The sequence below is a fragment of the Pseudomonas salomonii genome (assembly GCF_900107155.1).
GTDB classification, from domain to species: domain Bacteria; phylum Pseudomonadota; class Gammaproteobacteria; order Pseudomonadales; family Pseudomonadaceae; genus Aquipseudomonas; species Aquipseudomonas salomonii.
In genome coordinates this window covers 221,985-333,716 of record NZ_FNOX01000003.1, presented here as the reverse complement: position 1 = coordinate 333,716, position 111,732 = coordinate 221,985, and the positions used below count along the sequence as shown (strand labels likewise).

General features: G+C 56.8%; 114 protein-coding genes and 1 pseudogene (2 of these 115 running past the window's edge). 75 read left to right on the top strand and 40 right to left on the bottom strand.

Annotation, left to right across the window (positions count from 1 at the left end; all coding sequences use genetic code 11):
• A protein-coding gene (gene mfd, locus BLV67_RS08900; RefSeq protein ID WP_065929184.1) for a transcription-repair coupling factor crosses the window boundary here: on the bottom strand, window positions 1–234 show its start. Its footprint begins 3,216 nt before the window's first position; 234 of the gene's 3,450 nt are visible here — the first part of the coding sequence; it begins with the start codon at window positions 232–234; its stop codon lies off the left edge, out of view.
• 340 nt (window positions 235–574) lie between these two features.
• Here mfd and BLV67_RS08895 point away from each other — a divergent pair, with 340 nt between their 5' ends.
• Window positions 575–2,038 carry a glyceraldehyde-3-phosphate dehydrogenase gene (locus tag BLV67_RS08895; protein ID WP_017137429.1) on the top strand — a complete coding sequence of 488 codons (1,464 nt, stop codon included), beginning with the start codon at window positions 575–577 and terminating at the stop codon, window positions 2,036–2,038.
• A gap of 163 nt (window positions 2,039–2,201) precedes the next feature.
• Here the strand turns inward: BLV67_RS08895 and tcuC are convergent, their stop codons facing one another.
• Together tcuC and BLV67_RS08885 are read right to left on the bottom strand one after the other, a co-directional pair.
• Window positions 2,202–3,500, bottom strand: coding sequence for an MFS transporter (gene tcuC / locus BLV67_RS08890; RefSeq protein WP_058419623.1), 1,299 nt, complete (start codon window positions 3,498–3,500; stop codon window positions 2,202–2,204).
• A 257-nt stretch (window positions 3,501–3,757) separates the two neighbouring features.
• Window positions 3,758–4,300: a chalcone isomerase family protein gene (locus BLV67_RS08885; RefSeq protein ID WP_069788596.1), complete on the bottom strand. Its 543-nt coding sequence runs from the start codon at window positions 4,298–4,300 to the stop codon at window positions 3,758–3,760.
• A gap of 235 nt (window positions 4,301–4,535) precedes the next feature.
• On the opposite strand from BLV67_RS08885, the gene sthA reads away from it, so the two are divergent.
• Window positions 4,536–5,930 (top strand): Si-specific NAD(P)(+) transhydrogenase, encoded by a 1,395-nt coding sequence (gene sthA / locus BLV67_RS08880; protein ID WP_003189670.1) that lies wholly within the window; start codon window positions 4,536–4,538, stop codon window positions 5,928–5,930.
• A 42-nt stretch (window positions 5,931–5,972) separates the two neighbouring features.
• Here sthA and BLV67_RS08875 read toward each other — a convergent pair whose 3' ends face one another.
• Together BLV67_RS08875 and BLV67_RS08870 are read right to left on the bottom strand one after the other, a co-directional pair.
• Window positions 5,973–6,695: a glycerophosphodiester phosphodiesterase gene (locus BLV67_RS08875; RefSeq protein ID WP_069788597.1), complete on the bottom strand. Its 723-nt coding sequence runs from the start codon at window positions 6,693–6,695 to the stop codon at window positions 5,973–5,975.
• Between the two features lie 44 nt (window positions 6,696–6,739).
• Entirely contained in the window at window positions 6,740–7,318 is a 579-nt protein-coding gene (locus BLV67_RS08870; protein ID WP_065929189.1) for a PilZ domain-containing protein, read from the bottom strand.
• A 94-nt stretch (window positions 7,319–7,412) separates the two neighbouring features.
• Between BLV67_RS08870 and BLV67_RS08865 the strand changes: the two genes are divergently transcribed.
• From BLV67_RS08865 to BLV67_RS08855, 3 genes are read left to right on the top strand one after another with little or no spacing between them, the layout of a single operon-like run.
• On the top strand, window positions 7,413–8,663 hold the full coding sequence (locus BLV67_RS08865; protein WP_065929190.1) for a lipoprotein-releasing ABC transporter permease subunit: 1,251 nt from the start codon (window positions 7,413–7,415) through the stop codon (window positions 8,661–8,663).
• 7 nt (window positions 8,664–8,670) lie between these two features.
• The gene (gene lolD, locus BLV67_RS08860; RefSeq protein ID WP_020372695.1) at window positions 8,671–9,354 is read left to right on the top strand and encodes a lipoprotein-releasing ABC transporter ATP-binding protein LolD; all 684 of its coding nucleotides are present in this window, start codon (window positions 8,671–8,673) and stop codon (window positions 9,352–9,354) included.
• A gap of 60 nt (window positions 9,355–9,414) precedes the next feature.
• Window positions 9,415–10,662 carry a lipoprotein-releasing ABC transporter permease subunit gene (locus BLV67_RS08855; RefSeq protein ID WP_069788598.1) on the top strand — a complete coding sequence of 416 codons (1,248 nt, stop codon included), beginning with the start codon at window positions 9,415–9,417 and terminating at the stop codon, window positions 10,660–10,662.
• A 110-nt stretch (window positions 10,663–10,772) separates the two neighbouring features.
• Here BLV67_RS08855 and BLV67_RS08850 read toward each other — a convergent pair whose 3' ends face one another.
• Entirely contained in the window at window positions 10,773–12,131 is a 1,359-nt protein-coding gene (locus BLV67_RS08850; protein WP_069788751.1) for a heavy metal sensor histidine kinase, read from the bottom strand.
• Complete coding sequence (locus BLV67_RS08845; protein WP_058419626.1) at window positions 12,128–12,808, bottom strand: heavy metal response regulator transcription factor; 681 nt, start codon at window positions 12,806–12,808, stop codon at window positions 12,128–12,130. The genes BLV67_RS08850 and BLV67_RS08845 overlap by 4 nt, the downstream gene beginning before the upstream one ends.
• A gap of 156 nt (window positions 12,809–12,964) precedes the next feature.
• Between BLV67_RS08845 and copI the strand changes: the two genes are divergently transcribed.
• Both copI and queF read left to right on the top strand, forming a co-directional pair.
• Entirely contained in the window at window positions 12,965–13,486 is a 522-nt protein-coding gene (gene copI, locus BLV67_RS08840; RefSeq protein WP_069788599.1) for a copper-resistant cuproprotein CopI, read from the top strand.
• Window positions 13,487–13,552: 66 nt separating this feature from the next.
• Window positions 13,553–14,383 carry an NADPH-dependent 7-cyano-7-deazaguanine reductase QueF gene (queF, locus tag BLV67_RS08835; RefSeq protein WP_069788600.1) on the top strand — a complete coding sequence of 277 codons (831 nt, stop codon included), beginning with the start codon at window positions 13,553–13,555 and terminating at the stop codon, window positions 14,381–14,383.
• A 136-nt stretch (window positions 14,384–14,519) separates the two neighbouring features.
• On the opposite strand, the gene BLV67_RS08830 is transcribed toward queF, so the two are convergent.
• Window positions 14,520–14,786, bottom strand: coding sequence for a DUF4404 family protein (locus BLV67_RS08830; RefSeq protein ID WP_069788601.1), 267 nt, complete (start codon window positions 14,784–14,786; stop codon window positions 14,520–14,522).
• A 110-nt stretch (window positions 14,787–14,896) separates the two neighbouring features.
• Window positions 14,897–15,505, bottom strand: coding sequence for an HAD superfamily inactivated hydrolase PcrP (gene pcrP / locus BLV67_RS08825; RefSeq protein WP_065929194.1), 609 nt, complete (start codon window positions 15,503–15,505; stop codon window positions 14,897–14,899).
• 209 nt (window positions 15,506–15,714) lie between these two features.
• Between pcrP and BLV67_RS08820 the strand changes: the two genes are divergently transcribed.
• Complete coding sequence (locus tag BLV67_RS08820; protein WP_065929195.1) at window positions 15,715–16,404, top strand: MlaA family lipoprotein; 690 nt, start codon at window positions 15,715–15,717, stop codon at window positions 16,402–16,404.
• A gap of 63 nt (window positions 16,405–16,467) precedes the next feature.
• Here BLV67_RS08820 and BLV67_RS08815 read toward each other — a convergent pair whose 3' ends face one another.
• Window positions 16,468–16,764, bottom strand: a complete 297-nt coding sequence (locus BLV67_RS08815; protein WP_069788602.1) for a PilZ domain-containing protein — start codon at window positions 16,762–16,764, stop codon at window positions 16,468–16,470.
• 276 nt (window positions 16,765–17,040) lie between these two features.
• Between BLV67_RS08815 and rssB the strand changes: the two genes are divergently transcribed.
• Both rssB and rssC read left to right on the top strand, forming a co-directional pair.
• A complete protein-coding gene (gene rssB, locus BLV67_RS08805) occupies window positions 17,041–18,222 on the top strand; it encodes a two-component system response regulator RssB (RefSeq protein ID WP_069788603.1) in 1,182 nt (393 codons plus the stop codon).
• Window positions 18,222–18,704: an anti-sigma factor antagonist RssC gene (rssC, locus tag BLV67_RS08800; RefSeq protein WP_010212025.1), complete on the top strand. Its 483-nt coding sequence runs from the start codon at window positions 18,222–18,224 to the stop codon at window positions 18,702–18,704. The genes rssB and rssC overlap by 1 nt, the downstream gene beginning before the upstream one ends.
• Before the next feature lie 197 nt (window positions 18,705–18,901).
• On the opposite strand, the gene tal is transcribed toward rssC, so the two are convergent.
• Together tal and dusA are read right to left on the bottom strand one after the other, a co-directional pair.
• Window positions 18,902–19,828, bottom strand: a complete 927-nt coding sequence (gene tal / locus BLV67_RS08795) for a transaldolase (protein WP_065929198.1) — start codon at window positions 19,826–19,828, stop codon at window positions 18,902–18,904.
• A 394-nt stretch (window positions 19,829–20,222) separates the two neighbouring features.
• Window positions 20,223–21,203 carry a tRNA dihydrouridine(20/20a) synthase DusA gene (gene dusA, locus BLV67_RS08785; RefSeq protein WP_069788605.1) on the bottom strand — a complete coding sequence of 327 codons (981 nt, stop codon included), beginning with the start codon at window positions 21,201–21,203 and terminating at the stop codon, window positions 20,223–20,225.
• 142 nt (window positions 21,204–21,345) lie between these two features.
• Here dusA and BLV67_RS08780 point away from each other — a divergent pair, with 142 nt between their 5' ends.
• A complete protein-coding gene (locus BLV67_RS08780; RefSeq protein ID WP_074854441.1) occupies window positions 21,346–22,437 on the top strand; it encodes a tyrosine-type recombinase/integrase in 1,092 nt (363 codons plus the stop codon).
• Between the two features lie 689 nt (window positions 22,438–23,126).
• Here BLV67_RS08780 and BLV67_RS08770 read toward each other — a convergent pair.
• The 3 genes from BLV67_RS08770 to BLV67_RS08760 all read right to left on the bottom strand — a co-directional run bounded on the left by BLV67_RS08770 (window position 23,127) and on the right by BLV67_RS08760 (window position 25,770).
• Complete coding sequence (locus tag BLV67_RS08770) at window positions 23,127–24,110, bottom strand: hypothetical protein (protein ID WP_069788608.1); 984 nt, start codon at window positions 24,108–24,110, stop codon at window positions 23,127–23,129.
• Between the two features lie 55 nt (window positions 24,111–24,165).
• Window positions 24,166–24,696 (bottom strand): type IV toxin-antitoxin system AbiEi family antitoxin domain-containing protein, encoded by a 531-nt coding sequence (locus BLV67_RS08765; RefSeq protein WP_069788609.1) that lies wholly within the window; start codon window positions 24,694–24,696, stop codon window positions 24,166–24,168.
• Window positions 24,697–25,464: 768 nt separating this feature from the next.
• Window positions 25,465–25,770, bottom strand: coding sequence for a hypothetical protein (locus BLV67_RS08760; protein ID WP_069788610.1), 306 nt, complete (start codon window positions 25,768–25,770; stop codon window positions 25,465–25,467).
• 107 nt (window positions 25,771–25,877) lie between these two features.
• On the opposite strand from BLV67_RS08760, the gene BLV67_RS08755 reads away from it, so the two are divergent.
• The gene (locus BLV67_RS08755) at window positions 25,878–26,615 is read left to right on the top strand and encodes a hypothetical protein (protein ID WP_141722778.1); all 738 of its coding nucleotides are present in this window, start codon (window positions 25,878–25,880) and stop codon (window positions 26,613–26,615) included.
• Between the two features lie 83 nt (window positions 26,616–26,698).
• Here the strand turns inward: BLV67_RS08755 and BLV67_RS32340 are convergent, their stop codons facing one another.
• Window positions 26,699–27,325: a hypothetical protein gene (locus BLV67_RS32340; RefSeq protein WP_141722779.1), complete on the bottom strand. Its 627-nt coding sequence runs from the start codon at window positions 27,323–27,325 to the stop codon at window positions 26,699–26,701.
• 71 nt (window positions 27,326–27,396) lie between these two features.
• Window positions 27,397–28,686, bottom strand: a complete 1,290-nt coding sequence (locus tag BLV67_RS08750) for a hypothetical protein (protein WP_069788612.1) — start codon at window positions 28,684–28,686, stop codon at window positions 27,397–27,399.
• Window positions 28,687–29,170: 484 nt separating this feature from the next.
• Here BLV67_RS08750 and BLV67_RS08745 point away from each other — a divergent pair, with 484 nt between their 5' ends.
• The 9 genes from BLV67_RS08745 (at window position 29,171) to BLV67_RS08700 (ending at window position 38,857) form a co-directional block, all read left to right on the top strand.
• A complete protein-coding gene (locus BLV67_RS08745) occupies window positions 29,171–31,360 on the top strand; it encodes a hypothetical protein (protein WP_069788613.1) in 2,190 nt (729 codons plus the stop codon).
• 163 nt (window positions 31,361–31,523) lie between these two features.
• Window positions 31,524–32,282, top strand: coding sequence for a PDDEXK family nuclease (locus BLV67_RS08740; RefSeq protein WP_069788614.1), 759 nt, complete (start codon window positions 31,524–31,526; stop codon window positions 32,280–32,282).
• A 20-nt stretch (window positions 32,283–32,302) separates the two neighbouring features.
• A complete protein-coding gene (locus BLV67_RS08735; RefSeq protein ID WP_069788615.1) occupies window positions 32,303–32,788 on the top strand; it encodes a RuvC family protein in 486 nt (161 codons plus the stop codon).
• A 2-nt stretch (window positions 32,789–32,790) separates the two neighbouring features.
• Window positions 32,791–33,315, top strand: a complete 525-nt coding sequence (locus BLV67_RS08730) for a hypothetical protein (RefSeq protein ID WP_069788616.1) — start codon at window positions 32,791–32,793, stop codon at window positions 33,313–33,315.
• The gene (locus BLV67_RS08725) at window positions 33,290–33,727 is read left to right on the top strand and encodes a hypothetical protein (RefSeq protein WP_069788617.1); all 438 of its coding nucleotides are present in this window, start codon (window positions 33,290–33,292) and stop codon (window positions 33,725–33,727) included. Before BLV67_RS08730 ends, BLV67_RS08725 begins: the two co-directional genes overlap by 26 nt.
• Before the next feature lie 77 nt (window positions 33,728–33,804).
• Window positions 33,805–35,241, top strand: a complete 1,437-nt coding sequence (locus BLV67_RS08720; RefSeq protein WP_244160707.1) for a terminase large subunit domain-containing protein — start codon at window positions 33,805–33,807, stop codon at window positions 35,239–35,241.
• 33 nt (window positions 35,242–35,274) lie between these two features.
• Window positions 35,275–36,600: a DUF4055 domain-containing protein gene (locus BLV67_RS08715; RefSeq protein WP_244160706.1), complete on the top strand. Its 1,326-nt coding sequence runs from the start codon at window positions 35,275–35,277 to the stop codon at window positions 36,598–36,600.
• Between the two features lie 28 nt (window positions 36,601–36,628).
• Window positions 36,629–37,408 (top strand): hypothetical protein, encoded by a 780-nt coding sequence (locus BLV67_RS08710; protein ID WP_237859430.1) that lies wholly within the window; start codon window positions 36,629–36,631, stop codon window positions 37,406–37,408.
• Window positions 37,409–37,981: 573 nt separating this feature from the next.
• The gene (locus BLV67_RS08700; RefSeq protein WP_069788620.1) at window positions 37,982–38,857 is read left to right on the top strand and encodes a hypothetical protein; all 876 of its coding nucleotides are present in this window, start codon (window positions 37,982–37,984) and stop codon (window positions 38,855–38,857) included.
• Window positions 38,858–39,011: 154 nt separating this feature from the next.
• On the opposite strand, the gene BLV67_RS08695 is transcribed toward BLV67_RS08700, so the two are convergent.
• Both BLV67_RS08695 and BLV67_RS08690 read right to left on the bottom strand, forming a co-directional pair.
• On the bottom strand, window positions 39,012–39,236 hold the full coding sequence (locus BLV67_RS08695) for a hypothetical protein (RefSeq protein WP_069788621.1): 225 nt from the start codon (window positions 39,234–39,236) through the stop codon (window positions 39,012–39,014).
• A 55-nt stretch (window positions 39,237–39,291) separates the two neighbouring features.
• The gene (locus tag BLV67_RS08690; protein WP_141722780.1) at window positions 39,292–39,699 is read right to left on the bottom strand and encodes a hypothetical protein; all 408 of its coding nucleotides are present in this window, start codon (window positions 39,697–39,699) and stop codon (window positions 39,292–39,294) included.
• Window positions 39,700–40,011: 312 nt separating this feature from the next.
• On the opposite strand from BLV67_RS08690, the gene BLV67_RS08685 reads away from it, so the two are divergent.
• The 6 genes from BLV67_RS08685 to BLV67_RS08660 all read left to right on the top strand — a co-directional run bounded on the left by BLV67_RS08685 (window position 40,012) and on the right by BLV67_RS08660 (window position 43,721).
• Complete coding sequence (locus BLV67_RS08685) at window positions 40,012–40,386, top strand: histone-like nucleoid-structuring protein, MvaT/MvaU family (protein ID WP_069788623.1); 375 nt, start codon at window positions 40,012–40,014, stop codon at window positions 40,384–40,386.
• A 38-nt stretch (window positions 40,387–40,424) separates the two neighbouring features.
• Complete coding sequence (locus tag BLV67_RS08680; protein ID WP_069788624.1) at window positions 40,425–41,417, top strand: SIR2 family protein; 993 nt, start codon at window positions 40,425–40,427, stop codon at window positions 41,415–41,417.
• Window positions 41,418–41,483: 66 nt separating this feature from the next.
• Complete coding sequence (locus BLV67_RS08675; protein ID WP_069788625.1) at window positions 41,484–41,759, top strand: hypothetical protein; 276 nt, start codon at window positions 41,484–41,486, stop codon at window positions 41,757–41,759.
• A 99-nt stretch (window positions 41,760–41,858) separates the two neighbouring features.
• Entirely contained in the window at window positions 41,859–42,674 is an 816-nt protein-coding gene (locus tag BLV67_RS08670) for a hypothetical protein (protein WP_069788626.1), read from the top strand.
• Window positions 42,671–43,087, top strand: a complete 417-nt coding sequence (locus tag BLV67_RS08665; RefSeq protein ID WP_069788627.1) for a hypothetical protein — start codon at window positions 42,671–42,673, stop codon at window positions 43,085–43,087. Before BLV67_RS08670 ends, BLV67_RS08665 begins: the two co-directional genes overlap by 4 nt.
• Window positions 43,068–43,721 (top strand): hypothetical protein, encoded by a 654-nt coding sequence (locus BLV67_RS08660; protein ID WP_069788628.1) that lies wholly within the window; start codon window positions 43,068–43,070, stop codon window positions 43,719–43,721. Before BLV67_RS08665 ends, BLV67_RS08660 begins: the two co-directional genes overlap by 20 nt.
• Before the next feature lie 84 nt (window positions 43,722–43,805).
• On the opposite strand, the gene BLV67_RS08655 is transcribed toward BLV67_RS08660, so the two are convergent.
• Entirely contained in the window at window positions 43,806–44,288 is a 483-nt protein-coding gene (locus tag BLV67_RS08655) for a hypothetical protein (RefSeq protein WP_069788629.1), read from the bottom strand.
• A 170-nt stretch (window positions 44,289–44,458) separates the two neighbouring features.
• Between BLV67_RS08655 and BLV67_RS08650 the strand changes: the two genes are divergently transcribed.
• The 17 genes from BLV67_RS08650 to BLV67_RS08565 all read left to right on the top strand — a co-directional run bounded on the left by BLV67_RS08650 (window position 44,459) and on the right by BLV67_RS08565 (window position 56,432).
• The gene (locus BLV67_RS08650; protein ID WP_069788630.1) at window positions 44,459–44,806 is read left to right on the top strand and encodes a hypothetical protein; all 348 of its coding nucleotides are present in this window, start codon (window positions 44,459–44,461) and stop codon (window positions 44,804–44,806) included.
• A 1-nt stretch (window position 44,807) separates the two neighbouring features.
• Window positions 44,808–45,506, top strand: coding sequence for a hypothetical protein (locus BLV67_RS08645; protein ID WP_069788631.1), 699 nt, complete (start codon window positions 44,808–44,810; stop codon window positions 45,504–45,506).
• A gap of 88 nt (window positions 45,507–45,594) precedes the next feature.
• A complete protein-coding gene (locus BLV67_RS08640; protein WP_074854440.1) occupies window positions 45,595–46,365 on the top strand; it encodes a hypothetical protein in 771 nt (256 codons plus the stop codon).
• A gap of 128 nt (window positions 46,366–46,493) precedes the next feature.
• A complete protein-coding gene (locus BLV67_RS08635) occupies window positions 46,494–47,657 on the top strand; it encodes a major capsid protein (protein WP_069788633.1) in 1,164 nt (387 codons plus the stop codon).
• A gap of 601 nt (window positions 47,658–48,258) precedes the next feature.
• Complete coding sequence (locus tag BLV67_RS08625; RefSeq protein WP_069788635.1) at window positions 48,259–48,438, top strand: hypothetical protein; 180 nt, start codon at window positions 48,259–48,261, stop codon at window positions 48,436–48,438.
• On the top strand, window positions 48,422–49,639 hold the full coding sequence (locus tag BLV67_RS08620) for a hypothetical protein (RefSeq protein ID WP_141722781.1): 1,218 nt from the start codon (window positions 48,422–48,424) through the stop codon (window positions 49,637–49,639). The genes BLV67_RS08625 and BLV67_RS08620 overlap by 17 nt, the downstream gene beginning before the upstream one ends.
• Window positions 49,640–49,644: 5 nt before the next feature.
• Window positions 49,645–50,025 carry a phage tail assembly chaperone gene (locus BLV67_RS08615; protein WP_167365875.1) on the top strand — a complete coding sequence of 127 codons (381 nt, stop codon included), beginning with the start codon at window positions 49,645–49,647 and terminating at the stop codon, window positions 50,023–50,025.
• Window positions 50,026–50,056: 31 nt separating this feature from the next.
• Window positions 50,057–50,779, top strand: a complete 723-nt coding sequence (locus BLV67_RS08610; protein ID WP_141722782.1) for a hypothetical protein — start codon at window positions 50,057–50,059, stop codon at window positions 50,777–50,779.
• 68 nt (window positions 50,780–50,847) lie between these two features.
• On the top strand, window positions 50,848–51,123 hold the full coding sequence (locus tag BLV67_RS08605; RefSeq protein WP_069788639.1) for a hypothetical protein: 276 nt from the start codon (window positions 50,848–50,850) through the stop codon (window positions 51,121–51,123).
• Window positions 51,120–51,644 (top strand): hypothetical protein, encoded by a 525-nt coding sequence (locus BLV67_RS08600; RefSeq protein WP_069788640.1) that lies wholly within the window; start codon window positions 51,120–51,122, stop codon window positions 51,642–51,644. The genes BLV67_RS08605 and BLV67_RS08600 overlap by 4 nt, the downstream gene beginning before the upstream one ends.
• Entirely contained in the window at window positions 51,644–52,135 is a 492-nt protein-coding gene (locus tag BLV67_RS08595) for a lysozyme (protein ID WP_069788641.1), read from the top strand. Before BLV67_RS08600 ends, BLV67_RS08595 begins: the two co-directional genes overlap by 1 nt.
• On the top strand, window positions 52,135–53,079 hold the full coding sequence (locus BLV67_RS08590) for a minor capsid protein (RefSeq protein ID WP_069788642.1): 945 nt from the start codon (window positions 52,135–52,137) through the stop codon (window positions 53,077–53,079). The genes BLV67_RS08595 and BLV67_RS08590 overlap by 1 nt, the downstream gene beginning before the upstream one ends.
• A 137-nt stretch (window positions 53,080–53,216) precedes the next feature.
• Complete coding sequence (locus tag BLV67_RS08585; protein WP_069788643.1) at window positions 53,217–53,579, top strand: phage protein Gp36 family protein; 363 nt, start codon at window positions 53,217–53,219, stop codon at window positions 53,577–53,579.
• Window positions 53,576–54,037, top strand: a complete 462-nt coding sequence (locus BLV67_RS08580) for a phage virion morphogenesis family protein (protein WP_069788644.1) — start codon at window positions 53,576–53,578, stop codon at window positions 54,035–54,037. Before BLV67_RS08585 ends, BLV67_RS08580 begins: the two co-directional genes overlap by 4 nt.
• A 10-nt stretch (window positions 54,038–54,047) precedes the next feature.
• Window positions 54,048–54,488 carry a hypothetical protein gene (locus tag BLV67_RS08575; RefSeq protein ID WP_069788645.1) on the top strand — a complete coding sequence of 147 codons (441 nt, stop codon included), beginning with the start codon at window positions 54,048–54,050 and terminating at the stop codon, window positions 54,486–54,488.
• A gap of 41 nt (window positions 54,489–54,529) precedes the next feature.
• Window positions 54,530–55,282, top strand: a complete 753-nt coding sequence (locus BLV67_RS08570; RefSeq protein ID WP_069788646.1) for a phage tail tube protein — start codon at window positions 54,530–54,532, stop codon at window positions 55,280–55,282.
• Between the two features lie 124 nt (window positions 55,283–55,406).
• The gene (locus tag BLV67_RS08565) at window positions 55,407–56,432 is read left to right on the top strand and encodes a hypothetical protein (RefSeq protein WP_141722783.1); all 1,026 of its coding nucleotides are present in this window, start codon (window positions 55,407–55,409) and stop codon (window positions 56,430–56,432) included.
• Window positions 56,433–56,468: 36 nt separating this feature from the next.
• Here BLV67_RS08565 and BLV67_RS08560 read toward each other — a convergent pair whose 3' ends face one another.
• Window positions 56,469–56,792 (bottom strand): hypothetical protein, encoded by a 324-nt coding sequence (locus BLV67_RS08560; protein WP_069788648.1) that lies wholly within the window; start codon window positions 56,790–56,792, stop codon window positions 56,469–56,471.
• The gene (locus tag BLV67_RS08555) at window positions 56,785–57,015 is read right to left on the bottom strand and encodes a hypothetical protein (RefSeq protein ID WP_069788649.1); all 231 of its coding nucleotides are present in this window, start codon (window positions 57,013–57,015) and stop codon (window positions 56,785–56,787) included. The genes BLV67_RS08560 and BLV67_RS08555 overlap by 8 nt, the downstream gene beginning before the upstream one ends.
• 206 nt (window positions 57,016–57,221) lie before the next feature.
• Between BLV67_RS08555 and BLV67_RS08550 the strand changes: the two genes are divergently transcribed.
• The 8 genes from BLV67_RS08550 (at window position 57,222) to BLV67_RS08515 (ending at window position 68,627) form a co-directional block, all read left to right on the top strand.
• Window positions 57,222–57,629 (top strand): phage pre-tape measure protein, encoded by a 408-nt coding sequence (locus BLV67_RS08550; protein ID WP_069788650.1) that lies wholly within the window; start codon window positions 57,222–57,224, stop codon window positions 57,627–57,629.
• Window positions 57,630–57,933: 304 nt separating this feature from the next.
• Window positions 57,934–60,726 carry a coiled-coil domain-containing protein gene (locus BLV67_RS08545; protein ID WP_069788651.1) on the top strand — a complete coding sequence of 931 codons (2,793 nt, stop codon included), beginning with the start codon at window positions 57,934–57,936 and terminating at the stop codon, window positions 60,724–60,726.
• A gap of 37 nt (window positions 60,727–60,763) precedes the next feature.
• The gene (locus BLV67_RS08540; protein WP_069788652.1) at window positions 60,764–61,636 is read left to right on the top strand and encodes a hypothetical protein; all 873 of its coding nucleotides are present in this window, start codon (window positions 60,764–60,766) and stop codon (window positions 61,634–61,636) included.
• A complete protein-coding gene (locus BLV67_RS08535) occupies window positions 61,636–62,580 on the top strand; it encodes a hypothetical protein (protein ID WP_069788653.1) in 945 nt (314 codons plus the stop codon). Before BLV67_RS08540 ends, BLV67_RS08535 begins: the two co-directional genes overlap by 1 nt.
• Window positions 62,573–64,258 carry a hypothetical protein gene (locus tag BLV67_RS08530; protein ID WP_083269452.1) on the top strand — a complete coding sequence of 562 codons (1,686 nt, stop codon included), beginning with the start codon at window positions 62,573–62,575 and terminating at the stop codon, window positions 64,256–64,258. Before BLV67_RS08535 ends, BLV67_RS08530 begins: the two co-directional genes overlap by 8 nt.
• Complete coding sequence (locus BLV67_RS08525) at window positions 64,218–65,018, top strand: phage BR0599 family protein (protein WP_069788654.1); 801 nt, start codon at window positions 64,218–64,220, stop codon at window positions 65,016–65,018. The genes BLV67_RS08530 and BLV67_RS08525 overlap by 41 nt, the downstream gene beginning before the upstream one ends.
• 17 nt (window positions 65,019–65,035) lie before the next feature.
• Window positions 65,036–67,408, top strand: coding sequence for a phage tail protein (locus tag BLV67_RS08520; protein WP_069788655.1), 2,373 nt, complete (start codon window positions 65,036–65,038; stop codon window positions 67,406–67,408).
• 73 nt (window positions 67,409–67,481) lie between these two features.
• Window positions 67,482–68,627 (top strand): hypothetical protein, encoded by a 1,146-nt coding sequence (locus BLV67_RS08515; RefSeq protein ID WP_069788656.1) that lies wholly within the window; start codon window positions 67,482–67,484, stop codon window positions 68,625–68,627.
• Window positions 68,628–68,657: 30 nt separating this feature from the next.
• Here the strand turns inward: BLV67_RS08515 and BLV67_RS08510 are convergent, their stop codons facing one another.
• Complete coding sequence (locus tag BLV67_RS08510; RefSeq protein WP_069788657.1) at window positions 68,658–69,848, bottom strand: relaxase/mobilization nuclease domain-containing protein; 1,191 nt, start codon at window positions 69,846–69,848, stop codon at window positions 68,658–68,660.
• Between the two features lie 2 nt (window positions 69,849–69,850).
• Window positions 69,851–70,162 carry a plasmid mobilization protein gene (locus tag BLV67_RS08505; RefSeq protein ID WP_141722785.1) on the bottom strand — a complete coding sequence of 104 codons (312 nt, stop codon included), beginning with the start codon at window positions 70,160–70,162 and terminating at the stop codon, window positions 69,851–69,853.
• A gap of 1,039 nt (window positions 70,163–71,201) precedes the next feature.
• Here BLV67_RS08505 and BLV67_RS08500 point away from each other — a divergent pair.
• Both BLV67_RS08500 and BLV67_RS33305 read left to right on the top strand, forming a co-directional pair.
• On the top strand, window positions 71,202–71,570 hold the full coding sequence (locus BLV67_RS08500; protein WP_069788659.1) for a DUF6124 family protein: 369 nt from the start codon (window positions 71,202–71,204) through the stop codon (window positions 71,568–71,570).
• Between the two features lie 147 nt (window positions 71,571–71,717).
• The gene (locus BLV67_RS33305) at window positions 71,718–71,939 is read left to right on the top strand and encodes a hypothetical protein (protein ID WP_069788660.1); all 222 of its coding nucleotides are present in this window, start codon (window positions 71,718–71,720) and stop codon (window positions 71,937–71,939) included.
• Between the two features lie 94 nt (window positions 71,940–72,033).
• Here BLV67_RS33305 and BLV67_RS08490 read toward each other — a convergent pair whose 3' ends face one another.
• Complete coding sequence (locus BLV67_RS08490; RefSeq protein ID WP_069788661.1) at window positions 72,034–73,221, bottom strand: MFS transporter; 1,188 nt, start codon at window positions 73,219–73,221, stop codon at window positions 72,034–72,036.
• Between the two features lie 436 nt (window positions 73,222–73,657).
• Between BLV67_RS08490 and mqo the strand changes: the two genes are divergently transcribed.
• Window positions 73,658–75,313, top strand: coding sequence for a malate dehydrogenase (quinone) (mqo, locus tag BLV67_RS08485; RefSeq protein ID WP_056857258.1), 1,656 nt, complete (start codon window positions 73,658–73,660; stop codon window positions 75,311–75,313).
• 67 nt (window positions 75,314–75,380) lie between these two features.
• On the opposite strand, the gene BLV67_RS08480 is transcribed toward mqo, so the two are convergent.
• Entirely contained in the window at window positions 75,381–76,046 is a 666-nt protein-coding gene (locus tag BLV67_RS08480; protein WP_069788662.1) for an NADPH-dependent F420 reductase, read from the bottom strand.
• 120 nt (window positions 76,047–76,166) lie between these two features.
• Between BLV67_RS08480 and BLV67_RS08475 the strand changes: the two genes are divergently transcribed.
• On the top strand, window positions 76,167–77,042 hold the full coding sequence (locus tag BLV67_RS08475; RefSeq protein ID WP_069788663.1) for a LysR family transcriptional regulator: 876 nt from the start codon (window positions 76,167–76,169) through the stop codon (window positions 77,040–77,042).
• 160 nt (window positions 77,043–77,202) lie between these two features.
• Entirely contained in the window at window positions 77,203–77,532 is a 330-nt protein-coding gene (locus BLV67_RS08470) for a YXWGXW repeat-containing protein (protein ID WP_065929251.1), read from the top strand.
• Between the two features lie 21 nt (window positions 77,533–77,553).
• Here BLV67_RS08470 and BLV67_RS08465 read toward each other — a convergent pair whose 3' ends face one another.
• From BLV67_RS08465 to BLV67_RS08455, 3 genes are all read right to left on the bottom strand, one after another.
• Window positions 77,554–77,898 (bottom strand): hypothetical protein, encoded by a 345-nt coding sequence (locus BLV67_RS08465; protein ID WP_069788755.1) that lies wholly within the window; start codon window positions 77,896–77,898, stop codon window positions 77,554–77,556.
• A gap of 101 nt (window positions 77,899–77,999) precedes the next feature.
• The gene (locus BLV67_RS08460; RefSeq protein WP_065929252.1) at window positions 78,000–78,395 is read right to left on the bottom strand and encodes a PIN domain-containing protein; all 396 of its coding nucleotides are present in this window, start codon (window positions 78,393–78,395) and stop codon (window positions 78,000–78,002) included.
• Window positions 78,392–78,649: an AbrB/MazE/SpoVT family DNA-binding domain-containing protein gene (locus BLV67_RS08455; RefSeq protein WP_065929253.1), complete on the bottom strand. Its 258-nt coding sequence runs from the start codon at window positions 78,647–78,649 to the stop codon at window positions 78,392–78,394. The genes BLV67_RS08460 and BLV67_RS08455 overlap by 4 nt, the downstream gene beginning before the upstream one ends.
• Window positions 78,650–78,870: 221 nt before the next feature.
• Here BLV67_RS08455 and BLV67_RS32335 point away from each other — a divergent pair.
• Window positions 78,871–78,948 (top strand): annotated as a pseudogene (locus BLV67_RS32335) (RidA family protein); the annotation flags it as partial.
• A gap of 3 nt (window positions 78,949–78,951) precedes the next feature.
• Here BLV67_RS32335 and ppnN read toward each other — a convergent pair.
• Together ppnN and BLV67_RS08445 are read right to left on the bottom strand one after the other, a co-directional pair.
• Window positions 78,952–80,325, bottom strand: a complete 1,374-nt coding sequence (gene ppnN / locus BLV67_RS08450) for a nucleotide 5'-monophosphate nucleosidase PpnN (RefSeq protein ID WP_065929254.1) — start codon at window positions 80,323–80,325, stop codon at window positions 78,952–78,954.
• Window positions 80,326–80,474: 149 nt separating this feature from the next.
• Window positions 80,475–81,299, bottom strand: a complete 825-nt coding sequence (locus BLV67_RS08445) for an aspartyl/asparaginyl beta-hydroxylase domain-containing protein (RefSeq protein WP_065929255.1) — start codon at window positions 81,297–81,299, stop codon at window positions 80,475–80,477.
• Between the two features lie 275 nt (window positions 81,300–81,574).
• Here BLV67_RS08445 and fabV point away from each other — a divergent pair, with 275 nt between their 5' ends.
• Both fabV and BLV67_RS08435 read left to right on the top strand, forming a co-directional pair.
• Window positions 81,575–82,780, top strand: coding sequence for an enoyl-ACP reductase FabV (fabV, locus tag BLV67_RS08440; protein ID WP_069788664.1), 1,206 nt, complete (start codon window positions 81,575–81,577; stop codon window positions 82,778–82,780).
• Window positions 82,781–82,935: 155 nt separating this feature from the next.
• Window positions 82,936–83,559, top strand: coding sequence for an HAD family hydrolase (locus BLV67_RS08435; protein ID WP_069788665.1), 624 nt, complete (start codon window positions 82,936–82,938; stop codon window positions 83,557–83,559).
• Here the strand turns inward: BLV67_RS08435 and BLV67_RS08430 are convergent.
• Window positions 83,556–84,461, bottom strand: a complete 906-nt coding sequence (locus BLV67_RS08430) for a LysR family transcriptional regulator (protein ID WP_065929257.1) — start codon at window positions 84,459–84,461, stop codon at window positions 83,556–83,558. The genes BLV67_RS08435 and BLV67_RS08430 overlap by 4 nt on opposite strands.
• A gap of 103 nt (window positions 84,462–84,564) precedes the next feature.
• On the opposite strand from BLV67_RS08430, the gene BLV67_RS08425 reads away from it, so the two are divergent.
• A complete protein-coding gene (locus BLV67_RS08425) occupies window positions 84,565–85,734 on the top strand; it encodes an aspartate aminotransferase family protein (RefSeq protein ID WP_069788666.1) in 1,170 nt (389 codons plus the stop codon).
• 118 nt (window positions 85,735–85,852) lie between these two features.
• On the opposite strand, the gene punR is transcribed toward BLV67_RS08425, so the two are convergent.
• On the bottom strand, window positions 85,853–86,767 hold the full coding sequence (punR, locus tag BLV67_RS08420; RefSeq protein WP_065929259.1) for a DNA-binding transcriptional activator PunR: 915 nt from the start codon (window positions 86,765–86,767) through the stop codon (window positions 85,853–85,855).
• A gap of 122 nt (window positions 86,768–86,889) precedes the next feature.
• Between punR and punC the strand changes: the two genes are divergently transcribed.
• Complete coding sequence (gene punC / locus BLV67_RS08415) at window positions 86,890–88,074, top strand: purine nucleoside transporter PunC (RefSeq protein ID WP_069788667.1); 1,185 nt, start codon at window positions 86,890–86,892, stop codon at window positions 88,072–88,074.
• A gap of 129 nt (window positions 88,075–88,203) precedes the next feature.
• Here punC and BLV67_RS08410 read toward each other — a convergent pair whose 3' ends face one another.
• A complete protein-coding gene (locus BLV67_RS08410; protein WP_069788668.1) occupies window positions 88,204–89,037 on the bottom strand; it encodes a nucleoside-binding protein in 834 nt (277 codons plus the stop codon).
• Window positions 89,038–89,195: 158 nt separating this feature from the next.
• Between BLV67_RS08410 and BLV67_RS08405 the strand changes: the two genes are divergently transcribed.
• Window positions 89,196–90,692 carry a nucleobase:cation symporter-2 family protein gene (locus tag BLV67_RS08405; protein ID WP_065929299.1) on the top strand — a complete coding sequence of 499 codons (1,497 nt, stop codon included), beginning with the start codon at window positions 89,196–89,198 and terminating at the stop codon, window positions 90,690–90,692.
• A gap of 118 nt (window positions 90,693–90,810) precedes the next feature.
• Here the strand turns inward: BLV67_RS08405 and BLV67_RS08400 are convergent, their stop codons facing one another.
• The gene (locus BLV67_RS08400) at window positions 90,811–91,743 is read right to left on the bottom strand and encodes a proline iminopeptidase-family hydrolase (protein WP_065929262.1); all 933 of its coding nucleotides are present in this window, start codon (window positions 91,741–91,743) and stop codon (window positions 90,811–90,813) included.
• A gap of 92 nt (window positions 91,744–91,835) precedes the next feature.
• Window positions 91,836–92,600, bottom strand: coding sequence for a LuxR family transcriptional regulator (locus BLV67_RS08395; protein WP_069788669.1), 765 nt, complete (start codon window positions 92,598–92,600; stop codon window positions 91,836–91,838).
• 183 nt (window positions 92,601–92,783) lie between these two features.
• On the opposite strand from BLV67_RS08395, the gene BLV67_RS08390 reads away from it, so the two are divergent.
• The 6 genes from BLV67_RS08390 to BLV67_RS08365 are packed head-to-tail and all read left to right on the top strand — an operon-like array spanning window position 92,784 to window position 98,947.
• The gene (locus tag BLV67_RS08390) at window positions 92,784–93,671 is read left to right on the top strand and encodes a proline iminopeptidase-family hydrolase (RefSeq protein ID WP_069788670.1); all 888 of its coding nucleotides are present in this window, start codon (window positions 92,784–92,786) and stop codon (window positions 93,669–93,671) included.
• Window positions 93,672–93,674: 3 nt separating this feature from the next.
• Window positions 93,675–94,622, top strand: coding sequence for an ABC transporter permease (locus tag BLV67_RS08385; protein ID WP_017136113.1), 948 nt, complete (start codon window positions 93,675–93,677; stop codon window positions 94,620–94,622).
• Window positions 94,619–95,476 carry an ABC transporter permease gene (locus tag BLV67_RS08380; RefSeq protein ID WP_069788671.1) on the top strand — a complete coding sequence of 286 codons (858 nt, stop codon included), beginning with the start codon at window positions 94,619–94,621 and terminating at the stop codon, window positions 95,474–95,476. The genes BLV67_RS08385 and BLV67_RS08380 overlap by 4 nt, the downstream gene beginning before the upstream one ends.
• Window positions 95,473–96,429, top strand: a complete 957-nt coding sequence (locus BLV67_RS08375) for an ABC transporter ATP-binding protein (RefSeq protein WP_065929264.1) — start codon at window positions 95,473–95,475, stop codon at window positions 96,427–96,429. Before BLV67_RS08380 ends, BLV67_RS08375 begins: the two co-directional genes overlap by 4 nt.
• Complete coding sequence (locus BLV67_RS08370) at window positions 96,426–97,397, top strand: ABC transporter ATP-binding protein (RefSeq protein ID WP_069788672.1); 972 nt, start codon at window positions 96,426–96,428, stop codon at window positions 97,395–97,397. The genes BLV67_RS08375 and BLV67_RS08370 overlap by 4 nt, the downstream gene beginning before the upstream one ends.
• Window positions 97,398–97,432: 35 nt before the next feature.
• Window positions 97,433–98,947 carry an ABC transporter substrate-binding protein gene (locus tag BLV67_RS08365; protein WP_068931226.1) on the top strand — a complete coding sequence of 505 codons (1,515 nt, stop codon included), beginning with the start codon at window positions 97,433–97,435 and terminating at the stop codon, window positions 98,945–98,947.
• A gap of 153 nt (window positions 98,948–99,100) precedes the next feature.
• On the opposite strand, the gene BLV67_RS08360 is transcribed toward BLV67_RS08365, so the two are convergent.
• The 4 genes from BLV67_RS08360 to BLV67_RS08345 form a co-directional block, all read right to left on the bottom strand.
• Window positions 99,101–99,841, bottom strand: a complete 741-nt coding sequence (locus BLV67_RS08360; protein WP_056857233.1) for a YciK family oxidoreductase — start codon at window positions 99,839–99,841, stop codon at window positions 99,101–99,103.
• A 168-nt stretch (window positions 99,842–100,009) separates the two neighbouring features.
• Window positions 100,010–100,681, bottom strand: a complete 672-nt coding sequence (mupP, locus tag BLV67_RS08355; protein WP_069788673.1) for an N-acetylmuramic acid 6-phosphate phosphatase MupP — start codon at window positions 100,679–100,681, stop codon at window positions 100,010–100,012.
• Between the two features lie 4 nt (window positions 100,682–100,685).
• A complete protein-coding gene (gene ubiG / locus BLV67_RS08350; protein WP_056857231.1) occupies window positions 100,686–101,384 on the bottom strand; it encodes a bifunctional 2-polyprenyl-6-hydroxyphenol methylase/3-demethylubiquinol 3-O-methyltransferase UbiG in 699 nt (232 codons plus the stop codon).
• 63 nt (window positions 101,385–101,447) lie between these two features.
• Window positions 101,448–102,779 (bottom strand): TRZ/ATZ family hydrolase, encoded by a 1,332-nt coding sequence (locus BLV67_RS08345; protein WP_069788674.1) that lies wholly within the window; start codon window positions 102,777–102,779, stop codon window positions 101,448–101,450.
• A gap of 109 nt (window positions 102,780–102,888) precedes the next feature.
• Here BLV67_RS08345 and mtnA point away from each other — a divergent pair, with 109 nt between their 5' ends.
• The 6 genes from mtnA to BLV67_RS08315 form a co-directional block, all read left to right on the top strand.
• Window positions 102,889–103,959: an S-methyl-5-thioribose-1-phosphate isomerase gene (gene mtnA / locus BLV67_RS08340; RefSeq protein WP_069788675.1), complete on the top strand. Its 1,071-nt coding sequence runs from the start codon at window positions 102,889–102,891 to the stop codon at window positions 103,957–103,959.
• 424 nt (window positions 103,960–104,383) lie between these two features.
• Window positions 104,384–107,047 carry a DNA gyrase subunit A gene (gene gyrA, locus BLV67_RS08335; protein ID WP_065929270.1) on the top strand — a complete coding sequence of 888 codons (2,664 nt, stop codon included), beginning with the start codon at window positions 104,384–104,386 and terminating at the stop codon, window positions 107,045–107,047.
• 231 nt (window positions 107,048–107,278) lie between these two features.
• On the top strand, window positions 107,279–108,364 hold the full coding sequence (serC, locus tag BLV67_RS08330) for a 3-phosphoserine/phosphohydroxythreonine transaminase (RefSeq protein ID WP_065929271.1): 1,086 nt from the start codon (window positions 107,279–107,281) through the stop codon (window positions 108,362–108,364).
• Window positions 108,364–109,458: a prephenate dehydratase gene (pheA, locus tag BLV67_RS08325; RefSeq protein WP_053132458.1), complete on the top strand. Its 1,095-nt coding sequence runs from the start codon at window positions 108,364–108,366 to the stop codon at window positions 109,456–109,458. The genes serC and pheA overlap by 1 nt, the downstream gene beginning before the upstream one ends.
• Window positions 109,459–109,467: 9 nt before the next feature.
• Window positions 109,468–110,580, top strand: a complete 1,113-nt coding sequence (gene hisC / locus BLV67_RS08320) for a histidinol-phosphate transaminase (RefSeq protein ID WP_069788676.1) — start codon at window positions 109,468–109,470, stop codon at window positions 110,578–110,580.
• A 28-nt stretch (window positions 110,581–110,608) separates the two neighbouring features.
• Window positions 110,609–111,732 carry the 5' portion of a bifunctional prephenate dehydrogenase/3-phosphoshikimate 1-carboxyvinyltransferase gene (locus tag BLV67_RS08315; RefSeq protein ID WP_065929273.1) on the top strand. The gene runs 1,087 nt beyond the window's last position, so the window shows 1,124 of its 2,211 coding nt (coding positions 1–1,124); it begins with the start codon at window positions 110,609–110,611; the stop codon falls past the right edge of the window.

Sequence of the window (111,732 nt, the reverse complement as noted above, 5' to 3'; positions counted from 1 at the left end):
GTAGGGCAGGGTTTCCCAGTCGGGGAAATGCAGCACCGGCAAATCGGGGGCGAAGAAGCTCAGCTCCTGCTCCAGCCGCTCGGCGCTTTGGCTGTCGGCGGTAAGCAGCAGGGTAAAGCGCTTGGCTGCGCTGGCAGCCTCGGCAATGGCCAGGCTCAGGGCGGCACCGGGCAGGTTGCCCCAGTGCTGTTTACCTGCCGCGGCAGGGAGAAGCGGTAGACGCAGAACGGGCACGGAAGGTTGAGCTCCAAGCGTTGCGACAAAGTCGGTAATTGTAGCGGTCCAAGGTGCCGCCTGTCAGTTGCTGACTGAGCCTATTACGGTTTGCAGGAAATGTAGTGGCTAAGACAAACAATGGCGGGTTTTGACTCAATATGTAGTGCCATTTTGCGTGGATGTTTCGGAGGGTTACGGACAAGTTGGCACAATCGCGGCATGGGCGCTCTGCTGAAACCCGCGTGTTTCCTGGCTTGTAGCGGGGTGGTATTTTTTTGCAAGGGCTTTTTGTTGTGCTCGGCGCATTGCTCAACGGGCAGTCGGACGACATAATGTAGCCCCTTTTTTCTGCCCCTACATGTGGAAGGTTCCCGTGACTCAGAAGCCCGACCAGTGTCTTGGTGAATGGATCGACCGTGAAGCACTCGCTGAAGCGATGATTCCGCTTATCGGTCAGCTGTACCGCAATAACAATGTGGTGAGCTCGATCTATGGCCGCAGCCTGATCAACCAGTCTGTCATCGCGATTCTCAAAGCGCACCGCTTTGCGCGTCACCGTTCCGCCGACGACAGCGAACTCTCCGTCCACGAAACATTCCCACTGCTCAAAGCCATGAGCGAGCTCAAGCTCGGCGCGGCTTCGGTAGACCTGGGCAAGTTGGCTTACAAGTTCCGCAAGGAAGGTGCCGGCCGCAGCGCCGAGCAGTTCGTGCGTGAAGAAATGGCCGATGTGGTTGGCCAGCAAAACGCCGCAGCCCGCAAAGGCACCGACGTGGTGTTGTACGGCTTCGGTCGTATCGGCCGCCTGCTGGCGCGCATCCTGATCGAAAAAACCGGTGGCGGCGACGGCCTGCGCCTGCGTGCCATCGTGGTGCGCAAAGGCGCCGAGAACGACCTGACCAAGCGCGCAAGCCTCTTGCGCCGCGACTCGGTACACGGCCCGTTCAACGGCACCATCGTCATCGACGAAGAAAACAACACCATCACCGCCAACGGTAACCTGATCCAGGTGATCTACGCGAAGAACCCGGCCGAGGTGGATTACACCCAGTACGGCATCAAGGACGCACTGCTGGTGGACAATACCGGCGTATGGCGGGATGCCGAAGGCCTGGGCCAGCACCTGGCCTGCCCGGGTATCGACCGCGTTGTGCTGACTGCGCCTGGCAAGGGCAAGCTCAAGAACATCGTGCACGGTATCAACCACGGCGAAATCACCGCTGACGACAAGATCGTGTCCGCCGCTTCCTGCACCACCAACGCCATCGTGCCGGTGCTGAAGGCTGTGAATGACAAGTTCGGCATCGTTAACGGTCACGTTGAAACGGTTCACTCGTACACCAACGACCAGAACCTGATCGACAACTTCCACAAAGGCGATCGCCGTGGCCGTAGCGCCGCGCTGAACATGGTGATCACCGAGACCGGTGCCGCCACTGCTGCTGCCAAGGCCCTGCCTGAGCTGGCCGGCAAGCTGACCGGTAACGCGATCCGCGTACCGACGCCGAACGTGTCGATGGCCATTCTCAACCTCAACCTTGAGAAAGCCGCCACCCGCGAAGAGATGAACGAGTACCTGCGCTACATGGCGCTGCACTCCGACCTGCATAAGCAGATCGACTTCGTTAACTCGCAGGAAGTGGTGTCCACCGACTTCGTAGGCTCGCGCCACGCCGGTGTGGTGGACGCTGAAGCGACCATCACCCAGGACAACCGCGTTGTACTGTACGTGTGGTACGACAACGAGTTCGGCTACAGCTGCCAGGTGGTTCGTGTGATGGAAGACATGGCCGGGGTTAACCCGCCTGCGTTCCCGCGCTAAGCCTTTGCGCTAAATGAAAAAGCCCCGACTGGTTCGGGGCTTTTTGTGTCTGTTGGTTTTGTGGTGAACATCAGGGCCTCATCGCGGGCAAGCCCGGCTCCCACAGTTTTGATCTGTGAACACCGTCAAATGTGGGCGCTGGCTTGCCTGCGATAGCGGTCTATCAGGCGCCGCCAACTACCGAAGCCTGCGCCGTCCGCAATTCATGCCGATTGCCTTTAAACAGCACCAGCGTCGCAATCAACCCCAGCACCGCCGCGCCACTCAGCCAAATCCCCGGTGCCGCCTTGTTATCCAGCACATGGATCAGATAAGTACAGGCCGCCGGCGTAAACCCACCAAAGGTCGCCGTCGCCAGGCTGTAAGCCAGCGAAAACCCGGTGGTGCGCACTTCAATCGGCATGATCTCGGTAAGCGCCACCACCATCGCCCCGTTGTACGAGCCATACAGGAACGACAACCACAACAGCACGATCAGTAGATGGCTGAAGCTCGGATTCGCCACCAGCCACGACAGCGCCGGGTACGCCGTGAGAATCGCCAGAATCGTCGCCCCTAGCAGTAAGGGTTTACGCCCGATCTTGTCGGACACCGCGCCCATCACCGGCAGCCAGATAAAGTTGGAAATGCCCACGCACACCGTCACCAGCAACGCATCGAAGTCGGACAGGTGCAGTTCGGCCTTGCCGAAGGTCGGGGTGTAGGCGGTGATCAGGTAGAACGACACGGTGGTCATCACCACCAGCGCCATGCCGGCAATGACAATGCCGAAGTTCTGGCCGATCGAACGCACGATTTCCTGCAGGGTAGGGCGGTGTTTACGCGCCTGGAACTCAGGGGTTTCTTCCAGCGAACGGCGAATCACGAAGATCACCGGCACGATCAGGCAGCCGATCAGGAACGGCACGCGCCAGCCCCAGTCGCCCATCTCTTCGGGGCTGAGCCAGTGGTTGAGGCCCACGCCGAGCAAACCGGCGAACACCACCGCAGCCTGTTGGCTGGCGGACTGCCAACTGACAAAAAATCCTTTGCGGCCCGGCGTGGCGATTTCCGCCAGGTACACCGACACACCGCCCAGCTCGACGCCGGCGGAGAAACCTTGCAGCAAGCGGCCAAACAGCACCAGCAACGGCGCCGCAACGCCCAGGGTGGCGTAGCCGGGCACACAGGCAATCAGGATGGTGCCCGCAGCCATCAAGGCCAGGGTGATGACCAGACCCTTTTTACGGCCGTGGCGGTCGATATAGGCGCCGAGGAAGATTGCGCCCAGGGGCCGCATCAGGAAGCCGGCGCCGAAGGTCGCCAGGGACAACATCAGCGAGGCGAAGGCGCTGTCGCTGGGGAAGAAGGTTTTGGCAATGGCCGTGGCGTAGAAGCCATAGACCATGAAGTCGAACATTTCGAGGAAGTTGCCGCTGACAACGCGAAAAATCGCCTTGCCTTTGCCCGTTGTGGTGGACATGTCATGCACTCATCTTGGCTGTCTTATTAGTGATCCCTGGTCATCATTCGTCCTGGCTGCAGTTTTGTAACCATATGTGTATTGGCCACTACCGGCAATAAAAATTGATAGCAAGCTGACTAAATGCCACAAGTACCAAAGGCAGCGAGAATCAAATGTGGGAGCGGGCTTGCTCGCGAATGCGGTGTGTCAGTCAGCTAATGAGTCACTGATACACCGCATTCGCGAGCAAGCCCGCTCCCACAGTGGATTTGTGATTAATTCAGGAGGGCGTTGCGCAGGCTGTCCGACAGGCCTTTGGGCGCCAGCCAGATACTGAGGTAGGCTTTCGCCAGTTCATCGTCACGACTGCTGAACACCACCTGCGCATTGATCTCCAGGTTCAACCCACGCCCAGGGCGAAAATCCAGGGCATACCGATCGCCCGGGCGGATGTTGCGGAAACTGGCGTGCAGTTGGTCCAGCTCGGGCTTCAGGCGGGCGAGGGTTGCAGCGGATTGCTGGCGTTCGAGGGTGGCCGTAGCGGCCTTGATCACATCATTGCGGTCGATGTCGCGAAAGTAATACAGCGCCAGGCGCACAACCTTTCGCTGGTCCCAGGCCTGTCTGGCGCTGATATCCGCTGGAGCGTACAGCGCGGCTGCGTACACATCCGCCCAGAGATACACCAGCACCGCCTGGTTTTTCAGCGCCAGTTCATGAGACTGCGCCGGGAAGCCAGCCTGTTTGAGCCGGGCCGCCTCATTGGCATGCACCGAGAACGAAAAAATCATCATTAAACACAAAACCACATGCCGCATAATGGCCCCGCCTGCGAAGGTGCGTGTCAGCAGTGTAATGCCAGTTTGCAGTTCCTGTAGTAAAGGCAAGACTGGCCTACGACGCGACCAAGGGTTAATGTGCGCGGCGTTGAGCCTTATATAGACTGTGCCCCGGCTCACACACTTGAGCCAAAAATTTCCTTCATGCCCGCTGGCCGCGGCATGATTTAGCCAGGCGTCCAACCGTACGCCTGGCCTGTTCTGAGGAGTACGCATGGCTGTCTACAACTACGACGTAGTGGTACTGGGTTCCGGCCCGGCTGGAGAAGGTGCGGCAATGAACGCCGCCAAAGCGGGGCGCAAGGTGGCGATGGTCGATAGCCGTCGCCAGGTCGGCGGTAACTGCACCCACCTGGGTACCATCCCGTCCAAGGCCTTGCGTCACTCGGTGCGCCAGATCATGCAGTTCAACACCAACCCGATGTTCCGGGCCATTGGTGAGCCGCGCTGGTTCTCTTTCCCGGACGTATTGAAAAGCGCGGAAAAAGTCATTTCCAAACAAGTTGCTTCGCGCACCGGCTACTACGCCCGTAACCGCGTCGACCTGTTTTTCGGCACCGGCAGCTTTGCCGACGAGCAAACCGTCGAAGTGGTCTGCGCCAACGGCGTGGTCGAAAAACTGGTGGCCAAGCACATCATCATCGCCACCGGTTCGCGCCCGTATCGCCCGGCCGATATCGATTTCCACCACCCGCGTATCTACGATAGCGACACCATCCTGAGCCTGGGCCACACCCCGCGCAAACTGATCATTTACGGCGCCGGCGTGATCGGCTGTGAATACGCCTCGATCTTCAGCGGCCTGGGCGTGTTGGTGGAACTGGTCGACAACCGCGACCAGTTGCTGAGCTTCCTCGACTCGGAAATCTCCCAGGCGTTGAGCTACCACTTCAGCAACAACAACATCACCGTGCGCCACAACGAAGAGTACGAGCGGGTCGAAGGCCTGGATAACGGCGTGATTCTGCACCTCAAGTCGGGCAAAAAGATCAAGGCCGACGCCTTGCTGTGGTGCAACGGCCGTACCGGCAACACCGACAAGCTGGGCATGGAAAACATCGGGGTCAAGGTCAACAGCCGTGGCCAGATCGAAGTGGACGAGAACTACCGCACCTGCGTACCGAACATCTACGGTGCCGGTGACGTGATCGGCTGGCCGAGCCTGGCCAGTGCCGCCCATGACCAGGGCCGTTCGGCCGCCGGCAGCATTGTCGACAATGGCAGCTGGCGCTACGTGAACGACGTGCCGACCGGGATCTACACAATTCCCGAGATCAGCTCGATCGGCAAGAACGAGCACGAACTGACCAAGGCCAAGGTGCCTTACGAAGTCGGCAAGGCGTTCTTCAAGAGCATGGCGCGTGCGCAGATCGCCGGTGAGCCGCAGGGCATGCTGAAGATTCTGTTCCACCGTGAAACCCTTGAGGTGCTCGGCGTGCATTGCTTCGGCTACCAGGCCTCGGAGATCGTGCACATCGGCCAGGCGATCATGAACCAGCCAGGTGAGCAAAATACCCTCAAGTATTTTGTGAACACCACGTTCAACTACCCGACCATGGCCGAAGCCTATCGGGTAGCGGCCTACGACGGCCTCAACCGGCTTTTTTGAGCGGCTCCGGCCGGTGGCCTGAGCCGGCCGGGGAGACCGATTTCAGTAATTCTCGAGGGTGGCAGTGGCCAAACCGGGAAAGTCTGTAATCAGGCTATCTACGCCGAAGTCGGCGAGCCTGCGCATCAGCGCAGGTTCGTTGACCGTCCATACGGACACGTGCAAACCCTGGCGCTGGGCTTTTTCCAGGCGCTCGGGGGTGCACAGCGTCCAGTTCAATGCCAGGTATTCACAGCCGTAGTTCTGCGCGACCTTCAACGGGTCGAGCCAGGCGTATTCGGCCACCAGGCCGCGTGACAGGTCGGGGGTGAGTTCCACCGCTGCTTTTAATACTTCCCGCGAACTTGAAGTGACGGTGACCTTGTCCATCAGGCCATGTCGCACCGCCATCTCGCGGATCGCCAACACGGTGGTCGCGGCGCGGGTGCGTGAGGCGCTTTTGACTTCCAGCTGCCAGTGATCGAAGTTGCACTGTTCGAACAGTTCTTCCAGGCGCGGAATCGGGCACGGCTTGACCCAGCCTGGGCCGCCTTTGCGCGCGTCCATCTTCGTAAGGTCCGCTGCTGAATATTCGACGACCTTGCCGCGCCGGTCGGCGGTGCGCTTGAGGGTCGGGTCGTGGATCACCATCAACTCGCCGTCCATGGACAGGTGCAGGTCCAGTTCGCAACGGCGTACACCGTGCTTGAGGCACTCCTGAAAGCTGGTCAGGGTGTTTTCCGGTGCTTCGCCTTTGGCACCGCGGTGGCCGTAAATCAGGGTCACAGTTGCTCCTTTGCGCCAGATAGCCTGGCGTAGTCAATACGTATTCAGAGGTCGTCGCTTTGTTCCCGCGCCAGACGGCGTTCCTGGGCCTGTTTCTGCAGGATATAGCGCGCCAGCAACTGGCGTTGGGCGTCGGTCATGGATTCGAACTCCGTGCCCACGTCAAAACTATCGCCCTTGGGGTCGCAATGCGTCACGCGTGCGCGCAGCAGCAGGCCGAGCGCCTGGGGCATCAGCACCAGTTTGACCGCCAGATGCGCGCCGGGCGCCAGGGGCGTGGGGTGTTGGAAGTCGATGCCGCCTTCGGAGATGATGACCGGCTGCGGCGCGCCGACCTCGTCCAGTAGACCACGGGCCATGATCTGGCTGAGCAGATCCACGCGTTTGTTCTGGACTTTGAGGAAGGCCGCCAGGCTGCGATCCTTCTCGCTGATCTGGCGCAGCAGGTGCTGGGCTTCGAATTCGCTGAGGTGCAGTTCGCTGAGCAGATTGAATAGCGGGGAATCATCCAGCAACACTTCCTTGCTCGCCGCTTCGGGGGCAGACAGTGTGCTGATTTGCAGTGCGATCATGTCGTCGATACGGTAGTATTCGCGGCGTTCTTCTTCATCTAATGTCGACATGGCGAACCCAAAGTAGCGGTAATGGTCTGAGTGTAAAGCTGCTTACCTGACCCCGCCACCGGGACGTCTTCTTTTCCTCCGAACAAGCCCCGACATGTTCAGACCTCTCTTCGTATTTATCGGCACGCGTTATACCCGTGCAAAGCGCCGCAATCATTTTGTGTCGTTCATTTCCCTGACCTCGATGATCGGGCTCGCCTTGGGCGTGGTCGTGATGATCGTGGTGCTGTCGGTGATGAATGGCTTCGATCATGAGATGCGCACCCGCGTGCTGGGCATGGTGCCCCACGCGACCATCGAGTCCGATGAACCCATCAACGACTGGCAAAGCCTGGCCGCCAAGGTCAAGCAGAACCCCAAGGTGGTGGCCGTTGCGCCCTTTACCCAGATGCAGGGGCTGCTGACCAACGACGGCAAGGTGCAGAAGATCCTGCTCAATGGCGTCGACCCGGCCCAGGAACGTAACGTGTCGATCATCGACAAGTTCATGTTGCAGGGCAAACTCGACGACCTGGCGCCCGGCAGCTTCGGCATCGTGATCGGCGACAAGGCCGCGGCCAAGCTCGGCGTGGGCATCGGCGACAAACTCACCTTCGTCGCGCCGGAAGTCACCGTGACCCCGGCCGGCATGTTCCCGCGCATGAAGCGCTTCACCGTGGTCGGCACCTTCCACGTCGGCGCCGGCGAAATCGACGGCTACCTGGGGCTCACCAACCTTACCGACCTGGCGCGCCTGCATCGCTGGCAGCCGGATCAGGTGCAGGGCCTGCGCCTGAAGTTCAACGACCTGTTCGAGGCACCGCGCGGCGCCTGGGAAATCGCCCAGCACCTGGGCGACTCGCAGTACTACGCCCGCGACTGGACCCGCACCCACGGCAACCTGTACCAGGCCATCCGCATGGAAAAAGCCATGATCGGCCTGCTGTTGCTGCTGATCGTCGCCGTGGCCGCGTTCAACATCATCTCCACCCTGGTGATGGTGGTGAACGACAAGAAGGGCGATATCGCCATCCTGCGTACCCTGGGCGCCACGCCGGGGCAGATCATGGCGATCTTCATGGTGCAGGGCACCGTGATCGGCGTGGTCGGCACCTTGATCGGCACCGCCGTCGGCATTCTGGCCGCGCTGAACGTCAGCGCCGCCATCGCCGCGCTGGAAAAAGTCATCGGCCACAAGTTTCTCAACGCCGACGTCTACTTCATCGACTACTTGCCGTCCCAGGTTCAGGCCCAGGACGTGTTGATGGTGGGCGGCGCCGCGTTGCTATTGAGTTTCCTTGCCACCCTGTATCCAGCCTGGCGCGCGGCACGCACCCAGCCAGCACAGGCCTTACGTTATGAGTGAATCGGGCATGAGTGAAAAAGCTATTTTGAGCTGCCGCAACCTGGGCAAATCCTACGAGGAAGGCCCGGAATCGGTGGTGGTGTTGTCCAACCTGCAGCTGGAGCTGCATCCGGGCGAGCGCGTGGCGATCGTCGGCAGTTCCGGTTCCGGCAAAAGTACCTTGCTCAACCTGTTGGGCGGCCTGGATACACCTTCGGAGGGCAGCGTGTGGCTGGCCGGTGAAGAGCTGTCGGCACTCGGTGAAAAAGCCCGTGGCCAACTGCGCAACCGTTCGCTCGGTTTTGTGTACCAGTTCCACCATCTGCTGCCGGAATTCACCGCACTGGAAAACGTGTGCATGCCGCTGCTGATCGGCAAGACCGCGATCCCCGAAGCCCGCCAGCGCGCCAAGGCACTGCTGGAGCGCGTCGGACTCGGCCATCGCCTGGAGCACAAACCGGCTGAACTGTCCGGCGGCGAACGCCAGCGTGTGGCCATTGCCCGTGCCCTGGTGAACAACCCCGGCCTGGTGATGCTCGATGAGCCGACCGGCAACCTCGACTCGCACACCGCGCAAGGCATCAAGGACTTGATGCTGGAACTGAGCACCCAGATGCGCACCGCGTTCCTGGTGGTGACCCATGACATGAGCATGGCCCGCCAGATGGATCGCGTGTTGCACCTGCAGGAAGGTCATCTGGTCGCCATCTGACCCGTTTCAAGCCTGGCTTTTTAAGCCGGGCTTTTTCATTTTTTTAAACGGTGCCCGCGAATGTTCAGACCGTTATCGATTTTTATCGGCACGCGCTATACCCGCGCCAAGCGCCGCAACCGTTTTGTCTCGTTTATCTCGATGACCTCGATGATCGGCCTCGCCCTGGGCGTATTGGCAATGATCGTGGTGCTGTCGGTGATGAACGGCTTTCAGCGTGAAATGAGCACGCGCATTCTCGGCATGGTGCCCCATGCCACCATCGTCGGTGTGAACCCGATTGACAACTGGCAGCCCGTGGCCGCCGCCGCGCTGAAGAACCCCGAGGTCACGGCTGCGGTGCCATTCACACAAATGGACGGCATGTTCTCCTACAAGGGCGCGATGCAGCCGATCGAGATCAGCGGCGTTGACCCGGCCCAGGAAGGCAAGGTGTCGATCGTGGCCCAGCATATCGTGCGCGGCAAACTCGAAGACCTCAAAGCCGGCGAGTTCGGCGTCGTGATCGGCGACATCACCGCACGGCGTTTTCGCCTGAACGTGGGCGACAAGCTGACCCTGATCGTGCCGGAAATCAGCACGGCCGCACCGGGTGGCATCACCCCGCGCATGCAGCGCTTGAACGTGGTCGGTATCTTCAAGGTCGGCGCCGAGCTGGATGGCTCCATGGCCCTGATCAACATGGCCGACGCCGCCGAGATCCAGCATTGGCAGCCGAACCAGGTGCAAAGCGTGCGCCTGGCGGTGAAGGATTTGTACGTAGCACCCAAGGTTTCAGCGGACATTGCCGCGAGCCTGGGCGCCGACTACAAACCGGATGACTGGACCCACACCCAGGGCAGCCTGTTCAGCGCCATGAAGATGGAAAAGACCATGATCGGCCTGCTGTTGCTGATGATCGTCGCCGTCGCTGCGTTCAACATCATCGCCACCCTGATCATGGTGGTGAACGACAAAGGCGCGGACATCGCGATTTTGCGCACCATCGGCGCCACGCCACGGCAGATCATGGCGATCTTCATGGTGCAGGGCACGGTGATTGGTATCGTCGGCACCTTGATCGGCGGCGTGCTGGGTGTGATTGCGGCGCTGAACGTGAGTGAACTGGTGGGCTGGCTGGAGCGCGTGACCGGGCAGCATATCTTCAGTTCGGACGTGTACTTCGTCAGCAACCTGCCTTCCGAGCTGCAAGGCGGCGATGTGCTGCTGATTTGCACGGCCGGGTTTGTGCTGAGCTTTATGGCGACGATTTACCCGGCGTATCGGGCGGCGAAGATTGAGCCGGCGCATGCGTTGAGATATTCGTAATATCGATCGTTCCCACGCTCCGCGTGGGAATGCAGCCCGTGACGCTCCGCGTCACTAAGAGCGGACGCAGAGCGTCCAGTGAGGCGTTCCCACGCGGAGCGTGGGAACGATCATCTGTGCCCCTTGGGCAACTCAATCACAAACCGCGTCCACCCAGCTTCAGACTCACAATAAATCCTCCCCCCATGCGCCCGCACAATCGACTGGGTAATCGCCAACCCCAGCCCCGCATGCTCGCTGCTGCCTTCACGGCGCGCCGGGTCTGCCCGATAGAACCGATCAAACAATTTAGGTAACAAAGCCGCAGGGATACCTTCCCCGGTATTGGCGACAGTCAGCGTCACAGCCTGTGCGCTTTCCATGATCCGCACCCGCACCTCGCCGCCCACCGGGGTAAACCTCAGCGCGTTATCCAGCAAGTTCGACACGGCCCGGCGCAACATGCCGTGATCGCCCGTCGTTTGAGCTGCGCCTTCGCACACCAGATTGACCTGCGCGTCTTCGGCCAACAGCGCAAAAAACTCCAGCAGCGCCCCCACTTCATCGTGCAGCGCCAGCGCTTCGCGCTTGGGCATCAGCAGGCCATGGTCGGCTTTGGCCAGGTACAACATGTCATTCACCAACTGCGCCATCCACTGCAACTCCTCCAGGTTGCTGTGCAGCGCCTCGCGGTAGTCCTCCAGCGGGCGCGGCTGGGTAAGGATCACCTGGGTGTGGGTCAGCAGGTTCGACAGCGGCGTGCGCAGTTCATGGGCGATATCAGCGGAGAAGGCCGAGAGGCGCTGGAAGGCATCGTCGAGCCGACCCAGCATTGCGTTAAACGCCTGGGCGAGTTCGGCCAACTCCACCGGCATGTGCGCCTGTGGCAAGCGTTGGGTCAGGGAGTGGGCCGACACGCCGGCCGCCACTTCACTCATGCGCCGCAACGGCCGCAGCCCGCTGCGCGCAGCCCACGCGCCAAGCAGTGCGGTGGCCAGGGCGGACAAGCCGACCGTGAGCCAGATCAACCGCTGCATGCGTTGCAGAAAGTGCTGGTGGTGCGTGATGTCGAGGATCAGCGACAGTTGCGGCGAACCGGCTTGGCCGGCCAGTAACGGCGCGTTGTACACGCGATAATCGGTGCCGGCATTTTGCAGGCTGTGCAGGCCGGGCGCTGCGGGCAACGTGACGCTCGGCGCGCCATCAAACCAGCGTTGGCCGGCGGCGCTGATGCGCAAGGCAAGGTCCGGCTGGCGGCTGAGTTCGGCACGCAGTTGCGCTTCTCGCTGAGTAAAGGCCGCCAGTGAGTCGACACCCTGCAAGGTGCTGCGCAGCGCGATCAGTTTGCCGTCGAGTTGCTGCTGGTCCAGTTCGATAAAGTGCGCTTCGCTGGCCTGGTTGAACAATACGCCAGCGATGAGCGAGACCACCGCCGTACAGCCGGCAAATAACAGGGCCAGACGGCTGGCCAGGGACAGGCGCGCAATCAATTGCACCGTTCCTCCAGCACATAGCCCATGCCGCGCACGGTGTGGATCAGCTTGGTGGGGAAGTTGTCATCGACTTTAAGGCGCAAGCGGCGGATCGCCACTTCGATGATATTGGTGTCGCTGTCGAAATTCATGTCCCACACCTGGGAGGCAATCAGGCTTTTGGGCAGCACTTCGCCCTGGCGGCGCAGCAGCAGTTCGAGCAAGGCGAACTCCTTGGCGGTGAGGTCGATGCGCTGGCCGTCGCGCTCGACGCGGCGGCGGATCAGGTCCAGGCGCAGGTCGGCCAGTTGCAGAGCAGTTTCCTGCGGCGTGCTGCTGCCACGGCGCAACAGGCTGCGCACCCGCGCCAGCAGTTCGGAGAAGGCGAAAGGCTTGACCAGATAATCATCGGCGCCCAGTTCCAGGCCATGCACGCGGTCTTCCACCGCATCGCGGGCGGTGAGGAACAACACCGGGATTTCCAGACCGGCACTGCGCACGGCGTGCAGAATTTGCCAGCCGTCGCGGCCGGGCAGCATCACGTCGAGGATCAGCAGGTCGTAATCGCCGGTCAATGCCAAATGCTGCCCGCTCGTGCCGTCGGCCACCAACTCGGTGGTAAAACCAGCCTCGGTCAGGCCCTGGCGCAGGTAGTGGCCGGTTTTCGGTTGGTCTTCAACGATCAGCAGTTTCATGGGCAACTCTTGGCAACAGGTGACGATGGGCTTTATACCGTGGGTGGCAGCGTCAGGGCGCAACCTGACAAAGTTGTAATCTAGCAGTCAGCTGGCTGGCAGCAGGGCCATCTTAAAGTGCTGAGCAAGCTGGACACACTTTTTTGGAGAAGCATCATGGCGTTGCGTACACCACTGTTATTGGCGGGCTGTTTGTTGGCATTGAGCGTTAATGCAATGGCCGACGAGGCCCACACCTATGCGTTTGGCCAGCCGGCACCGGCCGACAAAGCCACGCGCACGGTGGAAGTGACCTTGCAGGACATTTCCTTTTCGCCCAAGGCCCTGGACGTAAAGGCCGGTGAGACGGTGCGCTTTGTGCTGGTCAACAAAGGCCAGTTGCTGCACGAATTCAACCTGGGCGATGCGGCGATGCACGCCGAACACCAGAAAGAAATGCTCAAGATGCAGGCCAGCGGCATGCTCACGGCCACCGGCATGGGCAAGATGGACCACGCCGCCATGGGGCATGGCGAGATGGGCGGCATGAAGCATGACGATCCCAACAGTGTGCTGGTGGAGCCGGGCAAGACCGCCGAGCTGACCTGGACCTTCACCAAGGCCACCGGTCTTGAGTTTGCCTGCAACATTCCGGGGCATTATCAGGCGGGCATGGTCGGCAAACTGACCGTTGAGTGAGGCGATTCTTAAGGGCGGGAGCAAAGGCTGTTAGACTGGCGCGGTTTATTTAGCCAGGTTTCCGCCATGCATCCCGCAGCCGAACATTCGCCGCTGGGCAAGTCCAGTGAATACATCTCCACCTACACGCCATCGCTGCTGTTCCCGATCCCTCGCGCCGCCAAATGGGCCGAGCTGGGGCTGACTGCCGAAACGCTACCTTATAAAGGCGTGGATTTCTGGAACTGCTTTGAACTGTCGTGGTTGCTGCCATCCGGCAAGCCGGTGGTGGCCATCGGTGAGTTCAGCATCCCGGCCGAGTCGCCGAACATCATCGAGTCCAAGTCGTTCAAGTTGTACCTTAACTCGCTGAACCAGACCGCGTTTGCCGACACGCAGAGCCTTGAAGCCACCTTGCGCACCGACCTCAGCGCCGCCGCCGGCCTGCCTGTGAGTGTGCGCATCCGCAGCCTGGCCGAGGTTGAGGCTGAAGGCGTGATGGCGTTGCCGGGGGCGTGCATTGATGACCTGGACATCAGCGTCAGCAACTACGAGCACCCGCGCCCGGAACTGCTGCGGTGCGACGACTCGCGCATCGTCGATGAGAGCGTGCACAGCCACCTGCTCAAATCCAACTGCCCGGTCACCAGCCAGCCGGATTGGGGCAGCGTGGTGGTGGAATACCGTGGCCACGCGCTGGATCACGCCAGTTTGCTGGAATATATCGTGAGCTTCCGCCAGCACTCGGACTTTCATGAGCAGTGCGTGGAGCGCATCTTTCTGGACGTGCAGCGGTTGCTCAAGCCGGAGAAGTTGACGGTGTATGCGCGCTATGTGCGGCGCGGTGGGTTGGATATCAACCCGTATCGCAGCACGGAGAATGTGCAGTTCCAGAACGTGCGCCTGGCGCGTCAGTAACCCTCACACAAAACAACTGTGGGAGCGGGCTTGCTCGCGAAGGCAGTGTGTCAGTCGATAGATTCTTAACTGATACACCGCCTTCGCGAGCAAGCCCGCTCCCACATTTTGGTTCTGTGTTTGGCTTGGGGCCGGGTTAGATCCCGATATTGACCAGGGTCACCACAATATTGCGCAAGGTCCCGGCAATACCTGGGTGGTCCAGCTCGAAGCGTTCCACCGCCAGGTTCACGCCATCAGCAATGCTTGGGTCCTGGATAGCGCCTTCCAGCGGTTCCTGAACTTCAAGTTCGGCAATCAATGATTCCAGCTCGTCGCGTTTCTCCGCCGACATCAACGGGTCGCTGTTCAATTGCTCGCGCAATTCTCTGACTTGGTCTTTCAGCTGTTCGCGGGCAGGCATGACGTTCTTCCTTTTATCGATAGGCACTGGCATAGACCGCGGCTCGCCGTGAAAGGTCTACGGGCTGACCTGTAGATTAATCCACCGGCGCCTTGAGTGCATGATCTCTATCAGGGCTTCTCGCCTTTAAGCTGGCGCAGGCTGATATCCGCCAGGCACGTGCCCAGCTCGCCAAGGTGATCGATCACCGAATGTACGCCCAGCCCATACAACGCCACCGTGGCTTTGCCGCGCTTGTGCTCGCGTTGCTGCTCGGTCAGCGCCTGCCATTGTTCCGGCGACAGGCCGCACAGCGAGCCGCAGGACGCCAGGCCGATGGTCCACAACCCGGCATTGAGGCCCGATTGCAGCAAACGTGGTTCGCCGCTGACCAGCACACAACCTTCGAGGCGTTGGATATTCAGTTCCATCAAGGCTTGCCAGCAGGCGTGCGGCGCCGGCCAGCGGATCGTGGAGGGCGGCGTGGCTTTGAGCCAAGCGGGCAGGGCAGCCGCCAGCGGGGTGGTGACCGCGGCGGGCAGTTCATCCAGCCAGGCGCAGGGCACGCCCTGGTCCTTGAGGCTGCGCAGAATCTTCAGCGCGCCGGGCGTAGCCTGGGAGCCGGGGTTGGGCGAGTCGGTGCGGGCCTGGGAACCGAAATCCACCAGGCAGCCACTCAGGCCAAACAGTACGGCAGTCAAGGTGGGAGCGCTGGCGACGGCAATTTCGGCGTGAGGCATTTCGACTTCCCTGAAATAACTATCCTGAAATAGCTACGACGCTATCCGCGCTGCATGACAAGCGGATGACACTTAACCTGTTTGTAGGAATTTTGTGCATTTTGCGTATGTCGATTCCTCGTTACTGCCTAAATCCACCCATCCGTCATATACTGACAGTCTTATTCAGGGCATAGCGCCCATGACAGACCATTCAAGGAGCCAAAGCTATGCGCTGGAGCCAGTACTTCGCTCAGCTATCTGTGTGTGCAACCATCCTGCTCGCCCCGTTCGCCGCCCAGGCTGCATCGGAAGACGATCCATGGGAAAGCGTCAACCGCCCGATCTTCACCTTCAACGACACCGTTGATACCTACGCGCTCAAGCCGATTGCCCAGGGTTATCAATTTGTAACCCCGCAATTTGTGCAAGACGGCATCCACAACTTCTTCCGCAACATCGGCGATGTCGGCAACCTGGCCAACAACGTGCTGCAGCTCAAGCCGCACGCCGCCGGTGTAGACACCGCGCGCCTGTTGATGAACACCACCTTCGGCGTGCTCGGCTTTGTTGATGTCGGCACCAAAATGGGGCTGCAACGCAGCGATGAAGACTTCGGCCAAACCCTCGGCTACTGGGGCGTCGGCAGCGGTCCTTACGTGATGCTGCCGCTGCTGGGCCCAAGCACCCTGCGTGATGCGCCGTCCAAATACGTCGACAGCTACACCCAACCGTACCGCTACATGAACGATATCGGCTGGCGCAACAGCACCTTCGGCCTGAACATCGTTGATACCCGTGCCAGCCTGCTCGACAGCGAGAAGCTGATCACTGGCGACAAGTACACCTTTATCCGTAACGCTTACCTGCAGAACCGTGAGTTCAAGGTAAAAGACGGCAAGGTCGTCGACGACTTTTAAGCCGTGACGTTTTGAAATGAAAAAAAGGCGACCTCTATAGGTCGCCTTTTTTGTGCGCGGTTTTCAACGCATTTTCAAGATCCTGAGGCCCAGGTGCTGGCGCTCGCCTTCGGTTTTGGCCCACACCACCTCGGTGTCCGCTTCCAGGCCCGCGAGGGCGGCGTGTTCCGAATCGATGCGCACGGTCAGGTTGTCCCCGACCTGAAACTGGAGAGGGGCCTCAACCTGCATGCCGGAGCTGGAAAGGTCCACGCAAACCCCGGCAATCTCTTGCCCGGCGTGGATCAAAGACACATCGGCATCCACGCGCATGCGGATGAAATCGCGTTTTTCTTCGTAGCCGCGCTCATGTTCGCTCACGGGTTCCATCCTTACTTTGTGTTGTGGTGGTGACTGTTCTTATAACTCCCGGTGATTTGCGGTGTAAAGACGCCCGGCGACCATCGGCATGAGCTTGAAACCCCTGACGGATGGGAGTACCGTCTGCGCCTTAGAAGGGCACCTCTGCTTTACCGTTGTGCATGGGAGAAATCCCAATGCTTTGTAGGACAGAGAGGCTAGAAAGCGAATCCAGTACGTGAGCCCGGCCATTGCCGAGCCGCCTACGCCAACCTAATTCTGGCGCCGTTTGCCCACATGCAAAAAACCAGTGCCACGCTGCTGATAATCGATGACGACGAAGTAGTGCGCGCGAGCCTCGCGGCCTATTTGGAAGACAGTGGCTTCAGCGTCCTGCAGGCCAGCAATGGCCAACAGGGTCTCCAGGTGTTCGAGCGCGACAAGCCCGACCTCGTGATCTGCGACCTGCGCATGCCCCAGATGGGCGGCCTTGAGCTGATTCGCCAGGTAACCGAGCGTGCGCCGCAGACACCAGTGATTGTTGTGTCCGGTGCCGGCGTGATGAACGATGCTGTCGAGGCCCTGCGCCTGGGCGCCGCCGACTACCTGATCAAGCCCCTGGAAGACCTGGCGGTGCTGGAGCACTCGGTGCGCCGCGCGCTCGACCGTGCTCGCCTGTTGCTGGAAAACCAGCGCTACCGCGAAAAGCTCGAAACCGCCAACCGCGAACTCGAAGCCAGCCTCAATCTGCTCCAGGAAGACCAGAACGCCGGTCGCCAGGTGCAGATGAACATGCTGCCGGTGAGCCCGTGGACCATTGACGAATTCAATTTCGCGCACCAGATCATCCCGTCGCTGTACCTGTCGGGTGATTTCGTCGACTACTTCCGCGTCGATGAGCGACGTGTGGCGTTCTACCTGGCCGACGTATCCGGCCACGGCGCATCTTCTGCTTTTGTGACCGTGTTGTTGAAGTTCATGACCACACGGCTGTTATTCGAATCCAAGCGCAATGGCACCTTGCCGGAGTTCACTCCCTCCCAGGTGCTCGGCCACATCAATCGGGGCCTGATCAGCTGTAAGCTGGGCAAGCACGTGACGATGGTCGGCGGCGTTATTGATGAAGAAACCGGTCTTTTGACCTACAGCATCGGCGGCCACCTGCCGATGCCGGTTTTATACACTCCCGACAGTGTGCGTTACCTGGAAGGCCGTGGTTTGCCGGTGGGCTTGTTTAACGAAGCCACCTACGAAGACCACATCCTGGAACTGCCGCCGACGTTCAGCCTTACGCTGATGTCCGACGGCATCCTGGACCTGCTTCCAGAGCCTACACTCAAAGAGAAAGAAGCCGCCTTGCCCCAAAAGGTCAAGTCGGCGGGCGGCAGCCTGGATGGCCTGCGGCAAGTTTTTGGATTGGCCACGCTAGGGGAGATGCCGGATGATATCGCCCTATTGGTGTTGAGCAGGAATCTTTGATGAGTACCGGAAGAATCCAATTCGCCGAGCAAGACGGGACCTTCGTCCTCAAGTTTGTGGGTGAAGTGCGCCTGACCTTGTGTTCGGCGCTGGATGCGACGATTGAGCGGATCTTCACCGCGCTGAACTTCTCAGCGATCGTGATCGATCTGACCGAAACCCGCAGCATCGATAGCACAACCCTGGGCCTTTTGGCCAAGTTGTCCATTCTGTCTCGGCAGAAGGTCGGCCTGTTGCCGACGGTGGTCACCACCCACGAAGACATCACCCGGCTGTTGCAGTCCATGGGCTTCGATCAAGTGTTCAACATCGTTGACCGCCCGATCCCGTGCCCGGAATGCCTGACCGACCTGCCTTCGCAAGACCAGTCCGAGGAAATCGTACGGGTCAAGGTGCTGGAAGCGCACAAGATTTTGATGGGCCTGAACGAGTCCAACCGCGAAGCCTTCCACGACTTGGTCAACGCCCTAGAGCGCCACTGACCTTCAGTTGAAACCCAATCCAATGTGGGAGCGGGCTTGCTCGCGAATGCGGTGTGTCAGTCAGAAAATTCATAACTGACCCACCGCATTCGCGAGCAAGCCCGCTCCCACAGTTTGAACTGTGACCGGCTTGAGATCAGCAAACACAAAAAAGGGCGGCACCCTCACAGGTGCCGCCCTTTTTGTCGCTGCCTGCCTTACAGCTTGGCAGTCAACAACGCCTCCAGCTTCTCCTGGTCCCGGGCAAACTGACGAATCCCCTCCGCCAGCTTCTCAGTCGCCATCGCATCCTCGTTGGACTCCCAACGGAACTGCGCTTCAGTCAGATGCACCCGCGCTTCACCGGCATGGCCTGGCGCCAACTTGCGCTCCAGCTTGCCTTCATCGGCGGCCAGCTTCTCCAGCAGGTCCGGGCTGATGGTCAGGCGGTCACAGCCGGCCAGCTCTTCAATCTGGCTGAGGTTACGGAAGCTTGCACCCATGACTACGGTTTTATAGCCATTGGCCTTGTAGTAGTTGTAGATGCGCGTCACCGACTGCACGCCCGGATCTTCCGAACCGGTGTAGTCGTTGCCGTTGGCCTTCTTGTACCAATCGTAGATACGGCCCACGAACGGCGAAATCAGGAACACACCGGCTTCGGCGCAGGCCACGGCCTGGGCAAACGAAAACAGCAGCGTCAGGTTGGTCTGAATGCCTTCTTTTTCCAGCTTCTCCGCCGCGCGGATGCCTTCCCAGGTGGAGGCGATCTTGATCAGCACACGGTCACGGCCGACGCCGGCTTTGTCGTACAGGTCGATCAGACGATGCGCACGCTTGAGAATCGCGGCTTCATCGAACGACAAGCGCGCATCCACCTCAGTGGAAATACGCCCCGGTACGACTTTGAGAATCTCTTGACCTACCGCCACCGCAAAACGGTCGCTGGCCAGGCCCACGTCACCGTTGCAGTCCTTAACGCACTCATCCAGCAGCTTGGCATAGCCTGAGATCGAAGCGGCCTTGAGCAGCAGGGAAGGGTTGGTGGTGGCGTCTTGTGGCTTGAGCTTGGCGAGGGTAGAAAAATCGCCGGTATCGGCTACAACGGTGGTGAATTGCTTGAGTTGTTCCAGCTTGGAAGTCATGGGCGTGCTCTGTCCTGTGGGTCTGATGACATTACCCGAGCGCCGACAAGCGCTCAAGGGCGCAAATACATTCGGTCGTTTGCGCGGGCAACAACCTGAAAACAGCCGTTTGAATCACCGGCCATACTGCTAAATAGGAGACCAAAACCCCCGACAGGTTCAACCCACTCTACCGATCGTTCCCACGCTCCGCGCGGTAACGCATCCTGGGACGCTCTGCGTCCCGCCACCCACGCACGGCTCAAGCCCTGCGCAAGGGTGACGCGGAGCGTCACGCCCTGCATTCCCACGCAGAGCATGGGAACGATCATCACCCACAACTGTGGGAGCTGGCTTGCCCGCGAAAGCGGCCTGTCACCCACCAAACCCACCCACTGACACCCACCCTGCCAAATCACCGCCCCTCCAACAACTCCCCAGCCTGATCCAACAGCGCCAACGGATCACTCGCCTTATGAATATCCACCGACAACAACTGCCTGAACCGCCGAGCCCCCGGAAACCCGGTCCCCAACCCCAACACATGCCGAGTAACATGATGCATCGCCCCACCGCTGGCCAAATGCTCGGCAATATAAGGCCGCAACTGCGCCAACACCTGCGCCCGACTCACCACCGGCGCCGCACTGCCAAACAACTGCTGATCCACCTGCGCCAACACATACGGATTGTGATAAGCCTCCCGCCCCAACATCACCCCATCAAACACCTGCAAATGCTCCTGGCACTGCTCCAGCGTCTTGATGCCGCCGTTCAGCACAATCTCCAACGCCGGGAAATCCTGCTTCAACTGCGCCGCCACGTCATACCGCAACGGCGGAATGTCGCGATTCTCCTTCGGCGACAACCCCTCCAGAATCGCAATCCGCGCATGCACCGTAAAACTCGTACACCCCGCATCCCTCACCGTCCCAACGAAATCACACAACTCGGCATAACTGTCCCGCCCATTGATCCCGATACGATGCTTCACCGTCACCGGAATCGACACCGCATCCCGCATCGCCTTCACACACTCCGCCACCAGGGCCGGGTGCGCCATCAAGATCGCGCCGATCATATTGTTCTGCACCCGATCACTCGGGCAGCCGACGTTCAAGTTCACTTCATCGTAACCGGCAGCCTCAGCCATACGCGCGCAAGCGGCTAGGTCAGCGGGGACACTGCCGCCCAACTGCAGCGCGAGTGGGTGCTCGGCTTCGTTGTGACGCAGGAAGCGGTCGTGGTCGCCGTGGAGGATTGCGCCAGTGGTGACCATCTCGGTGTAGAGCAGGGCGTGCTTGGAGAGCAGGCGCAGGAAGTACCGGCAGTGGCGGTCGGTCCAATCCATCATCGGCGCGACGGAGAATCGTCTTGATATAACTTGTTGATTCATAAGTAATTTTTTCTAGCGTGATGCACCCATTTTACGCGGTTTTGAGCCCTGAGTGCACACGGGGTGCACATGGGGTGACTAATGGGTGGTAATAGTGTCTATAATATGTGCCTACCGAATTGCACACGGGGTGCACACGAATATGGCTACGTTCACAAAGCTTCCCTCTGGCAAAGTCAGGGCGCAGGTGAGGATCGGAGGATTCTACAGGGCACAGACCTTCGATCTCGAAAAAAACGCCAGAAAATGGGCCAAAGAGATCGAGCAGCAGCTCAAGCTCTCTACGAATGGCGACTACATTGATCCGCCGAAGAATGCCAATTTCGAAGATCTCGTCAGCGTCTACGAAGAACATGTTGGCGGCGTGAAGGCGTTTGGAAAGAACAAGAAAGCTGTCCTGAAGTCGCTGAAAGCCAAGATTGGGCACGTCAAGCTGCGGGCTCTGAGCGAAGCTGTCGTTCGAGACTTCGTTGATCGTCGAGTCAAGGAGGGGGCGGGTGGGGTCACTATTGCTGTTGACCTCGCCTATCTCAGAGCTGTGCTCAGCTGGGCCCGCTACGTCAGAAACCTCAATTTAGATCCCGACATCACCCTTGACGTTCGACGCTCACTCGCAAGACGGGGGCTCAAAGTACGTTCCAACGAGCGCACCAGAGTCGCGAGCCCGAGCGAGCTGAGCAAGCTTTGTGAGCATTATCAAAAGATGAAGAGAAACACGATCGACATGATTGCTGTCATCGAATTTGCCGTGCTGACTTCGCTCAGACAGGAAGAGATCTGCATGCTGAGGATTGAGGACATTGATCTAGACCGTCGAGTGATGCTTGTCAGAGACAGGAAGCATCCGACTGAAAAATTGGGTAACCATGGCGAGGTGCCGGTGCTGGATGACTTCGTTGAGCCAATTACAAAAGCTATGGGTGGTCGCAAAACCGGAAGGTTGTTTCCTTACGCCCCTAGGTCAGTGAGTGCTTCATTCACTCGTGCTTGCCAAGCCCTTGGCATCGATGATTTGAGGTTCCATGATCTTCGCCACACCGCTGCTACTGATCTCTTCACGCGAGAGCTCGATATTGAAGCAGTGTCCTTGTTCACTGGTCACAAGGACTGGAAGATGCTGCGACGCTACACTCATATCAAGGCCGAATCCGTGCATCTTGTTGAGCGTCGAAAAGCCCTTCGTAGAGCCGGTGAGGATCAGTCACAGAGCAGCCCTGATATGACTCCTGTCTGACCTGGCTTGAGCAAGCGAATCGAAGTAGCCCTTCACGTCTGCGATTGAGTAGAGGGGCTCATTTCCGAACAGAATGTAGTCTGGGCCTTTCGACCTTTTACGCCATGATTCCAGCGTTGACCGCTTTACGCCGGCAAGCGTGGCTACCTGGCTCTCAGTTAGATAACCCAGAGACTCTGCAATCCTCGCACGCTCCCGCTCCGCAGCTGCACCATCGATAGCTAGCTCAAACTCTTCGACATTCACGCACGCATTCATCTCTCATTCCAGTGCTCACAACTGGGCGACACCACGCAGCCCTCTGGAATCAATATGTTGCTAAATCGAATTCCTGGCAACACCGTCCGTCGGAAAATATCGGACACTCCATTGACAAATTGGCAATTTACTGAAAATACACTTGGTGTACTAATTCAGCCCCGCGTGAGGGAAAACTGAGAAATCCCCAGCAAAACCGGGGCATTGGCATTGCACGACAAGCGGAATCATGCGTTAATAAATGCCATAATATGTCCATCGAGGGTCAAAAATGGAAACCATCAAAAATTGGTGTCGACGCCTGTTTGTCTTCGTGATGATTCTGTACATCCTGTCGATTTGGCTCTAGCTGCCCACAAATCCAACCTTCCAGGAGCTGCCTGGCGGGGTGTTTGGGAACAAAGCTGCCTGGGAGCTGGAGCTGCTGGGGACTACTTGGATTTCTTGGCCTCGATATCCTTCAGGCGCTTAATCTCTCTCGGAAGTGTCAGCTGGTCGTACACGTCGCGGACGGCTGCCAGCTCTGTCTTTGCTGACAGCAGGTGGAGGCGTGGGGAGTTGTGATGCTCTAAGGGGAGATCGGGCTCGCCGAGCTCGATGTAGCGCTTGCGATCCTGCTTTAGGAATTTCAGATGGCCTTCCAGGCGCGTGACTTCTGCCCGAGCTTCAATCTGATCGACTCCGCCAAGCTCTTTGACTAGACGCTTGAACTGAGCCAGGGCATCTCGATAGATTTTGGATGCGCGGTCATGTATCTCAACGCCATGGAGCCTTGTTTCTAGGTCGCTAATCGACTTATCTAGGTCTTGCTTGCGCTTGTCGTACTCCGCCTGGACTTGGGCCACGGTGCGCGCTGGGCGACCCATTGACCTAGGGGTCTCTTCATTTATCATCGCTTTTGCTAGTGCTAGGCGAGCAATGCCATGATTCTCGGCCAAGCCTCTATCCAGGTTTTCAATCGGGCTCTTTGCAGGCCTGCCAATCTTAGGTGCCGACTCGATTCGAGATGAGATCAGTTCCGGTGTAGAAATCTCCTCGCCCTGTTCGACCTCCAGCTCATTTAGCAAAGCCAGCTCTCTTGTAAACTCAGCTACAAGCTCTACATAGCTCTGCTCGTCAGTCTTCGCGATCTTTCCAACCCTGAGCTCTACCAGTGGGGGCTCTTGGAAGGCATGAATGTCGCTGACCTGTGGCAACTGCGCGAGTTGCTTCGAAAGTGCCGCTTTCGTCTCGCCCCCTTTCGATATGAGCATGCCAAGACTCAGGCGCTGGGACAGCGCGTTTGCGCGCAAAATCTGTGTGTGCGGGTCTTCTACTGTCAATGGCTCGGCCAAGCGATAGGCGCACTCGTCGAGATTGGCTTTAAGTCGTGCGAGCTGATTTCGCTTCAGCTCCAGGTCGGAAGGTTTCGGCATGATCGAGCCCCGCGCAAATATCGGGGATAATATTGCATGGCGGGGGTTATGGCTATTAGGGGCGTTCAGACGCAGGCGAGACCAGGTCAAGGCTGCGCCGGTAGCGCTGCAGGTCAGCCAGGGCCTTTTCGGGGGACGCTTCCCACACCTGGCGGTCTTCATTCCTGGTGATGTGGCCATGCCAGGAACCGGGGTCTTCCTCAGTGTGTACAAAGTCGATATCACCCAGCAGCGTGCTGTAGCGATAACTCCTGCCGGTCGTTACAAAGGTTAGGCAGAAAGGCAGTTGGCTGATCCATCCGTGTTCGCTTAGCACTGATTCACAGCTCAGGTAAAAGCTGTCGAGTGGACGAAGAAAATTGGTTAAGCGAAACAGCCCAGCCGCAGGCGGGCCAAGGAAGGGATTTGAGTAAAGCGTGGGGGCGATCTTTTCGACGATGCCAGCTCTGACATGCCTGGCCATAGCGACCCGGAAATAATCCTTTGTTGGATAGCCTGCAAACCCGATCAATGTGGATTCAGGCACACACCAGACGCCGGCTGCAGCCAGCGTTTTGCAGGATTCCAGCAGCAGCTTTCGATTCATCACCAGCCCTCATTTCACTCAACAAAAAACTATCATTTTTGATAATAAATTGTCGAGCACAGGGGCATATCATTGGGAGCCAGACCCAGGCACAACCCTCTGAAACGAACGGCGATAGTACTGCTGGCACTCTTTTAGCGAGTAACGAATGTCGCGATTGTGACCCCGGAAGTAGCCCAGATTTGGATTCCTGGTGCGCCAGGTCTTCAGCGTGTTCAGACTCACACCCAGAACCTCAGCAGCCTCGGTAGCAGTAATCAGATCATTAGGAATACGCTCGCACATGCCCATCGTTTCGCTCTCTTTTCTGTTGTGCCGTCAACCGACATGAGCAAGGCTAAGAGCAAACAATATCTCTGTAAACCGTCAGGGAAATAATCAACTAAGTGTACTAACACCCAGTGTCAGACAACCACACCCAGCAACCCCAGCAATTCCGGTAGTTGTCTGACACTGCCCCAACTTTATCTCATTACTTTCTCTGACGAATGGTAACGAAATTGACAAATTGGCAACATAAAAAAGCCCCAGCCAGGAGAGAGAGGCCCGGCCAGGGCTGGTGCAGCAAAAAACAATAGAGGCATAGGCAGAAAGAGAGAGGAACCGCCTACATCTTTATATTATCACTGCCGTTAACCTATATGTGGGGATAAATCAAAAGCTGTTGGTTTTTTTTTGAGTGCAAAGTTTGGTTGGTTTGCGCGCAAAGAAAAAACCTGTTGTGTGGCAAGCGCTGCTGGGTTTAAATCCTGGCGCCTAGTTTCATCTTTACTTATCTACAATTTGTTCGTAAGCGTGAATCAGCTCTAGGACTTTCTTTGGGCAGCATGCTGTCATGAAATTAAGATTGCGATCTGAACAATTCATCCATTCTGAACTGTCCAAAACCCTGGCGATTTTATGGTCATATTTTCTAACGTCGTCCCAATATGGGCTTAAATCTTGTTCTTTCATTTCTTGGGGAGTTAGGTTGTGATTGATGCTTATTAAGGCGTCCTCATTACCCTCTTTGATCCTGACCCAATCCCCCTGTGTCGCTCTAAGGGCGGACGATTTCATCTCTTCAATATTCATGATTCCAGTGCTCACTTGTATTTATTATGGCTATATTGTCTCAGTGCGTGTTTTTGAAAGCAATAGTGTGATCTGCTGTATAACTTAAAGTAGTTGGGTGTCAAATCGTGGGTGTAAGATTTGGTGTAGGCAATTTCGAGATCCTGGCCATTCTTGAGGGGGTATGTGTCAAGATGCTATCATGTGCGCCGAAAAACCAATGGGACGGATTTCAAATGGTCAGAAAGATAGTTGGGTTGTTTTTCCTGCTTGCAGGGTTAGCTGTTTTTGCTGGGGCTATAGCCGTCGAGATTGCTTGGTTAGGCATATGTTTTGGGACAGTTATAATCGGGTTGTTGCTATTGTTCATGGCTCCTACGATCCTCCTTTTGCCTGTTAACCTAGGATTTGTCACTGGAATGGCCATTTGGGGCGCAGGAATGGCCATGATAACTAGCGACGGAGAGTCGAGGTCGGACACCCTGAAAAAATTTAACTCGCTGGAGCCTGGTATCGCTGACTCTAAAGTTGCTGCGTTCATTAATCCGCAGTTGCAGCAGATACGAGAGTTCGGCTACTCGCAGAATATAGATATCGTTGTTGTCGCCTATTACATGGCTTTAGTGTCAATGCTGACTAAGAAGCGTCTGAGCCTTGCTGACCTTAAGCCTACATGCCATGGCATCTATCCATCCAGGCCTATGGATGTAGATAATGCCTTTCATGGCGCGATAACGAATCATGCGAAGTACAGTGAAATCTACAAGAGCATCAGATCCCACGTTCGTGACGAAATTAAAAATGGCCAAGGTGAGTTTTTGGTTCGGTACGCTCAGCGAATGACATCCGAAGCAATCCCATTCTGAATTACCATTCGCCAGGTTGCACTTGTCAGGTGTCAAGGGCTGAAATAGTTGGAAATGTCTAGGTGTGTCCAGGTTTTTCCCTGTTACTCATCTAATCGAAGCCCGGCAATACCACTGGGAGATACGTCACTTTTATGCGTTTTCCACCCCATCGTATATTGCCCACCCTGAGAGAACGACTTGTATTTCAGGATTTCGACCTTGATTTCGGAGGTGTCTGGATCTATTTCAGGTGTTTCAGTGATAATTAACGAATTTGAATGTGAGGGCGGGTTATTCCAAAATCGACTATCGCGTTCAAATGAGAGAATCGCACCATAGATGGGGGCGCCAGTACTGAGATAGTCATTCAGATGGCCTTCCATCAGTTCATGACTGTGGTGCGTGAGCCTGACTGCGTTTCGGGAGTAGCCAGAGAGGGGATTCTTTGAATTTATCTGCGTGACAACTACAGAGCCTATATTTGAAGAGATTATTAGCGCTGGGAGCTCTGAGATATTGAAGGTTGTTCCTTGTACGCGCTTTGTTTCTGCATAGGCTTTTGCGGACTTGAGTGTCGTATGCATGCAGCCTGGAGAGTATCTGGCGATCCAGGTCGAGTGCCATGCGTTTCGCCCGGTATGAACGTAAAATACGGTGATTTCCTTGAGCGCGATGACGCTCTCGCCAACATAGCGCAAGGCATTGCTTAGCCTTGAAAGCTGGATCATGGCTCTAACTCCGATAGTCCCTTAAGTCAGCCAGCGCTCTGGTGACGATGGCTAGCTGACGATAGCACGACTCACTGCTGGGTGAAGAACGTCCCGATTTCGTTTTGATCAGGGAATCCCCCAGTCCCTGCCTTGAGCTTGATTCTGGCGTGGACGATCACGTCTTTTGCTTTCAAAGCATCGTCGAAGCTGCTGGTGGGGAGGCTGGCGGCGGTCTTGAGTTTTTCGAGCATCTCAGTGCTGATTTTGATGGCTATTGGGTGGTTGCCGGTGCCGTAAAAGCGGTGCCAGACGTGCCTGCCGGCGTGCTCTCCGCTCACAATTTCGAATTCGGCAAGGGCTGTTTCGCCGCCTGCCTTGGTCTTGCCTGGTTTGAATTCCTTGAGTTTGATCAGGGCCTCGTGAGTGGGCATGGGCTCTTTGCTCTGAGCCTTGCGATTGACGATCGTAGTGTCTATGCCCTTGGCTTTGCGGCGCAGCCAGTTTAGATGAGACCTGACCCAGGAGCGGCATGCGCGGAGTGCTGCGGCGTCTTTGCTTTCGCCAGGGCGTGGTTTGTGACGCGCATAGGATTGATCGAGGAAGTATTCGTTTCCGTGATTCTGCTCCTGATCGACCTCCAAGATTTTTTGAACGATCTGGTCTTCGTTGGCGGAGCGGAACAGGCCACCCAGGATGCGATTGAGCTCGAAGCTGCGGCCTGCTGCGCCGACTGCAGTGCCGGGGGTGCGGGGTTTTATAGTCTTGCTGTACTGAGCGTCGATGCCATAGCTACTTTGAGCCAGCTTGAGGTCTAGGACGTTCAGGGGCTCGCCGGGGTTGTAGAAGCTGATAGCGCCTTTGCGACGCTCAGGGTGCGTTGTGAACGTGTAGTAGCAGCGGGCTGTCTCTCTCCAGCAACCGTCTATGACCTTCAGCAGTCGACCATCGAGGAACTCGTCCAAGGCCTCAAGGGCTGCAGCGGATACAGTCAGAAATTCATCTGGGTAGATCGCCCGATCAAGCGGAAGCACGATTCGAAAGCGCGGGCATTCGGCGGAGTTGCTGTATGAGGTGTAGACAGCATGCTCAAGGCCTAGATCAATCAGGGCATCTTCAACTTCTTCAAGGCTGACAAGGTCATCTTCTGGTTTTTGATCAACGTCAAAGATCACCATGCTTGTCGCAATCACATTCTCCATGTTTCTCTCAGGGGCGCGGAAAAAAGATGGCGTAAAGGTAGGCCCATCCTTTAGATCGCTCATGCGCTGATTGAGAAGTAAATGGTTGTAGAACTGGCGGAACGACTGGGCCTCGCGATTTTGTACGTAGCGAGTTTCAGCAGTGTTCTGAGTTGCGAATTTAATTGCTTTTGTAGTCATGATGGTCTCTCTTGTTATGTTGTGCTCTCTCGCACATTCATAGTGTTGTATATGAGCAAAAGCCAGTGCAACACCTATTTCGCTTGTCAATTTCGGAAGTCGGGGTATATGAAAGGAAATCCACTTCCGTTTTTCTTAGCCAATTAAACCCGCTTTACCCTCAACGGGTCTCTCCTTTTATAAAAGGAAAGGGGTGGTTGAAGGTGATTGCTGATAGAAAACACCAGGGCTATAGGGTTGGCAAGTGATTTGGTTAAGAGAAACTGAAATGACAACGCTGCGTTACGCTTCACTCCCTAGCCTCATTTTTGCGCAACCGAAATCAACCCGGCGTTACCTTGATATCCCTCAATCAACCGAGCGTTATTTGCATACCTCAATATGTCCAACTGTCAACCCAGAAAGGTATTGCATGGTCTTTTGCTCATGTTCAACAATACAAATGTGCACAGAAGCACGACAACAATACTGAGAGAAAATCGAAATGCATCAGGTCGAACAAAATATCACTGGCGCTGGCAACACGGTCATTATTGGAATGGATTTTCCAATCAATGGATTCCAAACTGTTATGGCTGATGATCTAACAGATTCTACGCAGTACATTAAGAGCGAATATCCAAGCCTTAAAAGACTGGTGAGCATCTCCAACTCTGCAAGCCAAGCAGTTGAGGCGGCATTTAGAACCGCATCAGGCCTTTACGATCCTCTCTACGGGAAAATCACAGACAACGTCTATCAACTGAACAGGTCTGACGTTGCGCTGCTAGTGCTCAAAAACGAGATGACTGAAGGCAATTTCAGTAAAGCAGCCTACGAATTGGCTCGGGATACATATATTGCCGGAGACAAAGCAGTCGCCGCTCAGCGCCTGGCCTTGGTGTCTGGAAAAAGTGAGGCCGAATGTGCAATGGTTATTGCTGATAAAACACTTCGCGTTCAGGCGTTCTTCGATTCAAAAAGTGATAGCCATGACTTCCCTGTGATCCACAAACCCGCCTCAGCATCTTGGCTCCGCTCGGTTCTCCTTCGTCGCGACCGCCGTGCCCTGATCAAGTGCCCCACCGGCTGGGGCAAAAGCTCGCTCGTCATCAACCCCTGCATCCAAGACTTCCTGGCAGCCGACAAGAAGGTGCTGGTGATCTCTCATCGCCGTTCAATCATCAAAAGCCTCGACATCCCAGGGCTCGTTGACTACGAAGATGTACAGCCCGGTCAAATGCAAAAGACTCGCGGTCTGAAGGTCGTCGTCAACTCTCTGATCAGCGCAAAATTCGACGACTTCATCAAAGATGTCGACCTACTCGTGATTGACGAAGCCGCGCAGGTGCTCGATCACGTCTTTGAAGGTTCTGTGCAGCAGCGTGAGACCGTCTGGAACACCCTCAAGCAGGTCGTACACAACGCGAAATCAGTGGTCTTTGCAGACGCTGACGTCAACGACGAATGTCTGGCCCTGATCAAAAAAGGTAAGGAGTTCATCCACTGCTTCGAGATTGATCAGGCTCACACTGACGTCAACTGCAAAGTAGGCGCCCTCGACCAGGTGCGTGCCATGGCCCTCTCTGCAGCCCAGGCAGGCCAGAACACTCTGATCGCCATCGACATCGCCAGAGACGCCGAATCTCTTGGTAAAGTCCTGGAAAAGGCTGGCATTGATCCCCTAGTCATCACCAGTAAAACCGCAGGATGGCCAGCCCAATCAGCCTTCATCGCGAACCCAAACACTCGCGAACATCAGGTGGTGATCTACTCCCCCGCGATCACCAGCGCCTTGAGCATCACCTCTGGCCATTTCCAGGCGCATTACGGCTTGTTTGAGGGCTCTGTCACACCACGCTCAGCAATTCAGATGATGCGCCGTGACCGCACCGCCTGCGAGTTCGTGATTGGCATCAGGAACCCCCAGAACAAGCGTGAGGAGATCGCTGACGTCGAGTTCGATGCCTCTACCAAATCAGACTTTGATGCTGCTCGGAAAGATCACATGAAGCGCACTGGCTGGCTCCGCGACAACATCCAACTGACGCTGCCCTACGAGCTCAAACGCCAGGGGTTCTGCCTGGAGATGATCCCGAACGACAACGACCTTGGCATCGAAGGCTTCAAAGCGAACAGCGCCGGTCGCAGAGCAGTGAAGAAGGACACCGCGCTGACTATTCTGAACGCTACCGCAGCAACCGAAGCCCAGGCCAAGCGCACCAAAAAGATCGGCTCCAGCAGCGAAGCAGAGCATTTTGCAGCCATCCGCTTCGCAGCTCAGACAGGCCTTAAACGCAAAGAGCTCAGCTTCCACGACGCACAGTTTTGGGGTGAAGGCATCGGGCAGGTGAAGCTGGACAACTACCGCAAGCTCTTCGTCGAGCCATCAACCTCCTTCGAAGAGCTTGTCCAGGAGCTGCACACTGGCCTGCTCAATGACAACTGGACTCCAGCCGACTCAGTGGCTCTCTACGATCGAATCAACGCTGTCAGGCACGAAGCAATCCTGGCTGGATTCAAAATGCCCAAGAACACTGGCAGCGTCTCTGACCGCAGCAAGCAAGGCGCAATATCCGAAATCATGTCTCTCCATGGTTTGAAAACAAAGCGGAAGGATGGCGGTAAGTCAGGGTACTACTACATCATTGATCCAAAGTCGCTTGAGCAAATGAAAGAGTACACGGGGCTTTAAGGGATTGCCGGGGCAAGGATGCCCCTAATTCACAGCAAGTTGTCCGACACAAGAAAGAATTAAGATAATTGAATAAAACGCGCAATTAGGTGTTGCGCCAGGTTTTGCTCATTAACGATAATAAGATCATAGCAGCACATAATAAGAATAAGAGAGTGCATCCGTGAAAGGTCTAGATCCGCAGAAAATTGCTGACATCTTTAAATCAGATTCATACGCTAAACACTTCCAGAAGCCACACGGCTATCTCAATGTAGACAATGAACTACTAAAGCTATGTGCTGATGCGTGTTATGAAGTCGAGCAAGCCTTCCCCTGGAATGACTACAATCGTCAGGCATACCAGCGCAAGTTTGAGGATGGTGAGTCAATCATCAAGACTCCAGACCTGCCTCGCTACCCGCGCCCATATCGGAGCTGGAGTGAATTCAGAATGGGGCACTTTGGCGGCATGAAGGGCTTCGATTACGAGCCTTCCGCTTACAAGATTCCTTACTATGTCGAGCATAGCTACCAGCCAGACTGGATCGACCCCCTAAATGATCGAATCGTCTACGAGGGCAAAGGGGTTATCGCGGATCTTGAAACTGCTAGAAAATACATCTGTGCTGCAAAGCAGAACCACATTCACATCGTCTTCATATTCTCAAATCGCAATATCAAATGCCCCTGGGTTAAGCCGCGTGTTGATGGCACATCAATGACAATGGAAGACTGGGCCAAAAAGCAAGGGTTCGACTACTGCTACGAAGGCCAAGAAGCCGCTTTCCGAAAGTCCGATCGTTACAAGTGGCTTGTTCAAAACTTCGGACGTAATCTGCCGTCTCTGAAAGAACAACTCAGCGTAGACGGAATGAATAGCCATCCAGGCTTTTTTGCGCACAAACAACAATCAACAAGTGTTACAATGACTGTACAATAAAAATAATAAAGTCAGTCAACATGCGCCTCATTTTAGGTATCGACCCCGGCAAGTCCGGGGGCTTGTCAGTAATTGACGAGAACATGAATCTCATTGCTACTTACTCTATGCCAACGGTGAAAATCGGAGGCAAGGACAAAGTATGCCCGAAAGGTCTGCAAGCAATTTTTGAGACCCATCAAATTGAGCTGGCGGTCATTGAAAAGGTGGGTGCACGTCCAGGCCAGGGCGTCGTTTCAATGTTCAGCTTCGGCGATTCGTACGGCGTTGTTAGGGCTCTTGCAGAGGTCTACGCGGTCAAGCTGGTCTATGCCACTCCTCAGCAGTGGAAGGGCCATCAGTACCTCATTGGGCTCTCAAAAGAGCAGACCGCCGAAGTTGCATTCGAGATTTTCAAGGCCCCGGGGATCTACGGGCGTAAGCGCAAGGACGGCACTCCGTCAGTCAAAGATGGCATCTCCGACTCTCTGATGATCGCCAAATATGGCATCCGGCTTTTGGAGTGACCATGGCTGCCAAATCACTGACCAGGGATCTCATTAAGCGCCTGGGCATCGCGCTAACCAAAACCCCCTTGATCGAGGTTGCTGTTGGTGGCGTTGGCCTTCCGCGCTCCACTTTCTACTTCTGGAAAAACCAGGCTCAGGAGATTTCCGACGCGAATCCTGATCGAGAAAATCTGAGTCGGGATGAAGAGCTCCTCTTGGAATTTCTGGACACGATCGAGGCCTCACGGGCAAAGGTGGGCCAAAAGCTAAGTGACGCCGCTCTCAAGGGCGCAATGAATGATCCGAGGGTAGCGATCGACATCCTGCAGAGGATGTTCCCCGATCAGTTCGCTGCCCCGGCCAGACGCGAAATCGTCATCCGCCAGGAGGGAGGTGAGACAGGAACAGGCATCGCTCTAATACCTACCACGATGATTGATCAAGACATTGCCCAAGTCCTGGCACAGCAACAACAAGACGCCCTGCAGCTCGCAAAAACAAAAACAAAAGAGCTTTCGAATGATCACCCAACGGACTCAGACTGACTGCGGAATTGCCAGCTTGGCGAACGCTCTCGGCATAACCTATGAACAGGCCCTGACATGCTTCGGGCTTCAGGCAGACTTGCGTGGCACAACGGCAGCTGACACCTGCAACGCCCTTATCAGCCTGGGACTGAGCCCTGTCTATGCCACTTTCCCGGACTTCTATCAGCACCTCCAAACCACCGGCAACCCCTGCAGCCTCGATGTTGTCCGAGACCGCCCCGCAATCCTCACAATCCTCTCCCGCAACGGCTACAACCTGCACGCTGTTTACTGGGATGGTCATCAGGCCCACGACCCAGACCCCAAAGCCCTGCAGCCCCGCGACCTCGACTCAATGGTCATCCTCGAAGCGGTGTTTGTAAGCAAAAACGGCTTGTGCGCAAACAGCGAAGCGGGCATCAGGGCATGACGGCGTTCCAGGCTATCCGACCTCTCGCACGTGCGGTGCAGAACATCATTTGGAAGCCATTGCCAGGCTCTCAGTCGATGTTTTTGGTTCTGGGCCAGCCCCAATACCTCACACGCGAAGTGCTGTTCCACGGCTCGCGAGGCAATGGGAAAAGTGACGCCTTGATCATGGCCTTCCTTCAACACGTTGGTAAGGGTTGGGGCGCATATTGGCGTGGGATCATTCTCCGGAAAGAATTCAAGCACCTTGCTGACCTCGTCAAAACTGCCGGCATGCTGATTCCCAGGATTTTCCCTGGAGCTGTATGGAACGAGACCAAGCACTCATGGACGTTTCCCACGGGCGAGGTGCTGATCTTCAATCACATCAAACACGTCAGGGAGTACGACGGGAAATTCCACGGTCATCAGTACGCGTTTATTGGTTTTGATGAGCTGGCCACCTGGCAGACGATCGAGGTGTATGAGGCCATGCTCTCAACCTTGCGTACTGCCTATCAGCCGACCGCTACTCAGCCACTCCCACCACCCCTTCAAGTCCGTAGCACCACAAACCCCTGGGGTGCCGGCAGAACCTGGGTGTACGAAAGGTTTATCGAGGGCCGCAAGCCAGGCGAGATCACTTACAACCAAGATGGCACCAGGCAGCGCACAGCCCTGTTCGGCACGATCTTCCAAAATCATTATATTGACGATGGTTACATCCGAAATTATTTGGCCCAGCTCACTGACCCAGCAAAGCGCGCTGCATGGTTAGAGGGCGATTGGGAGGCGGTCGACACAGGCGCGATGTTTGGCCCCGTTTGGTCTCAACACCTGCTGCTTGATCCGTTCCAGATCCCTGCCAGCTGGAAAGTTGATCGGTGCTTTGACTTTGGCCAGTCCACCCCATTTTGCTGTCTCTGGGTTGCCGAGAGTAATGGGGAATCTGTGCGGGTGGGGAATCGTGAATTTTGCCCTCCCAAGGGCAGCTTAGTGGTGATTGGCGAGGATTATGGCACTGAAGTTGACCCTCGCACGGGTAAACAGGCACGCCCGGATGCTGGGTTATTCCTTTCCGCTCGACAAATCGGTGCACGCCTCAAACAGAAAGAGGAAAAGCTGCTGACCGGGGTGTTGAGCAATCATAAGAAAGTTGCTCCTGGGCCTGCAGATAATCAGATCTACAACGGCTCAAAGGTCGATCAGGGGAACGCACCCACAGTGGCCAAGGATTTGAAGGCTGAGGGCATCGACTTTGTGAATTCTGACAAGTCCCCTGGCTCCCGTGTGACCTCTGCGCAGCTCATGTTCGGGCGGCTACATGCCACCAAAATTCAAGATCCGACTAACCCCCATATTTACTTCTTTCCAGCCGCTAAATTCCTCATCAAAACCCTTCCATTCCTGCAGCGTGACGACGACCAACTCGATGCCGTAGCCAAAGGGCCGGATGACCACGCCTGGGACGCTTTGGCGTACAGATTGACCTGGAAGCGCCCAGTTACCACTGTCTCTCATGGGATAATGGGTTAAATAAACGCCATAATAAGAGTCGAAAAGACCAGTATGAAAGTCCAAGATCGCAGCGAAATCTGCTCGAAATACCTCTCCGATCGCAAGATCATCCGCTCCCTGCGCGGGGGCACTGAATCTATGCGCCAGGCTGGCCAGGAATACCTACCAAAGGAGCCGGGTGAGACCCCAGTCGCATACAACAAACGCCTGAAACGCTCGGTACTCACGAACTTTATTGCCCGCGTCGTGAAGAATTTGAGTTCAAAGCCTTTTTCGCGGCCAATTGGCGTCACGTCTGAGTCTCATCAAGACCTGGCAGATCTGTTTGCCAAAGATGTCGATGGTAAAGGGACTTCAGTGTCTGCGGTGGCATCAGTTGCGTTCCAGGATGCGCTGTGGAACGGCACTTCGTTCCTGTGCGTCGATGCCCCAGTCAGCGGTGGTCAGCCATATGCCTACTGGCTCTCGGCGGATGACATCCTGGGCTACAAGCTGGATGAGGACGGTCGCCTGCAGGAGATCAGGATCTCAGAAGTTGCCGCTGTGGAAGACGGTGAGTGGGGTGAGAAGAACGTGGCCAGGGTGAGGGTTTTTAGGCGTTCTGGGGGGAAGGTTCTGTGGAGTCTGTACCAGGAATCTGATGGTGCCGATTACATGCAAGTGGAGCCTTGGCGTGATTTCGGATTGACTGAAATTCCTGTGATCCCGATTCATTCAAACCCTGCGGAGACTCGCGGCACGCTGTTCTGTCCGCCGCCGATGATCGACCTAGCGCATATGAACGTGGCCCACTGGCAAGAGCACAGCGATCAGAGAAACATCCTGCACGTAGCGCGTGTGCCCATTCTTTTTGCGTCGGGCGTCGAGGAAGGCGTGGAGATCAAGATCGGTGTGGACAGTGCGATTGTGGCCAACGCCGGGAGTGATCTGAAATTCGTGGAGCACAGCGGCAATGCGATCAACGCTGGACGTCAAAGCCTGCAAGACCTTGAAGGGCTCATGGCGTCGTATGGTATCGAGATGCTACAGAACAATGGCATCGTAGAAACTGCCACGGGCCGCGCTCTGAACGCTGGGGAAAACAACAACCAGATCGCGTCGATGGCAACCGCAACAGCGTCGGCGATAGCCAAGGTTTTTGAGATGTTGGCCAGGTTCTCGCGTGTGTCGAATGCTCAGTTCGTGTGCGACATCAATACTGACTACGGCATCAACGCGAGTACTGAAGAACTGCAGGCCCTGGCAACGGCTCGTGCCAATGGCGACCTTTCTCAGTTCGAGTATCTCGCAGAGTTGAAACGCCGGGGAGTGCTCCGGAACGATTTCTCTCAAGAAGACAACGCGGACAGGCTTGCGACTGAGTACACGCCAGCTTGATTTGATGTCAAAGAGCCTCCCTGTCGGTATGCTGCCGGATTTCAGGGAGAGCTGGGTCATGTGGGTATGGCGTGAAACGAGGGAAAAGTGGCTACTCGCAGCTGCTCTCACTGTTCTGGGTCTCATCATCCTGATCAACCTCCAGCTAGAGGTTTGGCCCTGGCTCAAAGGGGGTAAGGCTGCAGCCTTTCTCTCTGCCGAGGCCACTGTCAGTGTTAGCAGTGATCTGCTGGTGGGGCTTTTTTCTGCATACGTCTTCTACGTAGTCATTGAGCTCATACCCAGCTTCAGAAGGGAGAAGCTGACGCTAACGCCATTGAATCTGATCGTCGCCTCCGTCATTGACGCCTATGAGCGAACTCGGGTTTTTGGTCACGAAACGCCGATCACATCGATCGATGACTCCATCCTGGCCCTAGACAACCTGAGGGCACACAAGAGCTCGATCGTGACGACTGCTCAAATCCTCAAGCTCAAGTTTGCAATGGAAACCGCTCACTCAAGGTATCCGGATTTCCAGCACGGCCTAACGTTGGCAGCGTCAATATCACCTGATCATGCGCTGGACTGGCTGGTTCTCACAGACAAAGTGCGGCTGCTGGCAGATCAGTATGGTTCATGGCCCCTGCACCCATTCCCTGAAAACCTCGGCAACGAGCTGAGCGAGCAGCAGCGCCTTGATCCAGCATGCGTAGCTACTTTCGAAAAGTACAAACGAGACATGAACTTGATGGAACAGACGCTCAAGCTTCGAGTGCTGGAGGTTATCGAGGCTTCAATCTATTGGATGCAGCGACAGACCTCATGACCCCAGATATCCGTGGGCATAATTCCACTTGCCTTGGTTGGCTTTGAAGTTGCGGAAGCGGTAGCCCAAGAATGAAAAGCCCCGCGAGCTGGCGGGGCTTCTGGGTTTGCTAGAATCAGGTCTTTTCCCGTAGTTTATTAAATCTCAAAACTGGGGATAATTTAAGAGGGCTGTCTGCACCTACCATGAATAAAAATATAGCCATGAACATTATCAGTGATTGCTGGTCAGTAAGCACAAGACCTCCAAGATATTGAAGGGGTATCGTACACCAAATCTCAACTGTTAGTGACCAAATGCAGATATCGGAAATGTAATTGGTGAGCATCCATGTTTTGCCCGATTTTGTGGTGGGGTCATAATGCACGATGCGACAAGCAATGGAGATTAGGAGGAGAGTGATGACTGCTAAATAATAATGGCTCATTATTTTTATTCTCATTGGTGGTTCTGTATATTAACGCATTGGAGCAATGGGTGGTGCAATACCCCAAACCCTGATATACCTGAAAGTAGTTTGCTGTCAAACGGCCTGCTGTTATAATGTCTTCCTACCTAACAGGAGATGATGCTGTGACTTTGGTGATCGCAGGGCATTCTTTGCTCAACATGGGTTTCAGTCGTTTGGATAATAAGTTCTGCGAGGGAATCTTCTTCGTCTCTGACAGCAGCATCACACAAAGGGGTACAACGCTAGTCAGTGGTTTCAAGAAAGTTATCGAGATGCCCATCCGTGTCGCCGGGGTGAACTTTCTAGAGGAAACGTTTCAGGGTTATCATGGCTACAGGTATGAAGGGGCCTGCGCTATCGCTTTCGCCGGCAGCACCTTGGTAGCACAGCATATCCTGAATTCGATTCGGAACCACTTGGCTGACTTGCATCCTACTTTTCGAGATGGCACTTATCAGCTGGCCATGGTCTGCGAGGAGCATAAATTCCTTTATGGTGATTATCCGACAGACATGTTTTTGGAGCGGGATATTAGCCCAAGCAGTCTCCTATCTGCTCAAGTGATTGCCGACGTGGTGGAGCACTCAGTCCAAGCAATTCTTAATCAGGCTAAGAAGCATAAAAACATGAAGCACATGTTCTCTGCTTACCAGGCTGATTTTATTCTCGGCATCTGCTGTCCTAAAACAAAAAAATACCATTTGTACCAGTATGAAATTTTGCCGAGCGATCCAGACGGTGCCGTCGTTTCGATGAAGGAAATTCCGGAGGGCCAGGTTGCTGTTATCGGTATGCGCAAGCTACATGAGCAGGACGCCAACGACGCATTTGCCAAGGCTGTTGCGGGCGGGAAGACCACAGCGCCCGTGATGTTTGATTTTTTGGCCAATGCCATCAAAGCTCAAAACGAGATTGGGGTGTTTGATATCGGCTTCCCTGCTTTCCACTACACGCTTGAGCAGAGTCGCTTGAGTAAGCCCAAAAGGCGTGAGTCATAACCACAGATCCCCGCCAGCCCGAGATCCGACACCCAGAGCAAGCGGCAACTAGCCTGGGTAGTGTTGTTTGGTTAAGAAAAACCGCTTGTAAACAAAAAGCCTCCTGGCGGTGGCATTCTCATCCAGTGTTAGTTCGCAGAAGGTGCTCTCAGTCCTAATGACCAGAATCGTCTTCGACTTGAGAGTTCCGGATTTTGGCTCGAACAGTTTCCAGGTCTGACCCCGTCGGCACATCAACACGCTTCAGAGTCTTAATCCGGCCACGTCCGAAGTTCTTCCTTAGCTCGTAGATGTCCAGGATTTCGTCGTTGTTGCCGTAAAGCTCTTGGATGTAGTGGATCTCAAGGCCATTGCCTAGCATGGTGGGCGCGTCTTTCATGTTTTTCTCTCTTATTATTATGTGCTGTGGGTGGATTTGAAAACAAAGACAAGGTTCAAAGGCCCAGGTCAGCGCCGAGCTTGTGGTCTAGATACTGGCGCAAGTGCATTTTTGTAGTGTCCAGCATATAGGCCTGCGCCAGTTTTTCTTTCAGGGCATCGAAGTAGTTGCTCCGGAACTGATATGGCCGATCATATGTTTTATCGTATGATATACGGCGTACCTCATCGCGACCAAGTTCAACGATCGCTGCCTGAACAAGTGGAAAGCTCTCGGATAGGATGTGATGCGCACTTCTCTGACGCTCCTCTCGCCTTTGCCTTTCATCTTGACTCATTGACGGCAGATCCATGATGTTTAGAAGTGGGGCTGTGTGAAGAATCGTTCGAGCGTATCGCAACACGCTACACTCTTCGCCTGGCTCTTCCTTAGCATCCAAATCCTCTTTAACTTCTATAACCATGGACTGGAGATCCTCGGCAATCCTTTTCGACATCGCGTCAAAGACACCCTTCAGGGCAGGGGGAAGACTTTCGCAAATGTCATTCTGGGGTTGTAGGGTTACGAAGAAGTCGAATCTAGTATGATCATGAGGCATGGAGTTTATCTCTCTTATTATGTGTTCTTCTTACTTTAAGGTACTGGTTGTGCATACAGTTACGCAATAGGTCAAGGAAAATATTCTCGACTCGTACAACAACTATCAGGATAATACTTGCACGCTATCCGAGCTGGGATTACATTTCATAGCACTTACTAAAACGGAGCATCACCAATGTCAAAAGCAGCCGAATACCGGGCCCTTGAACGCCAGATCGCCGAGCAGCTTCAAGCTCTAGAAGCCCTGAAAGGCAGCGAAGCCCTGCAGGCAGAATTGGAATTTGAAGACAAACTGCGCAAGCTGCTCGCCGAGTACGGGATGTCGCTGCGCAACGTCATTGCCATTCTCGATCCGAAGGCTGCTGCGGGTGCTGCTGCGGTGGGTGGCAAGGTTGATGGGCGTAAGGGGACGCGTGCGCCTCGTGCGGTCAAACGCTATCTGAACCCTCACACGCAAGAGGTCGTTGAGACCAAGGGCGGCAATCACAGCACCTTGAAAGCTTGGAAAGCAGAGCATGGCGCTGAGCAGGTAGAAAGCTGGCTTCAGTGAGCTAGAATGCTGGCTTCTGAGAAATCTGGAGCCAGGTTATGCCAAGGAAGACACTAATATTCGGAAACGGGTTGGGTATGGCGCTCGACCCTAGGCACTTTTCCCTGACCAATGCCATGGCGGAAGTTTGGGCTGACCCCGTAGCGCTTCCTGACGTTCAAAAACAACTGATCAGTCAGTGTGTTGGTGGAAATGGCGCTATACCCGAACGTGAGGATCAGCTAGACCCTCTACACCTCGTCATCTCGGCTTGTAAGACCCTTGCAAGCATTAACATGTCACAGCGGATGGATGTCCATTGGCTTTCCCAAGAGGGTCAGCAGTTTCCTGTGGCTGTAGCAAACTACATTCACAAGGTCGCTACCAGGCTGCACCTGTACGGTGGTGAGCTACCCCCAGCCTTTTTGGGCCCTCTGATCGACTTCGTGAGAAGAACAAAGTCTCATGTCGCCACCTTGAACTACGACAAGCTTCTCTACGGTGCCTTCCTAGATGCAAATCTGATGGCAGGATATTTTGACACTACGCTCGTTGACGGAATGATTGGTGGAGGTTTCAGCTCAGATTCCCTGGAGCGCCGTTATGGCAATGACTACGGGTACTACCTTCATCTTCACGGCTCACCTCTCTTTTTCGATCACCACGGCCTTGCACGTAAGCGGGATCGGCATCAGCTAAATCCGTTCTCGCCAGAAGGCTCAGACCACATCGTTCTAACCCATGTTAGACACAAGCGCTCGGTGATTGGCGCTTCCATGGTGCTCTCTGCATATTGGAACTACCTGAATTTTTGCTTGAGTGAGTCGGAAGAGATCATTGTGTTTGGCTACTCTGGCGATGACTTGCACCTGAACGATGTGATCGCAGCGTACGCTCAGTCTAGGCACGTTGTAGTGGTGGAGTGGAATGGCGTAGCAGCCACCGATCAGCAAAGGCATTGGTTCTGGACGCAAAAGTTTAAGACTACGAATCTCCACCATTGGTACCTTCCGAATATCCTCGCCTTCAATCAGTGGGAATATAATTATTAGTTGCGCGTGGTGTCGCTCCATCTGCATAGTTGAATCATGCAGGGCATAACAATAAGAGAGAACACCATGAACATCAGCAAAATCTACACGGAAGCCAAAGCTGCCATTGAATTCTCGTCTGGCACGTACTTCCTTTTCCAAATTGCTCCCCAGATCGAGGATTTCTGCGTAGACGAGTGCTTCCGCTTAGCACAGCAGGACACCCGTAAACCCTCCGACCGCCCTGATCTCAAGCAGCTCCCGAAATGGCAACAGCTTTGCGCAGCTGCGTGCATGACCGAGTTTCACGCCTGCCTCTCACGCATCGCCCAGGAACGTCTGGAACGACTTAAAACCGCCTAATCCTTAACACCCCAGGGCCTGGCCGCCCGAGCTGGCCCTTGACATTCCCACCCCCAATTGCCAATCTGTCAATAACTGCCATAATAATACGGACAGGCCATGCTCACCTACATCACACCCCGTGACCGCCTGCTGCTCAAGCTTTTGAAGCCAAAAGTCGCGGCGTGGCGGTGGTTTGCTACGGCCAGGGGGCTCATGAGCATTTCTGCTGAGAGCCATGAATTCCTTGAGCGAGCTTTGAACGAGCAAATTGAGAATTACGATAGGTTCTCAATGGTCGGCGGCTTCAAGTTCCAGGACGGGCAGTACCTGCTTCAGTTGCAGACGGCAGATGGCGTAGTGAATCGCTACTGCTCGTCTCTGCTGGAAGTTGCGGTGATTGTGAGCTTTAAGTTCAAAGTTTGGAGCGGCCCTGTGCTGAGTTTTACTCCTCCGTTTTCGACAGCAGCTCTTAATGCCACCAGCCCTAATGACTTTATTGCCAGGTTTCTAGGGATGCTGCGAGAGGAGCGGCTTGATCAACTTCGACGGCTCTGGCTCATATATCTGACTACTGAGCGGGATAGCGATTCTTCTAGGCGCTCACAGGTTAAATGTATTGCGGGCATTCTTTCTAGGAATTACGAGTCTGCTCACGCCGGAGCGGATGTTGGCGAGAGGTTTTCTGCCGATCTTGTAAGCTTGGGAATCGATAAAAAAAAGGCTTACGACGATATCTTCGATTTGATGCACCCTTTGATTCTAAAAGAGCTGCAACTGGACAGGCCTCACGCTTATCACCTGTACTCAATTTGCGAAAGCGAGGATGAGTTACGTCGACTCTTGGGCGGGGATATGGGTTTCCTTCGCAATAGAGTTGCATTAATGAGTGCTGAGCAGCGGGAATATATGTTTGGGTCGGAGCTGGGTCTATGATGTACCTACAAAACATCATCAGGTTCTGTTCTCCGGCTGCGATCCGGTTCGATGGCGGAAAATATTACTTCGATGAGTGCGAGTTTGCCACTTTCATTGAGTTCTTTGATTATGTCGCTCAGGTTTACTCGTTCTCTGAGACGACAGTTCATGTGGACTGGGAGTTCGAATGTCTCAGTAGCATCGCTCACAGTATTTCAGATGAGCAAACAAACCTTGATGATGTTGAGTTTCTCTGGCATCTGCTACACACGGTGTTCTTCAACGACCTGGGTCGCAATGAAGCCCTAGACGCAATTATGGCCAAAGTTTACTGGGCTCTCAACAACTGCAACGTCAATGCGGCCCGCAATGCCCTGTATGACTATGTTCAGCAAGCCACTGGGAGCGAGAATGCGACTTTCGCTAGTTAGATATTTGCAGTGGGTATTCCCAGTGTTGCTCAGGGCGGAAGATGGCTATGTAATCTATGATCGCTATAAATACAGGTCTGAGCGTGACCTGATTGTTGTTTTGTATTCAAACTTCCTTGCGTTGCCAGATAGTTATTATTGCGAGCGAGGATTTGATAAGGTCTGGGCTTTGGTTGACTCGATTGCTGACGAAGACCTGCTGTTTCATGAGTTGGGGAACGAGGTTGCAGGGATTGCGTGGCGGCAGGGGTTTGTGGGAAGGCTGGACAGGATTCTTATTGCCAGGGAAAATGCGGCTGACGAGTATTACTGGAGCCTGCGCAGCGGTAGCGAACTGGCTCTTATGAAATTTGCCCTCAGATATATGGGTAAGTTTAAGGATATGATCTATGGAGGAAGTATGAAATCACTTATCCAGAGCTTTCATGACAAAAAGCGTGAGGAATTCATTCGTCGATATCGCCTGGTTAATCCTGAGCGTGCAGAGATTCTTGATGAGTGCAAGACCGAAGGGGAGTGCGATAAGTTTTTGAAGAATGATAAGGGATTCATGCAGGTTCTTCGGCAGAGGCTGATGGATGTCGGGAAGTTTGAGTCGATTGACTATCTAACTGGAGCTGACCTTGGTAAGTAATTTGGTTAAGAAAAACTGCTTTTTGTGATGCGGAAGTTGCAGCTAGAATTCAAAGGCTATCTTCCGCATCGCTTGAGGCGTTGATCAGATAGCCGGCTTGACTTGGGCCTGGCATTTGAGTTTGTAGGAGAGCACAGATGGTATGTTCCCCCCGTGAGCTGCATGCCACGTGCTTCTAGCAGTCTCTTTTATGGACAACCTGTAGTCCATTACACCACTGATTCTATTGAGGGAAATAAATGTCCCGGTCTGATAGGCTCCTTCAATTTTGTTGCCAGCATCTGACGTGACCGAAAATACCTTGTGACTTTCTTCCGGTGAGATGATGGTCTTGTCGGTTAGATTTACTTCCCAGGTCTTTGGCGGCTCGACAAACAAACCGATAATCCCTTGCTCAAGAGCATCCTGAATGAACTGCTCTCTGGGATTCTTAGGTGCTACTTTGTAGGCTTTTGCGATGTCGAAACCTGATCCCGAAATCTGCTGACAGTTCAAGAAAATAGATTCAGCAAATGCGCTCGCAGGCAGCGTTGCAAATACCAGTGCTGCTATCTGTACTTTTCTCATCGTAAATCCTTTTTACTTTGCTTAGCTCTGATGGCGTGGTGCCAGTCTACACGCTTCAGGTTCTCAGGGCTCAGCCTGTCTATGGTTTTTAATAACTGCCATGATATTGACTGCTAGTCAGCTCATGAGTAATAATGAAGCATAAAAACAATAATAAAGAGTGACCCCTTATGACCTCAAAATTTTTGGTCGAGCCCGTGGTGGTGTGCGACGAGTCCACTCGGCATCTGTGCGCAATCTATCTGTGCGGCGGGTACGACAAAGCCAAGAATTTCTACCCTGGCGTCTCTGAGTTTTTCAGGCGGGAACGAGGGAAGGTACTCCGTGAATGGGGGGTCGAAGCAGAGCTGGGAGATCAAGGGTGCTGGCAGATTTTTAAGGCCATGACCCGTTACCTGCTTACATCAGGACGCTTCAAATATCGGCATACGACATACGAGTTCCGCGTCGATGCTTTTGACGACCGTACGCTAGACGCTCTCACATGGGAGGTTCTAGCCCAGATCAATGAGGACTGACATGCGTGATCCAGCAGCCGACCTGGTGTTTCAACACTTCAGAGCCCGCAACTTGGCAGGGCTCCAAGGCATCCGCCATCATCTGGACAAGCACGAGCTGCAAGCGGGGAGAGTGCAGCTCTTGGCCGACATCGCTGATCACCTGCACGCCCATGGCTTTGATGGCAAAAGAAAGCCGCTGGACGATGGCTACCGGGAGATGCTGCTGGAGCTAGCGACGATGATCGGGCCTGTAGCGGTGCTGCTGGGGACTCAGCGGAATGCTCCGATTTCCGGGGATTACGAGCTTGTGCGGTGCTTGTTGAATCAGCTTCAGGAACATCAGGACGAGCTGATCATTGAGCAAATCCCGGCTGCCCTAATGAACTCGCAGTTCCATGTTGGCATGCTGCTGGTTCGATTTTACCTTCACAAGCTGCCAGCTGGCCGAAAGCCGGAGCGAAAGTTAACGGCAATGGAGTTGTACCAAGCGTTCGAGGCGTTGGATGAAGTTGTCCCGTTTAATAGCCAGGGCAATGAAGAGTTGGCTGCGCTTGAGATTATGAAGCTGATGGTAGATACGGGGTTCGTTCACAATATTCTATATAGAGCACAGACCGGAAAATTTGTGCCAAGCCAGTCCTTTTACAATGCCCTGAATGTACTCAAGCCAGCTGAGCAGCAGTTTCTTAAGCAATTCCATGCGCCTAAAAAAGCATGAAAAATATTTGCATTTGTCCCCCTTTGTGTGTTTGGCATTGATATAATGAGACATACCAATAAGAAAACAAAATCCCTTGGGGGGACTAATGTTTCAAGCAAGCAAGCTCGTAAGCCTCATTCGATTCGGTGAAGACGAAGTACCACCACTCGACTTCAATGCCTTGCAGGAAAACCCTGCTTTCCTAGACTTCTTAAAAGCTCATGTAGAGAAGGAAGTCACCCCACTCAAGAGCAAAAACGCTGATCTTCTTAACGAGAAGAAAACTCTGGCTGAGCGCATGAAGGCCTTTGAGTCTGGCATCCAAGAAAAAGATGATTTGGAAGCAATGAAGGCTGGCAGACTTGATCTCCAGACTTTGCTCGACAAGCGAATCAATGCCAACAGTGCAACATGGCAAGAGAAGCTGGCAGCTGAACAGGCTGAGAAAGAAGATCTACGCAAAGCTGTTGACGGCGAAAGACTCAAGCTCAAGCAGTTCCAGATCAAGCAAAGCATTGGCCAGGTGGCGCTCAAGAACGAGTTTTTCCATCCTTCGGCTCTTGATGACCTGATGTCGGTTGCAGGCAACACATGGCAGCTCAATGACGCAGGCGAGCTCGTGGCTCGTGACTCAAGCGGCAACGTAGCGATCGGGAAAAATGGCAGGCCTCTCACTCCTGATGAGTGGATCGCAGGCCTTACAGCGACGAAGCCTCACTACTTCAAGCAAATGCCAGGCTCTGGTTCGCGTGGCGTCAATGGCACCGGCAAGGCTGTTAGCACAGCTGAATGGCAGCGCACTTTGCTGACCGCTACTGCCGATGAAAAGAAAGCCTTGCTCGCAAAAAGAGCCTCAGGCGAGATCGTCATCAACTGATCTACTTCGGGGCTTCCGGGCCCCTCCGGTTGTGCCGGAAACCATCACGCCTTGTGGGCTGATGCCGTGTTAAAACTACTTATCCATCACCAATAAAAACAATAAAAACAATAAAAACAGGTGAAGTAATGACTGCAATGCTCCCACTCGTGTCGCTGATTCGCTTCGGCAACGACACTGAAGCCCTCATGACAGAGGTGATTCTGCCCCTGGCCGTCGACCGTCTGTTCGGTCAACTGACCATGCCAAACCTCGTAAGCATCAACACCGCTGACGAGTCTAAGAACCATGGCGACACGATCCGAATCGCTAAGCCGATCGAGTTTACTGATGCCGACGATCACCCGACTGACTCTGCCGGTTCGCAATCGGAAGACATCACTGCCGGCAAGATCGATGTGAAGCTGGATCGCCATCTGTACAAGCAGTTCGCGATGAAGGATGCCGAGTTCCTGTCCCACGCGAACTCCCTGACCCTTCCGTCCGCTGCAGAAGCTGCTGTTGATGCCCTGGCCCGCACCATCAACAAAAATCTGTTCAATCTGTACAAAGACGTTCCTTACATTTCTGGAGATCCAACCTCGACGGCAGGTCGCGACAAATTGGATTTGATCACTGCGCGCAAGGAAATGCAGAACCGCAAAATCCAGAATGGTCGCAACATTGTCCTGACTTCGGACACTGAGGCAGACCTGCTGCTGGAGTTCTCGAAGATCAACGAAAGCGGCGACGCGAACGTAGTCAGCCAGGGCCTAATCGGTCGCAAGTATGGCTTCGACCTGTACAGCGACGTTCAGGCCCCTTACCACGTAGCAGGCACTGCAGCTGCTAACGCCGGAATGACCCTTTCTGCCCAAGCTGTCGCTGGCTCCACTTCACTGGCTCTGGCTGGCGTGAACGGAGCAACTTTCCTGAAGGGCGATGTGGTCTCGGTTGCAGGTACTCATCAGACCTTTGTGGTCACTGCCGACACCATCGGCGCTGTAGTTCCTGTATACCCAGCCGTCCTGGAAGCGATCGCCTCCGGCTCTGCAGTCACTGTCCTTGGCGATCACCCGATCGACTTGGCGTTCACGAAGTCCGCGTTCCTCATCGCCTTCCGCAACCTCGAAGTGCCTGAAGACGCTGCTGGCGTGAACATCGCGCAGATGACTGACCCACGCACCGGGATCTCGCTCCGGATGCTTCGCTGGTACGAGCCTCGCACAGAATCCACTCAGTGGAAATTTGAAACCCTGTGCGGCCTCAAGACCGTCAGTCCAGAACGCGCCCTGCGTCTCGGCGGACACTGACAGAGACTGGGCCCTCCGGGGCCCTTTCGTCTGACTAAACGCCATAATATGTTCCACGTGAAACACTAAGCTTTTGAGAACAAAGATGAAGCGAGAAATCGAGACTTACAGCCTACAGCTGGGTGATCACCTGGTTTTTGTAGATCGTGGAACACGGGCAGAGGATCACTGGCTGGGCCTGGGGTATCGGGGTTCAGCGACTGTCGATTCTGTTCGTGATGAACCTGGTTCTGATGAGACGCCGAAGCGCCGGGGGCGGAAGCCTGCCGTAGAGGTGCCAGGAGATGAGTAAGCGTCCAGGCTTGTTCACCGCTCAGACCAGAGAGAGGGAGCCATTGCCGATCGTTGCGCCTGCTGAGCTTCTGGGGCGTAAAGAGCTTACGGGATCTCAGGTACTGGTGGCTGAGCCTTGCGAATCGGAGGCTGCGTATCTCTTTTGCAACTCCCTAATCCATGTATCCGCTGGCGGTGTCGTTAGTACTGATTCGCCGCCTATGGATGCACGTGGTGGCACCTTCATCGCCGTTGACAGAGGTGCAGTACTACAGGTGCGGCTGATGGAAGGCGTCGATGCGGCCACTTGCTGGATTCACGCAGTCAAATGATCAGGCGTATCGGAGCTTTTGCAATTCTCGGGGTGCTGAGCAGGGGAAGTCGTTACTTCGCCGGCACGGCGCCTGCAATTCCAACAAATGCCATTGTGTATGAGCTCTCTGCCGGGCAGTACGAGGCTGAGAAAACTGATGATGATGAAGTGATCGTGTATGAAAACAATCAGTGAACTGCCGGCATGGTCTGGTGATGTCTCGATGCGCCTGCATGCACACAGGCCAGGTAGCTCTGAAGGCGTCTCAATCGATCAGGTTGCGGCCAAAGCTGTGAAGAGCGGCGACATCGTGCTCAAGCCTCGCGGGACTTACGACGGCCTGCTGGAGTGCGATGGCTCGTATCTGTATGACCAGGGTCTTGATGCCCTCAAAGCAGCTTTGAATTTCGAGGAGTACGGCGCTGCTCGCGTGACACTGAACGAAAACTCGGAGATACGGTTTGGCACCGACCTGTACTCAAGAGTGTATAGATGCGGACAGACAACGCTTGCGAAAGGGGATGGTGATTGGCATTTGTTTCATGCGGGCAACCCATCTCCAATTAACTACCCGGTGAGCATGGCCGTTTACAAGACCAGTAATCACATCTTCTTCGGAGCCTCAGGAACAGTTTTCAGGGATGCCGGGGATGTCGCGCTCAACGCTTCGTTTGATGCCTGTGTTGGAGCGGCTGAGTCAAGCTACGGATACTCGATTCTCGCAGTCGTGGAGACCGGCATCCTGACGATTTACAAAGCTGATGATGGGATTAACTTCCTCAAGGCAGGGGTTATCGCAGCTGACGTTTCGAGACCCATCAAGTTCGTTGAGGCCGGAGATGTCTACGCCCAGCTCACGATCGCGGGTGTTCAGGGTGTCTACAAGCTGACATTCGACGCAGAACAGGTCGCAACAACCCTGATGCATGAGATCGCTGCTGACGTTGAGCACGAATGCATCGAGAGCGCTGGATTCAGTGCTATCTACATCTACACGAGTAGGAATGCCCTTGAATTCCGGACGCTTGAGGATGGGTTCAGCTTCCCGATCAACCTACCTCCGTTAATGAGCCTGAAGCGCCTGGTGGCGGTCAACGGCAGCACTGGCTCAAGCCTGCTCGTCGCCGTCCCAGAAACCAACACCCCCTCAATGATCTCTTTCGACAGCGGCAACACATGGCTCCAGGCTACGGCGATGTCTGGCTACACGGACGCGGACTTTGACCCCCTGAGCAACGAGTTCGCCTTCGTAGGTGGCCAGGGCTCGACTGGGTCGCTCATGGGGCAAAGCGGGAGCGTGCAAACGAACACGGCTGACTTCGGGCCAGGCTACACGCTCATCCTGCCAAACCTCGCCCGCCCTGAAAAAAATTTGGCTTATTACATCAAGAAGTGATGACTATGCGCGCTTACTACAATGACTCAGGCTACGTCTTCCGCTTCACTTCTGCCGACATGCCAGGCCTCGAATACCTTGAAATCTCAGACGGCCAGGCGATCGCTACCAGCCTCAACCTGGGCCTGGTGCCTGTCGTCCGCAATGGCCAGCTCGTCTTCGAAGCAAATCGCGCAGCTTTGATGAAAGCTGTACGAGAGAGGCGATGCGAGCTACTGCAGGAAGCCGATGCAAGGGTTTGCATGCTGAACGATCAGGCTCTTATCGCTGGCACCATGGTCGATCAGGACACCCGTCAAGCCCTTGCTGTTTACCGCCAAGCACTGCGCGATATCCCGGAAACCACCGATCCGTCAGCTGTTGTTTGGCCGCAAAGGCCGTGGTGATAGCATGGAGCTTCCACACTGGGAGCTCAACATGGAAGAGAATCTGCGCAGGTTGTTACTGGCACTTGAAGACTGGCTGGTACGCGAGGAGCTTCTGGGAGATGCCTTCTTCATCTCACCTGCAGAGTGGGAGAAGCGTGGTGAGAGCTGGCTGAACGACGCTGCGTATGTTTTTGTGTTCGACAGTAGCAGTGTCCATCACATGCTGAATTTTGGCTGTGACACCACTGAATTCGACGATATTTTTGAGTCGTTCGGCTTCTGGTATGAGATGGGGCACAGCTGGAACCTCGGTATATATCCGATCGAGGATTACGATTTTACGCAAACGCCTGCTAGGGCGACATACACTCAGCTTCTCAAAGATCCACGCTGGAAACGAAAGGCTGACTTGGTCAAGCAAGTAGCTAAAAACAAATGCCAGGATTGTGGAGCCGAAGGTCGTCTCGAAGCGCATCACTGCTACTACGCTCGCATGAGCAGCGGTTTCCGGCCTTGGGAGTACCCGATCAGCTCTCTACGTGCTCTATGCCGGCAATGCCATGAAACTAGAGAAAAGGTCGAGATGAGTTTCAGGGCCTGGTCTGCAAAGCTCACTCACCAACAGCTCGTGCAACTCCAGAAGGGAGTCGATCACGCCGGGTACTGGATGGGGAACAATGAACTTCTAGAACTATTAAATGAGTCAAGTCGCAGTGAATGCGAAGAACTGAAGGAATTGCACAAAAGAGTCATGAGTAAGCCCACTAGCTGATATTGGCTATGGTAATATAATAAGAAAGGGCCAAAGAGCTCTTCTGACTAATAATAAGAAGAATAATAATGTCAGCAAACCCTCCGGCGACCACGAACGCCAGCAGCCTCGTTATTTCCCTTTACGCGCTAATTCCACTTCTATCCCTGGTAGTTAGTGGTGTGTGGGCATATTCAGGTCTCGACAAGAAAATCGAACTCCTGGATCAGCGCGTCGACATCGTCTCTGCTCAAATCCAGACCTATCAAATTGAGCGTAAAGAAGATTCGAAACGCATTGAAGACAAACTCGACAAGATCAGTGTTCGGATTGATGCCCTGATTGTCAGGGGGGGGGCGAAATGATTGCTATCGTATCTGCCATCTTCGGGTTCCTGGGGCCGTTTGTTCCCAAGCTCTTCGACATGTTTCAGTCTAAGCAAGATCATGCTCAAGAAATTGAGTTGATGAAGCTGCGTATGGAGTCTGCTTCATCTGAGCACATGTGGAAGCTCGAAGAGATCAATGCCCAGGCTGACATTGCCGAAGCTGTCGCGGTGCATAAGCCCGAAGAGTCGTATGCAGACAAGCTGATTTCGAGTGTTGGAGGTGGGTCGCTGCCTGGGTGGGTCAAGGCATACGTGGCTCTGATCGGTGTCCATGTCGATTTTGTGATTCGGATGTGCAGGCCGTTGATCACGTATTTGATGGTCGGCTTTTATATGTTCTACAAGATCGCTGTGTTCCACGCATTGCAGAGCATGGGCATGACGGGCTTCGAGGCGCTGAAAGGCAGCTGGACTGAGTTCGATGAGGCCATGCTTGCTGCGGTCATCAGCTTCTGGTTCGGTGGTCGTATCCTGCAACGTCATACGAAGGCCAAGTAATGGCTGGCTCGCTGCTCGAACAAGCGGTTGAGATCGCGGCCAGGCTCGTGAGTCGTCCGGAGTTTGATGGGCTGCATGATCCTGACCGATCGACAGCTGTAATCGAGCCCTATTACGACCCGATTGGCCTGCCCACGATTGGTTATGGGCACCTGCTTTCTCGCACTGCATGGGCACCTCTGGATCAGTTTCCTGCGATCTCTATTGCCCAGGCTGAGGCGCTGCTACGAGCTGACCTGATGAAAGCTGCAGGCGCCGTGATGAGAATGGTCAAGGTCAGGCTCAATGCGAACCAGATCGCAGCATTGATCGATTTTGTGTTCAACGCAGGTGCCGGGAATTTCGAGATATCGACGCTGCGGCGAGTGATTAATCGCGGTGATTTTGCGGCAGTGCCTGCGCAGCTGATGAGGTGGGTATACGCCAAAGGGATCAAGCTGCCAGGTCTCGTAAAAAGGCGCCGGGCCGAAGCTGAGCTCTGGGTGGCCTGATGGCAAAGTTACGGCCAAAGGACGCCATCACCCGTCACATACAACTCAGGGGTCAGTACACCCGGATTGCCCGAGGCGCTGTTGCACAGCTCCAGCAGCTCAAAGAACAGGTTGCTGCAGAGCTTCAGGACGGTTTGAAGCGCAGCTCGATGCTCACGATCTTTCAGTCAAGGGCCAAGCTCAGGAAAATCGAACGGGCAATAGCTGACCAGTACAGCGCCATGGAAGTGGACTTAGTCGATGAGCTGACTGAGCTGTACAAGTCTCAGGTCGACTGGAACTCCGAGGCTCTAGAGGTTGATATCGGCGGAGCTCAGACATCGGAGGACTTCATTCGGAGCTTCATCGAGTCCGATCCCTTTGATGGCAAATTACTCAAGGAATGGATCGGCGAGCAGAGCTTGGCTACACAAAATGCGGTCAAACGGGCTGTGCGACTGGGCGTCGTGAATGGGCTGTCGGTGAGCAAGATCGTCGATGCTGTGACGAGTGATCCGGTGAATCCGTTCAACGCCTCGCGGCGCAACGTCGAGATCTTGGTGCGGACGGCGGCGGCCCATGTAACAGCGAATGCGGACATGATCGGGTTTCAGGAGGCTGGAGTGGAGAAGTACCAGCTCAGCGCAATCCTGGATACTCGCACGACAGTCACATGCGCAGCCCTCAACGGCAAAGTATTCAGGGTCAGCGATCCGAAGAGGAAGGTGCCTCCATTTCATCCCGGCTGCAGAACAACAATGATCGCGATGTTCGATGAAGAAGAGCCGGTACCAGACAGCTTCGATGATTTCCTCAAATCTCTTGATGAAGAAGACCAGGTGAAGGTGCTAGGAGCGACTCGGCACCGCATGTGGAAAAAGGGCATGCCTTTGGACGGATTCATCGACCAGGACTCCACACATGTCATTCCGCTCAGCGAACTCAAAGACCTGACGTTGTCATAAAAGCGTTTCTCTTAACCAAAAGATCTTCACGGTCACCCTCAACGGTCACTTCTCTTTTATAAATATAAAGGAGGGGTTGAGGGTAAAGATCCAAGGGACGGAGCCCATAAGCCGCTGTTGATTGGTTAAGAAAAACTATGTACGCGAACTACCTTGATTACACCCTTGAATTCAGAAATGACCAGCTACCCGGCGATGGTGAGGCTCGGATCATTAAGTCTATCGAGAAGGCCTCCAGGCTTGCTGACAGCTACATTCGCTCTGCTGGCCTAGATGCACCGATCTCTGACGCAGAGGCGATCGAAGACATCAAAGGCTTCGTTCTGGACATCGCCAGGTATTACTTGTGGAACGAGAACCCCACTGACGAGCAGCGACTCCGTTTCGAAGACGCCAGGCGTTGGTTGGAAGGCCTTGGCACGGGTCGCAACCGCATTCGCACAGCGACTCAAGAATCCCGCAAGTCCGGATTCCACAACGTCAGGCTCATCCGGTCATGATCACATCCGCTAGTCAGCCCATCACACTTGAAGTCGACACCTCAGCGTTGCAAGAGCTCGTGAGCAAGGTCAGGCAGCTCGGCCCTGCAAACCCGCACGTTAAGAAAGGCCTCAACCAGATCGGTGTCCGCTGGATTGCCCGTGTCAAAACCTGCTTCCAGCGGAGCGTCGACCCTTACGGCCAGCCATGGGCGCCTATTCACCACCGCCAGGGTCAGCCACTCCTCGACACCGGCAGGCTCCGTAACAGCATCAAACACAATGTCAGGGGCACAAACCTCGAACTCGCAAGCAACTTGATCTACGCAGATAACCATCAGTACGGCATCACTGTTAAACAAAGACGGTACCTGCCAGACAAACAAGGCCTACCAAAAGCGTGGCTCGCGGAATATCAAAATATCCTTCTGCAGAACCTTGAAAACGCCCTGAGCACAACTCCGCCTGTGATAAAATAAGAAGAAAAACATGGCCATCACCGAAACCCTCGAAGCCTACAAAACCCTCATTGAGAATTTGCCATCAAAACCGAAGGTAGATCTTTTCTCTGGCAAAGTAGCTGATGAGACGCTGAAGAACATTTCGCTCCAAGGCGACCAGTGCTATGTACTCTTGGCGTGTGGTGGTGGGCCAATCGTCGCCGATACTCCTAAAATGTACTGTGATGCCATCTTCGGCGCGTTCATTATCTCCAGAGCAGATCAAGATACAAAAGGGGTCTCCCGTCGAGCCATGAGTTTGGGCGTTGAGATCTCTAGGGCTCTGAAGAAGTACCGTGGCGTCGCAAGCTCTAATCCAAATCTACCAAAGATCCAGTCATTTGAAGAGCTTCTATCTGGATTTAGGTCTTCTAATAATAACTTTAGCGCCTGGCAGTTGGCGTGGACGCACTATGTTGCGTTCGATTAATAAATGTCCACCACCCAAACAATAAGAACAAAGGTGATTACATGTCTGTAAACGTAAAAGACACAAGTATCGGCTGGATCGGCAACGGAGCCATCCTAATCTCCGTGCTTGATGAAAACGATGAGCCTATCGGCGGCTTTACCGCTGTCGCACACTCGTCATCGGCTGTACTTGCTCTGACTTCGGATAAAGTTGAGATGCAGGACACAACGTATGGCACTCTTTCGACTGCGAAGAGCAAGGTCATCAAGAACACCGGGGAATTGACGATCAACGCCAAGGATTTCAATTCTGAATTGATGCGCCTGGCCTTGTTTGGTTCGCTGTCCAAAGATGCCGCTGTGGCCTCAAAGGTCTGGACTGGCAAAGCGTATCTGGGTAAGAGCGTCGTTGTGCCTGGCGTGATCGCATCCGTGACTTCCATCACCGTTGCTGGAGAACCGATTGATGCTGGTCTGTATCGCGTTTCCGGTGGTTCCGTTGAATTCGACGCAGACGCTGGTTTCGAGGATGGCGCTGTGGTCGAGGTCACGTATGCCAGTAAGGCCACCACTCGCCTCGAAGGCCTTGTGAACAATGGCATCAACGTCCAGATAGTCTTCGATGGTTTCAACCTGGCGGAAGACGACAAAGAGGTGAAAGTGACCTATCACAAAGTCTCACTGTCGCCTGCAGCCCAGCGTCAGCTCATCACCAGCGACTACGGTGAGCAGGAGATCAAGGGCACATTGCTTGCATCTAAAGCCGTCAGCGGCAGCGGGCTGTCTAAGCTATTCCGGGAGGAATACGCCTAAGCCATTGCGGCTCCAAGCCACGGGCCTCAATGGCTTGTGGTTTTCGCATGACTTACCTCCCAGCAGGCGTTATTTTATGGTGTCAGGCCTCAAACGGCCCAAGGTAGACGCTCTGGGGGGGGTAATGAGCTCAAAATATTCAGACTTAACGACAAATGATGTTCGCCGTCTCATTAACAAAGGTGAATACACAGTAGAGCTTATCGAGCTGGTGAGAGATAAAGGGGCGATCGTTCGCCACCTTGAGGCCACAGAAATCAGTCCTTTGCCTGGATCGATTGTCAGCTACAACGTCTACAATCAGATAATCCAAGAAATTAACCTGGATGGTGTGATTCGCGCTATAGCTGAAGACCGTAATAGGGCTATGTCTGAGAGTTTGTCTATTCAGTATGGCAACATTTTAAATAATCTGGCTTATTATAGAGATAACGGTGATCGACTCGACGGCCTAAACTCCAAAAGCCTTGACGCTATCTCGCCCTTTGAGTTTGGAAGTATGAAGGGTTTAGGAAGCCTTAATGATTTTTGGTTCGATCCTGATGATACAGTACGAACTGTTGACTCATATGTGAATGTTCTGTTTGTTTACATTATGAGTGGGTACTGGCTGCACGGCCAAGGTTTTTCTGTTGATACTACCAGCACCAATAAGATCGAAAGTCTAGAAAGTGCAGTGAGGGAAATATATCAAAAACTGCTCATAGACTACGATGGCCCCGGTGAGCCAGATAAGGTGGCGCTGATTAATTCCGTTTACGCCTATGTTTATCTAGAGCGGGAAGTTGACACTAAGATAATTGAGGATCTGGTGGTTCATGATGGCCGATGTGACACACCTGTCGATTTTTTCGAGAGCTTTAGCAAGCTTTGCCTCGAAAAGAAATGGAATAACGGCAGGGATAGATACGAATATGAAGCTGTTGATAATTATAGGAAGAATGCTGCAGGCAGACTAAAATACGCTACCAAGCTCCACGATATTCTTACAAAAATCGAGAATGTTAAAGGAATCATTCCTCAGCTGCATGCAGCAGGGGAAATTGATGAGGCCTCGCTAAAGCTAGGGGCTGGTTTTGTAAGATCACCACTTTCGGTAATTAGAGTTTCAGCCCAGAGCGCTACACCTTTGATTGGTAGCGACAACTAACACGCAAAGCCGGACGCGTAGTCCGGTTTTTTTGACTCAGTGGTTGTATTTGTACCAAATCTGCCGTGCTGCTGCAGCACACCACGATTCCTTGAAAGCCTCCAATTTCGGAAATTCCCTTTCAAGACCAGCCCTGGCATTCAGACAGAAACCCTCAACACAACCCTGGTCAGCCAGCTCATCAATCAGATGGCATTCAATGAACTCAGCCAGTTCGTCAATCCTTTCACGCTCGTAAGCCGGATCATTGCGCTGAGCGACCTTGCGCTTGCACATGTACTCGGTGACTTCCTGCAGAGACATCGACATCATTTGCGAATCAGTAAGCATCGGCGGGATATCAGTGCGAGCATCAAACATGGCCATTCTCCTCGTCCAGAGCGAGTGACCTGTATTCCTGCAGGGCCTCTTCTACAACCCAATCCATTTCTGGCGGAATAATCAGGTCAGAGCCGATAGACTCCACTTCATTCCGGAATTCGACGAAGTTGTAGGCATCCGAATTTATGGCAATCTTCCGTACTGCTGCGCGGATCTCATCCTTCGTTGCAATCAGCTCAGGGGCATATTCGATATCGCTCATTTCAAATCTCTCTCTTGTTATTGGGCACTGCTTACACTTTCAATATTAACGATGCCTACCATGTCGCGCTAGTAGACATCTCCAGCCTTTGAGGTATACAACGAAAATAGTTCTACCTCGATTTTCTTTGTTGTCAAACTGGGTTTGGCCCACAGGGCTTGCTGGGTTCGGTATAATGAATAAAAGCCACATAATAAGAAGAAAGCATGGCACTCTCAGATCTCGTGATTCCCTCGCGTCCTATAACAATTACCCAGGCATCAGCTGATAAACCCGAAGTCACTATCGATGTGTTCGGCCTGAATACTGAAGACTTCATTTATCTTGTCGATGGTTATCGTGACGCGCTGGGCGCTATTTTTCTTCGCAACGTAAAAGAGTCACTTGCTGACCCGGATGTTTCCAAAGAGATCCTGATGAGCTTTCCGGGCTTTGCTGCTGCTTGTGTCGCGTGCGCCTGTAAGCAGCGTAATGCGGAAGATTATGTTCGAAACCTGCCATTTCCAATACAGCTGGAATTGTTGGCCACCGTCTTCACGCTGACGTTTCCAGAAGGTCTAAAAAAAAGCCTGGAAAAGCTTCTGCCGACGATCTTACCCCTGCTCAAAAAGTAGCAAAGTTCGAACTTGCCAGGAAAAAGAAATCAGGGCCGGTCGAGGAGCAAGACCCCGAACAGTTTGCGCTGGTTCTCATAGAATGCTGTGAGCTGCTGATTGCAAATGGACATGGCGGTCTCAATCCGTATCAGTACTCCATCAAGCGCCTCCTACATCTTGTGGGCATACACAAAGATCGCCTTCGTGACCAGATGATGACGAGACTCATTGCTGATCATATGTCACGCATCGCCGTTGCAACTGGTGACGGTAAAGAATTCAAGAATCTGATCGATCAACTTAGCCAAAAAGAAGAATAACAATGGCTGGAAGTACAGTAATTCAACTTGTCCTGCGCGCACGCGATGAGATGTCCAATGCACTTAGTGGTGCTGCCGGCAAAGTCGCTGGTCTTATTGCAGCCTTCGCAGGTGCTAGTGCAATCAAGGAAACGGTCAGTCAGCTCACTGAACTCGACGTGGCCTCTAAACGATTACAGGTAAGTGTCGAGGATTTGACAGCTGCGCAGTATGCAGCATTCAAAACGTCTGGTGTCGGTGCAGAACAATTTGTAGATGCTCTTGAAGAAGTTAGGATCAAGATCGAGGAAATGAACTCGATACAGTCTGGCGGTGCCATTGACTTCTTCCAGGTGATGAAAACGTCCAGCGAATCTTTCATGAAGCTGAATCCCTTGGAGCAGCTTCAGAAAATCTCGGACACGATGAAGGGAATGTCTTCGAGCGCCCAGTTCACTTTTCTGGATCAGATCGGCTCTGACAACCTGCGAAATTTGCTGCCACTGCTTGAAGATGGGTCTGGCAAGTTCAAGGAGCTGATGGCTCAAGCTAAGGCCGCTGGGTACACCCTGAGCAGTCTTGACACAAAAAACGTCGAGCAGCTAAACCGCACGTTCAATGAGCTTTCCACTTCGGTTTCCACCAGCTTCAAGAAAGCGGTAGCTGACGCCGCACCAGAATTCACTGCACTGATCCAGATGATGCTCCAAGGCACCACTGACGTTAAGACGGGTATCGATGAACTTGGTACTTCAGGAAGGGAGCAGTTTCGGGGAATCGTCTACGCAGCCGGGCAGGCTTTTGCAGCGTTTGGGCGGGTCGGTGATGCGCTGTACGCCATCTTCTTTGCGATAGCTAAGGGAGCCACTGATACGGCAGGTGTCTTTGCGCTCGGCTTCGATCAGATCCTGACTTACCTCTCAAAGTTTGTGAACAGCTTCGTGACGTTCTACAGGAAGGCGTTCGCCGATGTCCTGGGGCTGGTAGGAAACACGTTCGTTCCTGGCATTCAGGCACTGCTGAATAAGATCCCAGGCAGCCTCGCTAGCTCTATGTCCTCATCTCTAGACAGCGTCCGCACCTACATTGCCGGCTCGGTGGCGGATCTCAATAAGCCAATCAGCATCAACCTGGGCGGGGGCATCTTTAAGGACTTTGCTGCACAAGCAGGACAGGCCTCACAAGTGCTCGACAAGCTTGGCCAAGAGGCTGTGAAAGCTACGCTCACGGGCGTTGGTGGCATCAGTGGCGCCATCTCTACAGCTACCGACAAACTGCTCGATGCCGGCGCTGCGATCGAAGCCCAGAACAAAGCTCTGGTAAAGCAGGACGCTGACAGGGCGAAGCTCGGAATTGGCAAGGGCGGCGACGCCAAAAACAACCTCACCAACACCCAAACTGCGGCAACGCTCGCTGCAACCAGGGCCAAGCTCGCTGCAGATCTCGCGAAGATGGAAATCGACAAGAACATTGAGTCGATCCAAACGCGCCAGCAGCTCGATCAGAAAGCCCTTGACGCCCGTGCCACTGCAGAAAAACTGACTGCCGGTGAGATTGCCGACGCCAGGCTCGCTATAGATTTGAAAGCAAATCGGGCGATCAGCGACCAGCGCAAAGCGTCAATTGGCGAAGATCTGAAGGTGCTGCAGGCCCAGCTATCTGCGCAGCAAAAAGTCCTGGGCCAGTCGACGATTGATAGTGAGCGTGGCACTGCGCTGGGGGCCATTGCTGATCTCGAAGCGCAGATTACGGTCAAGCGCCAGGAACAGCTCAATCTGACCTCAGCCCTGGCTAACCAGGAAGCGCTGCTGAAGGCCGATCGCGCTTCGGCCCTGGCCGAATCGAAAGCTCAAGTTGAGTCAATCAAGGAGCAACTTCAGGTCGATCTGCTGCGCATCAGGGGCTCTGACTACAAAGCGGATTTGCTAGAGATTGAGCGCGAGTTTGCCGAGACGAAGAGAGTGCTGGAGGCGCTAGGCGAGGACTCGACGGCAGCTGCTGACCTCGTGGCCGCGAAAAAGGCGAAGGCTGAGTTGGATGAAATCGACCGGCAATATGCGGCTCTCAAGCGCAAGCTGGAAAACAATCAGATCTCGTCGAAAGACTACCTGGCCCAAGTTAACGCCTTGGGGGAGCGCGGGCAGAAGGCAGCAGAAACCACAGGCAACCAGGCAGACGTAGATCGAACCAAGGACAGCTTGGAGTCGGCCAAATCCGAGGTCTTCAGTTTCAGCAAGACCTGGAAGGATCTGCAAGGGTCGATGTCGAACGGCCTTGGTGATGCCTTCACATCGATCATCAGCGGCAGCAAGTCAGCGCAGGAAGCGTTTGCAGACATGGGCGCTGCGATGATCAGCACCATAATGCAGGTTATTGCTCAGCTGCTCGTGCAGTACGCCATTCAAAGCATGCTGGGCATGGTCACTGGTGGTAGCTCAACTGCAGCAGGAGCAGTCACAAGTGGAGTGAAGCATGATGGTGGCCTGATCGGTGCCAGCAGTGGGCGAAGCCGCTCAGTCCCAGGCTGGATGTTCGGAGGAGCTTTGAGATACCACACAGGGGGTGTGATTGGCCTGAAGCCAAACGAAGTGCCAATCGTTGCCGAGAAGGGCGAGGAAATGCTGACAGCCAATGACCCCCGGCATCGCAACAACCTGGGTAAGGGCTCTAGTAGTTCGGGCAGTGATCAACCCCGCTTAACGATCAACAACATGATCGATGCACCAAGCATTGCCAGTGCTATGGAAGGCCCTGACGGCGAGCGGGTGATTATGAACGTCGTTCGATCAAATCGCTCTGAAATCAAGCAGATGTAAGTGCTATAATAAATAAAAAGCCTAGAAGAATAACAACATGGCTATCTACACTTTTACCGCGTCAAATCAGACCGATTTTGTGACCAAACTCCTTGCCAATGTCACGGCTGAGGGGTGGGTTGTTGAGTCGAATTCCGCTACTGCTAAGGTCTTGCGGGTGCCTGCGGGCGGATTCGTGGCGCTGTTGATCGATGGGGTCAATGTCGAGATGCAGGCGTTTCGCTCGTTTGATCCTGGGCGTGCGATTAGCGATCAGGTTGGTGCGATTAAGACGCCTGTGGGTGGGTACAAGCTGCCTCGTTTGCCACTGCATGACCAAGCTTTTCAGGTATGGCTGTCGGTTAGTGAGCGGCGCCTGGCTGGGGTGTGCAGGATCTCCAATTCCTATCACAGTTTTTACCTGGGCCTGTTGTTGCCTTTCGCGAACACAGAGTCGTATCCGTTTCCGTGCTTCGCTGGTGGAAGTGGTGACGCTGATCTTTGGTCTTCAACATCTGTCCAGGCTTGCGCTTACCCGTGGTACGGCGGCACTTCAAGACCTAGCCAAGTATGCCTACCCGGTGGCGGCTGGCAGGCGGTAGCAAAGAGCGGCGGCAGTGACACGCTGGACTTCAAACCGACCTATAGCAGTGACTATGGCTACGTTTGGCCCTTCGATGGCGGGGTCGGTGGGCTGGGCAAAACCTTGGCCGGGGATAACGTGATATACAACGCCATGATTGTCTCAGGATCGCCCGCGACGGGCGAAGGCACTGATGACGGGCTGTGGCTTGGATACCTGGATGGGATCTTTGCTTGCAGCAATGCGGGTGCCTCTGCTGAGTCCGTCATCACCATCGATTCTGTGGATTTTCTCCTAGTGCCAAACGTGTACCGGGGCGCTCAGTACTACGCATTTAGGCTTGCATGATGAAATACCAAACTGGCTCCTACTCGTCGTCCGAAAACCTCCTGCAGCTCGTGAAAGACAAGCTGGTTGCAGAGGGTTGGACTGCTGACTCGCATGTGTACGTTGACGCTACTGACGCGACATTTGGCAAGCGCCTGCACCTTCGTCGTGGGGATGTGTTTGTGAGCCTGCGGAACTTCGATGACTACGATCCTGCGAGGGATGTGAAGGCCCTAGGCTTTGGCAAAACTGGCATCGATATTCGCGTCAGCACGGGCTACAGCGCATCGAGTGTCTGGTACGAGCAGCCAGGGTTTTCGTCGATCGGACGCTACGTGCAAACCGGGGCTTCTGGGGTGTACCACCTGTTCACTGACGCTTCCAAGGTTGTTCTGGTGGTGGAGTACGAAACCGGTAGGTACTCGCACGTCCTTTTCGGCTGGCTCAACACACATGTGGCCGGCACCGGGGGGCAATTCCTGGCAGGCACACAGGGTGCGAAATTTGCGGAATGGTCTGTGCCTTTTGATACGTCTACGGACACGACTTCGGTGCGAGTCGTGAAGTCTGATTACACCGGGTGGCTGACAAACGACAGCTACGTGGCGAACCAGGGAATCTGTCCATCGTTTTCCTCATCGAATCTTGTGCGAGTGCCAAATTTCAGTCCTGGGTCGACGAGTCAAATTGGGAGTCTCGGTAGCTCAGCGCGAAGCTCGAATAGGTTGAATGGGCTGTCTGGACTGATGCCGATTTACATGTATGTGAAGCACAGCGGCGCCTGGTGCCCGTACTCGGAGTTCAGCGATCTGTTTTTCGTGAACTGCGATCTGATGGCCGCTGAGCAAGACTACGTGGTGGGTGATCAGACCTTCAAGATTCTGCCATTCCTTGGCAAGCAGATCCCAGCTGTTCGCACTGGGCCTCTGTACCAGCTGGGCTTGGCGGTGAAGATTGATGTCTAAGGTCTCGCCCCGATTCCTGTCGATCGCTGCGCAAGCTCCTGGGTATGCTGGGTATGATTTCGTACTGGACTCACGGCCTGTCGCCGCCCGAAAAATGGTTCGTGGTGGGTATGGCTATGTCGGGTATTCGGGTTTGGACATGGCCTGGCAAGGGCTGCAAGCTGGCGGCTGGAGTGACGTGTTTTTCGACAACGTTTTCATCTCGCCTGCAGTGATCGATGCGGGCCTCGTGACCGGCGATGAAACCTACGAATTTGCGATCTGGCATTCCTACCGATCGAGCTTGGAGCTTCTAGGGGTCAAGGAGTTTGGAGGCGCAAGAGTAGAGCTGTCTGGCACAAAATCAGGCGAAGTGTCCTCTTTCGTCTCGTCGAAGTACCAAGTTTTTCTTAACCAAAGTAATGGCGATACTTCATACAAGGCGGCCTTCGATTTTGGCCAGGCTGGCTCCTACAACTTCAATCTGACGGCCTCCCAAGCGATCGTCCTGCATTTCCCAATCGACTGGAGCATGCAGCCCGAGCTGCGTACCAGCTACCTCACAGAGGTCATTGAGTCCTGGAACGGCGCTGAGCAACGCATCTCCCTTCGTGACCAACCTCGGTTATCGGCCACTTACCAGTTTGGTCTGACTGATGCGGATCAGTACCTTTTCGGCAACCTGTTAGGTAATTTTTCCGGCCAGTATCTCGTGCCGCTCTGGCCTTATCAGTCTGAGCTCGCAGAGCCAGTTTCAAGGTTTGATAGCAAAGCCACGGTGACCGATCTGAGCGCATGGGTCGTGCCTGGCTGCCGGGTCATGTTGTCTGACGCTGATATGTGGGAGATCTGCCTCGTTGCGTCAGTTGCCGGGATGGAGGTGGCCTTCAGTGATTTGGTTAAGAAAAACTATCGAAGCGGCGCTCGCCTTGTGCCTGTAAGTCAGGCCTGGATCAATGATGAGGTCTCGTCCGTCGCTCACGGAATGAATGTCGAAGTGACAGGAGCATCGTTCGATTTCGACGAAGTCGAGCTGCTTCGCCCGGCGCCTGTTGACGACTTCAGTATCTTTAATGATCGGCGAGTACTAGATATTAGGCCCGACCGATCCAGGGACTGCACTCTTCAGTACAAGCGTCTCCGTGAAACCCTTGATCCCAGCATCGGGGGACGATACATCCATGATCGTATCCAGGGTGCCATTAAGTACCTGCAATTTAGCTGGAGATTCTTCGACCCAAAATCCCGGAAGCGATTTGATGACTTTGCTGAACTTGAGCGTGGCGCCCAGGGCGAGTTCTACATCGAAAGCCCTCTAGTTGCTATGCATCTGGTCAAGGATATAGAAGCCCCGACACTTGAGATAACCATTGCTGAGGCCAACTATAAAAACTTTCTAAAGTCCAACACCTTTGCACCTGCTATCGCACTCAAGTTGTATAATGGAACTGTGCTATATCGAAACGTCGACAGTGCGATCCAGGGCCAGGACAGAACCGAAGTGGTTACGCTTCAGGAACCGGTCAATGACATCAGGATGGAAGGTGTCGAGTATATAGCGCCTCTATTTCTTGGTCGTTTCGAGTCGGATGAGTTCGCTCACATTTTCGATACGCCCTCTGACAGCTCAATCACAAAAATAATAAAGCAGCTGATCTATGTTGACTCTGAAATCGATCGAGAGGTCACTCTCACTTAACAAGCCAGTCGAGCTGTATCTATTCGAATTTGGCTCGCAGTTCTTTGCGTATACGTCTGGTTCTAGGCCACACCTTCACACCGATGGTGTTATCTACGAACCCTTGGCAATGAAGCGCGGCAAAGTCCAGAGAACAGCAGAAGACTACAAAAACCAGCTGACTATCGACCTGCCTGGCGACTCACCAGTCCCTTTGCTGTTCCGATCGCACCTGCCCGCCAAGCACGTCAATCTCAAAATCTTCAGATCCCAGCGCGACAACAAGAACCTGTACGTCAACGTATTTGCTGGGGAAGTCAGCGCTGTCGCATGGAACAACAGCATTGCCACGCTGACCTGCAACCCAGCAAGCGCCTTGCTCCGTCGTCAGATCCTAAGGTTTGGGTATCAGAGCCAGTGCAACCATCACCTCTATGATGATCTCTGCACTCTTGATATCACGCAATACCAAGAAACCCAGACAGTTCTGAAAGTCGAAGACGGCGGCGCCAAGATCTTTCTTTCAGCACTAAACCATGCAGCAGAATATTACCTAGCAGGTCTTGTCTCGTTTGACGAAACTGACTATCGAATGATCCTGGAAGTTAACCCATCCGAGAACAGCGTCACCATGATCTCCGGGATGGACTCATTATCAGCAGGTAGCCAAGTCAAACTTGCCAAAGGCTGCGATCGCTCTGCTAAGTCCTGCCAATCTTTCAACAACTTTGACAACTTCTCAGGATGCCTAACTATTCCTGACGAAAACCCATTCCTATAAAAATAAGAAGAAATCCAATGGGCGCATTAGCCATTTTCCAAATCATCATGATGGTTATTGCTGTCGCGATGATGTTTATTGGCAGCAAAGTAAAAGATGACCGCAAGCCTGCTGGATTAGAGGATTTCACTTTCCCGACGGCTGCAGAGAGGCCGATTCAAGTTCTGTATGGCACTCGAAAATTAGGAGGGGCTAACGTTCTTTGGTATGGAGATCTCCGCTCAAAAGAAATCACGAAGAAAGTAAAGTCTGGCTTCTCGTCAAAGAAGATGACGATTGGTTATAAGTACTTCATGGGTGTACAGCTTGGTATTTGTCACGGCCCGAACGTTACTTTGCGCGAAGTTTGGTTTGACGACGATAAAGCCTGGTCTGGTCAAGTGACCTCTGGTTCTTTCACTATCAACAAACCTGATTTGTTCGGCGGTGAGGAGAGCGGCGGCGGGGTTCAGGGAACCGTTAGCTTCTACAGCGGCGGGTTGCTCCAAAAAGCGAACGCTTACCTACAGCGGGTCGTGGGCGTTGATCTTGTCTCAGGGCTCAGAGGGGTCTGTTATGCCGTTCTTGAGCAATTTTATATTGGCAACACTGAGACGCCTGCGAAGATCTCTTTTGTCTGCAGCCGATTCCCGAAATCACCCAGTGGCAACACAACCCTGGAGGTCATTGGTGATGACGCAAACCCGGCCTTTGTTATCTACGAGTTTCTGACTGACAAGCGCTTTGGCGCCTCCATTTCTGCGTCTCTGGTCGATCAGTCGACGATCGAGGACTGCGCCCAAATCTTGTTCGATGAGGGGTACGGGGTCAGTGGTGTTGTGGATTCTGCGAAGCAAGCCTCGGCGGTCATCGACGACATTTTGAAAGTCATCAACGGCTCACTCGTCACCGACGCAGGTACTGGCCAGCTCAAGCTAAAGCTGGCTCGTGAGGACTACATCATTGCCGATCTGCCGGCCCTGAGCTCCAGCAACATCAAGGACATCAGCAACTTTAACCGTGGCTCCCTAGACACCGCAGTCAACGAAGTAAAAATCAAATACATGTCGATCGCCGATGGCTTTACCGAGCGCACGGCCACGGCTCAAAACCTGGGTCTGCGGATACACAAGGGTGACAGCGATGGTGTGAGCTACGACTACATGTCCATCTCGACCGGGTCTCTTGCTGCCAAAGTCGCCCAGCGTGAATTGCGACCTCTATCGGTTCCCCTGGCCAGCTGTATCGTCGAGTGCAATCGCAGCATGTACGACATCGAAATGCTCGACGTTGTCACTCTCGATTGGCCCCCGTTGGATGTCAAAGGCCTGGTCATGCGCGTCATGAGCGTCGACGTAGGGAGCTTGAACGACAGCTCGATCAAATTGAGCCTGACTCAAGACGTCTTCGGCGTACAGAACACCGTGTACAGCGATGGTGGCGAGCGCACTTGGACACGACCAGTGTTCGAGCCGAGTGACCCGCTGAGCATCCAAATCGTTGAGGCCCCGACAATCTTCAACGAGACGGCAGGGCTCACAAAAACGGTCATGGTGCTCGCTGAGCAGCCAGCTGCTGGCCAGGATTACAAGCTCATTACCCGCCAGGGCACAGAGTCCTGGAGTGATCAGGGCGTCTATCCATTCACTCCAGTTTTCCAGCTCACTGAGTCACTCCCAGCAAGCCCCGCAACCCTGACCACAGGCCCAATCGTCTCCGGTGACATCAGCCGGCTCGACAACTACAGCACGAACGAAAACCGTGAAGCTCTCGGCATCCTGTATGTGAATGGCGAATGGCTGTCCTACGAAACTTTCACGATCCTGAGCAGCTCGACCGCTCAACTCAAAAACGTACGCCGGGCTCTCTTCGGCAGCACCGCAAAAGCCCATCCAGCAGGCACCAAAACCTGGGCAGTTAGCGAGGGGTACGGCATCACCCAAGGCCAGTTCGCACCAGGCTCGGCGGTGTACCTAAAGACGCTCGTCAAAACTCAAACCCGTCGCCAAACCGAGGCCGAAGCAACAGAGCGATCCTTTGTCGTCAAAGCCACAAATGACCAGGTTTTCCCGCCTGCGAGGGTGTTGGTCAACGGAGTCGAGGGTGGGGAGATTTCTGGGACTGCAGAGGTGTCCTGGAGGTATCGGAGCGGGGCTGTACAGGAGGTCGCTTTTTACACTGATGATCGAGATCAGGCGTTTGCAGGCACCGTGTCGATTGCGGTGTTTAGCAACGGAGTGAAGGTTGAACAGGTGGACAATTTGGTCGGGAATTCCTGGCGGTTCGAGGGAGAGGCGAGCAGTAATGGCGGTGTGTTGCGGGCGGAGCTGGAGTTTAGGGTTAGCACTTACAGCGCCGGGGTTAGCTCAGACCCAATCATCGTCAGAGCAAGCAGGTCAGAGCTGTCGTAACGCTGGTCGAGTCTGCGTTGACTGGCACAGTGCTATCGCCTAGGCTCAGCGGCATTTTCAGGGAGATATTGCGGTGACAGATTCGAAGGTTCGAGGGTTTTTCGGGGCGGTCGTGATGTGGCTGCTGTTTACGATTTTCTTGCTTGTCGGCTTAGGCGCCATGTTCACCAGCTTCTTGGCAGGTCTGATCATGCTAGTCGCAGCTAGCATCTTCGTCCCTAGGCTGAACCGCATAATCGAAGAAAAGACTGGCGTCCTCATTACTCCTGGAATGCGCGCGGTCGTGACTATTGTCTGCCTCGGTGTGTTCAGCTATACCAGTAGCAGGGCAATGGATATAGATCGTGCTGAGCATGCTGCGCAAGAGGCCTCGTCAAACCAGCAGAAAGCCGAGCAAGCTCAGAAAGAAAAGCGCGAGTACGTCAGCGCGAACAATAGTGCGATTCTGTCCGAAATTAATATGCTGATCGCGAAGCAAGATTACGATGCTGCTTCCGCTCTCGGTTCTCAATATAGCAACGCCGGCAGCTTCGAAATTGACCAGGCTTTTTCCAAGGTTTCAGCACATAAAGCTGAGATGGAAAGCAAGCAGAAGAAAGCATCCCTTTTAGATGCTATTGGCAAAATCAAGCAGGACGACTACAAGTCCTTGGCTTCGACTTACTCCCAGCTTGCCGCGATTGATCCGTCATTCCAGCCAAACGCCGACAAGTTTTCCAAGCTCGACAAAAAGCGCGCCGAGGAAGAGAAGGTGCGTGAGCAGGCAGCAGCGGAGAGGGCCCGTCGGCAAAGCATGGGGCTGGCGTGGAACTACACCGACAGTGAAGACGGCATGTCAGGAAAGTCAGTGCGCCGAGCGTTCGTTTCCTCGATCAACACAGTAGACTTCAAATTCCCATACGGCGGGACTCAACGAGCCACACTGACGATCAGGAAGCACCCTCGCTGGGGGACGTCTGTATACGTCGCGATCGAAAAGGGCCAGTTTATCTGCGGTTACGATGACTGCGATGTCCGCGTGCGGTTTTCGAAAGGTAACGCCCAGAGGATGTCAGCGAGCGAGCCAGACGATCACAGCTCAAATCTCCTTTTCATCAGCAATGCCTCATCGTTTATCAGCCAGGCCCGCAAATCCGACAAGGTCTATATCGAGGCCAATTTTTACCAAGAGGGAAGCAGGGTCTTCGAATTCGACACCTCAGGCCTTGAGTGGAAATAGTTAGAATCCCCGCGCTGCGGGGATTTTTCATTACAGAGCCAGCGCTGGGTCATTCTCCCACGCCATGGCCAGATCCTGCTCCTGTTCGACCCTGGGCATCTTCATCCAGTCGCTTCGCAGTTGGTAGTAGGGCTCACCGTACTTTTTGTCTTCAAGCTCCCAGTTTGCTCGGATGCCGAGAAGGCTCAGGAGCAAGGCGATGATCAGCCTGATCGTGGCTTCGAGCTCTTGCTGCTTTTTCGCCTGGAAGCTAAGACGGATGGATCGGCGATTACGGGCTCTGATGACGAGGTAGTAGATTCGCACTCGTTCTTCGCGTTCTGCATCTCTTCGAGCAGCCTCAATCTCAAGGCTTGGAAAGGTTTCGGGATCATAGCTGATGCCTTCTTGTTGTATGAGTTTTTGAAAGGTGAGCCTGGAGCGTTTCAGCTTGCGACCTGAGATGATGGTGCCGTTGTACTCATACGCGATGCCTTTGGGCTGGCCGTCTTGGCTTTTTGTGAAATGGACGTATACGCGCTGCCGGCGCAGTAGCTGGACGAGCAGGAACATGTCGCCGCCTTGGGCCTGGCAGGCTTCTACGGCGCCGGCAATTTTCGCGATCATCCGGTGCTTCAGGGGAATCGTACCTTCGCGTTCAGCGGCCTCCAGGGCGTTTCTGGAGATGGCGGTTCCCCACGTTTCAGTTGGCGCAGGAGCCTTTGACAGGCCAAATCGGTCTTCCAGGTCACTGGTGCTGTCGCAGCTGCGCATGCGCTCGTTGCTGTCTCTTACGACAGTAAACTCTTCGTTCATGCAGATACGATTCGCGACGATATGCACGTGCTGATGGTCAGTGTCACCATGCAGGACAGCTACCCATTTGTTTTCCAAGTCAAAGCCAAGATCGCTCAGGTACGTTTCAACTGCCTCTAGCCATTGCTCCTCTGTAAGGGATTCGCCGGGCTTAAGGGAAAGCATGGCGTGCCAAACAGGCTTGATAACGCGATCGGAATCAATTGCCGAGTCCCGCATTTTCTCAACCGCATCGAACTCTTGAATCATACCTTCGGCATCAATTTTGTCTTTGGTATGTCCGTGACGAAGAGGGTCTGAGGCGAAGCAGTTCTTGCCAACGGTTTGGATTGTTGTAATGGCATGCTCATGCTTGCTAAGACCAAAAATGTATTCGATCCTATTTCGGAAGCTCCCTTTACCTTTCTCAAATATTTTGCCAATCATGATTAAACTCCGAGCAATTTATTATTGATTTTGTGAAGCTCTTCGATCACTAGGCCGCTGTCCTTCCCCTGGTTGATCATGTTGGCCACGGCTTGGAGCTCAAGAGCAACTTGCATTCCAGCAAACGGGATAGATACCTTCTCTCGTGGCTGGTGGTTGCATAGGTGCTCCCTTACGTATGCCCCAAGAGTTTTGAACCCGGCCTTATCCAGCTTGGCTTTGAGTGATTCGAGTTCCATCGCTGTAATTCTGAATGTAATCCGCTGATCCTTTTTTACAGGAACTGCAGGTCTGCCTTTTTTGTTATTGTTCATGGCGCAACCTCCGAAGGAGAGTGAGCAGGCCCATTAATTGTCTGACATAGACACAACTGGCCAACTCAATCTATATGCTTATTATGCAAATGGAGCATTAGGTGGGGGAAGTGTTTTTATCAAAAAGATGTGGTCTTTTTTGGCAGTTAGAGTGCCTTAAATGGCAACTTCGAAGCCAGCCCTGGCAACACTAGTGCCTCAAATGGCCCGATATACTTCGTAGTTCGCACAATGTCAATGCGACATATCATGCCTGTTACAGTAGGTGAGTGTGGGACAGCTGGACGCCGCAGTCAGCTAGTGCGAAATCTGAGGGTGTCACAGCCTAGGAGAGCGAAATATCACCATGTCACTCTCATCGAGTGCGAGATCTATGGCTGTCACAGTTGCGGAGAGTGACATCGTGGCCTTGTCGCACTGCCTGGGAGCGGTGAAGCAGTGTCTGATAGTCCATGGGTGTCAGGAGTGCCAGTCGGTAGTGTTTGGTATTGGACAGACAAAGGGGGCTTCAGATTAGGTTGCGACTGGACTGATTTGAGGCGTTGGGAACGAAAAGGTCACCAAAGGATGGTGATAGGTATGCGATGGGTGGTTCTGAATTTGCACACCTGGTGCACACGGACAAAGCTCATGTCAGGCTACAACCCTTTAAAGACGTGGCCTGTAGCGATTTCAGTCGGCCCCATCCATCATCGAGACGACTAACACGGCATGGAGTAATCTCGGCAACGGGCTAAAATCCATGGGGAAATTTCCCACACTTTTCTCAGCTTGCCCCTCAGACCACCCCTAGCTAACCTCCTCCAGCCGCTGCAAACCCAGCGGCCGGATGTGGAAGTCCGACCAAGCTGAAGGCGCTCAATCGCCCATAAACACCTACCGGCGTTTTTTTACGTCTGTATGATTGCTTATGGCGGCTGTGCGCGGGGCACTTCGGTGCGCCGGGTCCTTTAGCCCTGGTCTTCCACACCTGCGTACAGCTGCCACCCTCATGTGGAAGTGAGTTTGGTAGTTCCTGGAATTCTAAAGGAGCTTCGCCATGTACAAGGTCACACCGAATCCGCCTCATGCCTCAAACGCTGAACCCATTGATGCCAAGCTTCAAGCTGCGGCTGAGCGCGCAATTCATCATTACCTTCCGCCATCTGATGACAGCGCCGCCCCCGCCGACCACCCACCCGGCAACCTATTCTCCGTCAGCCCCAACATCGACACCGAAACCCTCCTAGCCAACGCCGCCGAGCACCTGGATTCCGCCAACCAAATAACCGCCACCCTGGCCTTCGACCTCGAAGACCCGCACCGCGCCATCATCCTCGGCATCCAGCAACTCATCGACCTAAGCGCGCTACTCGTCGCCCGCGCCCAAGAGCAAGTCGCCCCAGCCGCCAGCCCAGCCACCGCCTGACCGCCAACCCCGCCGCCTTACCCCAAGGCGGCAACCTGAACCCCTGCTGTCACCGCGCAAAATTTCATAATCCCCAGTGCCTTTGAGGTCTACGATCTCTCTTCAAGAGAGGACCCCCGCGCCTCCAGCCCACAGGGAACTGAAAACATGATCTCGAACCTGGTTAAAGTCGCGCTGATTGCTGGTGCGTTGCTGTTGGGCGCTTGTTCGACGGGGTCGTCGGGTGGGAGGGGTGACCCTTGTTTTACTGGCGGATGCCAGGCGTTTGGGGACCATAGCCCGAGCAAGGCGGCCAAGATGAATTTTGGCGGGAGTGGGTTGGGGAGTAGTTATGGGGAGTATGGGTCGGGGTTGTTGCATGATGATTGATGGAGTGGTGGGGCATTCATTGATTTGGTGACTGACCCACCGCTTTCGCGAGCAAGCCCGCTCCCACATTGGAGCGGGGGTGGCCTGTAAAATGTCAGTGGCCGCCTTTCATGCGGCGGGCGATCAAGTAGATGCCCAGGCCGACCAGCGCTGTGGCGGCGCCGATGTAGCCAGTGCTGGTCCAACCATATCCCGCTGTAATCGCCATTCCGCCAAACCACGGCCCCAGCGCGTTTGCCAGGTTGAACGCTGCGTGGTTGGACGCTGCCGCCAGGCTTGGGGCTTCGTGGGCGATGTCCATGAGGCGGATTTGCAGCGGCGCGGCCATGGCAATCATGGTGCCGACCAAACCGATGCCCGGCAGTACGCTCCACAGCGAACTGGCGGCGAAGGTGAAGAAGATCAGTACGGCCATCGACCACACCATAATCCAGCCCACGGCGCGAAATTGCAGGCGGTCGAAGAGTTTGCCGCCGGCGATGTTGCCGATGATGCCGCCGACGCCAAACGCGGCGAGGCCGAAGGGGATCCATTGGGGCGAGACTTTGGTCACTTCGAGCATGGTCGGGGCGAGGTAGCTGAACACGCAGAACATGCCGGCAAAGCCAATCGCGCCGATGGACAGGGCCATCCACACTTGGGGTTTGGTAAAGGCGCGCAGTTCTTTGCGCGGGTCGCTGCGCGGTTCGTCGTGGCGGTCGGGGACGAATTGCCAGACCAGGGCGATGGTGCACAGGGCGATGGCGCTGACCAGTGCGAACGCCGAGCGCCAGCCCAGGTGTTGGCCGAGGAAGGTGGCGATGGGGTTGCCGAGCAGCATGGCGAGGGTGAGGCCCATCATCACGCGGGCCACGGCGCCGGCGCGTTTGTCGTTGGGCACCATGCTGGAGGCGACGACGGCGGCGATGCCGAAGTAGGCGCCGTGGGGCAGGCCGCTGATAAAGCGGAAGGCCACCAGCGAGCCGAAGGTCGGGGTGAAGGCGGTGGCGAGGTTGCCCAGGGCGTAAAGGCCCATCAGCAGTAAGAGCATGTGTTTGCGCAGCAGTTTGGCGCCGAGGATGGCCAGCAGTGGCGCGCCGACCATCACGCCGAGGGCGTAGGCGCTGATGGCGTGGCCGACTTGGGGTTCGCTTAAGCCCAGGTTCTGGGCGATGTCGGGCATCAGGCCCATGATGGCGAATTCGCCGGTGCCGATCGCGAAGGCGCCCACGGCCATGGCCGCTTCCATTTTGGCGGCGCTGCGCGCGGGCAGTACGTGCCCGGGTGTTTGCTGGGTAGTCATGGGTAACTCTGTAGGAAAAAAATGCACGAAGGTCAGTGGCCGATGCTACGCAAGCCGCCACGAAAGTGTCTAGAACAGCGTTTTGCGCCAGCGTTCAGTTTGATTAAACACCCTGTGACCCCAGGTCGCGGCTGTGACGCTTGACACTTGCGCGTTAAAAGCCGCGATTTAGCGCTGTCAATTGGCCAAACGGCGCATAAATGCGGTTCAGCGTGATATTCTGCGCGCCGTCTTGGTCTAGTCTTTCCCCGGTGCGTACACCCGTATACGTCCCGGCGGTTGGCTGTCGCCCAGGTAGCTGAAGCCAATAATGATAAGAAGTCAGCGCAGAAGGGACAAAAACAGTGAGGTCGCTACGTCGGCCTTGTGTGCCCACCCTACGGCCTGCAGAGTCAGGGGCGGTAGGGCGGATGGCGTTTTATCATAGGTGCTACTGATGTTTAAGAAAGTAAACACTGCCCTGCTGGGGCTGGCTTTGTCGATGGGGATCACGTCCGTTCAGGCGGAAGAGGCAAAGAAAGTCGATGTGCTGCTGATCGGCGGCGGCATCATGAGTGCGACCCTGGGTGTTTGGCTCAACGAGCTGCAGCCGGACTGGTCGATGGAGATGGTCGAGCGTCTCGATGGCGTGGCCGAAGAAAGCTCCAACGGCTGGAACAACGCCGGTACCGGTCACTCGGCCCTGGCCGAGCTGAACTACACCCCGGAAAACAAGGACGGCACCGTTGAGATCCCGAAAGCGGTCGAGATCAACGAAGCGTTCCAGATTTCCCGTCAGTTCTGGTCCTGGCAGGTACAGCAGGGCGTGCTGAAGAACCCGCGTTCGTTCATCAACTCCACACCGCACATGAGCTTTGTGTGGGGCGATGACAACATCAAGTTCTTGAAAAAGCGCTACGAAGCCCTGCAAGCCAGCCCGCTGTTCGCCGGCATGCAGTACTCCGAAGACCCGGCGCAGATCGCCAAATGGGTTCCGTTGATGATGGAAGGCCGTGATCCGAAGCAGAAGATCGCCGCCACCTGGACCCCGATCGGCACCGACGTGAACTTCGGCGAGATCACCCGCCAGTTCGTTGCGCACCTGCAAACCACGCCGAAGTTTGACCTGAAACTGTCGAGCGAAGTGCAGGACATCACCAAGAACGCCGACGGTTCGTGGCGTGTAAGCTACAAAAACCTGAAAGACGGCACCAAGACCGAAACCGACGCCAAGTTCGTGTTCATCGGCGCGGGCGGCGGTGCACTGCACCTGCTGCAAAAGTCCGGCATTCCTGAAGCCAAGGAATACGCCGGCTTCCCGGTTGGCGGTTCGTTCCTGGTGACCGATAACCCGGCCATCGCCGAGCAGCACATGGCCAAGGCCTACGGTAAGGCTTCGGTTGGCGCGCCACCGATGTCGGTTCCGCACCTGGACACCCGCGTGCTGGATGGCAAGCGCGTGATTCTGTTTGGCCCATTCGCAACCTTCTCGACCAAGTTCCTCAAAGAAGGCTCGTACCTGGACCTGCTGACCAGCACCACCACCCACAACATCTGGCCAATGACCAAAGTCGGTATTCGTGAATACCCACTGGTCGAGTACCTCGCCGGCCAACTGATGCTGTCCGATGACGACCGCTTCAAGGCGCTGCAAGAGTACTTCCCGAACGCCAAGCAGTCCGACTGGCGCCTGTGGCAGGCCGGCCAGCGCGTGCAGATCATCAAGCGTGACGAGGAGCAGGGCGGCGTCCTGAAACTCGGCACCGAAGTGGTCAGCTCCGCCGACAACACCATCGCCGGCCTGTTGGGTGCATCGCCAGGCGCGTCCACCGCGGCTCCGATCATGCTGACCGTGCTGCAAAAAGTGTTCAAGGACAAGGTGGCGACCCCTGAGTGGCAAGCCAAGCTGCACCAGATCGTGCCGAGCTATGGCACCAAGCTGAATGACAGCCCTGAGGCTGTTGCGAAGGAGTGGGCCTACACGGCCGGCGTCCTGCAACTGACCCCACCGCCTGCCATTCCGCAGTTGAACGCCCCAAAGGCAACCGAAGCCACCGAGGCTGCCAAGCCTGCGGCTGAGCCGAGCAAGCCGGCATCTGACCTGGCGCTGTAAGCCAAGCCTGATGTTAAAAAGCCCGCTGAACCGGTAACGGTCAGCGGGCTTTTTTGTGGGCGTATGTTCAGGTGCGAGAGCGTTCGGCTGGCGGCAGTTCAACCGTGCGCTCGGCAGCGGCCAATGCGGCCTTTAAACCGGCTTTATCCAGCGGCACGCAGTACGCAGGCTTGGCCCGCTCAAAGCGCCAGCTTTCATCCAGCGTGCCCGCGTCCACGGCGTCGAACCCCAACTCGTCGAGCAGCGCAATCACGTGCGCCTTCGCCGTCGCATCATCGGCGGCCACCGGCAGGGCGCGGCGGTCAGGTGCGCCGTGTGGGCGGGCATCGCGGTTGATGTCTGAGTCAAAGATTGCATTAAACACTTTGACCACCTGTGAATGGGCAAAGTGCTCGGCCAACAGGCGGCTGGTGGTGGTTTCAAAACGGTCCAGCACCGGGATATGCCCATCGCGCTCAGGGTAGTAATTGTTGGCGTCCAGCACCGTTTTGCCTTCCAGCCACTGCGCGGGCACGCTGCGGTAGTGTTCAAGTGGAATCGCCACCAGCACCACGTCGCCAAACTGCGCGGCATCCTGCGCGCTGCCCACTTGCACGCCGGGGATGCCGCTGCGCACGCTGCTCATGGTCTGCGGGCCACGGGAGTTGCTCAGCATCACCGCGTGCCCGGCCGCCAGGGCCAGTTGGGCCACGGCGCGCCCGATAAAACCTGCTCCAATCACGCCAATCTTCATGGCTTTGCTCCTGCGAAGTGGGGAAGTGGCTATGATGATTGGCAACCATTGGGTGATAAATGGGTGGTTTGGAGTCGGTGTAGTTACTGGGAGTAGTTAATCGTGGACCGTCTAACCAGCATGAGTGCGTTTGTCACGGCCGCCGAGCTGGGCTCTTATGCCCGCGCGGCGGAGCGCTTGAACCTGTCGCCGCAAATGGTGGCCAAGCATGTCACCGCGCTGGAGCAGCACCTGGGTGCCCGCTTGCTTAACCGCACCACACGCCGGCAAAGCCTGACGGAGTTGGGTAGCGCGTACTACGAGCGCTGCAAACATATCCTGACCGAAGCCGAAGCGGCCGATTCGCTGGCGCAGATCATGAATGACACCCCGCGCGGCAAGTTGAAGGTCACCGCCCCGGTGACGTTCGGCTCCTACAGCCTGATGCCGCTGATTACCGGGTTTTTGCGTGACAACCCGGATGTGGAAATCGACTTGCACCTGACCGACCGTTTTGTCGACCTGGTGGAGGAGGGTTATGAAGCGGCTTTTCGCATCGGTCCCCTGGCCACGACCGGCCTTACGGCGCGGCCGCTGGCACCTTATCGCCTGGTGGCCTGCGCCGCGCCTGCCTACCTGGCCGCACGGGGCGTGCCTTTGCTGCCGTCAGACCTAGAGCATCACGAATGTCTGGGCTATGCGTTCTGGTCACGCCCTGCAGAGCGTGAATGGGTCTTTTACCAAGGCACCACTGTGCACAAGGTGCAGGTTGCCAGCCGTTTACAGGTCAACGAAAGCCGGGCGTTGATGATGGCTGCCCTGGATGGTTTCGGCATCGTGCTCGGCCCTGAAGACTTCTTGCGCACGGCACTGGCCAAGGGCGAGTTGGTGCGGGTGCTGCCAGGCTTTGAGGCGCCGAGCCGCTCGATGCATCTGGTCTACACGGCGAACCGCCAGCGCACGGCCAAGTTGCGGCGCTTTGTCGAGACGGTGCTGGGGCGATTCGGACCTGCTTGAGCGCTCAAATACCGGCCCTGGGGTGCGAATACCTCAGGTTCAGCAACCTGACAGACACCACCTGTTACAAATAACCCAGTGCCAAGCAGGAGCAAGGCTGCAGCAAGGGGGCATTTTTTTTCTGGTGTATTCGTTGGGCGCTGGCGCCCGAGGGGTGTGTATGTTGCTACGTTATGCGGCATTGGCGGCGTTTGTCGTCGCGGCTTCCGGGTGTGTACAAGAGCGCGTGGTGCATGAGCGCGGGCCGGTGCAACGTGAGTATGTCGAGGTGGTGGCGCCACAGCCGCCGCCGGTGCAAGTGATCGAAGTCGAGCCGGCGGCACGCTATGGCTATGTGTGGTCACGCGGTTACTGGCGCTGGGAAGGCGGGCGCTATGTAGCGGTGCACGGCCATTGGGAGCAGGTGCGCGAAGGTTATCGTTATGTGCATCCGCACTGGGTGCAGCGCAATGACGGTTACCACTGGCAGCGCGGTGGCTGGGTTCGCTGAACCTGGCACCTCACAAAACGGCTAGCTCGGCTTTTGGGTACCTAACAGCTTGACCTCACGCAGCAACGCGGCACCGAGTTGATCGCTGCCCAGTTCCTGATAGCCAACTATCTGGGTCTCGCCTTGTTCTTCGGCCTGGATGATGATCACCGGTGTTTCCTTGCCGGTGGTTTCATCCATATGCAGGGCGTACTGCGGCACATCCACGTTGATCGGTGAACCCGCCGGCTTGCCTTGTACATTCATCGTAAATGCCGCGCAGCCGCTGTCGATGTCCACGGTGGTCGCGGAGCGGCCGCTGACGAAACAGGTTTTCGGCAGGTCGGGCCAGGTGATGGTGTCGGCCAAAGCGAGGGTGGGCGCCATGGCCATGGCAACAAGCAGCAACGTGCGCACGTGGTGAGTTCTCTTGATCAAGGGCGATGGCGTTTTTTACCAAAGCCCGGCATTCGTCGCAATGCTGCGGCTCAGGCCAGGCGTTTCATCCCCGTGGCCTTGGCCGCGTTGAGGTCAAAGGTGGCGGTGTATTCACAGCCGGCTGCGTGGGCGCAGCGTTCGATCAGGTAGTCGGCGAAATCGGCTTTGCCGGCCGTGAATCGTCGCAGCGCCTGCCAGATGATCTCGGCGTGCTCGACGGTCAGCTCACGGGTGCGCAGCAGCGTTTCCAGCACGGTCACCACGTCGCTTTTGGCCGATTGATAGCAGCTTTGCAGCACCCAGACCAATTCCACCACCGACACCAGGCTGACAAAGCCCGGCGACACGCTGGTGAGCGACTCGATCAGCACCGAGGCCTTGGGGGATTGCACAGGGTCATCCTGGGTGACGTAGCGCACCAGCACATTGGTATCGAGCCCGATCATCCGGCGTTTGCTCCTTGCGCGGCGATGGCGCGGTTCATGTCTTCGATCGACACGGCCTGTGCGGGCTTGCGGATCAGCCCCTTGAGGTCCTGCACGGTTTTGCTCGCGGCGATAATGGAAAACCTGCCGTCTTCCGTTTCGACAAATTCAACCCGGTCGCCTGTTTCCAGGCCAAGCGCGGTGCGCACTTGCACGGGGATAGTGATTTGCCCTTTTGAGGTGAGTGTGGCGGTGGCCATAGCGAAGATCTCCATCGTGATATTCCTTACGTTAGGGTAAGGATTGATGAAGGACAAGATCCGTTGGTCCATAGGGTGCTCGGCTGATGTGAGTGAGTGGGTAACAAGTAAAACCCTAGCTCGAACGTTGCGCGCTCACACGCCCGCCTGCGACCCAAAGAGATACAAGCTATGACCGAACGTCAGCTCATTATCCCCGCCGCCATGCAACCCATTGTCGAACGCGCCGGCTACGCGCCTGGACCACAATCGGGGTGTCCGAACGGGCACACCCCGGCCTATTGGTGGAAATCAAATGTGTGGCGGTGCAGCGCCAGTTACTGCACCACGCGATAGCACGGCACATAGGCTGCGCCGCCCGGCAACTTCATGCGGTGCTGGGCGACGAACGCCTGCAACAGCTCGTCCAACGGCTTCATGATCGCCGGGTCGCCGTGGATCTCATACGGGCCGTGCTGCTCGATCAGGCGAATGCCCTTGTCCTTGACGTTACCGGCCACAATCCCCGAGAACGCACGGCGCAGGTTGGCCGCCAGTTCATGGGGCGGCAGCGCGTGGCTCAGTTGCAGGCTGGCCATGTTTTCGTGGGTGGGGTCGAACGGGCGCTGGAAGCCTTCGTCGATCTTCAGCAGCCAGTTGAAGTGGAACGCGTCATTGCGCTCACGACGGAACTGCTTCACGGCCTTGAGCCCGGCAGTCATCTGGCGCGCCACTTCGGCCGGGTCGTCGATGATGATCTGGTAGTGCGCCTGGGCCGCTTCACCAAGGGTGGCGCCCACAAACGCGTGCAACTGTTGCAGGTACGGCGCGGCCTGTTTCGGCCCGGTGAGGATGACCGGGAACGGCACGTCGCGGTTGTCCGGGTGCATCAGGATGCCCAGCAGGTACAGGAACTCTTCGGCCGTGCCGGCGCCGCCCGGGAAGATGATGATGCCGTGGCCCACGCGCACAAAGGCTTCCAGGCGTTTTTCGATGTCCGGCAGAATCACCAGCTCGTTAACGATAGGGTTTGGCGCTTCGGCGGCGATGATGCCCGGCTCGGTCAGGCCCAGGTAACGGCCGCCGGTGATGCGTTGCTTGGCGTGGGAAATGGTCGCGCCTTTCATCGGGCCTTTCATCACGCCGGGGCCGCAGCCGGTGCACACGTCGAGGCTGCGCAGGCCCAGTTCGTGGCCGACCTTCTTGGTGTATTTGTATTCTTCGGTATTGATCGAGTGCCCGCCCCAGCACACCACGATTTTCGGCTCGACACCGGGGCGCAAGGTACGGGCGTTGCGCAGCAGGTGGAACACGTAGTCGGTGATGCCCTGGGAGTTGCTCAGGTCGATGCGCTGGCTGTCCAGCTCGTTCTCGGTGTAGACGATATCGCGCAGGGCGCTGAAGAGCATTTCGCGGGTGCTGGCGATCATTTCGCCATCGACGAAGGCATCGGCGGGCGCATTCAACAGTTCCAGGCGCACGCCACGGTCTTGCTGGTGGATACGCACTTCAAAGTCTTTGTAGGCGTCGAGGATGGTCTTGGCGTTGTCGATATGCGCGCCGGTGTTGAGGATGGCCAGGGCGCACTGGCGGAACAACGTGTAGATGCTGCCGGTACCGGCTTCACTCAGTTGCTGGACTTCACGTTGGGACAGGGTTTCGAGGCTACCCTTGGGGCTGACGGAGGCATTGATGACTTGACGTTGGAGCATTCTGATTCCTTGAAAGCACAGCCATCGCAGCCGCCAGGGGCGGCGATGGCTGGAGAATGGTGAGCGCCGAACTCGGTCGCACTGGACGGTTAGTTTGGCCGCCGCAAGGGCAGGGCGCAAATACCGTCAACACCATCATGCCGCAGAACTTACTGAATCAGCTTCCAGTTTTTGTAGAAAACCCGACGCAGGGTAAACACCAGCCCGGCAAAGCCCGAAATCACGGCATTCAGCACCGAGGGCAGCAAGGTCGGCCGCACGATGTCAATGAACAGGCAGTAACGCTTTGCGTCGTTTTTGTTGAAGGAGGCATGCATCAGCGTGTCATCGAAGATGAACAGCGGGTCATCGTGCCAGTAGTGCTTATGCTTGCCCACCTGGATGTAGACACCGTCATGATGGGGCGCCGGCGCCATGTTGTAGAGCACGCGGAACATCATGCGCAGCGGGCCGAAGTGGAAGGACGTGGAGCGGTTTTCGTTGAACACCGACACGCCGATGGTCTTCACAAACGGCAGTTTCTTGCGCAGTTGCGGGATGTCCAGCGTGGTTTCGATCGGGCGGCCGTACCATTGGAAGAACAGCATGCCGCGCTTTTTCTCGGCCATGCGCTCGTCGAGGTAGCTGATGATTTCGTCCTTGTTGGCCATGGCGTCGTCGATGACCTGTTGCAGGTCTTCGCGCCAGGCCGGCGGCAGGTCGCCCATGGTGTAGACGTGGCGGTTGCGCAGGCTCAACAGGTCGAACAGGGTATTGAACGGCGCCAATATCCAGGTGTTGCGGCCGTTGCCGACGAAGTATTTCTTGATGGTGTCGCGGTCGTACAGGCCGTTGCGCAGGAAGTCATAAATGCCGCAGAACAGCACCAGCAGCAGAAACACCAGGCTGGTGAGCGGAAAGCAATAGATGAACAGCAGTACGCCGAGCACCCAGGCGACTGAGACCAATTTTTTTTGCACAGCACTTTTACTCATGAAGCGAGGCTCCGGACCTGAAACAAAGCGAAACAATCCCGCCATGATAGTGGGTTATCAAGGTGCCGGGCGTTTTAAATATTGCGAATTTGTGAAAGCCGGACACAGTTTTTAACCAGGCGGTGCACTGCGCCCGCGGTTTTGCCGATTGAATTTTGTAAACAGAAGATTTACGTCTATCGTGACGCTTCGGTTTTTCGCGCGTCATAGACCGGTACGATTGAAGTTGAATGGCCACCACTGGCCGTCGACCCCTTGGAAGAGGCAGAAATTTTATGATCATCAAACCGCGGGTTCGTGGCTTTATCTGTGTGACCGCTCACCCTGTTGGCTGTGAAGCGAACGTCCGAGAGCAGATCGACTACGTAACCAGCAGCGTATCCAAAAGCGGCGCCATCGAAGGCGGCCCCAAGAAGGTGCTGGTTCTCGGTGCTTCCACCGGTTACGGCCTGGCCGCGCGCATCAGTGCTGCGTTTGGCTGCGGCGCCGACACCCTGGGCGTGTTTTTTGAGAAAGAAGGCGAAGAAGGCAAGCTGAGCTCCGCCGGCTGGTACAACAGCGCGGCGTTCGAGAAGTTTGCCGTGGAAAAAGGCCTGTACGCCAAGAGCATCAACGGCGACGCGTTCTCTGACGAGATCAAGCGCCTGACCATCGAAACCATCAAGAAAGACCTGGGCAAGATCGACCTGGTGGTTTACAGCCTGGCCGCGCCACGCCGTACCGACCCGCAAGGCGTGGTGCACACCTCCACCCTCAAGCCGATCGGCAAGGCCGTGACCCTGCGCGGTATCAACACCGACAAAGGCGTGGTGGTCGACACCACCCTTGAGCCTGCAACCCAGGAAGAAATCGACGGCACCGTCAAAGTCATGGGCGGCGAAGACTGGCAGCTGTGGATCAACGCCCTGCGTGACGCCGATGTGCTGGCCGAAGGCGCCAAGACCACCGCGTTCACCTACCTCGGCGAGAAGCTGACCCAGGATATCTACTGGAACGGTTCCATCGGCGAAGCCAAGAAAGACCTCGACAAAAAAGTCCTGACCCTGCGCGACAACCTCGCTGCGCTGAAGGGCGACGCCCGTGTGTCAGTGCTCAAGGCCGTGGTTACCCAGGCCAGCTCGGCCATCCCGATCATGCCGCTGTACCTGTCGCTGCTGTTTAAAGTGATGAAAGAGCAGGGCACCCACGAAGGTTGCATCGAACAGGTTTACGGCTTGTTCAAAGACAGCCTGTACGGCAGCGAGCCGAAGCTGGACGCCGACGGCCGCCTGCGCGCCGACCTGGCTGAGCTGGAGCCGAAGGTTCAGGACGCCGTGGCTGCACTGTGGAACCAGGTGACCGACGACAACGTCAACGAGATCAGCGATTTTGCCGGCTACAAGGCGGAGTTCCTGCGCTTGTTCGGGTTTGAAATCGACGGCGTGGACTATGAAGCGGATGTGAACCCGACTGTGAAGATCAAGGGCCTGATCCAAGCCTAAACACGCTCAAAAAAAATGTGGGAGCGGGCTTGCTCCCACATTTGATCTTTGTAAGCCTCCCTTTTGGGAACCTTCCCACGCTTCGGCGCGCAACTCTTCCTTTCCAAAATCTGCCAGACTCCCTCGGCTATCAAGCCACGCTAACGGAGGATCTGATGACGATTCGTGCAGTAGTTTTTGATTTTGGCGGTGTCCTCTTCGATTGGAACCCGCAGCACCTTTACCGCCAGCTGATTGCCGACGAGCAAGAGCGGCAATGGTTCCTCGATAACATCTGCACCCAAGCCTGGAACACCGAACAGGACGCCGGCCGCAGCCTGGCCGAAGGCACTCGCCATCTTATCGAGCAACACCCGCAACACGAACCCTTGATCCAGGCCTATTACGAGCGCTGGCACGAAATGCTGCGGGGCACGCTGCCCGAAGGCGTGGCGATTCTTGAGGCATTGCACAAGGCGGATATGCCGCTGTTCGGGCTCACCAACTGGTCGGCTGAAACCTTTCCTTACGCACGGGCCAACTATCCGTTTCTGCAGCACTTGCGCGATATCGTCGTGTCCGGCGAGTTGAAGTTGATCAAGCCCGATCCCGCGATCTATCACGCCAGCCTTGCCCAGGTACGTGGTCACTTGCCGGATATCCAGGCCAGTGAAGTGGTGTTTATCGACGACGTTGCCGGCAATATCGAGGCCGCTGAAGCCCTCGGCTGGCAGGGCATTCACCATGTGTCGGCCGAGCGCACTGCGGCGCGTTTGCGTGAGTTGGGCGTGAGCTTTTAGCGCGCCCACTTTTCCATGGCGAAATCCACGAAGGCGCGCAGTTTGGGCAGGCGGTAGCGGTCCTGTCGGTAGAGCAGGTGCATGGGGCGGCTGGGCAGTTGATATTTGGTCAGCAACGCCACCAGCTTGCCGCTCTCCAGGTCCGGTTGCACCAGGGCATCGGCCAGCATGATGATGCCCATGCCGTTCACGGCCGCCTGGCGCAAGCCTTGGGAGCTGTTGATGGTCAATGCGCCGGCCACCGGCACCTCCACTTCGCCTTCATCGCCTGTCATGCGCCACAGTTTGCTGGTGTCGCGCCAGTTGTCGTTCGCCGGGTAGGCAAACGCCAGGCAGTCGTGCTGGCGCAAGTCGTCGGGCGTCTGCGGAATGCCACGTCGCGCCAGGTACGCCGGTGACGCGCAGAGCGTCAGGGTGTAGGCCTGCATGGGCCGGGCGATCAGGCTTGAGGTTTCCAGCTCGCCCAGGCGGATCGCAACGTCGAAGCCGCTGTCGATCAGGTCCATGCGCTCATTGCTGAGTTCGACATACAGATTGATCTGCGGGTAGCGTTGGGCAAATTCGCTCAAGGCTGGTGTGAGGCGTTCGGTGCCGAACACCGGTGGCGCGGTGATGCGCAGGCTGCCTTTGGGCGTTTCGCTGTGGATCTGCTCCGCCAAAAGTTCAGAGTCGGCCACCAGCCCCAGCACCTCCAGGCAACGCTGGTAATACTGCCCGCCAAATTCGGTGAGGCTCTGTTTGCGCGTGGTGCGTTTCAGCAAGCTGACCCCCAGCCGTTGCTCCAGCGCGCGCAAGTGGTTGCCGACCATGGTGGTCGACAGCCCGCATTCCTGCGCGGCGGCGGTCATGCTGCCGGCTTCGACCACTTTCACGTACACCGACATCGACTGGAACAGATCCATTATCAAGTCCTGGTTTAAAGTCATTGCAGGAATGCGCAGTTTATCCAGCTCAGGTGGCTAACGATACTGGCAGCCTCACAACGATGCACTGGAGCCTGCCACCATGACCGCCGCCTGCCTGATGACCACCTATCAACCCATGGCCCTGAGCTTTACCCGTGGCCTGGGCACGCGCCTGTGGGACCAGCAGGGCCGTGAATACCTCGACGCCGTGGCTGGGGTGGCGGTAACCAATGTCGGGCACTCCCACCCCAAATTGGTCACGGCGATCAGCGAGCAGGCGGGCCTGTTGCTGCACACGTCGAACCTCTACAGCATCGACTGGCAGCAGCGCCTGGCCGAGCGGCTGGCGCAGTTGTCCGGCCTGGACCGTGCGTTTTTCAATAACTCCGGCGCCGAAGCCAACGAGACCGCGCTGAAACTGGCGCGGCTGCACGGTTGGAAAAAAGGCATCGAAGAGCCGCTGGTGGTGGTGATGGAAAACGCATTTCACGGGCGCACCCTCGGCACCATGGCCGCCAGTGACGGGCCTTCGGTGCGCTTGGGTTTCCAGCGCCTGCCGGGGGATTTTCTTAAGGTGCGCTTTGGCGACTTGGCCGCATTGGCGGCCATTACTGAAAAATTCGGCACGCGCATCGCGGCGGTCCTGCTCGAGCCGATCCAGGGTGAAAGCGGCGTGTTGCCCGCGCCGCCCGGTTACCTGAAGGCGCTGCGCGATCACTGCACGCGCCACGGCTGGTTGATGATGCTCGATGAAATCCAGACCGGTATCGGCCGCACCGGCGCCTGGTTTGCGTTCCAGCATGAAGGCATCGTGCCCGACGTGATAACCCTGGCCAAAGGCCTCGGCAATGGCGTGCCCATCGGCGCGTGCCTGGCCCGAGACGCCGTGGCCCAGTTGTTCACGCCAGGCAGCCATGGCAGCACGTTTGGCGGTAACCCGCTGGCTTGTCGCGTGGGTTGCACGGTGTTGGACATCATTGAAGAACAAGGTTTGCTGCACAACGCCGCGCGACAGGGCGAGCGCCTGCTGGCGCGGTTGCGGGTGGAGTTGAGCGAGCACCCGCAGGTGCTGGCGATTCGCGGGCAAGGCTTGATGGTCGGCATCGAGCTGGCCAGGCCTTACCGTGACCTGGCCCAGCGTGCGGCACAGGAGCAGGGGCTGCTGATCAATGTGACGCGGGGCAAGATCATCCGCCTGTTGCCGCCGCTGACGCTGGATGGCAAAGAGGTTGAGATGATCGTACGGGCCATCACCCGTCTCCTGGATTGAAATGAATCAAACTGTGGGAGCGGGCTTGCTCGCGAAAGCGCAGTGTCAGTCAACGATGGGCTAACTGAAAGGCCGCTTTCGCGAGCAAGCCCGCTCCCACAGGGGATCTGCATCACCTTCAGAGGTCATTTCCATTGAGCCATTCCTGGTTCAGGGTCTCGGTATCGCCCAGGTACTCCAGCAACCAACTCATCGCCGGCGACAACTTATCCTGCGCCCACGCCACACATGACGGGCTGGCCGGAAACGGTCGGCTCAGTTGCAGCGCCACCAGCTCGCCACGCTCGACCCACGGCAATACCTGATGGGCCGGCGCCATGCCCACGCACAGCCCATCGCGCAGGCAGTCGAGTGCCGAGGCCCAGTTGGGCACGACCAAACGGCGCTGGTTATCCAGGGTCCAGGTGTCACGCTTGGGCAGGTTGCGCGAGGTGTCGGTCATGCACAGCGAGGCGAACGGGCGCAGTTGGTCGTCACTGAGCAAGCCGTTGACGCTCGCCAGCGGGTGCTGGGCGCTGACCACACACAGCCAGTTGAGCAGGCCCATGTCCCGAAACGTGAAACGGCTGGCCACCGGCACCGCGCTGGTGGCGCCGATCACAATATCGGTGCGCTCGTCGGCCAGGGCGTCCCACACGCCGTTGTACACCTCGTATTCGAGCAGCAACTCCACCTCGGGGAACTGCCGATAAAAATCCAGCACCAGTTGCCGGCAGCGCTGGGGTTTGACGATGGAGTCCACTGCCACCTTCAACTGGCCGCTCCAGCCATTCGCCACCTGCTGGCACAAGCGCCGGGTGCCAAGCATTTTTTTCATCACCCCGCGGGCTTCGTCTATAAATAGACGGCCGGCGGGCGTCAGTTCCACATCGCGGTGGCGGCGCACAAACAGCGGCACCGCCAGCCACTCCTCCAGCTGGCGCACCGTATAGCTGATGGCTGACGGCACGCGGTGCAATTCCTGGGCGGCGGCGCTGAAGCTGCCATGGCGCGCCACGGCATCGACCACATCCAGTGAGTATTCGGACCACATAGCGGCTGCCTTCAAAATATTTGATTAAAGTGTCCAATTATTATCGCTTCACACACAGCCTGTCAGCTTCATAATGGGCGCCAGTCAGCAAATAGTTTGATGGCAGCACTTACAAGGCTTCAATGAAAAATTCTTTTGGTTTTACCTGGTATCTGGCGGGGCTGAGCATGCTCGGTTATCTGGCCATGGACATGTACTTGCCGGCGTTTGGCGCCATGGGCGAGCAGTTGCAGATCAGTGCGGGCGCGGTCGGCGCCAGCTTGAGTATTTTCCTCGCGGGCTTTGCGCTCGGGCAGTTGTTGTGGGGGCCGTTGTCCGATCGCCTGGGGCGCAAGCCGGTGCTGCTCGCCGGGCTGAGCCTGTTTGTGCTGGGCTGCGCCGGGATGTTTTGGGTCGAGACGGCGCCGCAGTTGTTGGCGTTACGGTTTATGCAGGCGATTGGTGTGTGTTCCGCCGCCGTGAGTTGGCAGGCGCTGGTGATTGACCGTTACCCGGCCGACAAGGCCCACCGCGTGTTCGCCAGCATCATGCCGCTGATGTCGCTGTCACCGGCGTTGGCGCCGCTGTTGGGCGCGATGGTACTGAACCACTTTGGCTGGCAGGCGATTTTCGCGGTGTTGCTGGTGGTGTCAGTGCTGTTGCTGTTGCCGACGTTGTTCCTGCGCAAAATGCCGAAACGTCTGGCCGAGAAGGGCGAACCTTCGCGCCTTGGCTATGGGCAGTTGCTGACCTCCCGCGTGTTTACCGGCAATGTGATGATCTTCGCCGCCTGTTCGGCCAGTTTTTTCGCCTGGCTCACCGCGTCGCCGTTCATCCTTGGCGACATGGGTTACAGCCCGAATGACATCGGCTTGAGTTACGTGTTGCCGACCCTGTCCTTTCTGGTCGGCGGTTACAGCTGTCGCAGCGCCTTGCAGCATTACCAGGGCAAAACCCTGCTGCCGTGGTTGCTGGTGGCTTATTGCATCAGCATGGTCGCGTTGTACCTGGTTGCGACCTTGACGGTGCCGACCCTGACCACCTTGTTGATTCCGTTCTGCCTGATGGCGTTGGTCAACGGTGCGAGTTACCCGATCGTGGTGGCGAATGCGCTGATGCCCTTTGCGGAAAATTCCGGCAAGGCGGCGGCGTTGCAGAACACCCTGCAATTGGGTCTTTGTTTTCTGAGCAGCCTGCTGGTGTCGTCGATGATCGACCAGCCGCTGTTGATCACCGTAATTGTGATGCTGGCGACTGCGCCGCTGGCGGTGTTGGGTTACTGGCTGGCACGGCCGAAAGCCGATAAGTCGGAACTGGCAAACGCTTAAAGCTGAAATACGATCAAAAATGTGGGAGCGGGCTTGCTCGCGAATACGGAGTGTCAGCCAATATATTCGGTACTGACACACCGCATTCGCGACCAAGCCCGCTCCCACATTTGGAGCCGGTTTCTTCAGTTAGAACGTCACTTCCATATTCAGCGTAGGCGTGGAGGTCCGGGTACCCATACCTCCATCCACCCCGAACTTGTTATGCCAGTACTCGTAACCCACCCCCAGATACAGGTTCGGCTTCACGCTTTTACCCGGCCGCACCGCCATCATCAGCGCCGTGCGCATCAGGGTTTCCTGCGCGGTGTCGCGGCCGTGATAATCCTCGCCCTTTTCCCCGACGTAATTGATAAAACCCTGAAACTTCGCCGCATGGTTGGCGATGTCGAACGGGCGCATCCAGGTCAGGTTGAGCATGTAGGTGTCGTCGAAGGTGTGGTTCGACTCTTTCGCACCGGGGATGCCGGTGTGGTTCTTTTCCTTGTAGTACATCAGGCTCAAATCCAGCACGCCGACGGTGTTGAACTTCAACGTCGGGCCGATCACCAGCGCGCGCTTTTTGGCTGAGGCGAAGTTGTTGTTGCGGTTGGCGTCGAAGCCCAGGGTCAGGGCGTAATCCTTGATCAGCCCGGTACCCAACGGCACATCCAATACCCGTGAGGCGTACAGCTGGTGCCGGTACACGGCGTAGACCTCACTGCCACCGTGGTCGGTGCCCTTGCGTGGGTCGCTGCTGTCGGACAAAAACACATCAAGGTTCAGGTAGTTGCTGCCGTACCGGTAGCCGCTGGCGTGGGTAAAGCTGTAGATGCGTTTGCTGAAGTCTTCGGGGTTGTTGGGGTTGGTGAAGTGCTGACCGTAACGAAACCCTGCGCTGTTGTTCATCCATTCCAGCGCGACGGCCTCCCCACCGCCGAGAAGGGTCAATGCGACGGTAGCGCCCTGTAATGCCTTTTTCATTGTGCTAGGTCCTTTGGCGTTCTGGCTCATGACGGCCGGATTGTTTTTGTAACGCCGATGGAGGGTATCTTGTTCGATTGATTGTATACAACTCTATGGACATCCAGTCCAAACATTGCATACAGTGTTCGCACAACAAAAACAGAGAACCCCTCACCATGACTATCCCGAAGGCGTCACCGCAGCGGCCAGAAGATGAGAATCTAGGCGTTGCGGCCAACATGGCTTACGGCCTGCAGCATGTGCTCACCATGTACGGCGGCATCGTTGCCGTACCGTTGATCGTTGGCCAGGCGGCCGGGTTGTCGCCGGCGGATATCGGCCTGTTGATCGCCGCTTCGCTGTTTGCCGGTGGCCTGGCCACGCTGCTGCAAACCCTCGGTCTGCCGTTTTTTGGCTGCCAGTTGCCGCTGGTGCAGGGCGTGTCGTTTGCCGGTGTGGCAACCATGGTGGCGATTGTCGGCAGTGATGGCGCGGGCGGGGTGCCGGCGATTCTCGGGGCGGTGATGGCGGCGTCGTTTATCGGCTTATTGATCACGCCGGTGTTCTCACGGATCACCCAGTTTTTCCCGCCGCTGGTCACCGGTATCGTGATCACCACCATCGGCTTGACGCTGATGCCGGTGGCGGCGCGCTGGGCCATGGGCGGCAATAGCCGGGCAGCGGATTTTGGCAGCATGGCGAATATTGGCCTGGCGGCGCTGACCCTGGTGCTGGTGTTGCTGCTGAGCAAGATCGGCAGCGCGACCATCTCGCGTCTGTCGATTCTGCTGGCCATGGTGATCGGCACCGTGATCGCGGTGTTCCTCGGCATGGCGGATTTCTCCGGCGTCGCCCAAGGGCCGATGTTCGGCTTTCCCACCCCGTTCCATTTCGGCATGCCGACCTTCCATGTGGCGGCGATCATTTCCATGTGCATCGTGGTGATGGTGACGTTGGTGGAGACCTCGGCGGACATCCTCGCGGTCGGCGAGATTATCGACACCAAAGTCGACTCCAAGCGCCTGGGTAATGGCCTGCGTGCCGACATGCTGTCGAGCATGTTTGCGCCGATCTTCGGTTCCTTCACCCAAAGCGCCTTCGCCCAGAACGTCGGCCTTGTGGCGGTCACTGGCGTGAAAAGCCGGTTTGTGGTGGCCACCGGCGGCGTGTTCCTGGTGGTGTTGGGCTTGTTGCCGTTTATGGGCCGGGTGATTGCGGCCGTGCCGACGTCCGTGCTGGGCGGCGCTGGTATTGTGTTGTTCGGCACCGTGGCGGCCAGTGGGATTCGCACGCTGTCCAAGGTGGATTACCGCAACAACATGAACCTGATCATCGTGGCGACGAGCATCGGTTTCGGCATGATCCCGATCGCCGCGCCGAACTTCTACGATCACTTCCCCACCTGGTTCGCGACCATTTTCCATTCGGGCATCAGCTCGTCGGCAATCATGGCGATTCTGCTCAACCTGGCGTTCAACCACTTCACCGCCGGTAACTCGGACCAACAGTCGGTGTTTGTGGCCGGCACTGAGCGCAGTTTGTGCTTCCACGACGTGGCGGCGTTGCGCGATGGCGATTACTTCAGCGGCGGTAAGTTGTTTGATGCTGAAGGGCAGGAGATTCCAGTGGTGGCTGAGGTGCCAAGGAAGGCCCAAAAAGCCGAGACCGTTTAAATGATCGTTCCCACGCTCCGCGTGGGAATGCCGCCCTAGACGCTCTGCGTCGCTCTTAAGATCGTGACGCGGAGCGTCACAGGAAGCATTCCCACGCGCAGCGTGGGAACGATCACACTCAGCCAGCCTTGAGGACTTTGTTCGGCATTGAACACGCCTCGTCCAGAAACTTCACCACCGTCCCCATGCATGCCTGGCGTTCTTCCACGTGGGGCATGTGGCTGGAGTCTTCAAACAGCGCCCAGCGCACGTCGGTGATTTCATCCAGGAACGGCTTGACCACCAAGGGCGTGGCCTCGTCATGCCGCCCGGATATCACCAGCGTCGGCACATTGATCGCCGACAGGCGCCCCATCACGCTCCAGTCCTTCAAGCTGCCGATGATGTGAAATTCGGTCGGGCCGCTCATGGCGTGGTACACCGTCGGGTCGGCGTCCACGGCTGCAAAGGTGCGCGCCACTTCTTCCGGCCACGGGTTTACTCGGCACACGTGCTGGTCATAGAACATCCGCGCCGCCGCCAGGTATTCCGGGTCTTGGTAGGTGCCGGCCTGTTCGTGTTTGAGCAGGGTTTGGTGCACGCCTTCGGGCAACAGTTGGCGCAGGCGGTTGGCTTCGCTGACCCAGGTGCGCATGCAGGTGGGCGAGTTCGCCGGGATAAACGCACGCAGGCCCTTGGGTTGCAAAATCGCATGTTCGCTGCCGAGCATGCCGCCCCAGGATTGACCGAGGATCGCGTAGTTGTCACTGATTTGCAGGTGGTCCAGCAGGTTGTTCAGTTCGTCGAGGAACAGGCCGATGGTCCAGAAAGACGGGTCTTTGTCCGGCAAGTGCGTGGAGCGGCCATTGCCGATCTGGTCGTAGTGAATCACCGCATGGCCGCTGGCGGCGACGTCCTTGAACGCGTCTACATAGTCATGGGTGCAACCGGGGCCGCCATGGAGGATCACCAAGGGCGTGCGGCCGGTGCCCAGGTCGCCGGTGACGCGGTACCAGGTCTGGTAGGCGCCGAAGGCCGCGTAGCCTTCGCGGACTTTCTCGATGAATTCCATTTCGTACCCTGCTCTGAAAAAAGGATCAGGGCTACGATAGTCGGCACGCGGCGTTTAAGTAACTAGCAAAACAGCTAGGTTTTTCCGACGGTTCAATCTTCCAACAGGCGGTAATGGGTCGCGCGCACCACCGCCTGTACGCGGTTCTTGGCGCCCAGTTTGTGCATGGCTGAGGCCAGGTGCAGGGTGACCACCGCCAGTGAGCGGCTTAACTGCGTGGCGATCTCGGCGGCGGTCAGGCCCTCGGCGGCCCATTTCAGGCACTCGCGCTCGCGCTTGGTCAGATGGATATGCGGGTAGGTGCGCAGCTCTTTGCTGAGCAACGGGTAGGCCGCTTCCTGCAAGGCGTGGGTGATCAGGCTGAAGTCCGTCAGGGTCTGCTGGGCATCTTCCAGCACCGTGCCGGCCTTGCCGGTGCGCAGGCCGGTCAGCGACGCGAAGCCGCCGCGCGGCAGGTGGATCGGCACGGTGACGCCGCAGGTCAGTTGGCGTTCATGCAGGTAAGAGGACACGGGCGCATGGCACGGGTCGATGATCTTTTGCAGCGCGGTGTCGGCTTTGGCCTCATAGGACCACACAAACGGCGACACCGTGCTCAAGGCCAGATGCTGCACCGGGTCGATCTGGTAAAACCCTTCGCTGCACCATAACGCGTGCCAGTCCGACGGTGTGTTGCGCGATTCCAGCACCGAAGGCGTGATCAGCGAACCGTCCTGGTCGATGGGCACCGGGGTGTAGTCATACACCAACGCATCAAAGCCCAACTGCTGGGCGAGGATAAACGTGTTGTCGATCTGTTCATCCAGGCTCCTGCCGGGCATGAGGCGGTTGTTGAAGGCGGTAAGTTTGGACAGCATCCGTTCTGCTCCCGAATTCATTTGAATCTCGACTTGCGGCAAGTAGAATGCCACGCCCCGGCGAAGGACTGCCAGGCCAAACCTATAAGAACTACTAGGTTATGGACGCGCGGCATCCTCGGTAGTGTTGGCCAGATCAACGGCCGCTACCTGCCAGGCCGATACAACACAAGGAATGTATGCATGTGGCGTGAAATTGCCCCCGACCAGCAGTACAACTTGCAAGTCGATGGCCATAACCTCGTGGCCTACAGCTTTGGCGACGGCGATGAGGTGCTTTTGTGTCTCAACGGCGGCCCAGGCCTGCCGTGTGATTACTTGCGCGACGCCCATGGCTGGCTCAAAGACCATAACCTGCGAGTGGTTGCATTCGATCAGCTTGGCACGGGCGCATCAGCCAGACCATCAGATGTTTCCCTGTGGGAAATTGGCCGTTATGTCGAAGAAGTCGAAACCGTACGCCAGGCACTGGGCCTGGGCCGCGTGCATCTGCTTGGGCATTCGTGGGGCGGCTGGTTGGGCATCGAGTACGCCATTCACTATCCTGACGCCCTGAAAAGCCTGATCCTGGAAAACACTGTCGGCGATATTCCGCACCTGTCCCAGGAACTCGAACGCCTGCGCGGCGCCCTCGGCAGCGAAACCGTGGCCATGATGCAGCGCCATGAGGCCATGGGCACCCTCGATCATCCGCAATACCAGGCCGCCATTACCTTGCTCAACTACCGCCACGTCTGCCGCCTGGACGAATGGCCGGAGCCGGTCAAGCGCTCCCTGGGCGACTGGAACATGGGCCCTTACGAAACCATGCAAGGCCCCAACGAGTTTCTCTATATCGGCAACCTCAAGGACTGGAACCGCATCCCGGAGATGGCCGAGTTCAAGATGCCGATCCTGATCACCACCGGCCAGCACGACGAACTCACTCCCGCCTGTGCTCACCGCATGAAACTTGCGGCCACACACGCCGAACTGCATGTATTCCCCAACAGCAGCCATATGCCGTTTTATGAAGAGCCCCAGGCGTACTTTCCGGTGCTGCTGGACTTTCTCGCTCGCCACCGAGGCTGACGGATGAATCTTGCGCGTTACCGCTTCGTGCTGTCCCGGCCGCTGCAATTGCTGCCGGTGTTGTTTGGCATCAGCCTGATCACCTTTGTGCTGGTGCGCTCGATCCCCGGCGACCCGGCGCGCGCCTTGCTGGGCTCGCGTAGCACGCCGGATGCGCTGCTGAAAATTCGCGCCCAATACGGCCTGGACCAGCCCTTGTGGCTGCAGTATTTCTACTTCCTCAAGAACCTGCTCAAGGGCGATCTCGGCCAGTCGCTGCTCTATAAAGTCGACGCCTTGAAACTGATCGTCACCCGTATCGAGCCGACGCTGGTGCTGGTGCTCGGCAGTGTGCTGCTGGCGCTGTTGATCGCGGTGCCGCTGGCCACTGTGGCGGCGCGCAACAAAGGCGGCTGGGCGGATAACCTGATTCGCGTGTTCACCACGGTCGGCCTGGGCATGCCGGCCTTCTGGCTGGGCTTGATGCTGATTCTGTTGCTGAGTGTGAAGTGGGGCTTGTTCCCGGTATCGGGCTACGGTCGCACGTTTACAGATAAAGCCCACCACATGGTCCTGCCGTGTTTGACCATTGCGCTGGCGCTGGCAGCGGTGCTGGTGCGCAACCTGCGGGCGAGCATGCTGATGGAGTTGCAGGCCGACCATGTCACCGCCGCCCGCGCCCGTGGGTTATCGGAGGCGGCGGTGTTTCGTCGGCATGTATTGCCCAATTCCCTGGTGCCGGCGGTCAACCTGCTGGCGGTGAATATCGGCTGGCTGATCAGCGGCACGGTGGTGATCGAAAGCCTGTTCGCGATTCCCGGCATCGGCCAATTGCTGGTGCGCGGCATTTTTACCCGTGACTACATGGTGGTGCAGGGCGTGGCCATGGTGCTGGCGTGTGCGACGGTGGTAGTCAACTTCGTCGCGGACGTGGCGACCGTGGCCCTCGACCCACGAGTGAAGATGCAATGAGCAGCCGCCCACTGATTGCGCCGTGGCGTTTGCGCCTGCGCTTTGGTTTTCGCAACGGCCGGCTGACCGCCGCATGGGGCTTGCTGATCCTGTTTATGTGGTTGGGCCTGGCGTTGTTCGCGCCGTGGATCGCGCCGTATGACCCGATTGCGCAGAACACCGATCTGAGCTTGTTGGCGCCCAGCCTTGCCCATCCATTTGGCACGGATAACTATGGCAGAGACATTCTTTCGAGGGTAGTTTGGGGCGCGCGGATTGACCTGCAACTGGCCGTCATCGGCGTGATCTTCCCGTTCCTGATCGGCACTTTTATCGGCGCTGTTTCCGGTTACATCGGCGGGCGCTTCGACAGCCTGTGCATGCGCGTGATCGACGTGGTACTGGCGTTCCCGTTCCTGGTGCTGATGCTGGCGATCATGGCCATTCTCGGGCCGGGCTTGCAGAGCTTTTATATCGCCATGGCGCTGGTGGGCTGGGTGTCGTATGCGCGGTTGATCCGCTCGCAGATCCTGGTGCTCAAAGAAAGCGACTTCGCCCTGGCCGCCAAGAGCCTGGGCTTTGGCCATGGGCGCATTCTGTTTCGGCATTTGCTGCCCAATGCGATGTTTGGCTCGATTGTGTTTTCCATGTCCGACGCCGTGCTGGTGCTGCTCAACGGCGCTGCCGTGAGCTACCTGGGCCTGGGCGTGCAACCGCCGACGGCGGAGTGGGGCACGATGGTCGCCGAAGGGCAGGCGTTTATCACCACCGCCTGGTGGCTTTGCACCTTCCCGGGCCTGGCCATTGTGACCCTGGCCATGGGTTTCAGCCTGCTCGCCGATGGTGTGGCGCAAGTGTTGGGGGATCGTTCATGAGCCTGCTTCAGGTGCAGGACCTCAGTGTGATCGCCAACAATGGCGGGCGTGAGGTCACGCTCGTTGATCGTGTGTCCTTTGATTTGGCCGAAGGAGAAATCCTCGGCCTGGTAGGTGAAAGCGGCTCGGGCAAAACCCTGGCCTGTCGCGCCCTGATGCGCCTGTTGCCGTCGCCCAACCTGCGGGTGCAAGGCGGCGCGGTGCGCCTGGCCGGTCGCGACCTGTTGCAACTCGATGAGGCTGGCATGCGCGCCGTGCGCGGTGGGCAACTGGGCATGATTTTCCAGAACCCCAGCAGTCACCTGGACCCGTTAATGCGCATCGGCGAGCAGATCGCCGAAGGCATCCGTTTGCATCAGGGTGCGTCGAAAAAAGACGCACGCCAACAAGCCATCGAGGTGCTGCGCCAGGTCGGTATTCCCGATCCCAAGGCGCGGGTCGACAACTACCCCCATGAGTTCTCCGGCGGCATGCGCCAGCGCGCGATGATCGCCGTGGCCCTGGGTTGCAACCCGCAGGTGCTGATTGCCGATGAGCCGACCACGGCGCTGGATGTGACGGTGCAGGCGCAGATCCTGCGCCTGTTACTGGAGCTGCGCGACCAGCGTGGCCTGGCGATCATCATGATCACCCATGACCTCGGCGTGGTGGCGCAGACCTGTGATTCCATCGCCGTGATGTACGCCGGGCGCCTGTGCGAACACGCGAGCAAATACGACGTGCTGGCCCATCCGCAACACCCGTACACCGCCGGCCTTATCGATTGCCAACCCGCCCACAGCAGCGGCCACGCCTTGCTGCGCACCATCCCCGGCCAGCCGCCGTTACTGGATGCCTTGCCCGTCGGTTGCCGCTTCAACCCGCGCTGCCCGCAAGTGGCGGCGTTGTGCACTGAGGTGTTGCCCGAAGGTGCGCGCGTGGCCTGCCACTATCCGCTCGGAGAGCGCCCATGAGCCTGTTGCAGATCAAGGACCTGGAGGTGCGGTTTGCCGCGTCCGGCACGGGTATGTTGGGCCTTAATAAACAGTGGGTGAGGGCGGTCAATGGTGTGTCGCTGAACCTGGCCGCAGGCGAAACCCTGGGGTTGGTGGGCGAGTCCGGCAGTGGCAAAAGCACGCTGGGGCGAGCCATTTTGCACCTCAACCCGATCAGCGCCGGGCAGGTGTTGTTCGATGGCGTCGACATGGCCCAGGGCAGTGCGATCGACATCGCCCGCCTGCGGCATGAAACCGCGATGATTTTCCAGGACCCTTACGCCGCCTTGAACCCGCGCCACAGCATTGGCGAAACCCTTGCCGAAGTGTTGAGGGTGCAGCGCAAGGTCGCCCCGCAGCAGATACCGGCTCGCGTGGTCGAGCTGCTTGACCTGGTAGGCCTGCGCCCTGAACTCGCCAGCCGCAAACCCGGCTCCCTCAGTGGTGGCCAGTGCCAGCGCGTCGGCATCGCCCGCGCCCTGGCGGTGGAGCCGCGCCTGATCATTGCCGATGAGTGCGTGGCGGCCCTGGATGTGTCGATTCAGGGCCAGATCATCAACCTGTTGCTGGAACTGCAACAGCGCATGAACCTGGCGATTCTGTTTATCGCCCATGACCTGGCTATTGTGCGGCGCCTGTGCGACCGCGTGGCGGTGATGTACCTGGGCAAGATCGTCGAAGAAGGGCCGGTGGAGGCGGTGTTTACGGCGCCGCGCCATCCGTATACGGCGGCGTTGATCGAGGCGATTCCCGAGATCGATCCGCACCGGCCGTTGCCTGCAGAACCGTTGCCCGGTGAGCCGCCAAGCCCGCTGAAGTTGCCCACCGGCTGCGCCTTTCACCCGCGCTGCCGGCACGCCCGGACGATGTGTTCCGTGGTATTGCCGCCGACCCATTACCTGCACGAGCATCGGTACAGTTGCGTGCTTGAAGAACCTCTGTTTTGACCCACTTCTGCCATTCATGAACAAGGAGTTATGACATGCAAACCCGTCACTTGAAGTTACTCGCCGCCGCGACATTGACCGCCTGGTCCCTCACCGCCGGGCTGGCTCATGCCGCCGGTGTGCTGACCATCGGCTGCCGTGAAGACAGCACCACGTTCGACCCGATCAAAAGCGCACAGAACCGCGATACCTGGGTGTTCGCCAACGTCTACGACACCCTGGTGCGCGTGGATAACCTGGGCACCAAGATGGAGCCGGGCCTGGCCGAAAGCTGGGAGATTTCCAAGGACGGCCTGACCTACACCTTCAAGCTGCGTGACGCCAAGTTCTCCGATGGCTCGGCGATCACCGCCGCTGACGCGGCGTTCAGCCTGTTGCGCATCCGCGACAACAAGGCGTCGCTGTGGGCGGATCCGTTCAACCTGATCAACACGGCCAAGGCCAGCGACCCGCAGACCCTGGTGGTCACCCTGAAAACCCCGGCCGTGGCCTTCCTCTCGCAACTGGCCTCGCCGACGGTGTCGATCCTGTCGGAAAAAGCCATGACCACGATGGGCGAAGACGCCTACTCGGAAAACCCGGTGACCTCCGGCGCGTTTACCGTGGAGGAGTGGCGTAAAGGCGACCGCGTGATCCTCAAGAAGAACCCGAACTTCTGGCAGGCCAACAACGTGAGCCTGGATGGCGTGGAGTGGGTCTCGGTGACCGACGACAACACGCGCATGCGCATGGTGCAGAACAACGAGCTGGACACGGCGATCTTCGTACCGTTCTCCCGCGTGGAAGAGCTGAAGAAAGACAACAACGTGGTGATCCACGCCGACCCGTCGACCCGCGAAGATCACCTGCTGATCAACCACGCCCACGGCCTGCTGGCCAAGCCGCAGGTGCGCGAGGCGCTGGACATGGCCATCGACAAGCCGTCGCTGGTCAAGACCGCCACTTACGGCCAGGGCACCGTGGCCTATTCCTACATCCCCAAAGGCTCGCTGTACCACTACGCCAACAACCTGCAACGCCCGTATGACCCAACCGCCGCCAAGAAGCTGTTGGAAGAGGCCGGCGCCAAGGACTTGAAACTCAACTACGTGGTCAACGCCGGCAATGAAGCTGACGAGCAGATCGCGGTGATCATCAAGGACCAGTTGGCCAAGGTCGGCGTGACCGCCAACCTGCAAAAGGTCGACCCGACCCAAAGCTGGCAGATGCTGGTGGACGGTGAATACGATATTTCGGTGATGTACTGGACCAACGACATCCTCGACCCGGACCAGAAGACCACCTTCGTGCTCGGCCACGACACCAACCAGAACTACATGACCCGTTACAAGAACGATAAGGTTAAAGAGCTGGTGGCGCAGGCACGAATCGAGGCCGACCCGGTCAAGCGTGAGCAGATGTACGTGGAGTTGCAGAAGCTGGCGAAGCAGGATGTGAACTGGATTGACCTGTACTACAGCCCGTACATCAACATCTCACGCAAGAACGTGAGCAACTTCCTGCAAAACCCGCTGGGGCGTTTTACCCTTGAGGAAGTGGTGAAGAACTAATATTTCCAATACGCCAACAATCAAATGTGGGAGCGGGCTTGCTCGCGAAGACGGAGTGTCAGTCAATAGAGATGTCGACTGATCCGCCGCCTTCGCGAGCAAGCCCGCTCCCACAGTTCGTTCCCTGCTGTGTCAGTTGGATCTGCTTAAGTGTTACTGCGCATCAAACGCCTGCCCATTGATCCCGGCGCTGTCCGGCCCCATCAGGTACAGGTACACCGGCATGATGTCTTCCGGTGCAGGCCTTTCCATCGGGTTTTCCCCCGGATACGCCTGGGCGCGCATGCTGGTGCGCGTACCGCCTGGGTTGATGCTGTTGGCGCGTACCGATGCCACGTCTTCCAGCTCATCGGCCAGGGTTTGCATCAAACCTTCGGTGGCAAACTTCGACACACCATAGGCACCCCAATACGCCCGGCCCTTGCGCCCGACGCTGCTGGAGGTGAACACTACCGACGCATCCTGGGACAGCTTGAGCAGTGGCAAGAGTGTGCTGGTGAGCATGAACATCGCGTTGACGTTCACGTGCATCACGCGCATGAAGTTCTCACCGGACAACTGCTCGATCGGCGTGCGTGGGCCGATGATCGAGGCGTTGTGCAGCAGGCCGTCGAGACGACCGAATGCTTTTTCGATCATCGCTGCCAGCTCATCGTATTGATGGGGCAGGGCGGTTTCCAGGTTGAACGGAATCACCACCGGCTGCGGCTGGCCGGCCGCTTCGATCTCGTCATACACCTGAGCCAGGTTGGCTTCGGTCTTGCCCAGCAACAGCACGGTGGCGCCATGGGCGGCATAGGTTTTTGCCGCGGCCGCGCCGATCCCGCGACCGGCACCGGTCACCAGGATCACCCGGTCTTTGAGCAGTTCTGGACGTGCGGAGTAATCAAACATAAAAAACCTCTAAAAATTCAGTAGGTTGCAAACGCTGAATTTGAACCCTACAAAGATCCCCTGTGGGAGCGGGCTTGCTCGCGAATGCTGTGTGTCAGTTGCTGGTTCATTGACTGACACACCGCATTCGCGAGCAAGCCCGCTCCCACATTTAGACCTCCATCGGTTTTAGCAACTGCACAGCGCGTTATCCAGCACTTTGCGCAGTTCCAGCGGGTGGTCCACCACCACGTCGGCGCCCCAGCTGCGTGGGTTGTCGTCCGGGTGGATGTAGCCGAAGGTGACCGCTGCGGTGCGGGTGCCGGCGTCGCGGCCAGACTCGATATCGCGCAGGTCATCGCCCACGAACAGCACGCTGGCCGGGTCCAGGTCGAGCATCTTGCACGCCAGGATCAGCGGCTCGGGGTCGGGCTTGCTGTTCTTCACATGGTCCGGGCAGATCAGCAGCGCCGAACGTTCGGCCAGGCCCAGTTGCTGCATGATCGGCTCGGCAAAACGCAGCGGCTTGTTGGTGACCACGCCCCACACCAGGTGGGACTTCTCGATGTCCTGCAGCAGTTCTTCCATGCCGTCGAACAGCTTGCTGTGGATCGCGCAGCCTTTGAGGTAACGCTCCAGGAATTCCAGGCGCAGCGCTTCAAAGCCAGGGGATTCCGGGTCCATCGAGAAGGTCACGGCGACCATCGCCCGCGCACCGCCGGAAATTTCATCGCGGATATGCTGTGGGTTGATCGGCGCCAGGCCTCGATCGGCGCGCATGGCCTGGCAGATCGCGATAAAGTCCGGCGCGGTGTCCAGCAAGGTGCCGTCCATGTCGAAGAGAACTGCTCGCAACTTCACAGGCTTACTCCTCGCGCAGGGTCTGGATCATGTAGTTGACGTCAACGTCGCTGGCCAGCTTGTAGTGCTTGGTCAGCGGGTTGTAGGTCAGGCCGATGATGTCCTTGACGGTCAACCCGGCCTGACGGCTCCAGGCGCCCAGCTCGCTTGGGCGGATAAATTTCTTGAAGTCGTGGGTGCCGCGCGGCAGCAACTTCATGATGTATTCGGCGCCGATGATCGCGAACAGATAAGCCTTGGGGTTGCGGTTGATGGTGGAGAAGAACACCTGGCCGCCGGGCTTGACCATACGGAAGCACGCGCGGATCACCGAAGACGGGTCTGGCACGTGCTCGAGCATCTCCAGGCAAGTGACCACGTCGAACTGCTCAGGCATCTCTTCGGCCAGGGCTTCGGCGGTGATCTGGCGGTATTCGACGCTCACGCCGGATTCCAGCTGGTGCAGTTGGGCCACGGCCAGCGGCGCTTCGCCCATGTCGATGCCCATCACAGTAGCGCCGCGCTGGGCCATGGCTTCGCTGAGGATGCCGCCGCCGCAACCGACGTCCAGCACCTTCTTGCCGGCGAGGCTGACGCGTTCGTCAATCCAGTTGACGCGCAACGGGTTGATGTCGTGCAGCGGTTTGAACTCGCTTTCGCGGTCCCACCAGCGGTGGGCCAGGGCTTCAAACTTGGCGATTTCGGCGTGGTCGACGTTGCTCATGGTGAATCCTCTAAATCTGATAAATCGGTTATTCAGCCCTGAACGCTGGGTTCAAGACCTTCGTTATTCGCTGTGCCCGCTGATCCGTTGGCCCCAGGCGATGGCCGTGGCGGTCAACTGTTGTTCATCCATGCGGGTCAATCGCCGGTCGTCGAGCAACTGCTTGCCGGCGACCCAAAGGTGTTTCACGCACTCGCGCCCCGTGGCATATATAAGCGTTGAGACCGGGTCAAAGATCGGTTGTTGCGCCAGCCCCGACAGATCAAAGGCGACGATATCCGCCACCTTGCCGACTTCCAGCGAGCCAATCTCGCTGTCCAGGCCCATGGCACGTGCCCCATTGAGCGTAGCCATGCGCAGGGCGCGATGGGCGTCCAGGGCGGTGGCCGAGCCGGCGACGGCCTTGGCCAGCATCGCCGCCGTGCGGGTTTCGCCCAGCAGGTCGAGGTCATTGTTGCTGGCCGCGCCGTCGGTGCCGATGGCCACGTTCACACCAGCCTGCCACAGACGCTCCACCGGGCAAAAGCCGCTGGCCAGTTTGAGGTTCGATTCCGGGCAATGGATGACGCTGGTGTTGCTTTCTACCAGCAAAGCCAGGTCATCCTCGCTGATTTGGGTCATATGAACGGCCTGGAAGCGTGGGCCGAGCAGACCCAGACGGCCCAGGCGCGCCAGCGGGCGTTCGCCGGTCTTGTCCACGGCTTGTTGCACCTCGAAGGCGGTTTCGTGCACATGCATATGGATGGCGGCGTCCAGCTCTTCGGCGATCACCCGGATCTTTTCCAGGTTGTCGTCGCTCACGGTGTAGGGCGCGTGGGGGCCGAAGGTGATCTTGATGCGCGGGTGGTGCTTGAGGTCGCCGAACAGCTCCACGCCTTGGCGAATCGCCTCATCGGCGCTGCCGGCGCCGGGAATCGGGAAGTCGAGGATCGGCAGCGCGATCTGCGCGCGCATGCCGCTGTTGTGTACGCAGTCGCTGGCGACCTTGGGGTAGAAGTACATGTCCGAGAAGCAGGTGATGCCGCCCTTGAGCTGTTCGGCGATGGCCAGGTCGGTGCCGTCGCGCACGAAGGCTTCATCGACCCATTTGGCTTCGGCGGGCCAGATGTGTTTTTCCAGCCAGGTCATCAGCGGCAGGTCGTCGGCCAGGCCGCGAAACAGGCTCATCGCCGCATGGCCATGGGCGTTGATCAAGCCCGGGCTGAGCAGCATGCCCGGCAGCTCGCGAACCTCGCTGGCCGCCAGCTTCAAGGCCGCCGCCCGTGGCCCGATAAACGCAATGCGCCCGTCACGGATGCCCAGACCGTGCTCCTTGAGCACCACGCCAGCGGGTTCGACAGGTACCAGCCAGGTTGGCAGCAGCAATAAGTCGAGCGGGGCGGCAGTGGATGTCATCGCAGGCTTCTTCCCAGGCAGCTATAAAAGAAGGGCGAAGTATACCCGAGCGTCTTGGCTGGCGGATCGCTATAATCGGCGGCTTTTGTTCATGAGTGCGGGGTAAGGGATGCGCGACCGACTGTTAGCTGCAGAGAAAGTGAAGGCCATCGATTGGCGTGATGGCGCACTGCACCTGCTCGATCAGCGTGCCTTGCCCTCGCGGGAAACCTGGGTGGCCTGCACCACGGTGGCTGAAGTCGCCCAGGCCATCCGCAACATGACGGTGCGCGGCGCGCCGGCCATCGGCATCAGTGCCGCCTACGGCCTGGTGCTGGCCGCCCGCGAGCGGATCGCCGAGGGCGGTGACTGGCAGGCAGCGTGGGAAGAAGACTACGCGCTGCTGGCCGATAGCCGTCCGACCGCCGCGAACCTGTTCTGGGCCTTGAAGCGCATGCGTGACCGCCTGGATCGGGTCAAAAAGCACGCAGACCCCTTGGCGGTGCTGGAAGCCGAAGCCATTGCGATCCACGAAAGCGACCGCGAAGCCAACCTGGTCATGGCCCAGTTGGGCCTGGAGCGCATTCGCAAGCATCAGGGCAACGCCCAGGCGATCCTTACCCATGGCAATGCGGGCGCTCTGGCCACCGGCGGTGTGGGCACCGCCCTTGGGGTGATCCGCGCCGCGTTCCTGGAGGGTTTGGTCGAGCATGTCTACGTCAATGAAACCCGCCCGTGGCTGCAAGGTTCGCGGCTGACGGCCTGGGAGTTGGCGGGCGAGGGTATTCCGGCCACGGTGAATGCCGACTCGGCCGGTGCGCATATCCTCAAGACCAAAGGCGTGACCTGGGTCGTGGTCGGCGCCGACTGCATTGCGGCCAATGGTGACGTGATCGGCCCGATCGGCACTTATCAGTTGGCGGTGTGTGCCATGCACCACGGCGTGCGTTTTATGGTGGTGGCGCCCAGTTCGACCCTCGATTTGATGATGGCCACCGGTGATGATGTCAGCCTGGAAGAGCGTGATGCGGCGGAGTTGCTGGCGGTTAACGGTCAGCGGTTGGAGGTTGCGGCGTTTAATCCGGTGTTCGATGTGACGCCGGCGGACCTGATTGATGTGATCGTGACCGAAAAAGGCATCGTCGAACGGCCTGATACCGCCAAGCTGGCCAAGTTGATGTGTCGTAAACGCCTGCATTGAGGACGGTGGCGCTTGCAAGATTGCATTCGCGAGCAAGCCCGCTCCCACACTTGAATTGTGAACGCATTCAAGTGTGGGAGCGGGCTTGCTCGCGAATGGGCCTTCAAAGTCAATAAAATCCTTGGATCTGTACCTTGAAAATAGCATCAACGCACTTCTGAGCCTCTCTCGTCCCCCTCAAGCCTGTCATCCGTCAAATTACTAGCCTCCATGCGCATCAGGGGGATAGGTGCGTGGCGGCGATTGTGATAACATCCGGCGGTTTCCAGGGCCGCCCCGAGGGGTTGCCCATAACGCGCAGATCCGTGTCATAACTCGTTGATTTGTCGTAAGTCGTTGTCAGGCACTCTGCCAGCAACGGCGAGCTTCGTTCGTCCCATATGGATGTGACGAGGTTTCACCCGAAAAAGGAATCAGGCTTCTCATGGGCGAACTGGCCAAAGAAATCCTCCCGGTCAATATCGAAGACGAGCTGAAACAGTCCTACCTCGACTACGCGATGAGCGTAATTGTCGGGCGGGCACTGCCTGATGCGCGCGATGGCTTGAAGCCCGTGCACCGGCGTGTGCTGTTCGCGATGAGCGAGCTGGGTAACGACTGGAACAAGCCGTACAAGAAATCTGCCCGTGTTGTCGGTGACGTGATCGGTAAGTATCACCCTCACGGCGACACTGCGGTGTACGACACCATCGTTCGGATGGCCCAGCCGTTTTCCCTGCGCTACCTGCTGGTAGACGGCCAGGGCAACTTCGGTTCGGTCGACGGCGACAACGCTGCGGCCATGCGATACACCGAAGTGCGCATGACCAAGCTGGCGCACGAGCTGCTGGCCGACCTGCACAAAGAAACCGTGGACTGGGTGCCGAACTACGACGGCACCGAAATGATCCCGGCCGTCATGCCAACCCGTATTCCCAACCTGCTGGTCAACGGCTCCAGCGGTATCGCCGTGGGCATGGCCACCAACATTCCGCCGCACAACCTCGGTGAAGTCATCGACGGTTGCCTGGCCCTCATCGACAACCCTGAGCTGACCGTCGATGAGCTGATGCAATACATCCCTGGTCCGGACTTCCCGACCGCCGCGATCATCAACGGTCGTGCCGGCATCATCGAAGCCTATCGCACCGGCCGTGGCCGCATTTATATGCGCGCCCGCTCGATGATCGAAGACATCGACAAGGTCGGTGGCCGCCAGCAGATCGTTATCACCGAACTGCCTTACCAGTTGAACAAGGCGCGTCTGATCGAGAAGATCGCCGAGCTGGTTAAAGAGAAGAAGCTCGAAGGCATCACCGAACTGCGCGACGAGTCCGACAAAGACGGTATGCGCGTGGTGATCGAGCTGCGTCGTGGCGAAGTGCCTGAGGTGATCCTCAACAACCTCTACGCCCAGACCCAGCTGCAAAGCGTGTTTGGTATCAACGTAGTGGCTTTGATCGACGGCCGCCCGCGCATCCTGAACCTCAAGGACCTGCTCGAAGCCTTCGTGCGTCACCGCCGCGAAGTGGTCACCCGCCGCACCGTGTTCGAACTGCGCAAGGCCCGCGAGCGCGGCCACATCCTGGAAGGCCAGGCGGTAGCGCTGTCGAACATCGACCCGGTGATCGCGCTGATCAAGGCTTCGCCGACGCCGTCGGAAGCCAAGGAAGCCCTGATCAAGATGCCGTGGGAATCCAGCGCCGTTGTGGCGATGGTTGAACGTGCTGGTGCCGATTCGTGCCGTCCGGAAACCCTGGACCCGCAATACGGCCTGCGCGACGGCAAGTACTTCCTGTCGCCGGAACAGGCCCAGGCCATCCTGGAACTGCGTTTGCACCGCCTGACCGGCCTGGAACACGAGAAACTTTTGGCCGAGTACCAGGAGATTCTCAACCAGATCGGCGAGCTGATCCGCATCCTCAACAGCGCCGTGCGCCTGATGGAAGTGATCCGCGAAGAGCTGGAAGTAATCCGCGCCGAATACGGCGACGTGCGCCGCACCGAAATCCTCGATGCGCGCCTCGACCTGACCCTGGGTGACATGATCCCGGAAGAAGAGCGTGTGGTGACCATCTCCCACGGTGGCTACGCCAAGACCCAGCCGTTGGCTGCGTACCAGGCTCAGCGTCGTGGCGGTAAAGGCAAATCGGCTACCGGCGTTAAGGATGAGGACTACATCGCTCACCTGCTGGTTGCCAACAGCCACACCACGCTGCTGCTGTTCTCCAGCAAAGGCAAGGTGTACTGGCTCAAAACCTACGAAATTCCGGAAGCCTCCCGCGCTGCCCGTGGTCGTCCGCTGGTTAACCTGCTGCCGCTGGACAGTGATGAATACATCACCACCATGCTGCCGGTCGAGGAATACACCGAAGGTCACTTCATCTTCATGGCCACCGCCAAAGGCACCGTGAAGAAGACCCCGCTGGAATCCTTCAGCCGCCAGCGCAGCGTGGGCCTGATCGCCCTGGAGCTGGACGAAGGCGACGTGCTGATCTCCGCTGCCATCACTGACGGCGAGCGTGAAGTCATGCTGTTCTCCGACGGCGGCAAAGTGACACGCTTCAAGGAATCCGACGTTCGCGCCATGGGCCGTACCGCCCGCGGTGTGCGCGGCATGCGTCTGCCGGAAGGGCAGAAGCTGATTTCGATGCTGATCCCGGAAGAAGGCAGCCAGATCCTCACCGCTTCGGCGCGTGGTTATGGCAAGCGCACCGCCATCAGCGAGTTCCCGGAATACAAGCGTGGCGGCCAGGGCGTGATCGCCATGGTCAGCAACGACCGCAACGGCCGTCTGGTCGGCGCGGTGCAGGTGCTCGATGGCGAGGAAATCATGCTGATTTCCGACCAGGGCACCCTGGTGCGTACCCGTGTGGCCGAAGTCTCGAGCCTGGGCCGTAACACCCAGGGTGTTACGCTGATCAAGCTGGCCAGCGACGAAACGCTGGTAGGCCTGGAGCGCGTTCAGGAACCATCGGAAGTCGAAGGCGAAGAGCTGGAAGGCGAAGACGGTGCGGTATTCGATGGCGAGGTGATCGCAACCGGCGATGACAGCGTCGACGAGCCAACCCTTGATGCAGCCGCAGACGAAGAAGAACCGCAGGAATAAGCGGACACACAGGGGGCGGATGAAGATTCGCCCCCTTGTTGTTTGTCCGTATGGAAATATCGACAGCCATGGAGATCTAGTGTGGGAGCGGGCTTGCTCGCGAAAGCGGACTGACATTCACCCGAGATGTCGCCTGTTGGATCGCTTTCGCGAGCAAGCCCGCTCCCACATGGGATCGGGTGTCGGCTGATATGTTTGCGTGACTACCACCAGATCAGAGTGAGATTGGATGTGAGCAAGAGAGCCTATAACTTCTGTGCCGGTCCCGCGGCGCTTCCTGAAGCAGTCCTGCAGCGTGCGCAGGGTGAACTCCTCGACTGGCATGGAAAAGGCCTCTCCGTGATGGAAATGAGCCATCGCAGCGATGAGTTCGTGTCCATCGCCACCAAGGCCGAGCAGGATCTGCGCGACTTGCTGGGCATCCCATCCAACTACAAAGTGCTGTTCCTGCAAGGTGGCGCGAGCCAGCAGTTCGCGCAGATTCCGCTGAACCTGTTGCCCGAAGACGGCACTGCCGACTATATCGACACCGGCATCTGGGGCCAGAAGGCGATTGAAGAGGCCTCGCGCTACGGTCACGTCAACGTGGCAGGCACCGCCAAGCCTTACGACTACTTTGCCATTCCCGGTCAGAACGAGTGGAAGCTGTCCAAAGACGCGGCCTACGTGCACTACGTTGCCAACGAAACCATCGGCGGCCTGGAGTTTGACTGGGTGCCGCAAGTGGGTGACGTGCCGTTGGTGTGCGACATGTCTTCGGACATCCTGTCGCGCCCGATCGATGTGTCCAAGTACGGCATGATCTACGCCGGTGCGCAGAAGAACATCGGCCCGAGCGGCATCCTGGTCAACATCATCCGTGAAGACCTGCTGGGCCGCGCGCGTTCGCTGTGCCCGACCATGCTCAACTACAAGGTCGCGGCCGATAATGGCTCGATGTACAACACCCCGCCGGCGTTCGCCTGGTACCTTTCCGGCCTGGTGTTCGAGTGGCTCAAAGAGCAGGGCGGTGTCGCCGCCATGGGCAAGCTGAACGAAGAGAAGAAGCGCACCCTGTACGACTTCATTGACGCCAGCGGCCTGTACAGCAACCCGATCAACCTCACCGACCGCTCGTGGATGAACGTACCGTTCCGCCTGGCCGATGACCGCCTGGACAAGCCATTCCTGGCCGGTGCCGACGCACGTGGCCTGCTGAACCTCAAGGGCCACCGTTCGGTCGGTGGCATGCGCGCCTCCATCTACAACGCTGTCGACATCCACGCGATCAACGCGCTGGTTGCCTACATGGCAGAGTTCGAAAAGGAACACGGCTAATGTCTGAGCAAGAACTCAAGGCCCTGCGTGTACGCATCGATAGCCTGGACGAGAAAGTCCTGGAGCTGATCAGTGAGCGTGCGCGCTGCGCCCAGGAAGTCGCCCGCGTGAAGATGGCGTCCCTGGCTGAAGGCGAAGTGCCGGTGTTCTACCGGCCTGAGCGCGAAGCCCAGGTGCTCAAGCGCGTGATGGAACGCAACAAGGGCCCGTTGGGCAACGAAGAGATGGCGCGGTTGTTTCGTGAAATCATGTCGTCGTGCCTGGCGCTGGAGCAGCCGCTGAAAGTGGCGTACCTCGGCCCGGAAGGCACCTTCACCCAAGCCGCGGCCATGAAGCATTTCGGTCACGCGGTGATCAGCAAGCCGATGGCGGCCATCGACGAAGTGTTCCGCGAAGTGGCGGCCGGTGCGGTGAACTTTGGCGTGGTGCCGGTGGAAAACTCCACCGAAGGCGCGGTCAACCACACGCTGGACAGCTTCCTTGAGCACGACATGGTGATCTGCGGCGAAGTCGAACTGCGCATTCACCACCATCTGCTGGTGGGCGAGAGCACCAAGACCGACAGCATCAGCCGCATCTACTCCCACGCCCAATCCCTGGCCCAGTGCCGCAAGTGGCTGGACGCGCATTACCCGAATGTCGAGCGCGTGGCGGTGTCCAGCAACGCCGAAGCAGCCAAGCGGGTCAAGGGTGAGTGGAACTCGGCGGCTATCGCTGGTGACATGGCTGCGGGGCTGTACGGCCTGACGCGCCTGGCCGAAAAAATCGAAGACCGCCCGGATAACTCTACGCGCTTTTTGATGATCGGCAGCCAGGAAGTGCCGCCCACCGGCGACGACAAGACCTCGATCATCGTCTCCATGAGCAACAAGCCCGGCGCGCTCCATGAGTTGCTGGTGCCGTTCCACGATAACGGGATTGACCTGACGCGCATCGAAACTCGCCCTTCGCGCAGCGGTAAATGGACGTATGTGTTCTTTATCGACTTCATCGGCCACCACCGCGACCCGCTGGTTAAAGGTGTGCTGGAGAAAATCAGTCAGGAAGCCGTGGCACTCAAGGTGCTGGGCTCTTACCCGAAAGCGGTTTTGTGAGGCTTTAACATGAGTGGCAACTTCCTCGCCCTGGCTCAGCCGGGCGTGCAACAACTGTCGCCTTACGTTCCAGGCAAGCCTGTGGACGAGCTGGCGCGTGAGTTGAACCTGGACCCGTCGAAGATCGTAAAGCTGGCCAGTAACGAAAACCCGCTGGGCCCAAGCCCAAAAGTGTTGGCGGCGATTCGTGAAGAATTGACTGAGCTGACCCGCTACCCGGACGGCAATGGCTTCGCCCTCAAGTCGCTGTTGGCCGAGAACTGCTGCGTTGAACTGAACCAGGTCACCCTGGGCAATGGTTCCAACGACATTCTTGAACTGGTCGGCCGTGCGTACCTGGCCCCAGGCCTGAATGCGGTGTTCAGTGAGCACGCGTTCGCCGTCTACCCGATCGTGACCCAGGCCGTGGGCGCTGATGCCCGCGTCATTCCTGCCAAGGATTGGGGCCACGACCTGCCGGCCATGCTGGCGGCCATCGACGCGCAAACCCGCGTGGTGTTTATCGCCAACCCGAACAACCCGACTGGCACCTGGTTCGACGCCCAGGCGCTGAACGACTTCCTGCAGGACGTGCCCGAGCACGTGCTGGTGGTGCTGGACGAGGCCTACATCGAGTACGCCGAAGGCAGCGACCTGCCCGATGGCCTGGATTTCCTGGCGGCTTACCCGAACCTGCTGGTGTCACGCACCTTCTCCAAGGCTTACGGCCTGGCGTCGCTGCGCGTGGGTTACGGCTTGTCCACCGCCGTGGTTGCCGATGTGCTCAACCGTGTGCGCCAGCCGTTCAACGTCAACAGCCTGGCGTTGGCGGCGGCCTGTGCGGCGGTCAAGGATGCCGAGTACCTGGAAGAAGGTCGTCGCATCAACGAAAGCGGCATGCAGCAGTTGCAGGAAGGTTTCCGTGGGCTGGGCCTGGGCTGGATCCCTTCCAAGGGCAACTTCATTTGTGTGGACCTCGGCCAAGTCGCTGCGCCGGTGTTCCAGGGCTTGCTGCGTGAGGGCGTGATCGTGCGCCCGGTGGCCAACTACGGCATGCCGAACCACCTGCGTATCACCATTGGCTTGCCGGCTGAAAACAGCCGCTTCCTGGAGGCGTTGGCCAAGGTTCTGGCTCGTGGTTGATGTCACTGCATTGCAACCTGCTGTGCCTATGATCGGTCGCCTGGTGGTGGTCGGCCTGGGGTTGATCGGTGGTTCCTTCGCCAAGGGCCTGCGTGAAAGCGGGTTGTGCGGCGAAGTGGTCGGTGTGGACCTGGACCCGCAATCGCGCAAGCTGGCGGTGGAGCTGGGTGTGGTGGACCGCTGTGAGGCAGACCTGGCGCTGGCGTGCCAGGGCGCGGATGTGATCCAGCTCGCCGTGCCGATCCTGGCGATGGAGAAGTTGCTGGGCTTGCTGGCCGACATGGACCTCGGGCAGGCGATCCTTACGGACGTCGGCAGCGCCAAAGGCAATGTGGTGCGCGCCGCCAAACTCGCGTTTGGCGGCATGCCGGCGCGTTTTGTACCGGGCCACCCGATTGCCGGTTCCGAGCAGAGCGGTGTCGAGGCATCCAATGCGCAGTTGTTCCGTCGCCACAAGGTGATTCTGACGCCGCTTGAGCAGACCGATCCGGCGGCCTTGGCGGTGGTGGATCGGCTGTGGCGCGAGTTGGGCGCGGATGTCGAGCATATGCAGGTTGAGCGCCACGACGAAGTGTTGGCGGCGACCAGCCATTTGCCGCACTTGCTGGCCTTTGGCTTGGTGGATTCGTTGGCCAAGCGCAACGAAAACCTTGAGATTTTCCGTTACGCCGCCGGCGGCTTTCGCGATTTCACGCGGATTGCCGGCAGTGACCCGGTGATGTGGCACGACATCTTCCTCGCCAATCGCGAAGCGGTGTTGCGCACCCTGGACACCTTCCGCAGCGACCTCGACGCCTTGCGCGATGCGGTGGATGCGGGTGATGGCCACCAATTATTGGGCGTGTTCACCCGTGCGCGGGTGGCGCGTGAGCATTTCAGCAAGATCCTGGCGCGCCGGGCCTACATGGAAACTGCTGTGAACGCCGATGAGCAGACCTTTCTCGCCAACCCGGGCGGCCGCTTGAGCGGGCAGATCCGCGTGCCGGGCGACAAGTCGATCTCCCATCGCTCGATCATGCTGGGTTCATTGGCCGACGGCGTGACCGAAGTCGAAGGTTTCCTCGAAGGCGAAGATGCCTTGGCAACCTTGCAGGCGTTTCGTGACATGGGCGTGGTCATTGAAGGGCCGCACCACGGGCGCGTGACGATTCA

Bases quoted from the DNA above. Each gene is read 5' to 3' on its own strand.
- BLV67_RS08895 (WP_017137429.1), top strand. From the start codon at position 575: ATGTGGAAGGTTCCCGTGACTCAGAAGCCCGACCAGTGTCTTGGTGAA.
- tcuC (WP_058419623.1), bottom strand. From the start codon at position 3,500: ATGTCCACCACAACGGGCAAAGGCAAGGCGATTTTTCGCGTTGTCAGC.
- BLV67_RS08885 (WP_069788596.1), bottom strand. From the start codon at position 4,300: ATGCGGCATGTGGTTTTGTGTTTAATGATGATTTTTTCGTTCTCGGTG.
- sthA (WP_003189670.1), top strand. From the start codon at position 4,536: ATGGCTGTCTACAACTACGACGTAGTGGTACTGGGTTCCGGCCCGGCT.
- BLV67_RS08870 (WP_065929189.1), bottom strand. From the start codon at position 7,318: ATGTCGACATTAGATGAAGAAGAACGCCGCGAATACTACCGTATCGAC.
- BLV67_RS08865 (WP_065929190.1), top strand. From the start codon at position 7,413: ATGTTCAGACCTCTCTTCGTATTTATCGGCACGCGTTATACCCGTGCA.
- lolD (WP_020372695.1), top strand. From the start codon at position 8,671: ATGAGTGAAAAAGCTATTTTGAGCTGCCGCAACCTGGGCAAATCCTAC.
- BLV67_RS08855 (WP_069788598.1), top strand. From the start codon at position 9,415: ATGTTCAGACCGTTATCGATTTTTATCGGCACGCGCTATACCCGCGCC.
- BLV67_RS08845 (WP_058419626.1), bottom strand. From the start codon at position 12,808: ATGAAACTGCTGATCGTTGAAGACCAACCGAAAACCGGCCACTACCTG.
- copI (WP_069788599.1), top strand. From the start codon at position 12,965: ATGGCGTTGCGTACACCACTGTTATTGGCGGGCTGTTTGTTGGCATTG.
- queF (WP_069788600.1), top strand. From the start codon at position 13,553: ATGCATCCCGCAGCCGAACATTCGCCGCTGGGCAAGTCCAGTGAATAC.
- BLV67_RS08830 (WP_069788601.1), bottom strand. From the start codon at position 14,786: ATGCCTGCCCGCGAACAGCTGAAAGACCAAGTCAGAGAATTGCGCGAG.
- pcrP (WP_065929194.1), bottom strand. From the start codon at position 15,505: ATGCCTCACGCCGAAATTGCCGTCGCCAGCGCTCCCACCTTGACTGCC.
- BLV67_RS08820 (WP_065929195.1), top strand. From the start codon at position 15,715: ATGCGCTGGAGCCAGTACTTCGCTCAGCTATCTGTGTGTGCAACCATC.
- rssB (WP_069788603.1), top strand. From the start codon at position 17,041: ATGCAAAAAACCAGTGCCACGCTGCTGATAATCGATGACGACGAAGTA.
- rssC (WP_010212025.1), top strand. From the start codon at position 18,222: ATGAGTACCGGAAGAATCCAATTCGCCGAGCAAGACGGGACCTTCGTC.
- tal (WP_065929198.1), bottom strand. From the start codon at position 19,828: ATGACTTCCAAGCTGGAACAACTCAAGCAATTCACCACCGTTGTAGCC.
- dusA (WP_069788605.1), bottom strand. From the start codon at position 21,203: ATGAATCAACAAGTTATATCAAGACGATTCTCCGTCGCGCCGATGATG.
- BLV67_RS08780 (WP_074854441.1), top strand. From the start codon at position 21,346: ATGGCTACGTTCACAAAGCTTCCCTCTGGCAAAGTCAGGGCGCAGGTG.
- BLV67_RS08770 (WP_069788608.1), bottom strand. From the start codon at position 24,110: ATGCCGAAACCTTCCGACCTGGAGCTGAAGCGAAATCAGCTCGCACGA.
- BLV67_RS08765 (WP_069788609.1), bottom strand. From the start codon at position 24,696: ATGAATCGAAAGCTGCTGCTGGAATCCTGCAAAACGCTGGCTGCAGCC.
- BLV67_RS08760 (WP_069788610.1), bottom strand. From the start codon at position 25,770: ATGAATATTGAAGAGATGAAATCGTCCGCCCTTAGAGCGACACAGGGG.
- BLV67_RS32340 (WP_141722779.1), bottom strand. From the start codon at position 27,325: ATGATCCAGCTTTCAAGGCTAAGCAATGCCTTGCGCTATGTTGGCGAG.
- BLV67_RS08750 (WP_069788612.1), bottom strand. From the start codon at position 28,686: ATGACTACAAAAGCAATTAAATTCGCAACTCAGAACACTGCTGAAACT.
- BLV67_RS08745 (WP_069788613.1), top strand. From the start codon at position 29,171: ATGCATCAGGTCGAACAAAATATCACTGGCGCTGGCAACACGGTCATT.
- BLV67_RS08735 (WP_069788615.1), top strand. From the start codon at position 32,303: ATGCGCCTCATTTTAGGTATCGACCCCGGCAAGTCCGGGGGCTTGTCA.
- BLV67_RS08730 (WP_069788616.1), top strand. From the start codon at position 32,791: ATGGCTGCCAAATCACTGACCAGGGATCTCATTAAGCGCCTGGGCATC.
- BLV67_RS08725 (WP_069788617.1), top strand. From the start codon at position 33,290: ATGATCACCCAACGGACTCAGACTGACTGCGGAATTGCCAGCTTGGCG.
- BLV67_RS08720 (WP_244160707.1), top strand. From the start codon at position 33,805: ATGTTTTTGGTTCTGGGCCAGCCCCAATACCTCACACGCGAAGTGCTG.
- BLV67_RS08715 (WP_244160706.1), top strand. From the start codon at position 35,275: ATGAAAGTCCAAGATCGCAGCGAAATCTGCTCGAAATACCTCTCCGAT.
- BLV67_RS08710 (WP_237859430.1), top strand. From the start codon at position 36,629: ATGCTGCCGGATTTCAGGGAGAGCTGGGTCATGTGGGTATGGCGTGAA.
- BLV67_RS08695 (WP_069788621.1), bottom strand. From the start codon at position 39,236: ATGAAAGACGCGCCCACCATGCTAGGCAATGGCCTTGAGATCCACTAC.
- BLV67_RS08690 (WP_141722780.1), bottom strand. From the start codon at position 39,699: ATGGTTATAGAAGTTAAAGAGGATTTGGATGCTAAGGAAGAGCCAGGC.
- BLV67_RS08685 (WP_069788623.1), top strand. From the start codon at position 40,012: ATGTCAAAAGCAGCCGAATACCGGGCCCTTGAACGCCAGATCGCCGAG.
- BLV67_RS08680 (WP_069788624.1), top strand. From the start codon at position 40,425: ATGCCAAGGAAGACACTAATATTCGGAAACGGGTTGGGTATGGCGCTC.
- BLV67_RS08675 (WP_069788625.1), top strand. From the start codon at position 41,484: ATGAACATCAGCAAAATCTACACGGAAGCCAAAGCTGCCATTGAATTC.
- BLV67_RS08670 (WP_069788626.1), top strand. From the start codon at position 41,859: ATGCTCACCTACATCACACCCCGTGACCGCCTGCTGCTCAAGCTTTTG.
- BLV67_RS08665 (WP_069788627.1), top strand. From the start codon at position 42,671: ATGATGTACCTACAAAACATCATCAGGTTCTGTTCTCCGGCTGCGATC.
- BLV67_RS08660 (WP_069788628.1), top strand. From the start codon at position 43,068: ATGCGACTTTCGCTAGTTAGATATTTGCAGTGGGTATTCCCAGTGTTG.
- BLV67_RS08655 (WP_069788629.1), bottom strand. From the start codon at position 44,288: ATGAGAAAAGTACAGATAGCAGCACTGGTATTTGCAACGCTGCCTGCG.
- BLV67_RS08650 (WP_069788630.1), top strand. From the start codon at position 44,459: ATGACCTCAAAATTTTTGGTCGAGCCCGTGGTGGTGTGCGACGAGTCC.
- BLV67_RS08645 (WP_069788631.1), top strand. From the start codon at position 44,808: ATGCGTGATCCAGCAGCCGACCTGGTGTTTCAACACTTCAGAGCCCGC.
- BLV67_RS08640 (WP_074854440.1), top strand. From the start codon at position 45,595: ATGTTTCAAGCAAGCAAGCTCGTAAGCCTCATTCGATTCGGTGAAGAC.
- BLV67_RS08635 (WP_069788633.1), top strand. From the start codon at position 46,494: ATGACTGCAATGCTCCCACTCGTGTCGCTGATTCGCTTCGGCAACGAC.
- BLV67_RS08625 (WP_069788635.1), top strand. From the start codon at position 48,259: ATGATCAGGCGTATCGGAGCTTTTGCAATTCTCGGGGTGCTGAGCAGG.
- BLV67_RS08620 (WP_141722781.1), top strand. From the start codon at position 48,422: ATGAAAACAATCAGTGAACTGCCGGCATGGTCTGGTGATGTCTCGATG.
- BLV67_RS08615 (WP_167365875.1), top strand. From the start codon at position 49,645: ATGCGCGCTTACTACAATGACTCAGGCTACGTCTTCCGCTTCACTTCT.
- BLV67_RS08610 (WP_141722782.1), top strand. From the start codon at position 50,057: ATGGAAGAGAATCTGCGCAGGTTGTTACTGGCACTTGAAGACTGGCTG.
- BLV67_RS08605 (WP_069788639.1), top strand. From the start codon at position 50,848: ATGTCAGCAAACCCTCCGGCGACCACGAACGCCAGCAGCCTCGTTATT.
- BLV67_RS08600 (WP_069788640.1), top strand. From the start codon at position 51,120: ATGATTGCTATCGTATCTGCCATCTTCGGGTTCCTGGGGCCGTTTGTT.
- BLV67_RS08595 (WP_069788641.1), top strand. From the start codon at position 51,644: ATGGCTGGCTCGCTGCTCGAACAAGCGGTTGAGATCGCGGCCAGGCTC.
- BLV67_RS08590 (WP_069788642.1), top strand. From the start codon at position 52,135: ATGGCAAAGTTACGGCCAAAGGACGCCATCACCCGTCACATACAACTC.
- BLV67_RS08585 (WP_069788643.1), top strand. From the start codon at position 53,217: ATGTACGCGAACTACCTTGATTACACCCTTGAATTCAGAAATGACCAG.
- BLV67_RS08580 (WP_069788644.1), top strand. From the start codon at position 53,576: ATGATCACATCCGCTAGTCAGCCCATCACACTTGAAGTCGACACCTCA.
- BLV67_RS08575 (WP_069788645.1), top strand. From the start codon at position 54,048: ATGGCCATCACCGAAACCCTCGAAGCCTACAAAACCCTCATTGAGAAT.
- BLV67_RS08570 (WP_069788646.1), top strand. From the start codon at position 54,530: ATGTCTGTAAACGTAAAAGACACAAGTATCGGCTGGATCGGCAACGGA.
- BLV67_RS08565 (WP_141722783.1), top strand. From the start codon at position 55,407: ATGAGCTCAAAATATTCAGACTTAACGACAAATGATGTTCGCCGTCTC.
- BLV67_RS08560 (WP_069788648.1), bottom strand. From the start codon at position 56,792: ATGTTTGATGCTCGCACTGATATCCCGCCGATGCTTACTGATTCGCAA.
- BLV67_RS08555 (WP_069788649.1), bottom strand. From the start codon at position 57,015: ATGAGCGATATCGAATATGCCCCTGAGCTGATTGCAACGAAGGATGAG.
- BLV67_RS08550 (WP_069788650.1), top strand. From the start codon at position 57,222: ATGGCACTCTCAGATCTCGTGATTCCCTCGCGTCCTATAACAATTACC.
- BLV67_RS08545 (WP_069788651.1), top strand. From the start codon at position 57,934: ATGGCTGGAAGTACAGTAATTCAACTTGTCCTGCGCGCACGCGATGAG.
- BLV67_RS08540 (WP_069788652.1), top strand. From the start codon at position 60,764: ATGGCTATCTACACTTTTACCGCGTCAAATCAGACCGATTTTGTGACC.
- BLV67_RS08535 (WP_069788653.1), top strand. From the start codon at position 61,636: ATGAAATACCAAACTGGCTCCTACTCGTCGTCCGAAAACCTCCTGCAG.
- BLV67_RS08530 (WP_083269452.1), top strand. From the start codon at position 62,573: ATGTCTAAGGTCTCGCCCCGATTCCTGTCGATCGCTGCGCAAGCTCCT.
- BLV67_RS08525 (WP_069788654.1), top strand. From the start codon at position 64,218: ATGTTGACTCTGAAATCGATCGAGAGGTCACTCTCACTTAACAAGCCA.
- BLV67_RS08520 (WP_069788655.1), top strand. From the start codon at position 65,036: ATGGGCGCATTAGCCATTTTCCAAATCATCATGATGGTTATTGCTGTC.
- BLV67_RS08510 (WP_069788657.1), bottom strand. From the start codon at position 69,848: ATGATTGGCAAAATATTTGAGAAAGGTAAAGGGAGCTTCCGAAATAGG.
- BLV67_RS08505 (WP_141722785.1), bottom strand. From the start codon at position 70,162: ATGAACAATAACAAAAAAGGCAGACCTGCAGTTCCTGTAAAAAAGGAT.
- BLV67_RS08500 (WP_069788659.1), top strand. From the start codon at position 71,202: ATGTACAAGGTCACACCGAATCCGCCTCATGCCTCAAACGCTGAACCC.
- BLV67_RS33305 (WP_069788660.1), top strand. From the start codon at position 71,718: ATGATCTCGAACCTGGTTAAAGTCGCGCTGATTGCTGGTGCGTTGCTG.
- BLV67_RS08490 (WP_069788661.1), bottom strand. From the start codon at position 73,221: ATGACTACCCAGCAAACACCCGGGCACGTACTGCCCGCGCGCAGCGCC.
- mqo (WP_056857258.1), top strand. From the start codon at position 73,658: ATGTTTAAGAAAGTAAACACTGCCCTGCTGGGGCTGGCTTTGTCGATG.
- BLV67_RS08480 (WP_069788662.1), bottom strand. From the start codon at position 76,046: ATGAAGATTGGCGTGATTGGAGCAGGTTTTATCGGGCGCGCCGTGGCC.
- BLV67_RS08475 (WP_069788663.1), top strand. From the start codon at position 76,167: ATGAGTGCGTTTGTCACGGCCGCCGAGCTGGGCTCTTATGCCCGCGCG.
- BLV67_RS08470 (WP_065929251.1), top strand. From the start codon at position 77,203: ATGTTGCTACGTTATGCGGCATTGGCGGCGTTTGTCGTCGCGGCTTCC.
- BLV67_RS08465 (WP_069788755.1), bottom strand. From the start codon at position 77,898: ATGGCGCCCACCCTCGCTTTGGCCGACACCATCACCTGGCCCGACCTG.
- BLV67_RS08460 (WP_065929252.1), bottom strand. From the start codon at position 78,395: ATGATCGGGCTCGATACCAATGTGCTGGTGCGCTACGTCACCCAGGAT.
- BLV67_RS08455 (WP_065929253.1), bottom strand. From the start codon at position 78,649: ATGGAGATCTTCGCTATGGCCACCGCCACACTCACCTCAAAAGGGCAA.
- ppnN (WP_065929254.1), bottom strand. From the start codon at position 80,325: ATGCTCCAACGTCAAGTCATCAATGCCTCCGTCAGCCCCAAGGGTAGC.
- BLV67_RS08445 (WP_065929255.1), bottom strand. From the start codon at position 81,299: ATGAGTAAAAGTGCTGTGCAAAAAAAATTGGTCTCAGTCGCCTGGGTG.
- fabV (WP_069788664.1), top strand. From the start codon at position 81,575: ATGATCATCAAACCGCGGGTTCGTGGCTTTATCTGTGTGACCGCTCAC.
- BLV67_RS08435 (WP_069788665.1), top strand. From the start codon at position 82,936: ATGACGATTCGTGCAGTAGTTTTTGATTTTGGCGGTGTCCTCTTCGAT.
- BLV67_RS08430 (WP_065929257.1), bottom strand. From the start codon at position 84,461: ATGGATCTGTTCCAGTCGATGTCGGTGTACGTGAAAGTGGTCGAAGCC.
- BLV67_RS08425 (WP_069788666.1), top strand. From the start codon at position 84,565: ATGACCGCCGCCTGCCTGATGACCACCTATCAACCCATGGCCCTGAGC.
- punR (WP_065929259.1), bottom strand. From the start codon at position 86,767: ATGTGGTCCGAATACTCACTGGATGTGGTCGATGCCGTGGCGCGCCAT.
- punC (WP_069788667.1), top strand. From the start codon at position 86,890: ATGAAAAATTCTTTTGGTTTTACCTGGTATCTGGCGGGGCTGAGCATG.
- BLV67_RS08410 (WP_069788668.1), bottom strand. From the start codon at position 89,037: ATGAAAAAGGCATTACAGGGCGCTACCGTCGCATTGACCCTTCTCGGC.
- BLV67_RS08405 (WP_065929299.1), top strand. From the start codon at position 89,196: ATGACTATCCCGAAGGCGTCACCGCAGCGGCCAGAAGATGAGAATCTA.
- BLV67_RS08400 (WP_065929262.1), bottom strand. From the start codon at position 91,743: ATGGAATTCATCGAGAAAGTCCGCGAAGGCTACGCGGCCTTCGGCGCC.
- BLV67_RS08395 (WP_069788669.1), bottom strand. From the start codon at position 92,600: ATGCTGTCCAAACTTACCGCCTTCAACAACCGCCTCATGCCCGGCAGG.
- BLV67_RS08390 (WP_069788670.1), top strand. From the start codon at position 92,784: ATGTGGCGTGAAATTGCCCCCGACCAGCAGTACAACTTGCAAGTCGAT.
- BLV67_RS08385 (WP_017136113.1), top strand. From the start codon at position 93,675: ATGAATCTTGCGCGTTACCGCTTCGTGCTGTCCCGGCCGCTGCAATTG.
- BLV67_RS08380 (WP_069788671.1), top strand. From the start codon at position 94,619: ATGAGCAGCCGCCCACTGATTGCGCCGTGGCGTTTGCGCCTGCGCTTT.
- BLV67_RS08375 (WP_065929264.1), top strand. From the start codon at position 95,473: ATGAGCCTGCTTCAGGTGCAGGACCTCAGTGTGATCGCCAACAATGGC.
- BLV67_RS08370 (WP_069788672.1), top strand. From the start codon at position 96,426: ATGAGCCTGTTGCAGATCAAGGACCTGGAGGTGCGGTTTGCCGCGTCC.
- BLV67_RS08365 (WP_068931226.1), top strand. From the start codon at position 97,433: ATGCAAACCCGTCACTTGAAGTTACTCGCCGCCGCGACATTGACCGCC.
- BLV67_RS08360 (WP_056857233.1), bottom strand. From the start codon at position 99,841: ATGTTTGATTACTCCGCACGTCCAGAACTGCTCAAAGACCGGGTGATC.
- ubiG (WP_056857231.1), bottom strand. From the start codon at position 101,384: ATGAGCAACGTCGACCACGCCGAAATCGCCAAGTTTGAAGCCCTGGCC.
- BLV67_RS08345 (WP_069788674.1), bottom strand. From the start codon at position 102,779: ATGACATCCACTGCCGCCCCGCTCGACTTATTGCTGCTGCCAACCTGG.
- mtnA (WP_069788675.1), top strand. From the start codon at position 102,889: ATGCGCGACCGACTGTTAGCTGCAGAGAAAGTGAAGGCCATCGATTGG.
- gyrA (WP_065929270.1), top strand. From the start codon at position 104,384: ATGGGCGAACTGGCCAAAGAAATCCTCCCGGTCAATATCGAAGACGAG.
- pheA (WP_053132458.1), top strand. From the start codon at position 108,364: ATGTCTGAGCAAGAACTCAAGGCCCTGCGTGTACGCATCGATAGCCTG.
- hisC (WP_069788676.1), top strand. From the start codon at position 109,468: ATGAGTGGCAACTTCCTCGCCCTGGCTCAGCCGGGCGTGCAACAACTG.